At 71.9% G+C, this 113,622-nt stretch carries 104 protein-coding genes, 4 pseudogenes and 2 riboswitches (1 of these 110 only partly in view); of the genes and pseudogenes, 53 read left to right on the top strand and 55 right to left on the bottom strand.

The window, feature by feature from the left end; all coding sequences use genetic code 11:
• From ACGFH9_RS17725 to ACGFH9_RS17710, 4 genes are all read left to right on the top strand, one after another.
• Positions 1–1,014 carry the 3' portion of an ArnT family glycosyltransferase gene (locus ACGFH9_RS17725; RefSeq protein ID WP_393220207.1) on the top strand. 630 nt of this gene lie to the left of the window's left edge, so the window shows 1,014 of its 1,644 coding nt (coding positions 631–1,644); its start codon lies beyond the left edge, outside the window; it ends in the stop codon at positions 1,012–1,014.
• A gap of 52 nt (positions 1,015–1,066) precedes the next feature.
• Entirely contained in the window at positions 1,067–1,864 is a 798-nt protein-coding gene (gene yaaA / locus ACGFH9_RS17720; RefSeq protein ID WP_393220205.1) for a peroxide stress protein YaaA, read from the top strand.
• A gap of 107 nt (positions 1,865–1,971) precedes the next feature.
• On the top strand, positions 1,972–2,664 hold the full coding sequence (locus ACGFH9_RS17715) for a hypothetical protein (protein ID WP_393220204.1): 693 nt from the start codon (positions 1,972–1,974) through the stop codon (positions 2,662–2,664).
• 72 nt (positions 2,665–2,736) lie between these two features.
• Positions 2,737–3,699, top strand: a complete 963-nt coding sequence (locus tag ACGFH9_RS17710; RefSeq protein WP_393220200.1) for a TAXI family TRAP transporter solute-binding subunit — start codon at positions 2,737–2,739, stop codon at positions 3,697–3,699.
• Between the two features lie 42 nt (positions 3,700–3,741).
• Here ACGFH9_RS17710 and ACGFH9_RS17705 read toward each other — a convergent pair whose 3' ends face one another.
• The 3 genes from ACGFH9_RS17705 to ACGFH9_RS17695 form a co-directional block, all read right to left on the bottom strand.
• Entirely contained in the window at positions 3,742–5,184 is a 1,443-nt protein-coding gene (locus tag ACGFH9_RS17705) for a sensor histidine kinase (RefSeq protein ID WP_393220197.1), read from the bottom strand.
• A gap of 9 nt (positions 5,185–5,193) precedes the next feature.
• The gene (locus tag ACGFH9_RS17700; RefSeq protein ID WP_355238042.1) at positions 5,194–5,850 is read right to left on the bottom strand and encodes a response regulator transcription factor; all 657 of its coding nucleotides are present in this window, start codon (positions 5,848–5,850) and stop codon (positions 5,194–5,196) included.
• A gap of 71 nt (positions 5,851–5,921) precedes the next feature.
• On the bottom strand, positions 5,922–6,233 hold the full coding sequence (locus ACGFH9_RS17695; RefSeq protein WP_355618622.1) for a hypothetical protein: 312 nt from the start codon (positions 6,231–6,233) through the stop codon (positions 5,922–5,924).
• Positions 6,234–6,329: 96 nt separating this feature from the next.
• On the opposite strand from ACGFH9_RS17695, the gene ACGFH9_RS17690 reads away from it, so the two are divergent.
• A complete protein-coding gene (locus tag ACGFH9_RS17690) occupies positions 6,330–6,668 on the top strand; it encodes a DUF952 domain-containing protein (RefSeq protein WP_393220195.1) in 339 nt (112 codons plus the stop codon).
• A 75-nt stretch (positions 6,669–6,743) separates the two neighbouring features.
• Here ACGFH9_RS17690 and ACGFH9_RS17685 read toward each other — a convergent pair whose 3' ends face one another.
• The 3 genes from ACGFH9_RS17685 to ACGFH9_RS17675 form a co-directional block, all read right to left on the bottom strand.
• A complete protein-coding gene (locus ACGFH9_RS17685; protein ID WP_393220193.1) occupies positions 6,744–8,501 on the bottom strand; it encodes a CDP-glycerol glycerophosphotransferase family protein in 1,758 nt (585 codons plus the stop codon).
• A 265-nt stretch (positions 8,502–8,766) separates the two neighbouring features.
• Positions 8,767–10,884 (bottom strand): DUF6077 domain-containing protein, encoded by a 2,118-nt coding sequence (locus tag ACGFH9_RS17680; RefSeq protein ID WP_393220190.1) that lies wholly within the window; start codon positions 10,882–10,884, stop codon positions 8,767–8,769.
• A 134-nt stretch (positions 10,885–11,018) separates the two neighbouring features.
• Positions 11,019–11,618, bottom strand: a complete 600-nt coding sequence (locus ACGFH9_RS17675) for a TetR/AcrR family transcriptional regulator (RefSeq protein ID WP_393220230.1) — start codon at positions 11,616–11,618, stop codon at positions 11,019–11,021.
• 217 nt (positions 11,619–11,835) lie between these two features.
• Here ACGFH9_RS17675 and ACGFH9_RS17670 point away from each other — a divergent pair, with 217 nt between their 5' ends.
• From ACGFH9_RS17670 to ACGFH9_RS17655, 4 genes are all read left to right on the top strand, one after another.
• Positions 11,836–12,729: an ABC transporter permease gene (locus ACGFH9_RS17670; protein ID WP_393220187.1), complete on the top strand. Its 894-nt coding sequence runs from the start codon at positions 11,836–11,838 to the stop codon at positions 12,727–12,729.
• Entirely contained in the window at positions 12,722–13,543 is an 822-nt protein-coding gene (locus tag ACGFH9_RS17665; RefSeq protein WP_355238060.1) for an ABC transporter ATP-binding protein, read from the top strand. Before ACGFH9_RS17670 ends, ACGFH9_RS17665 begins: the two co-directional genes overlap by 8 nt.
• A 145-nt stretch (positions 13,544–13,688) precedes the next feature.
• Entirely contained in the window at positions 13,689–15,197 is a 1,509-nt protein-coding gene (locus ACGFH9_RS17660; RefSeq protein ID WP_393220184.1) for a D-ribitol-5-phosphate cytidylyltransferase, read from the top strand.
• A gap of 42 nt (positions 15,198–15,239) precedes the next feature.
• Entirely contained in the window at positions 15,240–16,916 is a 1,677-nt protein-coding gene (locus tag ACGFH9_RS17655) for a CDP-glycerol glycerophosphotransferase family protein (RefSeq protein WP_393220181.1), read from the top strand.
• Here the strand turns inward: ACGFH9_RS17655 and ACGFH9_RS17650 are convergent.
• From ACGFH9_RS17650 to ACGFH9_RS17630, 5 genes are all read right to left on the bottom strand, one after another.
• Positions 16,913–17,659, bottom strand: a complete 747-nt coding sequence (locus tag ACGFH9_RS17650) for an alpha/beta fold hydrolase (protein WP_393220178.1) — start codon at positions 17,657–17,659, stop codon at positions 16,913–16,915. The genes ACGFH9_RS17655 and ACGFH9_RS17650 overlap by 4 nt on opposite strands.
• Positions 17,660–17,795: 136 nt before the next feature.
• Positions 17,796–18,620 (bottom strand): C39 family peptidase, encoded by an 825-nt coding sequence (locus ACGFH9_RS17645; RefSeq protein WP_393220175.1) that lies wholly within the window; start codon positions 18,618–18,620, stop codon positions 17,796–17,798.
• A 245-nt stretch (positions 18,621–18,865) separates the two neighbouring features.
• A riboswitch (cyclic di-AMP (ydaO/yuaA leader) is annotated at positions 18,866–19,006 on the bottom strand.
• A 284-nt stretch (positions 19,007–19,290) separates the two neighbouring features.
• A complete protein-coding gene (locus ACGFH9_RS17640) occupies positions 19,291–20,061 on the bottom strand; it encodes a hypothetical protein (protein WP_393220173.1) in 771 nt (256 codons plus the stop codon).
• Positions 20,062–20,273: 212 nt separating this feature from the next.
• Positions 20,274–20,762, bottom strand: coding sequence for a hypothetical protein (locus ACGFH9_RS17635; RefSeq protein ID WP_393220171.1), 489 nt, complete (start codon positions 20,760–20,762; stop codon positions 20,274–20,276).
• Between the two features lie 186 nt (positions 20,763–20,948).
• Positions 20,949–22,148: an acyltransferase family protein gene (locus ACGFH9_RS17630; protein ID WP_393220168.1), complete on the bottom strand. Its 1,200-nt coding sequence runs from the start codon at positions 22,146–22,148 to the stop codon at positions 20,949–20,951.
• Positions 22,149–22,395: 247 nt separating this feature from the next.
• On the opposite strand from ACGFH9_RS17630, the gene ACGFH9_RS17625 reads away from it, so the two are divergent.
• Together ACGFH9_RS17625 and pseI are read left to right on the top strand one after the other, a co-directional pair.
• Positions 22,396–23,559, top strand: a complete 1,164-nt coding sequence (locus ACGFH9_RS17625) for a glycosyltransferase family 2 protein (RefSeq protein ID WP_393220164.1) — start codon at positions 22,396–22,398, stop codon at positions 23,557–23,559.
• A gap of 118 nt (positions 23,560–23,677) precedes the next feature.
• Positions 23,678–24,730 (top strand): pseudaminic acid synthase, encoded by a 1,053-nt coding sequence (gene pseI / locus ACGFH9_RS17620; RefSeq protein WP_393220161.1) that lies wholly within the window; start codon positions 23,678–23,680, stop codon positions 24,728–24,730.
• A 20-nt stretch (positions 24,731–24,750) separates the two neighbouring features.
• On the opposite strand, the gene ACGFH9_RS17615 is transcribed toward pseI, so the two are convergent.
• From ACGFH9_RS17615 to ACGFH9_RS17600, 4 genes are read right to left on the bottom strand one after another with little or no spacing between them, the layout of a single operon-like run.
• Positions 24,751–25,263 carry a hypothetical protein gene (locus ACGFH9_RS17615; protein WP_393220159.1) on the bottom strand — a complete coding sequence of 171 codons (513 nt, stop codon included), beginning with the start codon at positions 25,261–25,263 and terminating at the stop codon, positions 24,751–24,753.
• The gene (locus ACGFH9_RS17610) at positions 25,247–26,002 is read right to left on the bottom strand and encodes an SDR family NAD(P)-dependent oxidoreductase (RefSeq protein WP_393220156.1); all 756 of its coding nucleotides are present in this window, start codon (positions 26,000–26,002) and stop codon (positions 25,247–25,249) included. The genes ACGFH9_RS17615 and ACGFH9_RS17610 overlap by 17 nt, the downstream gene beginning before the upstream one ends.
• Positions 25,995–27,311: an AMP-binding protein gene (locus ACGFH9_RS17605; RefSeq protein WP_393220153.1), complete on the bottom strand. Its 1,317-nt coding sequence runs from the start codon at positions 27,309–27,311 to the stop codon at positions 25,995–25,997. The genes ACGFH9_RS17610 and ACGFH9_RS17605 overlap by 8 nt, the downstream gene beginning before the upstream one ends.
• The gene (locus tag ACGFH9_RS17600; RefSeq protein ID WP_393220151.1) at positions 27,308–27,562 is read right to left on the bottom strand and encodes a phosphopantetheine-binding protein; all 255 of its coding nucleotides are present in this window, start codon (positions 27,560–27,562) and stop codon (positions 27,308–27,310) included. The genes ACGFH9_RS17605 and ACGFH9_RS17600 overlap by 4 nt, the downstream gene beginning before the upstream one ends.
• A 99-nt stretch (positions 27,563–27,661) precedes the next feature.
• Between ACGFH9_RS17600 and ACGFH9_RS17595 the strand changes: the two genes are divergently transcribed.
• Entirely contained in the window at positions 27,662–28,171 is a 510-nt protein-coding gene (locus tag ACGFH9_RS17595) for a GNAT family N-acetyltransferase (RefSeq protein WP_393220148.1), read from the top strand.
• 108 nt (positions 28,172–28,279) lie between these two features.
• Here the strand turns inward: ACGFH9_RS17595 and ACGFH9_RS17590 are convergent, their stop codons facing one another.
• Positions 28,280–30,013 carry a hypothetical protein gene (locus ACGFH9_RS17590; protein WP_393220146.1) on the bottom strand — a complete coding sequence of 578 codons (1,734 nt, stop codon included), beginning with the start codon at positions 30,011–30,013 and terminating at the stop codon, positions 28,280–28,282.
• A gap of 356 nt (positions 30,014–30,369) precedes the next feature.
• On the opposite strand from ACGFH9_RS17590, the gene pseB reads away from it, so the two are divergent.
• From pseB to ACGFH9_RS17555, 7 genes are all read left to right on the top strand, one after another.
• The gene (gene pseB, locus ACGFH9_RS17585; protein ID WP_393220144.1) at positions 30,370–31,353 is read left to right on the top strand and encodes a UDP-N-acetylglucosamine 4,6-dehydratase (inverting); all 984 of its coding nucleotides are present in this window, start codon (positions 30,370–30,372) and stop codon (positions 31,351–31,353) included.
• Complete coding sequence (locus ACGFH9_RS17580; protein WP_393220141.1) at positions 31,350–32,507, top strand: DegT/DnrJ/EryC1/StrS family aminotransferase; 1,158 nt, start codon at positions 31,350–31,352, stop codon at positions 32,505–32,507. The genes pseB and ACGFH9_RS17580 overlap by 4 nt, the downstream gene beginning before the upstream one ends.
• 10 nt (positions 32,508–32,517) lie before the next feature.
• Positions 32,518–33,369: a hypothetical protein gene (locus ACGFH9_RS17575; RefSeq protein ID WP_393220139.1), complete on the top strand. Its 852-nt coding sequence runs from the start codon at positions 32,518–32,520 to the stop codon at positions 33,367–33,369.
• Positions 33,359–35,200: a class I SAM-dependent methyltransferase gene (locus ACGFH9_RS17570; protein ID WP_393220228.1), complete on the top strand. Its 1,842-nt coding sequence runs from the start codon at positions 33,359–33,361 to the stop codon at positions 35,198–35,200. Before ACGFH9_RS17575 ends, ACGFH9_RS17570 begins: the two co-directional genes overlap by 11 nt.
• A 65-nt stretch (positions 35,201–35,265) precedes the next feature.
• Positions 35,266–35,988 carry a cytidylyltransferase domain-containing protein gene (locus ACGFH9_RS17565; RefSeq protein ID WP_393220225.1) on the top strand — a complete coding sequence of 241 codons (723 nt, stop codon included), beginning with the start codon at positions 35,266–35,268 and terminating at the stop codon, positions 35,986–35,988.
• A 113-nt stretch (positions 35,989–36,101) separates the two neighbouring features.
• The gene (locus ACGFH9_RS17560; RefSeq protein WP_393220136.1) at positions 36,102–37,034 is read left to right on the top strand and encodes a spore coat protein; all 933 of its coding nucleotides are present in this window, start codon (positions 36,102–36,104) and stop codon (positions 37,032–37,034) included.
• A gap of 164 nt (positions 37,035–37,198) precedes the next feature.
• Positions 37,199–37,831, top strand: coding sequence for an alpha-ketoglutarate-dependent dioxygenase AlkB (locus ACGFH9_RS17555; protein WP_393220134.1), 633 nt, complete (start codon positions 37,199–37,201; stop codon positions 37,829–37,831).
• 201 nt (positions 37,832–38,032) lie between these two features.
• Here ACGFH9_RS17555 and ACGFH9_RS17550 read toward each other — a convergent pair whose 3' ends face one another.
• From ACGFH9_RS17550 to ACGFH9_RS17530, 5 genes and pseudogenes are all read right to left on the bottom strand, one after another.
• Positions 38,033–40,732: a DNA topoisomerase (ATP-hydrolyzing) gene (locus ACGFH9_RS17550; RefSeq protein WP_393220223.1), complete on the bottom strand. Its 2,700-nt coding sequence runs from the start codon at positions 40,730–40,732 to the stop codon at positions 38,033–38,035.
• 30 nt (positions 40,733–40,762) lie between these two features.
• Positions 40,763–41,395, bottom strand: a pseudogene (locus ACGFH9_RS17545) (LAGLIDADG family homing endonuclease); the annotation flags it as partial.
• Positions 41,396–41,566: 171 nt separating this feature from the next.
• Positions 41,567–41,821, bottom strand: a pseudogene (locus ACGFH9_RS17540) (DNA gyrase subunit A); the annotation flags it as partial.
• A 32-nt stretch (positions 41,822–41,853) separates the two neighbouring features.
• Positions 41,854–43,911: a type IIA DNA topoisomerase subunit B gene (locus ACGFH9_RS17535; RefSeq protein WP_393220131.1), complete on the bottom strand. Its 2,058-nt coding sequence runs from the start codon at positions 43,909–43,911 to the stop codon at positions 41,854–41,856.
• A gap of 215 nt (positions 43,912–44,126) precedes the next feature.
• Entirely contained in the window at positions 44,127–46,208 is a 2,082-nt protein-coding gene (locus ACGFH9_RS17530; RefSeq protein ID WP_393220128.1) for a hypothetical protein, read from the bottom strand.
• 265 nt (positions 46,209–46,473) lie between these two features.
• Between ACGFH9_RS17530 and ACGFH9_RS17525 the strand changes: the two genes are divergently transcribed.
• Together ACGFH9_RS17525 and ACGFH9_RS17520 are read left to right on the top strand one after the other, a co-directional pair.
• The gene (locus tag ACGFH9_RS17525) at positions 46,474–47,172 is read left to right on the top strand and encodes a hypothetical protein (protein WP_393220126.1); all 699 of its coding nucleotides are present in this window, start codon (positions 46,474–46,476) and stop codon (positions 47,170–47,172) included.
• A 213-nt stretch (positions 47,173–47,385) separates the two neighbouring features.
• Positions 47,386–48,642: a hypothetical protein gene (locus ACGFH9_RS17520; protein WP_393220123.1), complete on the top strand. Its 1,257-nt coding sequence runs from the start codon at positions 47,386–47,388 to the stop codon at positions 48,640–48,642.
• 53 nt (positions 48,643–48,695) lie between these two features.
• Here ACGFH9_RS17520 and ACGFH9_RS17515 read toward each other — a convergent pair whose 3' ends face one another.
• Positions 48,696–48,866, bottom strand: coding sequence for a hypothetical protein (locus ACGFH9_RS17515; RefSeq protein ID WP_393220120.1), 171 nt, complete (start codon positions 48,864–48,866; stop codon positions 48,696–48,698).
• Between the two features lie 196 nt (positions 48,867–49,062).
• Here ACGFH9_RS17515 and ACGFH9_RS17510 point away from each other — a divergent pair, with 196 nt between their 5' ends.
• Together ACGFH9_RS17510 and ACGFH9_RS17505 are read left to right on the top strand one after the other, a co-directional pair.
• A complete protein-coding gene (locus ACGFH9_RS17510; protein WP_393220118.1) occupies positions 49,063–49,689 on the top strand; it encodes a hypothetical protein in 627 nt (208 codons plus the stop codon).
• A gap of 203 nt (positions 49,690–49,892) precedes the next feature.
• The gene (locus tag ACGFH9_RS17505) at positions 49,893–50,258 is read left to right on the top strand and encodes a hypothetical protein (protein WP_393220115.1); all 366 of its coding nucleotides are present in this window, start codon (positions 49,893–49,895) and stop codon (positions 50,256–50,258) included.
• Positions 50,259–50,303: 45 nt separating this feature from the next.
• On the opposite strand, the gene ACGFH9_RS17500 is transcribed toward ACGFH9_RS17505, so the two are convergent.
• Entirely contained in the window at positions 50,304–51,251 is a 948-nt protein-coding gene (locus ACGFH9_RS17500; protein WP_393220113.1) for a DUF72 domain-containing protein, read from the bottom strand.
• A 132-nt stretch (positions 51,252–51,383) separates the two neighbouring features.
• Here ACGFH9_RS17500 and ACGFH9_RS17495 point away from each other — a divergent pair, with 132 nt between their 5' ends.
• Positions 51,384–51,887: a DinB family protein gene (locus ACGFH9_RS17495; RefSeq protein WP_393220110.1), complete on the top strand. Its 504-nt coding sequence runs from the start codon at positions 51,384–51,386 to the stop codon at positions 51,885–51,887.
• A gap of 103 nt (positions 51,888–51,990) precedes the next feature.
• Entirely contained in the window at positions 51,991–52,287 is a 297-nt protein-coding gene (locus ACGFH9_RS17490) for a hypothetical protein (protein WP_393220108.1), read from the top strand.
• On the opposite strand, the gene ACGFH9_RS17485 is transcribed toward ACGFH9_RS17490, so the two are convergent.
• The 3 genes from ACGFH9_RS17485 to ACGFH9_RS17475 form a co-directional block, all read right to left on the bottom strand.
• Positions 52,256–54,328: a glycogen debranching N-terminal domain-containing protein gene (locus ACGFH9_RS17485; protein WP_393220105.1), complete on the bottom strand. Its 2,073-nt coding sequence runs from the start codon at positions 54,326–54,328 to the stop codon at positions 52,256–52,258. The genes ACGFH9_RS17490 and ACGFH9_RS17485 overlap by 32 nt on opposite strands.
• The gene (locus ACGFH9_RS17480) at positions 54,325–54,750 is read right to left on the bottom strand and encodes an SCP2 sterol-binding domain-containing protein (protein WP_393220103.1); all 426 of its coding nucleotides are present in this window, start codon (positions 54,748–54,750) and stop codon (positions 54,325–54,327) included. The genes ACGFH9_RS17485 and ACGFH9_RS17480 overlap by 4 nt, the downstream gene beginning before the upstream one ends.
• A 183-nt stretch (positions 54,751–54,933) precedes the next feature.
• Positions 54,934–55,443: a DinB family protein gene (locus ACGFH9_RS17475; RefSeq protein WP_393220100.1), complete on the bottom strand. Its 510-nt coding sequence runs from the start codon at positions 55,441–55,443 to the stop codon at positions 54,934–54,936.
• 78 nt (positions 55,444–55,521) lie between these two features.
• Between ACGFH9_RS17475 and ACGFH9_RS17470 the strand changes: the two genes are divergently transcribed.
• A complete protein-coding gene (locus ACGFH9_RS17470; RefSeq protein WP_355238165.1) occupies positions 55,522–56,037 on the top strand; it encodes a 2'-5' RNA ligase family protein in 516 nt (171 codons plus the stop codon).
• 8 nt (positions 56,038–56,045) lie between these two features.
• On the opposite strand, the gene ACGFH9_RS17465 is transcribed toward ACGFH9_RS17470, so the two are convergent.
• Positions 56,046–57,284 (bottom strand): MFS transporter, encoded by a 1,239-nt coding sequence (locus ACGFH9_RS17465; RefSeq protein ID WP_393220098.1) that lies wholly within the window; start codon positions 57,282–57,284, stop codon positions 56,046–56,048.
• 227 nt (positions 57,285–57,511) lie between these two features.
• Here ACGFH9_RS17465 and ACGFH9_RS17460 point away from each other — a divergent pair, with 227 nt between their 5' ends.
• A complete protein-coding gene (locus ACGFH9_RS17460; protein WP_355238168.1) occupies positions 57,512–57,697 on the top strand; it encodes a hypothetical protein in 186 nt (61 codons plus the stop codon).
• Between the two features lie 25 nt (positions 57,698–57,722).
• Here the strand turns inward: ACGFH9_RS17460 and corA are convergent, their stop codons facing one another.
• Complete coding sequence (gene corA, locus ACGFH9_RS17455; protein ID WP_393220095.1) at positions 57,723–58,853, bottom strand: magnesium/cobalt transporter CorA; 1,131 nt, start codon at positions 58,851–58,853, stop codon at positions 57,723–57,725.
• A 173-nt stretch (positions 58,854–59,026) separates the two neighbouring features.
• Here corA and ACGFH9_RS17450 point away from each other — a divergent pair, with 173 nt between their 5' ends.
• The 4 genes from ACGFH9_RS17450 (at position 59,027) to ACGFH9_RS17435 (ending at position 63,990) form a co-directional block, all read left to right on the top strand.
• Positions 59,027–61,000, top strand: coding sequence for an amino acid transporter (locus ACGFH9_RS17450; RefSeq protein ID WP_393220220.1), 1,974 nt, complete (start codon positions 59,027–59,029; stop codon positions 60,998–61,000).
• Positions 61,001–61,086: 86 nt separating this feature from the next.
• A riboswitch (SAM riboswitch) is annotated at positions 61,087–61,198 on the top strand.
• 393 nt (positions 61,199–61,591) lie between these two features.
• Positions 61,592–62,422 (top strand): ABC transporter substrate-binding protein, encoded by an 831-nt coding sequence (locus tag ACGFH9_RS17445; protein WP_393220092.1) that lies wholly within the window; start codon positions 61,592–61,594, stop codon positions 62,420–62,422.
• Between the two features lie 45 nt (positions 62,423–62,467).
• Positions 62,468–63,247 carry an amino acid ABC transporter permease gene (locus ACGFH9_RS17440; protein ID WP_355238177.1) on the top strand — a complete coding sequence of 260 codons (780 nt, stop codon included), beginning with the start codon at positions 62,468–62,470 and terminating at the stop codon, positions 63,245–63,247.
• Positions 63,244–63,990 (top strand): amino acid ABC transporter ATP-binding protein, encoded by a 747-nt coding sequence (locus tag ACGFH9_RS17435; protein ID WP_393220089.1) that lies wholly within the window; start codon positions 63,244–63,246, stop codon positions 63,988–63,990. Before ACGFH9_RS17440 ends, ACGFH9_RS17435 begins: the two co-directional genes overlap by 4 nt.
• A gap of 27 nt (positions 63,991–64,017) precedes the next feature.
• Here the strand turns inward: ACGFH9_RS17435 and ACGFH9_RS17430 are convergent, their stop codons facing one another.
• The 5 genes from ACGFH9_RS17430 to ACGFH9_RS17410 form a co-directional block, all read right to left on the bottom strand.
• Positions 64,018–65,316 carry a hypothetical protein gene (locus ACGFH9_RS17430; protein ID WP_393220085.1) on the bottom strand — a complete coding sequence of 433 codons (1,299 nt, stop codon included), beginning with the start codon at positions 65,314–65,316 and terminating at the stop codon, positions 64,018–64,020.
• 136 nt (positions 65,317–65,452) lie between these two features.
• Positions 65,453–67,027, bottom strand: a complete 1,575-nt coding sequence (locus ACGFH9_RS17425) for a Na+/H+ antiporter (protein ID WP_393220083.1) — start codon at positions 67,025–67,027, stop codon at positions 65,453–65,455.
• Between the two features lie 147 nt (positions 67,028–67,174).
• Complete coding sequence (locus tag ACGFH9_RS17420) at positions 67,175–67,720, bottom strand: winged helix-turn-helix domain-containing protein (RefSeq protein ID WP_393220080.1); 546 nt, start codon at positions 67,718–67,720, stop codon at positions 67,175–67,177.
• Between the two features lie 81 nt (positions 67,721–67,801).
• Complete coding sequence (locus ACGFH9_RS17415) at positions 67,802–68,482, bottom strand: CHAP domain-containing protein (protein WP_355238192.1); 681 nt, start codon at positions 68,480–68,482, stop codon at positions 67,802–67,804.
• A gap of 115 nt (positions 68,483–68,597) precedes the next feature.
• On the bottom strand, positions 68,598–71,372 hold the full coding sequence (locus ACGFH9_RS17410) for a tetratricopeptide repeat protein (protein ID WP_393220078.1): 2,775 nt from the start codon (positions 71,370–71,372) through the stop codon (positions 68,598–68,600).
• Positions 71,373–71,627: 255 nt separating this feature from the next.
• Here ACGFH9_RS17410 and ACGFH9_RS17405 point away from each other — a divergent pair, with 255 nt between their 5' ends.
• The 3 genes from ACGFH9_RS17405 to ACGFH9_RS17395 all read left to right on the top strand — a co-directional run bounded on the left by ACGFH9_RS17405 (position 71,628) and on the right by ACGFH9_RS17395 (position 73,645).
• Positions 71,628–72,173, top strand: coding sequence for an alpha/beta fold hydrolase (locus ACGFH9_RS17405; RefSeq protein WP_393220076.1), 546 nt, complete (start codon positions 71,628–71,630; stop codon positions 72,171–72,173).
• Positions 72,174–72,803: 630 nt separating this feature from the next.
• A complete protein-coding gene (locus ACGFH9_RS17400) occupies positions 72,804–73,253 on the top strand; it encodes a hypothetical protein (protein ID WP_393220074.1) in 450 nt (149 codons plus the stop codon).
• Positions 73,250–73,645, top strand: coding sequence for a hypothetical protein (locus tag ACGFH9_RS17395; protein ID WP_393220072.1), 396 nt, complete (start codon positions 73,250–73,252; stop codon positions 73,643–73,645). Before ACGFH9_RS17400 ends, ACGFH9_RS17395 begins: the two co-directional genes overlap by 4 nt.
• Before the next feature lie 13 nt (positions 73,646–73,658).
• On the opposite strand, the gene ACGFH9_RS17390 is transcribed toward ACGFH9_RS17395, so the two are convergent.
• Positions 73,659–74,171, bottom strand: coding sequence for a hypothetical protein (locus ACGFH9_RS17390; protein ID WP_393220069.1), 513 nt, complete (start codon positions 74,169–74,171; stop codon positions 73,659–73,661).
• 137 nt (positions 74,172–74,308) lie between these two features.
• Here ACGFH9_RS17390 and ACGFH9_RS17385 point away from each other — a divergent pair.
• A pseudogene (locus tag ACGFH9_RS17385) lies at positions 74,309–74,548 on the top strand (helix-turn-helix domain-containing protein); the annotation flags it as partial.
• 49 nt (positions 74,549–74,597) lie between these two features.
• Here ACGFH9_RS17385 and ACGFH9_RS17380 read toward each other — a convergent pair.
• The 5 genes and pseudogenes from ACGFH9_RS17380 to ACGFH9_RS17360 all read right to left on the bottom strand — a co-directional run bounded on the left by ACGFH9_RS17380 (position 74,598) and on the right by ACGFH9_RS17360 (position 78,173).
• Positions 74,598–75,365 (bottom strand): TetR/AcrR family transcriptional regulator, encoded by a 768-nt coding sequence (locus tag ACGFH9_RS17380; RefSeq protein ID WP_393220067.1) that lies wholly within the window; start codon positions 75,363–75,365, stop codon positions 74,598–74,600.
• Between the two features lie 12 nt (positions 75,366–75,377).
• Positions 75,378–75,533: a hypothetical protein gene (locus tag ACGFH9_RS17375; protein ID WP_393220235.1), complete on the bottom strand. Its 156-nt coding sequence runs from the start codon at positions 75,531–75,533 to the stop codon at positions 75,378–75,380.
• 74 nt (positions 75,534–75,607) lie between these two features.
• Positions 75,608–75,667, bottom strand: a pseudogene (locus tag ACGFH9_RS17370) (cyclase); the annotation flags it as partial.
• A gap of 182 nt (positions 75,668–75,849) precedes the next feature.
• Positions 75,850–77,484, bottom strand: coding sequence for an MFS transporter (locus ACGFH9_RS17365; RefSeq protein WP_393220064.1), 1,635 nt, complete (start codon positions 77,482–77,484; stop codon positions 75,850–75,852).
• Entirely contained in the window at positions 77,478–78,173 is a 696-nt protein-coding gene (locus ACGFH9_RS17360; RefSeq protein WP_393220062.1) for an SDR family NAD(P)-dependent oxidoreductase, read from the bottom strand. The genes ACGFH9_RS17365 and ACGFH9_RS17360 overlap by 7 nt, the downstream gene beginning before the upstream one ends.
• 144 nt (positions 78,174–78,317) lie before the next feature.
• On the opposite strand from ACGFH9_RS17360, the gene ACGFH9_RS17355 reads away from it, so the two are divergent.
• The 3 genes from ACGFH9_RS17355 (at position 78,318) to ACGFH9_RS17345 (ending at position 81,423) form a co-directional block, all read left to right on the top strand.
• Complete coding sequence (locus ACGFH9_RS17355; protein ID WP_393220059.1) at positions 78,318–79,607, top strand: histidine kinase; 1,290 nt, start codon at positions 78,318–78,320, stop codon at positions 79,605–79,607.
• On the top strand, positions 79,595–80,260 hold the full coding sequence (locus tag ACGFH9_RS17350) for a response regulator (RefSeq protein ID WP_393220057.1): 666 nt from the start codon (positions 79,595–79,597) through the stop codon (positions 80,258–80,260). The genes ACGFH9_RS17355 and ACGFH9_RS17350 overlap by 13 nt, the downstream gene beginning before the upstream one ends.
• A 101-nt stretch (positions 80,261–80,361) precedes the next feature.
• Complete coding sequence (locus tag ACGFH9_RS17345; RefSeq protein ID WP_393220056.1) at positions 80,362–81,423, top strand: Gfo/Idh/MocA family oxidoreductase; 1,062 nt, start codon at positions 80,362–80,364, stop codon at positions 81,421–81,423.
• A 3-nt stretch (positions 81,424–81,426) separates the two neighbouring features.
• Here ACGFH9_RS17345 and ACGFH9_RS17340 read toward each other — a convergent pair whose 3' ends face one another.
• The 6 genes from ACGFH9_RS17340 to ACGFH9_RS17315 form a co-directional block, all read right to left on the bottom strand.
• Positions 81,427–81,669 (bottom strand): hypothetical protein, encoded by a 243-nt coding sequence (locus tag ACGFH9_RS17340; protein WP_393220053.1) that lies wholly within the window; start codon positions 81,667–81,669, stop codon positions 81,427–81,429.
• 186 nt (positions 81,670–81,855) lie between these two features.
• The gene (locus ACGFH9_RS17335) at positions 81,856–82,086 is read right to left on the bottom strand and encodes a winged helix-turn-helix domain-containing protein (RefSeq protein ID WP_393220051.1); all 231 of its coding nucleotides are present in this window, start codon (positions 82,084–82,086) and stop codon (positions 81,856–81,858) included.
• 514 nt (positions 82,087–82,600) lie between these two features.
• Positions 82,601–82,822: a hypothetical protein gene (locus ACGFH9_RS17330; protein ID WP_355050387.1), complete on the bottom strand. Its 222-nt coding sequence runs from the start codon at positions 82,820–82,822 to the stop codon at positions 82,601–82,603.
• 158 nt (positions 82,823–82,980) lie between these two features.
• Complete coding sequence (locus ACGFH9_RS17325) at positions 82,981–84,540, bottom strand: hypothetical protein (RefSeq protein WP_393220048.1); 1,560 nt, start codon at positions 84,538–84,540, stop codon at positions 82,981–82,983.
• A gap of 119 nt (positions 84,541–84,659) precedes the next feature.
• Complete coding sequence (locus ACGFH9_RS17320; RefSeq protein ID WP_393220045.1) at positions 84,660–86,564, bottom strand: AAA family ATPase; 1,905 nt, start codon at positions 86,562–86,564, stop codon at positions 84,660–84,662.
• An 86-nt stretch (positions 86,565–86,650) separates the two neighbouring features.
• The gene (locus tag ACGFH9_RS17315; protein WP_393220043.1) at positions 86,651–87,742 is read right to left on the bottom strand and encodes an NYN domain-containing protein; all 1,092 of its coding nucleotides are present in this window, start codon (positions 87,740–87,742) and stop codon (positions 86,651–86,653) included.
• 224 nt (positions 87,743–87,966) lie between these two features.
• On the opposite strand from ACGFH9_RS17315, the gene ACGFH9_RS17310 reads away from it, so the two are divergent.
• A complete protein-coding gene (locus tag ACGFH9_RS17310; protein ID WP_393220040.1) occupies positions 87,967–90,006 on the top strand; it encodes a glycosyl hydrolase family 28-related protein in 2,040 nt (679 codons plus the stop codon).
• A 41-nt stretch (positions 90,007–90,047) separates the two neighbouring features.
• On the opposite strand, the gene ACGFH9_RS17305 is transcribed toward ACGFH9_RS17310, so the two are convergent.
• The 4 genes from ACGFH9_RS17305 to ACGFH9_RS17290 are packed head-to-tail and all read right to left on the bottom strand — an operon-like array spanning position 90,048 to position 93,990.
• Positions 90,048–90,623, bottom strand: coding sequence for a hypothetical protein (locus tag ACGFH9_RS17305; RefSeq protein ID WP_393220038.1), 576 nt, complete (start codon positions 90,621–90,623; stop codon positions 90,048–90,050).
• 14 nt (positions 90,624–90,637) lie between these two features.
• A complete protein-coding gene (locus ACGFH9_RS17300) occupies positions 90,638–91,729 on the bottom strand; it encodes a cellulose binding domain-containing protein (protein WP_393220035.1) in 1,092 nt (363 codons plus the stop codon).
• 48 nt (positions 91,730–91,777) lie between these two features.
• Positions 91,778–92,827 carry an NAD(P)H-dependent flavin oxidoreductase gene (locus ACGFH9_RS17295; protein WP_393220032.1) on the bottom strand — a complete coding sequence of 350 codons (1,050 nt, stop codon included), beginning with the start codon at positions 92,825–92,827 and terminating at the stop codon, positions 91,778–91,780.
• A 47-nt stretch (positions 92,828–92,874) separates the two neighbouring features.
• Positions 92,875–93,990 carry a hypothetical protein gene (locus tag ACGFH9_RS17290; protein WP_393220030.1) on the bottom strand — a complete coding sequence of 372 codons (1,116 nt, stop codon included), beginning with the start codon at positions 93,988–93,990 and terminating at the stop codon, positions 92,875–92,877.
• A gap of 281 nt (positions 93,991–94,271) precedes the next feature.
• Between ACGFH9_RS17290 and ACGFH9_RS17285 the strand changes: the two genes are divergently transcribed.
• The 6 genes from ACGFH9_RS17285 (at position 94,272) to ACGFH9_RS17260 (ending at position 101,853) form a co-directional block, all read left to right on the top strand.
• Positions 94,272–94,739, top strand: a complete 468-nt coding sequence (locus tag ACGFH9_RS17285; RefSeq protein WP_393220218.1) for a hypothetical protein — start codon at positions 94,272–94,274, stop codon at positions 94,737–94,739.
• Positions 94,739–96,130 carry a hypothetical protein gene (locus ACGFH9_RS17280; protein ID WP_393220027.1) on the top strand — a complete coding sequence of 464 codons (1,392 nt, stop codon included), beginning with the start codon at positions 94,739–94,741 and terminating at the stop codon, positions 96,128–96,130. The genes ACGFH9_RS17285 and ACGFH9_RS17280 overlap by 1 nt, the downstream gene beginning before the upstream one ends.
• Positions 96,127–97,569: a VWA domain-containing protein gene (locus ACGFH9_RS17275; RefSeq protein WP_393220025.1), complete on the top strand. Its 1,443-nt coding sequence runs from the start codon at positions 96,127–96,129 to the stop codon at positions 97,567–97,569. Before ACGFH9_RS17280 ends, ACGFH9_RS17275 begins: the two co-directional genes overlap by 4 nt.
• A gap of 14 nt (positions 97,570–97,583) precedes the next feature.
• A complete protein-coding gene (locus ACGFH9_RS17270) occupies positions 97,584–98,696 on the top strand; it encodes an AAA family ATPase (protein WP_355624672.1) in 1,113 nt (370 codons plus the stop codon).
• Positions 98,693–101,515 carry a DUF5682 family protein gene (locus ACGFH9_RS17265; protein WP_393220022.1) on the top strand — a complete coding sequence of 941 codons (2,823 nt, stop codon included), beginning with the start codon at positions 98,693–98,695 and terminating at the stop codon, positions 101,513–101,515. The genes ACGFH9_RS17270 and ACGFH9_RS17265 overlap by 4 nt, the downstream gene beginning before the upstream one ends.
• 65 nt (positions 101,516–101,580) lie before the next feature.
• Complete coding sequence (locus ACGFH9_RS17260; RefSeq protein ID WP_393220020.1) at positions 101,581–101,853, top strand: hypothetical protein; 273 nt, start codon at positions 101,581–101,583, stop codon at positions 101,851–101,853.
• Positions 101,854–101,885: 32 nt separating this feature from the next.
• Here the strand turns inward: ACGFH9_RS17260 and ACGFH9_RS17255 are convergent, their stop codons facing one another.
• Entirely contained in the window at positions 101,886–102,254 is a 369-nt protein-coding gene (locus ACGFH9_RS17255; RefSeq protein WP_393220017.1) for a flavin reductase, read from the bottom strand.
• 426 nt (positions 102,255–102,680) lie between these two features.
• Here ACGFH9_RS17255 and ACGFH9_RS17250 point away from each other — a divergent pair, with 426 nt between their 5' ends.
• The 7 genes from ACGFH9_RS17250 (at position 102,681) to ACGFH9_RS17220 (ending at position 106,366) form a co-directional block, all read left to right on the top strand.
• Positions 102,681–102,890 carry a helix-turn-helix transcriptional regulator gene (locus ACGFH9_RS17250; RefSeq protein ID WP_393220014.1) on the top strand — a complete coding sequence of 70 codons (210 nt, stop codon included), beginning with the start codon at positions 102,681–102,683 and terminating at the stop codon, positions 102,888–102,890.
• Between the two features lie 205 nt (positions 102,891–103,095).
• Complete coding sequence (locus ACGFH9_RS17245; RefSeq protein ID WP_393220012.1) at positions 103,096–103,329, top strand: hypothetical protein; 234 nt, start codon at positions 103,096–103,098, stop codon at positions 103,327–103,329.
• 5 nt (positions 103,330–103,334) lie between these two features.
• Positions 103,335–103,472 (top strand): hypothetical protein, encoded by a 138-nt coding sequence (locus ACGFH9_RS17240; RefSeq protein ID WP_393220010.1) that lies wholly within the window; start codon positions 103,335–103,337, stop codon positions 103,470–103,472.
• A gap of 196 nt (positions 103,473–103,668) precedes the next feature.
• Positions 103,669–104,076 carry a GntR family transcriptional regulator gene (locus ACGFH9_RS17235; protein ID WP_393220007.1) on the top strand — a complete coding sequence of 136 codons (408 nt, stop codon included), beginning with the start codon at positions 103,669–103,671 and terminating at the stop codon, positions 104,074–104,076.
• 20 nt (positions 104,077–104,096) lie between these two features.
• Positions 104,097–104,984, top strand: coding sequence for an ABC transporter ATP-binding protein (locus tag ACGFH9_RS17230; RefSeq protein ID WP_393220004.1), 888 nt, complete (start codon positions 104,097–104,099; stop codon positions 104,982–104,984).
• Positions 104,981–105,961 (top strand): ABC transporter permease, encoded by a 981-nt coding sequence (locus ACGFH9_RS17225; RefSeq protein ID WP_393220001.1) that lies wholly within the window; start codon positions 104,981–104,983, stop codon positions 105,959–105,961. Before ACGFH9_RS17230 ends, ACGFH9_RS17225 begins: the two co-directional genes overlap by 4 nt.
• Positions 105,962–106,027: 66 nt before the next feature.
• On the top strand, positions 106,028–106,366 hold the full coding sequence (locus tag ACGFH9_RS17220) for a hypothetical protein (RefSeq protein WP_355247683.1): 339 nt from the start codon (positions 106,028–106,030) through the stop codon (positions 106,364–106,366).
• Here the strand turns inward: ACGFH9_RS17220 and ACGFH9_RS17215 are convergent.
• From ACGFH9_RS17215 to ACGFH9_RS17195, 5 genes are all read right to left on the bottom strand, one after another.
• Positions 106,363–107,625 carry an ROK family protein gene (locus ACGFH9_RS17215; protein WP_393219998.1) on the bottom strand — a complete coding sequence of 421 codons (1,263 nt, stop codon included), beginning with the start codon at positions 107,623–107,625 and terminating at the stop codon, positions 106,363–106,365. The genes ACGFH9_RS17220 and ACGFH9_RS17215 overlap by 4 nt on opposite strands.
• 112 nt (positions 107,626–107,737) lie before the next feature.
• Positions 107,738–108,844, bottom strand: coding sequence for a substrate-binding domain-containing protein (locus ACGFH9_RS17210; protein ID WP_393219995.1), 1,107 nt, complete (start codon positions 108,842–108,844; stop codon positions 107,738–107,740).
• Positions 108,845–108,895: 51 nt separating this feature from the next.
• Positions 108,896–110,194, bottom strand: a complete 1,299-nt coding sequence (mmsB, locus tag ACGFH9_RS17205; RefSeq protein WP_393219994.1) for a multiple monosaccharide ABC transporter permease — start codon at positions 110,192–110,194, stop codon at positions 108,896–108,898.
• A complete protein-coding gene (gene mmsA / locus ACGFH9_RS17200) occupies positions 110,191–111,738 on the bottom strand; it encodes a multiple monosaccharide ABC transporter ATP-binding protein (protein ID WP_393219991.1) in 1,548 nt (515 codons plus the stop codon). The genes mmsB and mmsA overlap by 4 nt, the downstream gene beginning before the upstream one ends.
• Positions 111,739–112,272: 534 nt before the next feature.
• On the bottom strand, positions 112,273–112,782 hold the full coding sequence (locus tag ACGFH9_RS17195) for a hypothetical protein (protein WP_393219988.1): 510 nt from the start codon (positions 112,780–112,782) through the stop codon (positions 112,273–112,275).
• 195 nt (positions 112,783–112,977) lie between these two features.
• Here ACGFH9_RS17195 and ACGFH9_RS17190 point away from each other — a divergent pair, with 195 nt between their 5' ends.
• Positions 112,978–113,490 carry an RICIN domain-containing protein gene (locus ACGFH9_RS17190; protein ID WP_393219986.1) on the top strand — a complete coding sequence of 171 codons (513 nt, stop codon included), beginning with the start codon at positions 112,978–112,980 and terminating at the stop codon, positions 113,488–113,490.
• Positions 113,491–113,622: the final 132 nt, after the last annotated feature.

The following is a 113,622-nucleotide window of genomic DNA, read 5'->3' as shown; positions in this document are numbered from 1 at the left end:
GCGGTGCGGCGGGAGCTGTTCGGCTGGGCCGGGCTGCTGCTGGTGGCGGGTTTCGTGGTCGGGGTCGCGCCGATGATCATCGACAACCTGCGCGCCGGCCCGGGTGAGGACTCGCTGACGGTGTTCCGGGAGGTCAGCACCAAGGCCGGCCCGCTGCCGCCGTGGTCCGACCGGATTCGGGGCGGCCTGCTGGACGGGGTGCCGCTGGCGCACGGGCTCTGCCCGGTCGACGGCTGCGGCCGGGGGCAGCAGTGGTTCGGACTGCTCTACCCGGCGCTGCTGGTGGCCGCCGCGGCGCTGGCGCTCGTCGCGTACCGTCGGGCCGCCGGCACGCCACCCGCCGAGAGCACGCCACGGGCCGCGCGGGTCGGGCCGGTCGTGCAGCTCGCGCTCGTCGTCGGCGCGGCGTTGACCCTCCTGTCGTACGTGCGCAGCCCGCTCGCCGCGACCAGCCCACTGGACAACGCCCGGTACCTGTCGGTGCTGCAACTGTCGCTGCCGGCGGTGCTCTGGCCGCTCTGGGCGGTGGCCGTGGCCTGCTGGCGGGGCACGGTGGGCGCCCTCGGCCGGCTGACCGGCGCGCTGGCCACCGCCGTGCTGGCGGCGCTGGCCACGACGACGCTGGTGGTCACCGTGCTCTTCGCGACCAGCGGCACGGCCGCGTCGCGGACCGAGGAGCGCCAGGCCCGGGAACTGGCCTCCGCGCTGCGCGCCGACGGACCCCACGAGGTGTACGGGGACTACTGGACCTGCAACCGGCTCATCTTCAACACGGACGAGACGGTGGTCTGCGGAGTGCTCGACGGCAATCTGTCCCCCGGGCAGAACCGCTACCGGCCGTACTGGCGGCAGGTCGGGCGGGCCGCGCGGCCGGGTTACGTGGTGGAGATCGACTCGCCGATGGACCGGCGGCTGCGCCGGCTGCTCGCCGACCGGCCCGACGCCGCCCCGGTACGTGAAGTGGGCGGCTATCGCGTGTACCACCCCGACACCCCGGTGCGGCCGTGGCGCTGACGACGGGCCGTACGCTGGCCAGGCCGCCTCCGTACCCGTTCGAGGAGACCCGATGCTCATCCTGCTGCCGCCCTCGGAGGGCAAGGCCGACGCCGGCACCGGGCGGCGATGGACGCCGGACAAGCTTTCGCTGCCGGAGCTGAACCCGGCCCGCGAGCGGGTTCTCGACGCGCTCGTGGCGCTCAGCGCGGGGCCCGACGAGGAGGCCGCGCTGACCGCGCTCGGGCTCAGCGACGGTCAGCGCGGCGAGTTGCGGCGCAACGCCCGGCTGCGGGAGGCGGCCACCGCGCCGGCCGAGCGGCTCTACACGGGCGTGGTCTACGAGGCGCTGGAGCTGGCCACGCTCCCGTCGACGGCGCTGCGGGCGGCCCGCCGGTCGATCCTCATCAGTTCCGGGCTGTGGGGCGCGGTACGTCTCGCCGACCGGATTCCGCCCTACCGCTGCCCGATCGGGGCCCGCCTACCGGGCGTCGGGGCGCTGTCGACGTACTGGCGTCGGGAGCTGCCGTCGGTCCTCGCCGGCGCGGCCGGTCGGGGCCCGGTGCTGGACCTGCGCTCCGGCGCGTACGCCGCCACCTGGACTCCGCGCGGTGAGCTGGCCGAGCGGACGGTCACCGTGCGGGTGCTGCACGAGCGGGAGGTCGACGGTGTGCCCGTCCGCTCGGTCGTGAGCCACTTCAACAAGGCGACCAAGGGGCGTCTGGTGCGTGACCTGCTCCTGGCCGGCGTCAAGCCGCGTACCGCCCGGGAGCTGATCGGCACCCTGCGCGAGCTGAAGCACACCGTGGTGGAGGAACCGGCCGCCGCCGGCCGGGTACGGCAGGTGGATCTCGTGGTCACCGACCTGTAGCGGCGCGCAAGCCGCAAGATTTGCTCAAGGCTGGGCGGGACACGTTCCGTAACGGCTGCGCAGGGGCCACGGTAGGGGAACCCAGACTCCGGCAAAGGAGCCTTAAGTTGGCCCGAGATCCCGCCCTGCTCGACAGGCCCCGCCCACCGGCGACGCCCCCTCCGCTGGACTGGCTGACCCTGGGCGACGCGTTCGAGGCGGCCTGCCTGCTGCGTTGCACAGCGCCTCCGGCGGGCGCCCGACCGATCGCCGCGCTGCCGTCACACGCGCCGGGGGTCGAGTTCAACCGGGAGGACGCCGCGCAGCGGATGCGACAGCTGCTCGCGCGCCTCGACATCCCGGTCACCCAGGAGGTCACGGTCGGCGGGCTGCGCCGCCGATACGAGGTGCACCGGCTCTGGGTGCCGCCGGAGCACCGGGGCGCGTACGCCCGGCTGGTGGACGCGGGCTGGTGGCAGGGGCGTCGGGAGCTGCTGGGCGGTCCGGTGCCGGGCGCGTCGCCGGCCCGCCGCCGGTGGACGTCCCGCCTCGCGGCGGCGGCGTGGCGGTCGGCGCTGCTGGCCGGCGGACGACACGTGCGGCGGCACATCCTCGGCGTCCGGCTCACCGACCGGGAGTTGGCCGCCGTGCTGATCCGCGGCGCGGCAGTGCTCGACGTGCCGGCCGTACTCCGCCCGGGCACCGGCTGTTTCCTGGTCAGCGTCGCCGACGGGCCGGACCGTGAGCGCATCCTGCGCAGCGCGTCGACGGAGCCGGCGCGCGGCGCGGTATCGGAGCCGGGCCGCCGACCGGCCTGCTGAGCGACGCTCGGCCCCACCTGCCCCGAGGTACTGACGGGTACGGGCTTGCGCCCGCCCGCCGGAGCGCGCACAGTGCAGCGCGTGAGTCGTACCTCGTCGGATCGGGCCGGTCGGCGCCGCGCGGGGGCGGCGGCGCTGGCGCTGGTCGTGGCTCTGACCACCGCTGGCTGCCGTGACGACCCGGGCGAGCCGGTGGAGGTCCGGATCGCCACCGGCAGCCCCACCGCCGTCTACTACGCGTTCGGACAGTCCCTCGCGACCATCCTCAACCGCGAACTGCCCGGGGTACGGGCCAGCGTGGTGATCACCGCGGCCTCGGCCGAGAACGTCCGCCTGGTCGGCTCGGGGGCGGCCGAGCTGGGTTTCACCCAGGCCGACGTGCTGCCCACCAGCCCGACGCAGAGCCTGCCGGTGGACGCAGTGGCCCGGGTGTACGACGACCAACTGCATCTGGTCACGACCGACGGCGGCCCGGTCCGTACGGTCGGCGACCTGCGCGGCCGACGGGTGTCGGTGGGGGCGGCCGGCTCCGGCACGGAGATCACCGCCACCCGACTGCTGGAGGTGGCCCGGCTCGGCGGTGACGCGGTACGCCGGGAACGCCTCAACCTGGACGACTCGGTGGCCGCCCTGCGCTCGGGACGCATCGACGCGTTCTTCTTCTCCGGCGGTCTGCCGGTACGCGGCATCGAGGAGCTGGCCGGACGCAGCGCCACCCGGATCGTCGACCTCGGCGAGTGGACGGAACCGCTGCGCGCCCGCTACGGGCAGGTCTACGTCTCCCGGGACATCCCCCGCTCGGTGTACGGCATGAACCCGGTCACGACGGTCGCCGACCCGAACTACCTGATCGTGCGCGCCGACCTGCCGGAGCCGCTGGTCCGGGATGTGACCCGGCTGTTGATGGAACGTCGGGCGGAGCTGGGCGCGGCGCATCCGGCGGCGGGACGGATGAGTCCCCGCTCGGCGATCGCCACCGCACCGCTGCCGCTGCACCCGGGGGCCGCCGCCTGGTACCGCGCCGCCAAGCCCTGAGCCGCCGGATGACGACCGCCGCGGCCCGCTCCGCCGGGGCCGTCAACGCGCCGGGGCGGGCCGCCGTTCCGTGCTTGGCTCCTCGTCGGCCGACTCCACGTCGGCCGACTCCGTGGCCGGTTCCGGCGCGGGGAACCACAGGCCGGCGACCAGCCCACGCGGTGTGCCCGCACGCATCGTGAGCCGGCCGTCGGAGGCGTCCACCAGCACGGCGGCGATGGTCAGGCCGAGCCCGGCGCCGTCGACGTTCTGCGCGTCCGGGGCCCGCCAGAACCGCTCGGTGGCCTGGCCGAGCTGACTCTCGGTCATGCCCGGGCCGGTGTCGCGTACCTCCAGCACCACCCCGTCGTCGCGCCGGGCCACGGTCACCGTCACCGCGCCGCCGGCCCCGCTGAACTTCACCGCGTTGTCGATCAGGGCGTCCAGCGCCTGGTCGACGGCTGTCGGTACGGTCCACGCGTACGCCGGGGCGTCACTCGTGGCGAGGCGCAGCGCGACCGACCGGTGCCGGGCCAGCGGCGCCCACGCCGCCACCCGGGAGGCCGCCACGGCGGCGGCGTCCACGGTGACCCGCTCGTTCTCCTCACGCTCGGCGCGGGCCAGGGTGAGCAGCGCGTCGAGCACCAGCGCCAGCCGGTCGGTCTCCTCCAACGCCAACCGGTGCTCGGAGCGCCCGTCCGCGTCGGTCAGGCTGGGACCCAGTTCCTCGACCCGCAGCCGCAACGCCGTGAGCGGATTGCGCAGCTGGTGGCTGGCGTGCGCGACGAACGCGCGCTGCCGGTCCATCACGTCGGAGACCACGTCGGCCATGTGGTTGAAGCTGGCTGCGAGACGGCGCAGCTCCGGCGGCCCGAGTCGGTGCTGCACTCGGGCGCTCCGGTCGCCCTCGGCGATCTCGTGGGTGACCGCGTCCAGCTCGGTGACCGGCCGCAGCACCCAGCCGGCCAGTCCGAACGCGGTGAGCACACAAGCCAGCACGACGAGCAGGCCGGCCAGGGTGAGCAGCAGCCACCAGGTGGTCACGGCCCGGCGTATCTCGTCGGCCGGCGTCACGATCACCACCGCGCCGAGGACCTCACCGCCGTCGTTGATGGGCACCGCCACCACCACCGGGCCGGCGGACCACGGCCAGATCGATTCCGGCGCGCTGCTCTGCTGACCGGACAGCGCGACGTCCAGCACCGTGGCGGTCCCCGAGGACTGCCAGCTCGCCGAGTCCACGACGATGCCCCGGTCCCGGTCGACGACCGCCGCGCCGATCCCGTACAGCTCGTCGTAGCTGCGCAGCTCCGCCCCGATCGGCCCGGGTTCGCCGCCGCGCAGCGCCGGCCCGGCCAGCGAGGCGAACCGGGTGGCGTCCGCGAGCCGGTCGGCGCGTACGCGCTCGGTCTCCCAGCTGGCCAGGGTGACGGCGAGAGGGCTCTCCAACGCGACGAGGACGAGCACCATCAGCAGCAGGTAACTGATCACCAGTCGGCGGCGCACGGCGACCCCTCACGCATCGCGCAGCCGGTAGCCGACACCACGGACGGTCTCCACCAGGCGCGCGTCACCCAGCTTGCCGCGCAACGACCCGACGTGCACCTCGACCGTGTGCGGGTCGGCCCAGGTGGTGCCCCAGGCGTCGAGCAGGATGCGGTCGCGGGGCACCGCCACTCCCGGCTGGCGGGCCAGCGACAGCAGGACGTCGAACTCCTTGCGGGTCAGCGTCACCGCGCGCCCCGCCACCGTCACCGTGCGGGCGGGCACGTCGATGCGCACCGTCCCCGCCTCGATCAGGTGCCGCTCGGGGGCGGCGTTCGCGGCGCGCCGCAGCACCGCCTCGATCCGGGCCTGCAACTCCACCATCGAGAACGGTTTGACCACGTAGTCGTCCGCGCCCAGGCGCAGCCCGAGCACCCGGTCGCGCTCCTCACCCCGCGCGGTCACCGCGATGATGCCGAGCTGGCTGCTGCGTCGGCGCAGTTCCCGACACACCTCGGTGCCGTCGCCGTCGGGCAGGGTCAGGTCGAGCAGCACCAGGTCGCAGGGGGCGGCGGAGAGCGCGGCGGCGACGGTGGCCGCGTGCTCGACCTGGTAGCCGCGGCGGGTCAGGGCGGAGGAGAGCGCAGCGGCCACCCGGCGGTCGTCCTCCACCAGCAGGATCCGCACCGTGCCCCCATCCGTCGCAGCCGTCCTGCGAATGGTGGCAGAAGGGTGCCGCGAGCGGGAGGGCCGGTCTGCTACAGACCAAAGACGTCGTCGGCGACCGCGTCGCGGACGCCGTCGGTGAAGCCCCGGAAACCGGGGTCGTCGTGCCGGGCGGGCACGCTCGTGACGTTGACACCGCTGGCCTGCGTGACGGCGTCGACCAGCGGCGGGAAGTCGATCTCAGCGTCGTCGAAGGCGTCGTCGTCCGCCTCGGCCAGGTTGATCACGTGCTGCACGTCGTCGGACGGGGTGTCCGGGTCCTCGGCCCACTCGCCGCCGGCCCGGTAACACTCGTCGTACAGCCCGCGCTGGGTGTCGGTCCAGTCGTCGTCGTAGCTCGCCATCGTCCATCCCCTCCCGGCCGCTCCACCTGAGCATGCCGGGCGGTGGCCGGCGTCGGCGGCGGTACGGCCGAAACGCAGGCGACGTAGTCTGCGAAGGTGATCTACAAGCTGTTGCCGACCGTCGAGTGGGACGACGCCCGGGCCGCCGGAGTCGTCGCCGGCTCGGCCGTGGACCGCCAGGACGGTTTCATCCACCTGTCCGCCGTCGACCAGGTGGTGGAGACGGCCCGCCGGCACTTCTCCGGCGCCACCGGCCTGACCCTGCTCGGGGTGGACGAGGAGCGGCTGGCCGACGCCCTGCGCTGGGAACCCTCACGCGGGGGGCAGCTCTTTCCACACCTGTACGGGCCACTGCCGCTGAGCGCCGTGGTGACCGCACGGGCGTTGCCGGCGGACACTCCGGTCGCCGACGCGGTCGCCGCCCTGCTCGACTGAGCCGCACCGACGGCCCCGACACGACCGCGCCCGGTCCGACGGGTGTCGGGCCGGGCGCGGGACGTGGTGCGCGGGTCAGCGGCAGAGCCGGGTGATCTCCTCGGCGAACCGGTCCATCGGGTTGGTCTCCGCCGGCCCCAGCAGGTACGTCTTCAGGTCGCGGCGCGCCTCGATCATCGGGTCGTCGCCGACCCGGGTCACCGCCACGATCTTCTCCAGCTCACCGCAGTCGGCCGAGAGCAGGTACGCGGCCCGCGCGGTCGGGTACTCCCGGCGGAACTCGTCCTCCGGCAGGCCGGACGGGTTCGCCACCACGTACGGCCGCTGGCTCTGCACGAAGTCCGAGACCACACTGGACACGTCGCTGATCAGCAGGTCGGTCTGGTTGAAGCAGTCGAACAGCGCGGGCGTGCGGCCGGTCACCACCAGGTGGTCCGTACCGTCCAGGGACGCCGCGTTGGGGTCGCCGCCGGCGGCCCGGATCGCCTCGACGATGCGCTCGTGCACGGCCCGGGCGGCCTTCGACCGTGAGCCGGTGAGCGGGTGCGGCTTGTAGACCAGACGCACCCGGGGACTGGTGGCCAGCAGACCCTTGACGATCCGCTCACCCATCAGCACCAGCGAGGTGTGGTACGGGTCGTCGTCGAGCCAGCCCTCCCAGGTGGGCGCGTAGAGCACGGTGAACGGACGGTCCACCGACTCGGCTCCGAAGGTGTGCACGCCGGCCAACTGCGGCCGGCCGATCTCCACAATGTCCTGGTCGAGCACACCCACCGCGGCGCGGGCGTACCGCTCCCGCCCGGCCAGGCCGGCGACCCAGACCTCGTCGTACACCTTGCTGTAGGGGTTGACGCTTGCCTGCTTGTCGCTGTCGCCGTGCCCCACGAAGACGTGCTTCATGCCGGGCTCGCGCAGCATGTGGATGTTCGCGCCGACGTTCGCGGCGTAGAGGGCCGCGCGGACGCTGCCGAGTTCGAGGTTCATGAAGTCCACCCCGGCCGGTACGCAGATCACCGGCAGACGGGTGTCGGCCAGCTCGGCGAACGCCTCCCGGCTGCGCATCAGCACCACCGCACGCTGGTTCAGCGCCTCGGTCGGAGCGAGCCACATGTTGGCCTGGTAGACGTCCTTGGCCGGGCCGGCGAAGTAGAGCGCCACCTCGGGCCGGTACGTGTCGAGCCAGCGCTGCACGGCCGGCATCAGCGGACCCTGGCCGGAGCCACGACCACGCAGCCAGGTCACGGCGATGATCGCGCCCACCACCGCCGTCGCCGCCACCGTCACCGCGGCGGCGACGAAGTACGGCGTCGGCTCGTGCCGCACCGCGGCGACCATCGCGGCCGGGACCAGCAAAAGGTTGAGCAGCGGCATCCGCTCACCCGCGACCGCCGCCGCCCAGGCCGGCGGGCGGGGGGCCGAGCGCAGGGGGCCCAGCTCGATGTTGCGCACCAGGGCGGACTGCGGGTTACGACGGTCGATCATGGTGGAGAGCGCGCCGGCGAAGACGGAGACGACCCACACCGCCGCCGGCAGGATCAGCAGCAGGCTCAGCTCGGTGCCGTCGAGGGCGACCTCCGCGGCGACCAGCAGCACGGCCGCCAGGTCCCGGGTCAACTGCCGGTACGCCCAGTGCAGACCGACCTTTTCCAGCAGCACCTGCGACGGCGGGGACCAGCGGGCCACGGTGAACTCGCCCACCACCGCCGCCAGCCCGGCAACGGCGAACAACGCGACCCAGCCGAAGGCGCCTGCGACGAGCATGACCAGGTAGGCCAGCACCAGCAGCGCGCTGCGGGCGGCCACTCCGATGCGTCCTGTCAACGTGCCGAACAACGAGTTCGCTCCCTACGATTTGCGTGTTGGACGCATGCCCGCGGTGCGTCGATGACACTCCCCGTCGCGCATGACCTACCGCGCGCCCGGAGCGGCAGGTCACGACTGTGGTGATCCAGACCCCGTGCGGCGGGCGGTAGTGGTGACTGCGACCTTAACGCGAAGGCGCCCAGCGGTGTCGCTCGGGTATCGGGCGTACATTTCGGTCACCGTGCGGTCCGGCCGGGCACCCCAGGGTTGGGGAACCCGGCCGATCCAGGGGCGCTCAGCCGACCCGCCGGAAACAGGTCATCGCTCCGGGCGCGCGGCGCTTGGCGAACTCCTGGTAGCCGAGCTGCGGTGCCAGGTCACGGGCGTACTGGTTCCCGTTGTAGACACAGATCGTGCCCACGTCCAGCCGGTCGAGCGCCGGTGCCAACTCGGCCGGCGTCGCGGTGGTGGCGCCGTCCGCGAAGCCGGCGAGCAGCAGCCGGTCCTTGGCGAACTGGGAGTTGAGGTCGTACTCGACGAGGTAGAAGTCGCGCGGTAGGACGACCCGGACCTGGCTGGTGACGACCAGGGAGGTACGCATGATGGTCTTCGGCGCGAGCAGCAGACCCGAGGGCCGGTCCAATCCCTTGATCCAGAAGGCGATCGACTGGCGTTGCTGCGGCAGCTTCCAGGTGGGCCGCTCGTGCACGTCGACCCAGCTCTTGCCGGACCACATCGGCGTGGCGAAGAGGGCGAAGGAGGCCACCAGCAGCACCGCGATCCCGCCAGACGCGGCGCGACGCAGCACCGGCGTGGGCGCCGGCACGCGAACCGTGCAGAGCAGCCCGATAAGCGTCGGCAGGGCGAGCAGCCACGGCACCCGCCACAGCACCACCGAGATTCCACTGAGCGCGCTCAACGTCTCCAGCACACCGGGGACGAACAGAACGCTCAGCGCCAGGGTCGCACCGGCGGTGAGCAGCGCGGGCGTACGCCGGCGGGCCAGCAACGGGCCGCACCAGAGCGCCAGCCCGGAGATCACGCCGACCACGCCGAACAGCAGGGTCCGCTTGTAGGTGTACGCCGCGTCGAAGAAGGCGTCGTCCGCGCCGTCGGCGGCCAGCGCGCCGAGCAGGAGGCGGGACACCACCAGGGAGCCGATCGGGTACGTGAGGGCCGCCACCGCCGCCACCAGGGCGGGCTTCCAGCGCCCGACCAGCACCATGGCGAAGCCGGCGGCGCCGACCAGCATCGGCAGGATGATCGCGGCGGTGGTGGTGAGGCCGATGGCGGTGATCGAGAGCGCCACGATGAGCAGCAGGCTGCGCCGGGTACGCCTGTCGAACCACTCGGTCAGGTAGAGCCACATCAGCGGGATGACAGCCGAGACGAACATGCCCTTGCCCTCGTAGAGCCGGGGCAGGTGGAACGTGCCGAGCGCGGCGTCCCCGCCGGCGACCAGGTACAGGTAGGCGACGGCGACCGTGAAGGCGAGCATCGGCCGTCGCGGGGCCCAACGGTGGGTCAGTCGCCAGAGGGCGAGCACCGCCACCACAGCCATGATCGGCAGCATCACGTACCAGGTTGCCGAGGCGCCGTGGATCCCGAGCACGTTGGCGAGCGCGCCGTCGAACACCTCGATCGAGGGGATCGGGGGTTGCGAACCCATCGCCGGCAGGACGTTCTCGGAGAACAGGAAGTCGTTGAGCGGGATGAGATCCCGCTCGGCGATCCACACCGACTTGCCGACGTAGTAGACGTCGTCCGGGGTGTTGCGGGCGAGGAAGAACGAGGAGATTCCGACCAGTACCGAGATGACCAGCGCGTACGCCGACTGCGGCGCCGTGGGCATGGGCGCCATCGACGTGGGCGTGGGGCCGTTCAGCCAGACGCGACGCAGCAGCAGGATCCCGCCGGTCGCCGCGAGAAGGCCCGCCACCGCCGGAATCCACCACGAGAGAGCGGCGCCGGTGCCGACCACTCCGGCGCTGACCGCAGCCACCGCGGCGGCGACCAGCACGCCGATCAGCAGCCGACGGTCCAGGGCCGGCGGCTTGTGGGTCGCCTCGGTCGGCTCGGAACGCGCACCCTCGTCCGGGGCACTGTCGTCGGAGCGCCGACGGACACGCCTCACCACGGCCAGGGCGGCGAGCAGCACGCAGGCGACCAGCCAGATCCGGAAGGTCACCGACGGACGCAGATCCGCCAGGAAGGCCGCGTGGTAGAGGACGGTGAAGAGCGCGAACGCGACCACGGCGCCGTCGGTGAGCAACGCCGGGGCGGCGGCCACCAGCGCGCGTACCCGGGCGGTGGGGCTACGGTCGGGGCCCTGGCCCGACCGGGACACCGGCGTGGGGCGCGGTGTCGGGTCCGGGTCGGTGGGCGCGACGGCGATGCTGTCGACGTTGGCCACGGGCGTCCTTCTCGTCAGGCGGATGGGAGGGCGAAAGACGGATGTCGGCTCGGTGACGGCCGCATGTCAAGGGGGCAGCCTAGCGGAGGCGAGCGGCCCGCCAGGTCCCCGCTGCGGGTGGTGTCGCGGGCCGGTCAGCCGGAGACCGGGGTCGCCCGTGGCAGCGGTACGACGCCGGTCGCGCCGAGTCCGGCGGCCACCGATTCGACCAGGTTGTCCAGGTAGTTGTCGGTGAACGGCAACCGGGCGATGGCGAGTCGCCAGTAGAGCGGCCCGACGATGAGGTCGACAGCGGCGTCCGGGTCCGTGTCGGCGGGTAGCTCACCGCGCTGCACGGCACGGGTGACCAGGCGACCGCCGATCTCCTGCTGGCGGGAGTGCAGCACCTGCCGCAGGGTCGCGTCGATGGCCGGGTTGCGGGCGGCCTCGGCCAGCAGGTCCGGGATGATCTGCGACGCCAGGGGGTGGCGCAGCGCGTGCGTCACGGCCTGGAACAGCAGCGCCAGATCGCCGCGCAGGCTGCCGGTGTCCAGCACCGGCAGCTTGCCGTGGGCCGCCGCGGCGACGATCTCCACCACCAGGTCGAGCTTCGAACTCCACCGTCGGTAGACCGCCGTCTTGCTGACGCCGGCCCGACGGGCCACCGCCTCGATGGAAAGCCGGCCGTAGCCGACCGCGGCGAGCTCCTGCATGAGCGCGCGCCGGATGGCCGAGGTGATCTCGTCGCGCAGCACCGCCGCGCCGGCCGGTACGCGCCTCTTCTCGGTCGTCACCGAGGACTCTTCTCGCAGGTCACGCCCGCTAGAGTAGCGCAACGACGGTACGGTTGCGTCCCGACGTGTTTCGGACTACTGTCCACGCAGCGACGAGGCGACGTCCCGCGCACGCTTCCCACTAGGATTCCATCGTCGCGAGCAACCCGTCTGCACGAAAGATCGGAGCGCCATTTCCATGGCCACCACCGCGCTGGTCGACCCCGACACGGGCCTGACCCAGGCGCAGCTGGCCGCTCGGCACGGTCTACGGGTCGCTGGTGAGCGACCCACCCTCGCCGAGTACAGCCGCCGACTCTGGGCCTACCGGCACTTCATCGCCGCGTACGCCAACGCCAAGCTTGTCGCCTCGTACAGCAACGCCAAGCTGGGCCAGCTCTGGCAGGTGCTCACCCCACTGACCAACGCCGCGGTCTACTACCTGATCTTCGGGGTGGTGCTGGCACAGAACAGCATCCCGAACTTCATCGCGTACCTGACGACGGGGTTGTTCATCTTCAACTTCACCCAGAGCGCGGTCCTGGCCGGCACCCAGTCGATCAGCAGCAACCTCGGGCTGATCCGGGCGCTGCACTTCCCCCGGGCCAGCCTGCCGCTGTCCACCACCATGACCCAGTTCCAGCAGCTGCTGGCCTCGATGGTCGTGCTGGTCGGCATCGTGCTGGTCACCGGTGAGCCGATCACCTGGGACTGGCTGCTGCTGGTGCCGGCCCTGCTGCTGCAGGCGGTCTTCAACGCCGGCGTGGTGCTGCTGGTCGCCCGACTGGGTTCCAAGGCCAGCGACCTCAAGCAGGTCATGCCGTTCGTCATGCGCACCTGGATGTACGGCTCCGGCGTCCTCTACAGCGTCAGCCTCTTCGAGCGGCTGCCCGGCTGGGCGACGACGGTGGTCCAGTTCAACCCGCTGCTGGTCTACATCGAGCTGGCCCGGTACGCGCTGCTCGATCGGGCGCCACTGCTCAACGAGTCGCTGACCCAGCTCTGGCTGGTCGCCGCCGGTTGGGCGCTGGTGGCCGGCATCGGCGGCTACATCTACTTCTGGCGCGGCGAACAGGAGTACGGCCGTGGTTGATTCCCTGCCGGCCGCCGACGAGGCGACCGTCTCCCTGCCCGTGCTGACGTCGGAGCGGATCCCCACCGTGGTGGTGGACGACGCGCACATCATCTACCGGGTCCACCAGGGCGCGACAGGTGGCACCACCCCGGTCGCCGCGCTGCGGCGGCTGGTCAAGCGCACCAACGCGCCGAACGTGCGGGAGGTGCACGCGGTCAAGGGCGTGTCGTTCACCGCGTACCGGGGCGAGGCGATCGGGCTGATCGGCAGCAACGGCTCCGGCAAGTCCACGATCCTGCGGGCCATCGCCGGCCTGCTGCCGGTCAACCGGGGCGCGATCCACACCCAGGGGCAGCCGTCGCTGCTCGGCGTGAACGCGGCGCTACTCAACGACCTCTCCGGTGAGCGCAACGTCGTCCTGGGGTGTCTGGCGATGGGCATGCACCCCGACGAGGTCGCCAAGCAGGCCGCGGGGATCATCGACTTCTCCGGCATCAACGAGCGGGGTGACTTCGCCAGCCTGCCGATGCGCACGTACTCGTCGGGCATGGCGGCTCGCCTGCGGTTCTCCATCGCCGCCGCGAAGAGGCACGACGTGCTGCTCATCGACGAGGCGCTCGCCACCGGCGACAAGGGTTTCCGCAAGCGCAGTGAGCAGCGCGTACGTGAGCTGCGCGAGGGCGCCGGCACGGTGTTCCTGGTCAGCCACCAGCTCTCCTCCGTGCGCGACACCTGCGAACGGACGATCTGGCTGGAATCGGGCCTCATCCGGATGGACGGCCCCACCGACGAGGTCATCCGCGCATACGAGGCGTACGCGAACAGCAAGTAGAGTGCCGGCCAACTCCGGCATCGACACGGCTACCAGGACCGCGTCGCCCGCGTTGGGGCGGCGCGGTCCGCGCGTTAAGGTTCATTCCGTCGCCGCTCGGGCGGAACCTTCCGTTAACGCAATCCATGAGAGTGAGGATCCGGCAATGACGCAGGACCAGACCACTGGCCCGGACGCCGCAACGGAGACCCCCGCACCGTGGCGGCCCTCGCGGACAGTGGCCGTGGTGCTGGCCGGCGGCACCGGAACCCGGCTGGGTCTCGGCATCCCCAAGCAGCTACTGAAGATCGCCGGTAAGCCGATCATCGAGCACACGCTGGCGGTCTTCGAGGCCGCTCCGGAGATCGACGAGATCATCGTGCTGATGGCGAGCGGTCACCTCGAGGATGCCCAGCGGATCGTCGAGAAGGCCGGCCTACGCAAGGTCACCAAGGTGATCGAGGGCGGCGACACCCGCAACGCGACCACCCGGATCGCGCTCGACGCCGTCGGTCCGGCCGACTGCAACATCCTCTTCCACGACGCCGTCCGCCCACTGCTCAGCGGCCGGATCGTCCGCGAGTGCGTGAACGCGCTGTGGACCTACTCCGCCGTCGACGTCGCCATCCCCTCCGCCGACACGATCGTCCAGGTGGACGAGAACGACTGCATCACCGACATCCCGGTGCGCTCCCGGCTGCGTCGGGGCCAGACCCCGCAGGCGTTCCGCTCCCCCACGATCCGCGAGGCGTACCGGCTCGCCGAGGACGACCCCGACTTCGCCGCCACCGACGACTGTGGCGTGGTGCTGCGGTACCTGCCGGGTACCCCCATCAAGGTGATCGACGGCTCGGACGAGAACATCAAGGTCACCCACCCGGTCGACGTCCACCTGGCGGACAAGCTCTTCCAGCTCGCGGCGGCGCAGGCGCCCCGGCTCACCGACCACCGCAGCTACACCGAGGAGCTGACCGGCCGGACGATCGTGGTGTTCGGCGGCAGCTACGGGATCGGCCACGAGCTGACCGAACTGGCGCGGCGCTACGGCGCGCAGGTCTTCCCGTTCAGCCGGTCCACCACCGGCACGCACGTCGAGCGCGCCGAGGACGTCGAGGCCGCGCTGACGACCGCCTTCGAGGCGACCGGCCGCATCGACCACGTGGTGGTCACCGCCGGAATCCTGGAGAAGGGCGCCCTCGCCGAGATGGACGAGGAGACGATGGACCGGGTGTTGCAGGTCAACTTCGTCGGTCCGGTGACCATCGCCCGGCAGGCCCTTCCGTACCTGCAGCAGACCAAGGGTCAGCTGCTGCTCTACACCTCCAGCTCGTACACCCGGGGTCGGGCCCGCTACGCCCTCTACTCGTCCACCAAGGCCGCCCTGGTCAACCTGACGCAGGCGCTCGCCGACGAGTGGGCCGACGTCGGCGTACGGGTCAACTGCATCAACCCGGAGCGCACCGCCACCCCGATGCGCACGCGGGCGTTCGGCGAGGAGCCGGAGCACACCCTGCTGGCCGCGGAGGCCGTCGCCCAGTCCTCGCTTGACGTGTTGATCTCCGACCTGACCGGTCAGGTCATCGACGTACGCCGGGCACCCGGTGACGGGCCGTCCGTGCCGGCGCAGTCCGGCCCGGACCGGTCCGAGACGCCGGCCGCGGCGTCCGCGAACTGACGCCGACGGCACCGCGACACCGACGGCGGCGAACGGAGCAACATGCGTGGTGACCTGGTCCGCAAGCTGGCCGCCCGGTGCCTCAGCACCGGGCTCGCGGTGCTGGCATTCGTCGTGCTGGCCCTCACCGGCGTCACCGGATGGGGGCTCGCGCTGGCCGTCGCCGCGCTGGCGGCGGCGGCCGTCGAGCAGCGGGTCCGGCCCGGCGCGGACCTGGTCGCCGAGACCGCGCTGATCGCCGCGGCGGTCCTCGTCGGCTACGCCCGTCGGCTCGACGACGGGTTCGATCCGGCGCTGGCCGCCACGGCCCTGGTCCTGCTGGGGCTGGTGCTGCTGGTGGGGCCGCTGCGCACCGCGGGCAACCTGGAGATCCGGGCGGCGAACCTGCCGGTACGCGCCTGGACTCCCCTGATCGCCGACCGGCTCGGCGTCGCCCTGCTGGGGCTGCTGGCGGCGGTGGCGGTCGCCGCCGCGCTGGCCCTGCCGGCCGCCGTGGCGCTCGCCGCGAGCCTGCTGGTGGCCGCCGGCGCCGGGGCCGTCGCGCTGGACCTGGCCCGACGACGCTTCCGGCCGACCGCCGGCGGTGGGCAGGTGGCCCGCGCGCTGCGTCGGCACGAGCCGGAGTTCCTGCTCTACTTCTCCGCGCCACCCGGTTCGGAATACCAGGTCACCATGTGGCTGCCGTACCTCGAACGGATCGACCGGCCCTTTTTGGTGTTGGTCCGCGAGCCGGAGTTCCTCGCGCCGCTCGCTGCGGCCACCGACGCGCCGGTGGTCTACTGCCCCACCCTGCGGGCGATGGACGAGGCGCTGGTGCCGAGCCTGCGGGTGGCCTTCTACGTCAACCACGGGGCGAAGAACAGCCACTGCATCCGGTTCACCCAGCTCACCCACGTGCAACTGCACCACGGCGACAGCGACAAGGCGCCCAGCGCCAACCCGGTGTCGGGGATCTTCGACCGGATCTTCGTGGCCGGTCCGGCGGCGATCGACAGGTACGCCCGGGCCGGGGTGCAGATCCCGGCGGAGAAGTTCGTGGTGGTGGGCCGTCCCCAGGTGGAGTCGATCGAGGTACGTCAGGAGCCGACACGAGGGCTCGCCCACCCGACGGTGCTCTACACCCCGACCTGGACCGGGCACCACGCCGACGCCGACTACTGCTCGCTGCCGGTGGCCGAGGCGCTGCTGCGGAGGCTGGTGGAGCGCGGCGCGACGGTGATCCTGCGGGCGCACCCGTACACCGCGCAGAACCCGACGTCGGCCCGGCACCTGAGCCGGCTCACCGAGCTGCTGGCCGCCGACCGGGCGCGCAGCGGGCGGCAGCACGTCACCGGGGCGGCCGCCCGGGAGCTCAGCCTGACCGAGTGCGTCAACCGCTCGGACGCGCTGATCTCCGACGTCTCCGGGGTGATCTCGGACTACCTCTACTCCGGCAAGCCGTACGCGGTCACCGACATGGGCGACGAGGGTGACCGGTTCACCGAGCGCTTTCCACTGGCCGGGTCGGGCTACGTGCTGCGGCGCGACATGTCCAACGTGGACGCCGTACTCACGGCCCTGCTGGACACCGACCCGCTGGCCGACGCACGCTGGGTCACCCGCCGCCGCTACCTGGGCGACTTCCCGGCCGAGTCGTACGCCGAGGGTTTCCTGACCGCGGCTCGCCGGGAGCTGACGTCGGCGCGGGAACTGCCCGCGCCCGCACCCGCACCCGCCTAGCGGTACGGCTCCAGCAGCTCCAGCACCGCCGCCGGGTCCTCCAGATGGGCGTTGTGCCCGAGGCCGGGCAGCGTGACGACCGGCACCGCGTACTCCTTGAGCTGCGCGTCGGTGACCATCGGGTCGTGCTCCCCGCGCGCCAGCACCACCGGCACGTCGGTGGCGGCCAACAGCGCGGCCAGGTCGGGCTCGCCGACGGCGAACGCGCTCGTGTCCATCGCGAGCCGCCAGCGGCCGTCGACCTGACGCAGGCCGGCGTCCACCATCGGGTGGTCCGGTGCGACGAGACCGGCGAGGCCGGCGACCCGCAGGTAGCGGCGGGCGGCCTCGGTGCGGGTCGCGTACCAGCCCACCGGACGGGCCGCCAGCTCCGCCGCACGGGTCAGCTCCGTGGGTGACCAGACCGCCTTGATACCCAGCCCCACCACCGCGTCCACCGGCAGTCCGGCGGCGCGGGCCGCCAGCGCCACGCCGACCACACCACCGAGCGAGTGCCCGAGGACGACGATGCGGTCGTCGGGGGTCAGGCCCTGCGCGACCCGCTGGGCGAAACCCTCGAAGGAGTACGACGGCAGTGGCGCCGACCAGCCGTGGCCGGCGAGGTCGGGTGCCGACCATCGCCCGGGCCAGTGCTGTTCCAGAAGTGGTGCCCAGGGCAGCCACACGTCACCTGTCGCCCCCATGCCGTGCAGCAGCAACAGGATCGGCTCACGGCCGGCTTGACCACCCGGTTCTTCCGCCACGGCCGCAGTCTCCCACGGTTCGCCGCCCGGTACGAGAGCCGTTCAGCGGCGGTCGCCGCCCGGCAACGCAGACGCCGCGGGCGCCGGCCCCTCGTGGGGACGCGGCGCCCGCGGCGTCGTGGGGTGTCCGCCTGGATCAGGCGGAGTAGCCCCGGCTGGTGATCCAGTTGGCCAGGTCGATCGTGGTGACCCAGTACGCCGGGTCGGCCGGGTTCGCCGAGTCGGCGATCCGCACGGTCCGGCCGTTGTCCTTGTAGCCCACGACGGCGATGTAGTGCCCGCCGCCGTAGGAGTGCCAACCGCCGTCGGTGTCGGTGGCGTCGCCGACGACGTTGGCCACCACGCCCCGGCCGTCGGTGATGGCCCTGACGACGTCGGCCGCAAGGCGATCGATCTGTGCCGGGCTGGGCGCGCTCTCGAACATGCGGGTGCGGTACGGGGAGCCCTTCACCTCGGCGTTGAGCACCCGGGTGGTGTCCTCAGCCGAGTTGGTGCCCATCTCGGTGGTGCCCAGTTCGGCACCCAACTCCTCCTGCGTACGGTCGATGCCGCTGGAGCTCAGGGCGTTGCGGGTGGCCGCCGGGCCGCAGTTGTAGTACGTGTTCTGCGCCTCGTAGTCGTAGTCGAGCACCTTGGTCGCGGGCGGCTTCGGCGGCGTCGGCTTACGGGTGAGGTCCGGGTTGCTCGTGGCCTTCGCGGCGGGCGACGCGGCACTGGTGGCCGGGGCGGCGGTGCTCGGCGACGGGGCCACGGACCGAACCTCGCCACGGGAGGCGACGGTGTCATTGCGCATCTCGGCGACCGTGGTCGGCGTGTGCCGGCCGGCCGGGGCGTCGGCGGCACCGGCGACCAGGGCGCCGGTGGTGGTGGCGAGCGCGAGGGCCGCGGCGGAGGCGGCGACGATCTGGTACGGGCGCTCGGTCGCGAGACGACGGAGCTGGCGCTTCAGGGTGTGCTTCACGAGGTCCTCCACGGTTCGGGGGGTGAGCGGCACACCGGGGCTCGGCCGGTATCCGGGCAGGCGCCAGCGCGCGGGCCGTGGCCCGCGGATGGTGGACCGCTCAGGGGAGCGCCCGGCACGGCCGGGCGGGAAAGGCGGTGACCCGGGGGGTCAGCTCACCGTCACGAGGCGGATGAGCGGGGACACCGCGACGCCGTGGAGGCGGGGGAACAACTGTGGGGTCGAGGGGTGCTGCACGAGGATGGAACTCCTTCCGTCACCGCCTACCGGGTTAGCTGACGGATTCGGGCGGGAAGATCGCCCTACCGCGGGCCGTGGCTCGCGGATTCACCCCGGACTTACTGTGGGTCCCCGGTTCGTTGATCACGATTGAGCGGGTCGGCGCGGCGTCGCCTCCTGCGATCGGTTACCGCACCGGACGCGACGACAGTACTGGCCAGTTGACACTCCGCCAAGCCGCGCCCACCTGCGTAAACATCGATTATCCCCGCAATTTCTGCGCGTTTTGCCGCTGACGTGACTCGATGGGACAACCGGTTCCGCCGGGACCTGTGGGCGACAACCGGACAGGCCGCCGACAACGCCGCCGTTATGCCCGGAACAATGGCCCCCGATGATGCCGGTCGCCCGATTCCGCCGCCGGTGGCGCGCCTCACATAACGGATCGGGCTCAACCCGCCCGAGCCGGACGCCAGCGCGCCACGACTGCCGTACGGGACGCCCGCGCCGCCGTGCGCCGTGAGCGCGCCGGGCCCGGCCGCGACCGCACCGCCGCCGCGTACGCCTCCTCGGCGAGGATGCGCGCCGACTCTGCGGCCACCTCCGCGTCCCGCCAGGCTGACCGCTCCCGCTCCACGGCCCCCCGGTGCTCCGCCAGCCTCGCGTCACGGATCGCCCGGACGAGCAGCACCTCCTGCTCCACCGGGTGTCGGCGGGGATCCCAGCCACGCCGGTGCCCGAACACGTCACCGAGTTGCGCCATGGTCAGCTCCCCGCGCCAGTACGCCGCCATCGCGGCTCGGTGCAGATAGCGCTCCCGGGCCGCGTACTCGCCGGGGGTGTGCGGGGTCCGGGGAGTCGGCAACGCCCCTGCGGTGGCCACCCGGCGGGCCGCGGTGTCCGCCTCGTCGTACGCCGTCCACGCCTGCTGCGCCTCGTCCTGAGCGACCAGCCAGTCTGCGCGACGGCGTCGGGCGGTCCGCGCCGCTCGGGCGGCGGCAACGGCCACCTCCTCGGCGTACCGGCGCAGGTCGGCGATCTCCGCGGCGGCCAGCTCGCGGGCGGTGGGTGTCGGTGGCGTCGGGTCGGCCGCCGGCGACTCCCGTTCCGGGCGGGCCACCAGTACGGCGAGGACCGTCAGCGCCAGCAGGAACAGGGCCGACCAGATGGCGGCGGCCTGTGGCACCTCGGTCAGGAACTGGTAGAAGACGACGGTTTCCATGGTCGGCTCCTCGGCATGCGCACGTCAGCGATGGGATGCCGCACGGCGAGGGTGCGGGCGGTGTGTCGTCAGGTGCGGTGGTGGGGCGCTCACGTCGTCGGCAGGCCTGTGGGCCCAATGGTCGGCGTGGGGGTCCGGTGGCCGGTTAGGGACCGGCGTCTGGCATACGACTCGGCGCTCGCCGGACGGGGTGACGCCCCGCCTGTGACCCGCTAGGCCGGCGGCGCTCGGGAGGCTCGGCTGGCCGGGCCGGCGGCTCGGAGCGAGGGCTCAGCGTCCGTGCGGGCCTGGTTGCCGGCCACCGGTGGGCCTGGCAGGACGGCCAAGGCATCCTTCAGCGCAGGCTGCGGGTCGACGGACCGCGCCGGCCCGGCGTCGGCCGGTGCCCCAGCGACCGGGTCCCCGCCGGCGTGCTGGGCAGCGGCCCGGCCGGAGAGAGCCGGGCGGGCGGCCCAGCCGGCGACGGCACGGTCGGCGACGGCACGGTCGGTGAGGATCGTGGAGAGGGCCGCGGTCGACGGTCCGAGCGGCTCCGCGAGGGCGAGCGACCAGAGGGTGGGCGGCGGGGCCGCTGCGGTCGATGCCGGTAGCAGCGCCGGGGCCGCACCCAGGGCGAGCGACAGCACGGCAAGGCTGGTCAGCACCCGCGCCGTCCAGCACGCCACCCACCACAGGGGACAGGTGAGCGCGACCGGGAGCACGTCCTCACGCTACCGTCGGGGACCGCCCGGGCGCATCGGCGACGGGCGTGTCGGCCCGCGCCGCGCCGACCCCTCCGACCAGCGTGGACATGGTGGCGAGAGAGCAGGCTCTGGTGGGTGCCACCGCGCCCGGACAAGATCGTGCTCGATCGTTGATGTAGTGGCCTCAGTCGGCTGACGAGCCCACTACGACCGGGATCGAAGGCGATCTTGCGCGGGCGCGCGGGCGGATTCGCCGGGGACGTCGGGGTCGACGCCTCCGGTCTCCGGGGCGCGCTGGTGGGGGACGATCGGCGCTCGACGAGTACGACGCGGCGCGAGCCGGCGCATCATCGGCGTCTCGACGTAGCGGTGCAACAACCCGGCGAGCACCAGGTTCACGAGCAGGAACCCGAGCACCACCGCGGGCCCCTGCCAGCCCCGGAAGCCGGTTCCCCAGTCGCCGCTGAGCCGGAGCACGCTGGTCATCACCAGCACGTGCACCAGATAGAACGCGAAGGAGACCTCGCCGAGCCAGACCAGCGGACGCGAGCGCCACGGCGAGCGCCGGTTCCGCACGTCGGCGTCGGCGGCGGCGGTGATCACCAGCAGGTACGCGACGGCGAGCAGGGTCGTCCACAACTCGGCGCGGATCCACTGCCCGGCGGCCACCCAGGTGCCCACGAAGATCGCGGTGGCGGTCGTCAGGCCGGGTCCGCGCCACAGACCCCGGAGCATCAGCTCGGCCGCCACCGCGCCCAGCCAGAACTCCAGGGACCGCACCGGCGGGAAGATCTGGGTGAACCACCAGCGGCTCGCCTCGGGCACCAGGTGCTGCGCCGGCCAGAGCGCGAGGATCAGCAGGGGCAGCGCGACGACGAGCGTCCAGAGCACCGCGGGTCGCGCCCGGCGCAGCAGGGGCAGTGCCAGCGGCAGGCAGAGGTAGAAGAAGAACTCACAGGACAGCGACCAGCTCACCGTGTTGACGCTGTAGAACCAGCCCAGCCTGGGGTCCCAGGCCTGCAACAGCAGCAAGTTCTCCACGGCGACGGCCGGCAGGACGGGATCGGCGAACCACCAGGCGACAAGCAGCGCGGCGGCCCACAGCACCAGGTGGTTCGGGTAGATCTTCGCGACCCGGCGACGCCAGAAGGTCAGCCGCGAGCCGCCCGGGCGGGCCGACCAGACCAGCACGAAGCCGCTGAGGATGAAGAAGAACTGCACCCCGGACAGGCCGAGGGTGAAGAGGGCGTCGACGACGGCCTTGTAGTCCGGCTCGGCGATGATCCGCATCGTCCCGGCGTGGAACCCGAAGACCAGCAGAGCGGCGATCCACCGCAGCCCGGTCAGTGAGGGCAACCGGGCGGGGGCGGGCGGCGCGGCCGGCGCGCCGGCGGTGCTCGTCATGCCGGGGTCCCGACGCTCCGCAGGGTCACCAGCACGTACGTCTCCTCCTGGGCCCGCAGCGTCGGACGACGCGACGGCGACGCCCGCGACGGCCCGGCAGGACCGCACCGAGGCACCCTACCGGGTCACTCCCGGGTGAACCGGGCGGCCGTTGTTAACCTTCCGCTTCGCGGGTGTTCAGGGACTCCACCATCGTCGGCCACGTGTGGTTCCGGGGCCGGCCACCCACGTCGTCAAAGGTGGCGAGGTGGTCAATGAGCCGACGCACGCGCCGCTGCTGAGCATCGTCGTGCCTGTCTACGGCGTCGAGGCGTACCTGTACCAGTGCCTCGAGTCGATTCGGGCGGACATCCCGGCGGGCGAGTCGGAGGCGGTCGAGCTGATCGCCGTGGACGACGCCTCCCCGGACGGCTGCGGCGCGATGCTGCGGTCCTACGCCGTCGGGCGCGACACCGTCCGCGTCGTACACCTGGAAGAGAACGTCGGTCTGGGGTTGGCCCGCAACGCGGGCCTCGACGTGGCCACCGGCGAGTACGTCTGGTTCGTCGACAGCGACGACTGGTTGCCACCGGGCACGATCGCGGCGGTGCTGGACCGGCTGCGCGAACACCAGCCCGACGTGCTGATGCTGGACCACCTGCGGGTGCACGAGGACGGCCGGCGGGAGGTCGACGCGAGCAGCCACCTGCTGCGCGGGGTGCCGGGCGTAGCCCGGCTGGCCGACCAGCCGCACCTGCTGCGGGTGCAGCACACGGCGTGGAACAAGGTGGTACGCCGGGCCTTCCTCGACGAGTTGGAGCTGCGCTTCTTCCCCGGCTGGTACGAGGACATCCCCTTCAGCCACCCCCTGCTGATCGGCGCGGAGAAGATCTCGGTGCTGGACCGGGTCTGCTACCTGTACCGGCAGGGCCGCCAGGGCGCGATCACCTCCACCCGCAGCAGCCGGCACTTCGACGCGTTCGGCCAGTACGAGCGGCTGATGGAGTGGGTCGCCCGCCGGCACCCGGACGAGGGCCTGCGAGCCGAGCTGTTCCAATTGATGATCAGCCACTACCTGGTGGTGGTCGGCAACGACGACCGGCTGCACCCGCACCTGCGGCGCGCCTTCTTCCACCGGGTGGCCGAGCACTACCGCCGATACCTGCCCACGAGGGGCTATCCGATGCCGTCGGGCGTCACCGGGCTGAAGCACCGCCTGGTCGGGCGCGGTAACTGGCTGGCGTACTCGGCGCTGCGGCAGGTGCACCGGGTCACCGGCCGGTGGCGACGGCCCAGCCCGGCCGGTGGCGCCGACTCGTCGACGGCCGACGAACCCTCCCGAGCGGCGACGCCGGTGAGCAGGTCGAACGCCGGGCACACCGGCGGCACGGCGGACCGGTCGGACGCGCTGGCCGGCGGCCGCCTGCCGTGACCGGCCACGCACGGCACGCCGGCAGGGCCGAACCCGAGTTTTTCAGGTCGTCCGCCCGTCGGGGGACGACGACAGCACCACCGCACGTCGGTGCGGGCGTAGGGGAACAGAGGTCGGAATGACGTCGACAATCAAGATCGGACCGCACGTGGTCGGTGCCGGTGAGCGACCGTTCGTGGTCGCCGAGATGTCCGGTAACCACAACGGTGACCTGGACCGGGCGCTGTCCATCGTGGACGCGGTCGCCGAGAGCGGCGCGCAGGCGCTCAAGCTGCAGACGTACCGGCCGGACACGATCACGATCGACGTCGACACCCCGACCTTTCGCATCTCCGGTGGGCACGAGCTGTGGGGTGGGGAGAACCTGTACCGCCTCTACGAGCGGGCGCACACCCCGTACGAGTGGCACGCCCCGATCTTCGCGCGGGCCCGCGAGCGCGGGCTGACGGTCTTCTCGTCACCGTTCGACGCGACCGCCGTGGAGCTGCTGGAGTCGCTGGACGCTCCGGCCTACAAGATCGCGTCGTCGGAGCTGGTGGACCTGCCGCTGATCCGGCTGGTGGCCAGCACCGGCAAGCCGATGGTGATCTCGACCGGGATGGCGACGATGGCCGAGATCGACGCCGCCGTACGGACCGCCCGCGACGGCGGCGCGGCGGGCATCGTCCTTTTGGCCTGCACCGCGTCCTATCCAGCGCCGCCCGCCGACAGCAACCTACGTCGACTGCCGGTGCTCGCCGGGGCGTTCGACGTGCCGGTCGGACTGTCCGACCACACGCCCGGCATAGGCGTGGCGGTCGCCTCGGTGGCGCTGGGCGCCTGCTTCATCGAGAAGCACGTGACCCTCGACCGGGCCGACGGCGGCGTGGACTCGGACTTCTCGCTGAACCCGGCGGAGTTGACCGCACTGGTCGACGAGTCGGGCCGGGCGTACGCGGCGCTGGGCGGCACCGCCGTCGGCCCGACGCCGGCCGAGCGGGAAGGGCTGCGGTTCCGTCGTTCGCTGTTCGTGGTCGAGGACGTCCGGGCCGGCGAGACGGTGACGGCGCAGAACGTCCGATCGATCCGGCCGGCCGGTGGACTGGCTCCGGTCGAGATCGACAAGGTGCTGGGTCGCACCTTCACCACCGACGTTCCGCGCGGCACCCCGCTGAGCTGGGACGTGATCTGACCGACGCAGCCCAGCCCGGGTCAGCTCACCCTCGTGGCGGGGCTGGGCCGGGCTGATGCCGGTGAGCTGCCGGGCGCGAGGCCGATGGTGACCACCAGGTCGGCGACGCGCAGGGTGCGCCAGAGGATGGTGCCGTCCACCGGAGTGCCCAGTCCGTGCCGGCGCCACCAGGTCGCGATCGGCACGTCGGCCAACTTGCAGCAGCACTCGGCCCGGGTCCACCGGGCCCAGAAGTCACCCGCGCCGAACCGCCGGGCAAGCGCCGGGGGTACCGGGGCATCGGCGCGCTCCGCGTCGACGGCCACTCGCCAGCCCGGCACCGGCGGGCCGTACCAGCCGACGCAGCGTCCGTCGTCGAGATGACTGCGGGTCGACGCGTCGGCCAGCTCGGCGGGCGTACCGATTCGTAGATGCCGTTCGGCGCTGGCGAGCAGTCCCGGCACCGGGCGTGCCGACGGCGGCGCGGCCGAGCCGGCGTCGACCAGGCGGTGCGCGGCCGGCAGCATCGGCCGCAGGTCAGATGGAGGCGGCACCGTCCACCACGATGACCTGGCCGTTGATGTTGGTGTGTTCGCGCAGCAGCATCCGTACCACGGGTACGACCTCCTCAGGCTCGGTCAGGTGGCCGGTCGGGGTGCGGCGCACGATCTGGTCGAGCTGGGTCGGGCCGAGAACGGCGGACATCTCCGAGGCGAAGAAGCCGGGTGCGACCGCGTTGACGAGCATCCGACCGCCGAGCTCCCGGGCGAGCGAGCGGGTGGCGGCGTCCATGCCTCCCTTGGTGGCCGAGTACGCGACCAGGCCCGGGAAACCGCGCTGCGCGCAGATCGAGGTGACGTTGACGATCCGGCCCCGCAGCCCCTTGCCGAGCATCCGACGGATGACCAGCCGGGTCAGTTGCAGCGGCGCGGTCAGGTTGGTCTCGATGATCCGGGCGATGTCGTCGGTGGCGGTGTGCACGTGCAGGGAGTCCTGCCCGATTGCGGCGTTGTTGACGAGGCCGTCGATCGGGCCGAGACGTTGCTCCACCTCGCGGACGAAGCTCTGCGCGGCGCGCAGGTCGGTGACGTCGACCGAACCGACGTGCACCCGGTCGGGGTGCTCGGCGGCGAGCTTCTCCAACTCGGGGGTGACGGTACGGGCGAACGCGGCCACCCGTACGCCCGCGTCGAGCAGGTCGGTGACGATGGCCAGGCCGAGCCCCCGGGAACCGCCGGAGACGAGGACCACGGAGCTGGGTGGGACGAGCTGGGTGTCGGCGGGGTCAGACATCGCTCTTCAGGGTCTCCTTGACGGGAATCTCGGTCAGCACGCGGATCCGGCGGGGCACGGCGTGCTCGGGCAGCCGATCGGCACACCAGCGGACCAGCGCGGCCTCGTCGGGCAGCGGAGCGTCGGTGTGTTCGGCGGAACCGCCACCCCGGGCCGGGGCCGCGTCGGCAGAGTCTCCGGTGGGCGCGAGGACCACGTCGGCGACGACCATCCGGCCGAGCACCGGCGCGCGGCGGCCGGTGACCCGGGCCCAGGCCACGCCGGGGTGTCGGGTCAGCACGCCACGGACCACACCGGCGGAGACCTTGCTCCCACCGACGTTGATCTCGTCGGAGTCCAGCCGGCCGGTGATCAGCACCCGCCCGTCGACCACCTGCACCCGGTCACCGGTGCGGACCGGACCGGACATCCCGACCCCGTGGTACGGGGAGGTGACGACCAACTCGTCGTCGTGTACGGAGAGGGTGGGGCGACCCGGGGTTTCCCGGTCCAGCCACTCGACGGGGAACCCGGCGAGCCCGTCGTGCACCACGATGGACGCGCCCACCTCGGAGGACGCGTAGATCCAGGAGATCCGCGCGGCGGGCAAGACCTCGCGCAGCTGGTCGAGGATCGCCTGGTCCACCGGCTCGCCACCGAGGGTGATCTGACGCAACGGCACCCGCGCGAGCGCAGCGGCGTCCCGGTAGAGGGTGCGCCGCCAGAAGGTGGGCGTGCCGGACGCGGCGTCGACCCCGTGCGCGGCGGCGACCACGGGCCAGTCGTCCAGCTCGTCCGGGTCGACCACCACCAGGTGCTGACCGGGTTGGGTCAGCGAGAGGGTCACGACCTGCCACCAGGCGTACGTGCCGGGGGCGTAGGGGCACAGCCAGGTCCGGTCGGGCTGGTCGGCCCGCACGGTGGTCAACGTGTCGAGGGTGTGCCCGACCCGCTTGGGACGGCCCGTCGAGCCGGACGTCAGCAGCCACAGCCGGCCGGGTTCGGCGGCGCGTGGTCGGGCGGGCGCGCTGGGGTGCGCGCCGTCGTCGTCGAGAACCGTCACGGTGAACCCGGCGTCGTGCAGCTCCGCGCGCATTGTCGCGTCCACCCGGCTCGCGCTGCTGAGCAGCAGCTCGGTGCCGTGCACGGCGTGCTGCCGCGCGGCGGCGAGCGCGTGCCGGGCCGAGCGCGCCAGCACCGCGGCGGGATCGGGCAGCTCCGCCGCCGGCAGCGTCCGCCAGGTCAGCGGGGCGCCGCCCACGACGAGCCGGTTGTCGACGCCGGCCGGTTCCACGCCTGCGCCGGCCGGGCGGGGTGTCGCGACGGTCACTGCTGCTGCGCAAGCTCGACGAGGAAGTCGAGGACGTCGCCGACGGTGGCGATGCGACGCAGGCCGGGAGCGTCGAAGTTGAGCTCCTCCCCCGTCTCGTCCTCCACCCGCAGGGCGAGCTCGGAGAAGTCCAGCGAGCGGAAGCCGATGTCCCGCAGCTGCGCCGCGTCGTCGGCGGGCAGTTCCTTGTCCTGGTTCTTGAGCACCTGCGCCATGAGGTCGCGGATCTGCGCGCGACTCAATTCGTTCATGCGCCGGAGTCTACAACCCAACGAATGGATAACTGCTTTTCCGGTAGGCCCGGGTAAGGTGCCCGGACCGGATGTGAACAGACAGGAAAGCGGGAGCACGTGCTACGCGAAGCGACGGCGGACGACGTTCATCTGATGTTGTCCTGGCGTAATCAGGAAACCAACCGTCAGGTCAGCAAGACCAGCCACGAAATCACCGCCGAGGAGCACGCCCGGTGGTGGTCGGCGGTGCGCGCCGACCCGACGCGACGGGTCCTGGTGTACGTCCACGACGACGCGCCCTGTGGCGTCGTCACCTTCTTCGACCTGCGGCTGGACGGTCCACGTACGGGCGCGTGGGGCTTCTACCTGGACGCGGACGGGCTGGCCGAGCGGGGCGCGACGCTGCCAGCCTGGCTGGGGATCATGCGGGAGGCCGTGGAGTACGCGTTCGACGGACTGCACCTCGCGCGGCTCGACGGGGAGGTGCTGGCGCACAACACCGTCGTACGACAGATGAACCGGCGTTTCCGATTCGTCGAGGGCACACCGCGACAGGAAGTTTCCGACGGTCGTGAAATCACCGTCATCCCGATTTCACTGGCGCGCGACGATCGTCGCCAGCGCTGATTGGCGCACAATTTCCGCGATGGCGGAAAGAGGTTAACCGCCGGTGCGCCCGGTGGACATCCGCCGTTCATCGAAACGCGGATGCCACCGGGCGGAACGGGCGTCGGATCAGGCGCGCCGCCAGGCCGCCCAGTGCTGCTGCTCGTTGCCGCCGAGCCGGACGAAGCCGTACGTCGCGCCGTCCCAGTCGTCCGGCTGGCCGGGGGCCCAGCGGGCGAACACCACCTGCGCGGCGGCGGGTGGCTGCTCGCGGAACCACCGCACGTCGGCCCAGGTCACCTGGTGGCTCAGGTTGAACCGCAGGATGTAGTGCACGCCCGTGGAGGCCCAGACGCGCTCGCCGGGGCGTACGCCGACGTCGGCGACCCGGGGAGTCGGCGCGGTGTTGGCCGCCATCGGTCGCACCAGCCGCTGGTCGATCACCTGCATGGTGAGGAGGTTGACCACGACCAGGACACCGAGCAGCGGCAGCCGCAGCCGGGGCACGCGGACGGCGGCCACCAGCAGGACGCACGCGCCGATGCCCAGCAGTGACCCGAGCACCGGACGCATCTCCCGCCAGCCGTTGGTCAACGCCATCAGGTCCGGCGCGCCGAAGCCGCCGTAGCGCAGCGAGTGCCCTCGGCTGGCCACGTACGCGAGCCGGACGGCGACCAGCGCGCCACCGGCGACCAACAGGCCCACCGCGACCGCCGCCCGGCGCAGCACCACCCGACGCTCCTCGGTGAGCAGCACCCCGAGCCCGACCAGCAGCCAGAACGGGGCCAGCATCTGCACGTAGCGGCCGTAGATCGCGTCCAGCGGCTTGCCGGTGATGCCGGCCAGGATCACCGACGCTCCGCTGGCCACCCCGACGCTCACGACCAGAGCGACACCCATCGTCCAACGGGTGGCGTCACCGTGACGCGGACGCCACAGCTCCTTGACGGCGGCGGCCCAGGCGACGCCGGCCAGTCCGAACGTGATCACCACGAGGTACCAGAGCTGGGTGGTGACGGCCGCCGCGACGCGTACCACTCCCTGCCCGGAGGCGACCGCGGCGACGGTGCCGCCGCCGGGGGTGCTGCCCAGCAGGTAGACCTTGTCCCCGAGGAGGCGGATGCCGGCCTCGTTGACCAGCGCCAGGGCCAGCACCGGCAGCAGCGCCGCGAGCACCGCGAGAGGGGTGACCCGGCGGCGGGCGAACAGCAGCAGGACCAGGCCGGCGTGCACGGCAACGATCACCAGGCCGCGCGAGTGCAGCAGGTGGAACGCCCCCACCAGCAGGCCGACGGTGGCCGCCGCGAGCGGCCCGGGGCGCTCGATCCAGCGGTGTACGGCGAGCAGCCACGCGACGACGAGCGGCGCCATCACCGTGTCGATCATCGCCACCCCGGCGTAGAAGGCGGTGGCCGGCAGGGTGGCCGCCACGGCCGCCGCGAGCAGCGCCGACGCGCGGGGCAGTCGGAGCACCCGCCGGCCGAGGAGGTACGCCAGCGGCAGCAGCGCCGAGTTGACCATCGCGTTGATGAGCTGGACCAGCCGGTAGCTGTCGGCGAAGTCGTGGTGGCCGAGGAACGCGGGCGAGATCAGCATGGGGTAGCCGACGCGACGCAGCAGGTCGTTCTCGCTGCTGAACCCGCCCGGACCGCCGGCGAGGGCGCGGGCGGTGTTCAGATAGCTGTCCTCGTCGGTGTGGGCGATGGGCAGCGCGATGTGCCGCGACAGCCACATGCGCCAGGCGACACTCAGCACCCAACCGACGAACAGCAGCAGCGGCACCAGCCACCGGTGTGCGGGTGTCTCGGTCGACGTCTCGGCCGGTACCGCCGGCCGTGCCATCACGTCGCTGCCGGTTGCCATCAACGCCTCCTGAACTGCCGGCCGGCCGGCCGGCCGCTGGGCACGCCGGCGCGGCCGGTGACGCTCGGGGATGACCCGCTCGCACCGAGGCGGTGCGGATGTCGGGTGAACACGGCACCGCCGACGCGCAAGGGCTGCCGGGTCGCTCGCGCGGCCACTGTAGCGGCCGAATCTCCCCTGGTCAGTCCGCTTCCCGGACGGTCGGAAGTGTTCGCCTGCACGGTGCCCGCCATTCACGACCCCTGGGGAAGTGGTTAACCCGCGAGCGCCGGTGCGTTAACCCGCCGCGGTTAGCGTCTCACCCCGGTCGGCCGGCCGAGGGCCGCCGGTTCATCCACGATCACGGGAGCACCAAATTGAGTGAGTTGAATGGATCGTCCATTCTGATCACCGGGGGAACGGGTTCCTTCGGCAGGACCTTCCTCCGGCACATCCTCACCGAGGCCGACCCCGCCCGGGTGGTGGTCTTCTCCCGCGACGAACTCAAGCAGTACGAGCTGCGCCAGCAGCTCGGTGACGATCCGCGCCTGCGCTGGTTCATCGGCGACATCCGGGACCGGCACCGCCTCACCCGCGCGATGCACGGCGTGGACCACGTCGTGCACGCCGCAGCCCTCAAGCAGGTGGACACCGCGGAGTACAACCCGTCGGAGTTCATCGCCACCAACATCACCGGCTCGCAGCACGTCGTCGACGCCGCGATCGAGGCGGGCGTCAAGAAGGTCATCGCGCTCTCCACCGACAAGGCGTCCAGCCCGATCAACCTGTACGGCGCCACCAAGCTGGTCGGCGACAAGCTGTTCGTCTCGGCCAACCACTACGCCGCGCACCACCCGACCCGGTTCTCCGTGGTGCGCTACGGCAACGTGGTCGGCAGCCGTGGTTCGGTCGTCCCGCTGTTCCACCGGCTGGCCGCCGAGGGCAAGAGCCTGCCGATCACCGACAAGCGGATGACCCGCTTCTGGATCACCCTCGAGCAGGCCGTGCAGTTCGTCATGGACTCGTTCGACCAGATGCAGGGCGGCGAGCTGTTCGTGCCGCGCATTCCCAGCATGCGCATCCTCGACCTGGTCGAGGCCGTCGCCCCGGACGCCACCACCCACGAGATCGGCATCCGGCCCGGCGAGAAGCTGCACGAGGAGATGATCGCCCCGGACGACAGCCGGCGGACGCTGCGCGCCAAGGACCGCTACATCGTCCAGCCGACCATCGCCGGTTGGGGCTACCAGCCGCCGGTCGACTGCGAGCCCGTGCCGGACGGCTTCGCCTACCAGTCGGACACCAACGACGAGTGGCTCAGCGTCGAGCAGTTGCGCGAGATGCTCGGCCTGACCGCATGACGGGGATGCTCCCGTACGGCCGGCAGTCGATCTCCGAGGACGACGTCGCAGCAGTCGCCGACGTGCTGCGCGGCGACTGGCTCACCACCGGACCACAGGTCGACGCGTTCGAGGCCGACCTCGCCCGCTGGACCGGTGGGGTGGGCGTCGCAGCGGTCTCCAACGGCACGGCGGCGCTGCACGTCGCGTACGCGGCTGCCGGGGTGGGACCGGGCGACGAGGTGGTGGTGCCACCGATGACGTTCGTGGCGACCGCCAGCAGCGCCGTCGCGCTCGGCGCGAAGATCGTGTTCGCCGACGTCGAGGACGAGACGTTCTGCCTCGACCCGGCTGCCGCAGCGGCGGCGGTCAGCTCACGTACCAAGGTGGTTTCCGCTGTCGACTACGCCGGCCACCCGGCCGACTACGACGCGCTGCGCGCGTCCTTGGCGGGCAGCGACGCGCTGCTGCTCGCCGACGCGGCGCACTCGATCGGCGGGACGTACCGTGGCCGACCGGTGGGCTCGCTCGCCGACCTGACCACGTTCTCGTTCTTCCCCACGAAGAACCTGACGACCGCCGAGGGGGGCGCGGTCGCCGCGCTCGACCCGGAGGTCCTGAAGCGGGCCCGCCGATTCCGTGGCGTCGGCGTGGTCCGCGAGCGCGCCGACCTGCGCCACCCGGACGAGGGCGGCTGGCACCAGGAGGTGCACGAGTTCGGGCTGAACTACCGCCTGCCGGACGTGCTCTGCGCGCTGGGCCGCAGTCAACTGCGCCGGCTCGCCGCGTTCACGGCCCGCCGGGCCGCGCTGGTCGCCCGCTACGACGAGGCACTGGCCAACCTGGACGGGGTACGCCTGCCGGTCCGCAGGTCGTGGGCCGACCCGGCCTGGCACCTCTACCCGATCCGGGTGCTCGACGGCCGTCGCCGGGAGGTGTACGACCGGATGCGCGCCGCCGGGATCGGCGTGCAGGTCAACTACATCCCCGTGCACTGGCACCCCGTCTTCGCCGACCTGGGTTACCGGCGCGGGTCGTGTCCGGTGGCCGAGTCGTTCTACGCCCAGCAGCTGTCGCTGCCGCTGTACCCGGGACTCAGCGACGCCGACCAGGACCGCGTCATCGACGCGCTGACCGCGATCCTGCGGGGCAGCGCGGTGCGTTCCGCCGCCTGATGGGAAGCTGATGCACCACGCGAACCACTTCTACGGCCACGCCCACGTGCTGGCCCGTTACGCCGGTCTCGGCGACCGGCATCCGCCACGGATCAACGGGTACGTGCAGCACGGCTGGAACATCGGCGACGGCCTCGCGCCGGGACACCCGTACGCCGACCGCACCCCGAGCCTGCTCTGGTCCGAGCAGACCCGCCGCCGGGCCTGGTCGGTGGGGCGGCGCAACGTCGTCGTGATCGGCGCCCCATTCGTCTACCTGCTGGCCATGCGGCCCGAGGACCCGCCGGAGCAGGAGCGGGCGGGCACCATCTGGTACCCGTTCCACGGCTGGGAGGGCCAGCACGTCAAGGGTGACCACCGGGAGCTGATCGCCCGCATCCGGGACACCGAGCCCGGTCCGGTCACGGTCTGCCTCTACTGGCACGAGTACGGCATGCGCCACGTCCGACGGCTCTACGAGCGCGCCGGCTTCCGGGTGATCTGCCACGGCTACCGGGGACACTGGTGGAAGGACACCGACCCGGAGTTCCTCGACAAGCAGTTAACCGAGCTGCGCCGGCACCGGCGGGTAGCATCCAACCGGCTGACCAGCGCGATCTTCTACGGCATCGCGGCCGGTTGCGAACCGGCGGTCTACGGCGACCCGATGATCCTGTCCAACGAGGACCCGACCTTCGGTGGTACCGCCCGCATCCGGCGACAGTGGCCGGAGCTGCACGGCGCGCAGGTCGACAGGCCCACCGCCGTCTCGATCGCCCGGGCGGAGCTGGGCACCGACTACCGCTGCACCCCTGCCGAGCTGCGTGAACTGCTCGGTTGGGCGAACCTTCCGGAAGAAGAAGAGGATGACAGTGACGACTGAGACGGCACCCGCCGGCCGGATCACCCTGCCCGGCGGCGAGATGCTGGCCTGGTCCGACCTGCCGACGGAGCGGTTGGCCGACGGAGGACCCCTCGCGGCACTGGCCGCCCGCGTCGTACCGCCCGGCGCGCGTGTCCTGCTGGCCGGCCCGCACGACCCGGCGCTGCTCGACCGGCTCGCCCACGCCGAGGTGACCTGCCTGCTGCGCAGCCACCCGGACGCCGTGGCGCTGGCCCAGCGCGCCGCCCGCGTGATCGTCGGCGGCCCCGCCGGCCTGGCCGACGACGAGACGTACGACGTGGTGATCGCCGCCGCCGGCCTGGACCCGATCGAGTCGGTGGAGGGCACCCGGCTGGGCTGGGACGGCGTGCTGGCCCGGCTGGTCGCGGCGGTACGCCCCGGCGGCGCTCTGCTGCTGCGCCTGGACAACCCGCTCGGGCTGCACCGCCTGGTCGCCACCACCCCCTGGTACGCCGCCCGCGACGATTCCGCCTGGGTGATCGGCGGCGTACTCGATGCGGCCCACCCCGCCAACCGGGACCAGCTCCGCCAGCGGATCACCGACAGCGGGCTCCGCCCGAGCGCCTGCTGGGCCGCGTACCCCGAGGGCGCGACCGCGACGGCCCTGCTCGACGCCGACCAGCTCGACCACGGCGCGCACCGGGGGCTGTTCGACGCGGTGCTACACGGCGCCTGCGCCGGTGCCTTCGCCCCCGCGACGGTGCTCCAGGACCCGGCCCGACTGGCGGTGGACGCCCTGCACGCCGGGCGCGCCGCCGACCTGGCACCGGCCTGGCTGATGCTGGCTTACCGGCCCGACGGGCCCACCGACACCCCAGCCGACGGGGATGATCTGCCGGTGGCGCTGGTGCAGACGGGGTCGTCCGGGCAGCCCGGGATCGGCGTGCTGGAGGTACGCGACGGCCCGTCGGGCTGGCGGTGGGGCCACGTGGTCACCGCCGACCCGACCGCGCCGGCCGCGCCGTTCGCCAGCCGCGAGGCCGCGTACCGGAACCCGGACGCGTTGACCGGGCCGGTGCCGTCCGGGCGACTGCTGCACACCCTGCTGCTCGATGCCGCGCTGCGCCGCGACCTGGCGACGGTGCGCACGCTGTTGCACGGGTACGCGGGCTGGCTCGCCGACCAGGCCGACGCAGACGGACGCCTCGCCGGCGCCGCAGCGCTGGCCAGCGCCGACAACATCGTGGTCGACGGGGAGCGCTTCGCGGTGCTCGACCCGAGCTGGCGGGCCACCGACCGACTCCCCGGCGACGTGGTGCTGGCCCGCGGGCTGTGGCGCTTCGCGGCGGCCCTGCTCACCGGCGGGTACGCCCACCCGTGGTCGTCCACCCTCGACGTCGCCGGCCTCACCGTCGTCCTCGGCGGGCTCGCCGGCCACGACCTGGATCGAGCGACCGTGGCCGAGGCGGTACAGGCCGAGGCGGCGATCACGGCCAGCCTGCACGGCCTCGACGCCGAGCACCGGACAGCTCTCGCGACCGAACTCCAGGCGGTCGAACCGACCGATCCGCCGCTCGGCGCGCACAGCTACCAGCAGCTACGTGAGGCGTGGCTGCGTCAACGCGAGGAGATCAGTCGGCTCGCGGCCCTGACCCGGTGGACCGACGAGCTGCTCACGTCCCGGGAGCGGGCGCTGCGCCGGGCGGAGGCGAAGATCGGACTGCTCAGCGGGTCCATCAGCTACCGCGTCGGCCGGCTCGCCATCACTCCGGCCCGGCTGGCCAAGCGGGGTGCTCGTGCCGCGAAGCGACGAGCACGGGCGGCGCTCGCCCCGAAGCAACTCGTCACGGAGCAGGAGGAGCAGCAGTGAGCGGCGACGGCGACGCTACCGCGACGGCGGGCCCACCTGACCCGGGCCAGACCCCGGCGCCACGGATCGTCGGCATCGTGCAGGCCCGGATGGGCTCGTCGCGGCTGCCCGGCAAGGTGCTGCGCCCGCTCGCCGGGCGGTCCGTGCTCGGCCGTGTCGTCCGCGCCGCCCTCGACAGCGGCGTCCTCGCCGACCTGGTGGTCGCGACGAGCACCGACGCGGTCGACGACGCGGTGGTCGACGAGTGCCGGCGACTCGGCGTGCCGTGCCATCGCGGACCCGTCGACGACGTGCTGGGCCGCTTCGTGGGCGCGCTCGCCGCGCACCCGGGCGACGCGGTGATGCGGTTCACCGCCGACTGCCCGCTGCTCGACCCGGAGATCATCACGCTTGTCGCCTCGGTGTACCGGGCCGTGCCCGGCCTGGACTACGCAAGCACGTCGATCGCCCGCACCCTGCCCCGCGGGCTGGACGTGGAGATCATCCGCGCGGAGACCCTGCGTACCCTGGACCGGCTCGCCACCGGCCACCACCGCGTGCACGTCACCTCGTACGCGTACACCCATCCGGAGCTGTTCCGGGTGCTCGGGGTGACCCTCACCCCGGACCGCTCGGCGCTGCGGCTCACCCTCGACACCGAGCAGGACTGGGCGCTGGTGAGCGCCGTCGCCGACCACTTCGGCGACGTGAGTGTGCCGCTCGCCAAGCTCGCCGACTGGCTCGACGGGCAACCCCGGCTGCGCGCGCTCAACGCCGACGTACGCCAGAAGCGGCTGGAGGAGTCCTGAGCGCGCTACGGGTCGGACTCCGCTGCGACGCCGGGCCGCAGCGCGGCGTCGGGCATCTCGTCCGCTGCCTCGCCCTCGCCGAGGAGTTCCTCGCCCGGGGCGCCCACGTCGCGGTGTTCGGCACTGTCGAGCGGGTCGGCTGGGCCAGCGCCGAACTGGCCGCGCGCGGCATCGAGCTGCACCCCGGCCCGGAGTCACCGAGCGAGCTGGTCGAGACGGCCCGACGACACGACCTCGACGTGGTGGTCCTCGACTCGTACGAACTGGACCCGGCCGGCGCTGGCGCCCTGCGCGCGGCGGGTGTCGTCACCCTCGCCGTCATCGACGGGGACAGCCGGGGCCAGGACGCCGACCTCTACCTCGACCAGAACTTCGGGGCACAGCTTCCGGCGTTGCCCGGGCGGCTGCTCGCCGGCAGCGGGTACGCCCTGCTGCGCGACTCGGTCGTGACCGCCCGCCCGGCGACGCCCCGGCCCGCCACGGCGGTCGGCAGGCCCCGGGTGCTGGCGTTCTTCGGCGGCACCGACGCGGTCGGCACGGCCCCGGTGCTGACCCGGGTACTGCTGGCCACCGGCCACCCGATGGACCTCACGGTCGTCGTCGGACGACCCGAGATCGAGGCCGAACTGGAGACGATCACCCCCGGGCGGGGACAGATCGTGCGTCCCGTCCCGCCCACCGGCGCGCTGCCCGCACTGATCACCGAGGCGGACCTGGTCGTCAGCGCCGCCGGCACCTCCACCTGGGAACTGTGCTGCCTCGGCGCGCCCGCGGCACTGGTCTGCGTGGTCGACAACCAACGCGAGTCGTACACCCGGGTGGTGCGGCACGGCCTGGCCGCCGGCCTCGGCGAACTGCCGGACCTGACCGCCACCGGGATGGCCGGGCGGACCGCCCGGGCTACGGCGGCGCGAACGCTCAACGGGCTCCTCAGCTCACCGCAACGCCGCGCGGCGCTGGCCGCCCGAGCCTGGGCCGCCGTGGACGGCCGGGGCCGCTCCCGCGTCGTGGACGCGGTGCTCCAAACCGCCCCCACCCCAACCTGACCCCACCCCCACCTCCGCGATCTTGCACTTTCTGTTGCGACACAAGGGGCAAATCGCCTCATGCCGTCGACCGAAAGTGCGAGATCGACGCGGTCGGGGGTCGGGGCTTCCCGCTCGGGTCCGGCACTCGCACGGGTGTACTAACGTGCTGCTAGGGTGGCTTCATGGAGGCCGCCTACCAGCCGTCGATGCTCGACGCGACCGACGCGGAGCCGACTTTGGGGCCGCTGGGCGGTCAGATCCGGCGGCACCAGTTGAGCCGGGGCGCCTGGGTCGACCACCTTCCGGGTTGGGTGCAGGGTTCCGACGCAGTCCTGGACACCCTGCTCGCCGAGGTGCCCTGGCGTGCGGAGCGCCGCACCATGTACGACAGCGAGGTCGACGTGCCCCGCCTGCTCTGCTGGTACGACGGTGAGCGGCAACTGCCGCACCCGGTGCTCACCTCGGCGCGGGCGGCACTGACCCGGCACTACGCACCCGAGCTGGGCGAACCGTTCGTCACCGCCGGCATGTGCCTCTACCGCTCCGGCCGCGACAGCGTCGCGTGGCACGGTGACACGATCGGCCGCTCGGCCCACAACGACACGATCGTCGCGATCGTCTCCTTCGGGTCTCCCCGGCCTCTGCTGCTGCGCCCTCGCGGCGGTGGCGACAGCCTGCGCTTCCCGGTGGGGCACGGCGACCTGATCGTCATGGGCGGCTCCTGCCAGCGCACCTGGGAACACGCCATCCCCAAGACCACCCGCCCGGTAAGCCCAAGGGTAAGCGTCCAGTTCCGCCCCTTCAACGTCGCCTAACCCACCCCACCCCACCCCCACCCCCTCCCCCCTCCCCCCACCCCCACCCCCCCAGCCGGGTGATCATGAAGTTATTGCCAGGACACGCCGAAGACGGCGGCAATAACTTCATGATCGACGGGGGCCAGTGGGGCCGGAGGGGCCGTGGGGTGGGTGGGGTGGGTGGGTGGGTGGGGTGGGTGGGTGGGTGGGTGGGGGCGGTTAGTCGCGTTCGATGAGGTGGCCTACCACCGTTGGGCCGAGCATCACCGCGAAGCCGCTGCCGTCGCGGCGCGGGTCGGCTGCCGGCAGCTCCACCGGGTCGCCGGTGACTGTCGCGCCGACCGGGCGCGGCCCCACCCAGGCCACGGCGACGTCCGTCTCACCCTTGAGGAACCGGTGGGCACGCACGCCGGCGGTCGCCCGGCCCTTCGCCGGGTACGCCTGGAACGGCGTGACCTTGACCGTCGCCCCGGTGGAGGTGACCACCATCGGCTCGCCGTGACCCGGGTCGTCGGTGCGTACCGCGCCGAAGAAGACCACCCGCGCGCCGGCCGGCAGGTTGATGCCGGCCATGCCGCCGCCCTTGAGGCCCTGCGGGCGGACCAGCCCGGCAGCGAAGCGCAGCAACGACGCCTCCGAGGTGACGAAGGTCAACGTCTCGGTGCCGTCGGTCAACCAGGTCGCCCCGACCACCTCGTCACCGTCCCGCAGGCCGATCACCTCGAACTCGTCGGAGCGCACCGGCCACTCCGGCGCGCACACCTTCACGACGCCGTGCCGGGTGCCCAGCGCCAGACCGGGTGAGGTGTCGGCAGCGCCGCTGAGCGGGACCAGACCGACAACGGTCTCCCCCGCCTCCAGCGGCGCCAGCTCCGCGGCGGACATGCCGCCGCGCAGCGACACCGTGCCGGCCTGCTCGGGGAGCACCGGCAGCGGCAGTACGTCGACCTTGAAGGCGCGACCCGCGCTCGTGATCAGCAGCACCCGGCCACGGGCGGTGGAGTGCACGATGGCGCGTACCGTGTCGTGCTTGACCCGACCGTTGCGTCGGCGCCCCTCGGCGCTCTCCTCCGACTCGGCCGCGGTCCGGGCGACCAGCCCGGTCGCCGAGAGGATCACCTGGCACGGGTCGTCGGCGACCTCCAGCGGGCCGGCCGGCGCGGACGCCGCCAGCACCTCCTTCAGGTCACCGTCGACGAGGGTCGTCCGACGTTCGGTGCCGAACTGCTTGACCACGGCCGCCAACTCGTCGGAGACCAGCTTCTTGAGCACCCGCTCGTCGTCGAGGATCGTGGACAGCTCGGCGATCTCGGCACGCAGCCGCTCCTGCTCGGCCTCCAGCTCGATCCGGTCGAATTTCGTGAGCCGGCGCAGCGGCGTGTCCAGGATGTACGTGGCCTGGATCTCGGAGAGGCCGAACTGGCTCATCAGCCCGTCCTTGGCCGCCTGCGCGTCGTCGCTGCCACGGATCAGACGGACCACCCGGTCGATGTCGAGCAGCGCGATCAGCAGACCGTCGACCAGGTGCAGCCGCTCCTCGCGCTTGCGCCGACGGTAGGAGCTGCGCCGGGTGACCACCTCGTACCGGTGGGCCAGGAAGACCTCCAGCAGGGCCTTCAACCCGAGGGTACGGGGCTGACCGTCGACCAGCACGAGGTTGTTGACGCCGAAGGACTGCTCCAACGGGGTCAACCGGTACAGGTCGGCGAGCAGGGCCTGCGGGTTGACCCCGACCTTGCACTCGACCACGAGGCGGGTGCCGCTCTCCCGGTCGGTCAGGTCCTTGACGTCCGCGATGCCGGTCAGCCGCTTGGTCTTGGTGACCTCGTTGGTGATCGCCGCGATGACCTTCTCCGCGCCGACGCCGTAGGGCAGCTCGACCACGGTGATCGCCTGGCGACCCCGACTGCCCTCGATGGGACCGATCTCCACCTTGCCGCGCATCCGCACCACGCCGCGCCCGGTCTCGTACGCCCGGCGCACCTCGTCGAGGCCGAGCAGCACCCCGCCGGTGGGCAGGTCGGGGCCGGGGACGAACTCCATGAGCCGGTCCAGGGTGGCGTCCGGGTGGTTGATCAGCCAACGGGCCGCGGAGACCACCTCGGCGAGGTTGTGCGGGATCATGTTGGTGGCCATGCCGACCGCGATCCCGGACGCGCCGTTGACCAGCAGGTTGGGGAAGGCCGCCGGCAGTACGGTCGGCTGCGTCAACGAACCGTCGTAGTTGGGCTCGACGTCGACCGTGTCTTCGCCCAGCTCACCGACGAGCAGCATCGCCTCACGGGACATCCGGGCCTCGGTGTACCGCGAGGCGGCCGGGCCGTCGTCGGGAGATCCGAAGTTGCCGTGCCCGTCGATCAGCGGCACGTTGAGCGAGAAGTCCTGCGCGAGGCGGACCATCGCGTCGTAGATCGCCGTGTCGCCGTGCGGATGGTATTTACCCATGCAGTTGTGCACCACGTAGCCCTCGGCGATAAAGGCGTGGTCATCACTGCCCACCTGGATGTCGTACGTGACGTCGGACGACACCGCCTCGACCGAGGTGACCCGCAGGAACGCGCTACCGATCAGCGCCTCCAACCTAGCGGCGAGCGGCGACCCAATCCGGCGGAGTTTGTGGATCCAGCCGTCCCGTACTGCTCGCTCCAACTGGAACGACCGGTCTGTCAGCGAGACGCGATTGCGGTCCTTGCCGTACCGCACCTTCGGTCCACCGCTGGCCGAGAGCGAAGCACGGAACGCCTGCCCGTCCTGGCCCCGGAACCACCCGCCGCCCTGATGCGCTGCGGTGAACTCTGCGATGACCGGACCGTACGGCAGCCGGTCGTTGCCCTGCTTGCCGCTGTACTGGTAGTCGATGTCGATGACCCGCTGCAAGCCGTCCTGCTTGTAGCCGATTCGGACCCATGGCAGCAGCATTCGAGCGAGGACGGCGGCGTCTCGCCCGCTGATCGAGAGACCGAACAGCGGGTTTCCCGTGGAGGCGCGACCGCCGCTCCAGTGGTGCCCATGCAGCCCCAGGTCGGCGAGCATGGCGTAGATCTGCCGCACCAGCAGCTCGCTCGTGCTGACGAAGACGATCTCTCTAAAGCGCTTACGGACGTAACCGTCGCCGTCGAAGAAGCCAGCGAGGAACGGCGCCCACGCCGACCGGTTCTCGACGATGTCGCGGGGTATGTACTTGTCCCGGCTGAGCGGCTCGGTCGCCTCCAGCAGCCCTTCGTGCCGGCTGAAGGTCAAGATGTGCTGGTCGCGATGGAGAGGGTTGCGCGCCTCGCGCTTACCTCGCGAGACATTCAATCCACTGGCGATGGCCCAGCCGTGAGCGACATCCAGCGGCTCGACGTCACACATGTGGATTCGGACCCGACCGTCCGCCTCGCGAGACCGATGGACAGGAAAGCCTTCGGCCACCAGCAGCCCGCGCACATAGTCATAGACGTCGCCAGCGGGAGTCGGCAGCGCGTTGCGACGACTGCCGTAGGCCAATGTCAGTCGCCCCGAGAGATCCCGAGCCTCCGCCCATTCAACCGAAAGGTCATCGGCGACCACGCGGAAGCGCTGGCCCGGCGTGACGAGCATCGTGTGCCCGTTACTCCAGGTCACGCGCACGAGTTCGGAGGTCGGATTCCGATAAACAGCAGTCACCGGCACGGAGGCTCCATCGCCGTCGAGCACGAGGTCCCCGACTTCGATCTCGTCAATGGCCCGCAGACCGACCGGCGTCGAGACGAGTGTGCCGGCGACGAAGCAGTCGCCCACGATGCGCGCGGACTTCACGTGCCCACGATCGGGGCGGTAGCCCTGCTCGTACATCGACCAGAGGATCCGTCGGTGCACGGGCTTGAGGCCGTCGCGGGCATCCGGCAGGGCGCGGGAGTGGATGACCGAGAAGGCGTACTCCAGGTAGGAGTCCGAGACCTCGGTGACCAGCGGGTTGTCGAAGACCCGTGCGCCGGCCTGGTCGAACGAGGAGAGATCGACCTTGTTGTCCTTACGGCGTGCCATGACTCAGCTCTCCACTCGAACGAGACAGGTGCTCATGCGTCGATCGCCTCGCGGTCGACCCGGTCGGCGGAGTCGATGAGCCAGTTGCGGCGCGGCTCGACCTTCTCGCCCATCAGCAGTTCGAGGATGCGCTCGGCGGCGTCCACGTCGTCGAGGGTGATCCGGCGGACGGCCCGGGTGGCCGGGTTCATCGTGGTGTCCCACAGCTCGTCGGCGTCCATCTCACCGAGGCCCTTGAAGCGCGGGATGGGCGTGACGATCTGCTTGCCGGCCTTTTCCAGCTTGCGGACCGTCGTCTCCATCTCGGCCTGGGTGTAGGTGTAGACGGTCTGCGGGTTCCGCCCCTTGGTCGTGATCTTGTGTAGGGGCGGCATCGCCGCGTAGAGACGACCGGCCTCGATCAACGGCCGCATGTAGCGGGCGAAGAGGGTGATCAGCAGCGTACGGATGTGCGCGCCGTCCACGTCGGCGTCGGCCATGATCAGCACGCGGCCGTAGCGCAGCGCGGAGAGGTCGAACGTCCGCCCCGAACCCGCCCCCAGCACCTGGACGATGGCCGCGCACTCGGCATTGTCCAGAACCTGCTGGAGGTTGGCCTTCTGCACGTTGAGGATCTTGCCCCGGATGGGCAGCAGCGCCTGGTATTCCGACGAGCGCGCCATCCGGCTCGTCCCCAGCGCGCTGTCGCCCTCCACGATGAACAGCTCACTGCGGTCGATGCCCGTCGCGCGGCAGTCGACCAGCTTCGGCGGCATGGACGCGCCCTCCAGGGCGGTCTTACGCCGGGCGGCGTCCTTCTGCTGCTTCTGGGTGAGTCGCACCCGCGCCGCGTCGACGATCTTCTGCAGGACGACGCGCGCCTCGGCCTTGGTGCGCCGGTCCTCCAGCCAGGCCTTGACGTGCGCGTCGACGAGGCTCTGCAGAACCTTGGTGATGCCGGTGGTGGACAGCTCGTCCTTGGTCTGGGAGGTGAACTGCGGCTCGGGAATCCGCACGTGCACCACGGCCGTCATGCCCTCCAGGACGTCGTCCAGGGTCGGCGGCTCCTCCTTGGCCTTGAGCAGGCCGCGGGTGTTGCGGACGGCGTCGGCGAGGGTGCGCACGAGGGCCCGTTCGAAGCCCTTGCGGTGGGTGCCACCGTGGGCGTTGCGGATCGTGTTGGTGAAGCACTCGACGGTGCGCTCGTAGCCGGTGCCCCAGCGGAACGCCACTTCCACCTCGGCGCGGCGCTGCACGTTGGACTGCATGACACCGTTGGCGTCGGCGGCGTTCTCCCGGTAGGTCCCCTCGCCGTTGACCAGCAGGATGCCGGAGACCGGCCGGTCACCGGCCGGCGCGAGGAACTCGACCATGTCGCTGAGCCCGTTGGGGTAGTGGAACCGCTCCTCGGCGGGCGCCTCGCCGGTCAGGTCACGCAGCAGGTACGTCACGCCAGGGACCAGGAACGCGGTGTTGCGAAGCTTCATCCGGACGGCGTCGACGTCGAGCGCCGCGCCGGTCTCGAAGTAGCGGGCGTCGTGCCACCAGCGGATGGACGTGCCGGTGCGCTGGCCGCGCTTCATCGCCCCGGTCACCTGGAGGCCGGGGCCGGCGGTGAAGGACGCGTCCGGCCCGTCGCCGTCGAAGATCCCCGGCACCCCGTGCCGGAACGACATCGAGTGGACCTTGCCGGCGCGGCGGACGGTGACGTCGAAACGACGGGACAGCGCGTTGACGGCGGAGGCGCCGACGCCGTGCAGACCGCCGGAGGTCTTGTAGCCGGAGCCGCCGAACTTGCCGCCCGCGTGCAGGCGGGTCAGCACCAGCTCGACGCCGGAGATGCCGGACTTGGCGTGCACGTCGGTGGGGATGCCGCGACCGTCGTCGTCGACCTGCACCGAACCGTCGGCGTGCAGGATCACCTCGACGTTGCTCGCGTGACCGGCGACACCCTCGTCGGTGGAGTTGTCGAGGATCTCGTTGACGAGGTGACCCACGCCACGGCTGTCGGTGGAACCGATGTACATGCCGGGCCGCTTGCGGACAGCGTCCAGCCCCTCAAGGTGGGTGAGGTCATCGGCCCCGTACAGGGTGTCAGGCTCTGCGGTCAACTGGTCGTACTCCCCGGTCTCGGCGGTGTGGTGCCGCGTCCGAACTGATCGGTCGGCCGGCGCGCCGCAGCGAGCCTAGCCGGCAGATGTGACACGACGACGGCACCCCGCAGTCGAGGCCCGCATCCCCGTTGCGAATGCGAGCCTCGACATCGTGTGCTGTTGTCCGGTTTCGACGCGTCAGCCGCGCCGTGACCGGTTGGTGGTCGGCCGCCCTACGGGGCCGGCACCTGGATAACAAGCGAGCTGTAGCCGACGTTCCCGACGCTGTCCACGGCGGCCACGTACAGCGTGTTCGTGCCATAGGCGGGCGTCGCCAGGGTCACCGAAACGGTCGTGCCGGTCCAGCCGAGGCTCGTGCCGGCCTCCGCTTCCTCGGTGGGAGGGTTGCTCCAGCCGTAGCGGAAACTGACCACGTCCAGGTCCGGCGAGCGCAGCTTGTAGGTGTAGAGCTGGCCGGGCGGGGCGGGACTGGTGACCGCGTCCACGCTCACCGTGGGCGGCTGGTCGTCGATCGTGAACTCGCACCACCCCGACCAGGGGCTGGCCACGTAGCCGTCGTCGCTGCGGGTCCGGAAGGCGTACGACGACTTCCCGTCGGCCGTGCCGGTCACCGCTGCCGTGGTGGAGCGGGCGCCGGCCAGGACGGTGGAGCCCGTGGGCGCGGTCATGCGCGGCGTGGCGCTGTCGTAGACGCCCGAGGCGGGAATCTCCAGCAGCTCGTACGCCGTCTGGAGGACCTGGCCGGCATCCGCGTCGGGGAAGACGGCGGAGAGCGTCGGCGCGGTGGCCAGGGTGACCCGTTCGCCCGTGACACAGGCCGCGCCACCGACCTGGAGAGCGGTGGGCTGGGTGGGCGGCGTGTCGTAGTCGACCAGCAGGCGGGCGGTGGTCGGGTCGAACTTCTTCCACCGGTTCGCCGTGCTCTCGCCGGTCCCCGACGAGTCGCTGCACGCGCAGAGACCGTAGGTGATCGTGCTCAGGTGGGCGGACGCCGCGCTGCTGAGGCCGGCGGCGACGTTGCCGGTGAACCGCACGGTCATCGGCGGCTGCGGGGAGTCGGCGCAGCCCGACCCTCCGTTGGCGTGTGAGTTCGCGGAGGCGCGGGGCGTGGTCAGCGCGGGCGCCCAGGCGGTGCGCGGGATGCTCGTGATCACGCCCGACTGGTAGAGGTAGGTCGGGGTGTCGAAGCAGGACCAGGTGTGGGTCGCCACCACCTGCACGGACGCGGACCTGATGATCTTGCCGCTGAGGTTTCCGATCGGGAACTCGAAGTAGGAGCGGTAGACGACCCCGTTGTCCGGGTTCGATCCGACCCGGGCAGCCGAGGTGTCGCTGTTGGTGGAGTTGTTGTTCGTGGCGTACGCCCAGCGGGAGGGGAGGGCTGACCAGGCCGGGTCGATGTAGACCGGGAAGGTCGCCTTCGCCGGGTCGAGCAGGCCCGCTGACGGGCGCAGCACGAGGTCGCCCGCCGCGTCGACGGCGGTCGCCACGGGGGCGGTACGCGCGGCCAGGCCAGGACCGGACGGCGAGGAGGCCGCCGCACGAGGCGCACCGGCAGGGCCGGAGGAGTCCCACATCTCGGCGGTGGCGGCGCGTGCCACCTCCGCCCCGCCGGCGAGCGCCCGCAGCGAGCCGTCGGCCTCCCGCCGGACCCGTGCGTCGCCCCCGAGGTCGAAGCGGATCTCCCGCAGCGCCGGGTTCGCCGCCGCCTGCGGGGTCTTCACCACCAGGACGTGGGTGAAGCCGGTGTGGGTGGCCGTCAGCACCAGGTCCACACCGGGCAGGACCCCGGGGTAGGTGGCGGCCTCCCCGGACACGCTCGGCGCGGGCAGCGCCCCGGGCCAGCCCAGCGTCATCGACGTGGCGCCGTTGGTCAGGGTGGCGGCGGGACCGTGCCCGCCGGCCGAGAACAGCACGGTGGCCGGGGTGACCGCCGGTCGCCAGCCGGTCGCCGCGCGGTGCAACGACAGGTCGACCTCGGACCAGGAGCCGTCGGCCTGGCGGACCCGCTGTGGAACGGCTGCGGTCTCGGCGACGAAGCCGCCGCCGGGCTTGGCGAAGACCTGGGTCAGCTCGCTACGTGCCGATTCGACCTCGACGCGCTGACCGGTACGCGTGGCCGTGGCGGTCGCCTGGGCGGCGTCCCGCGCGGTCGTACCGCTGGACGTGGTGCCGCCCGTCGACGTCGGCGCGGCCGACGCGGGTGCGGCGAGGAGGGCGACGCCGATGGACGCCGAGATTCCGGCGGCGAGCAGGCGACGGCTTGATGATTTCGGAATGTGGACAGCATGCATGGAGCGGCCAATGGCCACCGCAACCCCCGTGTATGTGAGACGGCCAGACGGGGGAACTGTAGAGACAGAGATTTAGCACTGTCCACGTCTGTCACATCCCGTGAGCACAAAGGAGACGAGGTGCCGCATACCGCTGGGCGCGGCTGCCGAGCGGCACGATCGGTGACGACCCGAGAGATGCACGGTGATCACGGGACCACGCGTCGACAGTCGTCGCCGGTACGGTTCCTGTTGCATGCACGGCGGAGGCCGGGAGGTTGCCGAGGTGGACGAGACGACAGGCGACGCCCTACGGCGCTCCCTCGGTACGCGTACCCGCCGCTGGCTGCTCGCCGGCACCCTTCTGGCGGGGCTGCTCACCGCCGTGGCGCTCGTCGCGGCGGCGGCACCCACCGACCGGACGTTCGTCGACCTGTCGGGCGCGGTCCAGAGCCTAATGTCGGTGGCGACGCCACTGTTCGGCATCCTGCTCGTACGTGATCCACGCCGGGCTCGCGCCGACGCCGCCCCGACCGTGTTCGGGGTGCTGCTGCCGACGGTCGTGATCGGCGTGGGTGGTGTGGCGATCTGCGCCGCGACACTGGCCGTGACCCCGGCTGTGGGGGTGGACGATCGGTGGCGGCATGTCGGCACGGTGGCGGTGGGCAGCGTGCTGGTGCAGATCGTCGCCGGTCTGGTGGGCACCGGACTGGGCCTGCTGCTGCGCTCGCGGGTGGTCGCGTTCCTCGCCACGATCGTCCTCCCGCTGGGCCTGTTCGGGCTGCTGGGGGCGGTGGACGCGCTGCGTCCGGCACAGCCGTGGCTCACACCGCTCGGCAGCGTCCGCAATCTGCTGTCCGGGGAGATGAGCGCGCTGCGGTGGGCGCAGTGGTTCTGCGTACTCCTGATCTGGGGTGTCGGTCTGAACGCGCTCGGCGCGGCCGTGCGCGCCCGCTCCGAGGGTGACGCCGGCGGGGGCGCGTGACGCCGGAGTCACCCTCGCGCTAGGCCGGCGCGCGCACCGGCGTTCGACGCCATCCACAGTGCCGGGTGACCCGTGCTGGGCGCACACCGTTGCGCCCGGAGCCGTCGTGTCTTTCGTCGAACGATTCTGTTACGGGCCATTGACGCCCGTTGCACAGGGGTGATCTGATCGCGCTCTCAGAGAATCTTTCATCTTTCGATGGATGGGGGCCCCATGCCCAGGTTCCGCCGTACCACGCTCGCCGCGGCACTCACGATCGTCACAGCCGCGTTGTCGACCGCCGTCGCGCTGCCCGCCCCCGCTACCGCCGCGCTGCCCACCGCCGCCGTGGCGCTCGGCGACAGCTTCATCAGCGGGGAGGGCGCTGGGGCGTACACCCCGGTGGTCGACGCCAACGGGGTCACCCAGGGATTTCCCGGCTGGACGGCCCCGAACAACAACGCCTTCTTCTGCCACCGGTCGGCGAACGCCTCGCTGAACCAGGCCAACCTGCCCGGCATCCAGAACCGGTTCAACCTGGCCTGCTCCGGCGGCCAGCCGCACGACATCGCCACCGCCTCGCAGGCGCGGCCCAAGGGACGCACGGTGGCCGCGCAGCTCGACCAGCTGCGTGCCGTCGCGCAGACCCAGGACATCGACCTGGTGCTGATCGGCCTCGGTTCCAACAACAGCTCGTTCACCTTCGGCAGCGTCGCGGAGACGTGTGCCAACCGGTTCATCGCCGACGCCTGGACCGGCTGGTGGGAGTTCTGGGCGTACCTGAACGGGCCGGTGGAGCAGAAGCCGTGCAGCGACGCGGACCTGGCCACGGCCGCGCAGCTCAGCGCCGCGACCGCGGAGACCACCGCCGCCGTACGCCAGATCCTGACCACCCTCGACCAGGTGGACGCGGACGGGCAGCACCGAATCGTGTTCCAGGACTACACCAACCCGCTGCCGCTGGACCTGAACCCGGCGTTCTACGAGGAGGACGGCCGGGACGACACCCGGGACAAGTTCCGTGACCTCGGCGCCGAGCGGTACGCGGCCGGATGCCCGATCCACCTGGCCAGCCTCGCCCCGGGACACCGCTTCTCGCAGGGTCTCGGTGGCATCGTCAAGTCCACCCGGGACACCCTGGCCGCCGAATTCCCCAACGACGACCTGGTCTACCTGAACGTGCAGCGGGCCTTCGACGGCGCGCGGCTGTGCGAGTCGACGTCCAGCCCGACCGGTGCGCTGGCCACCCCCATCCGGCTCCAGGACGGCGCGACGGGCACCTTCGTGACCAGCCTCGCCGGCAAGGACAAGATCGCCATCCAGCGGATCGCCAACACCTGCGTCAGCTACTTCCAGACCTGCCAGGAGTCGTGGCACCCGAACGCCACCGGGCACCAGGTGCTGGGCCAGTGCCTCGCCGGCGCGGCGGTCACCGCCGCCCGCGCGGTGTCGTGTGTCCGTGCCAGCAACGGGACGATCTCCGTCTCCTGATCGGTTCCGCCACCGGAGGCCCCGTCACCCGACGGGGCCTCCGTCGTGTCGGCTCAGTCCTCCTGCTCCAACGGCGACCGGTCGCCGTCGCGCTCCACCTCGATCGGCGCGTGGTCCTTGCGCGGCGCGACCTCGGCGGTGTTGCGGTGCGGATCGTTGTCCGGGTGCATGAGCACCGCGTCGGTCTTGGGGGTCTTCTCGCGGACCTCGTCCGGCTGCGACATGCCGTTCCCCTCTCCGTCAGCGTCGACGGGATCTACCCGCCGCCGCGCCGACGACTCCTCCCGGTGACGATCTGCGACCACGACGCCCGTATGTCCCTGTCGCGCCTACGCTGGCGGGGATCGACCGGCGGACGACGGGGTTAGCCGCCCGGGCGACGGGTAAGCCGCGTCGCCCGACACGGCGGAAGGGGATCACATGTCCGAACGACACACCGCACTGCGCTCCATGCACGATCTGGGTCTGGCGGCCTGGTTCGGTGGCTCCCTCATGGGTGCCTTCGGCGTCAATGGCGCAGCGGCGAAAATCAACGACTCGACCCAGCGGCTCCCGGTCGCCTCGGCCGGATGGTCGAAGTGGACGCCGGTCAACGCGGCCGCGATCGGCGCGCACCTCGCCGGAGCGGTCGGCGAACTGGTCACGGAGAGCCCACGGGTGGCGGCCCAGCGCGGGGTCGGCCGGGCCAGCGCCATCAAGACGGCCCTGACGATCGGCGCGCTCGCCGTCACCGGCTACAGCCGGTTGGTCGGCATGCGGTTGGAGAAGGCGGGCGGTCCGCCGGTGAGCGGCGCCACCGAGCCCAATCACCAGACACCGGCCAGCGTCGCCTCCTCGCAGCGACAGATGAAGCTGCTCCAGTGGGCGATCCCGGCGCTGACCGGATCGCTGGTCGTGGTCACCGCGTACATGGGTGAGCAGCAGAAGCCCGGCCAGGTGCTGCGGGGGATCCTGAGCCGCACCGGCGGGATGCGCGGCGCCCCGACGGGCCTGGCCAAGATGGGCATGGGCGTCGGCAAACGGCAGATGGCGATGGCCGGACGCTGAGCGTCGGGTCGGCCGGTGTCCCGCCGGACCGTCGACGACGGGGCACCGGCCGACCCCGCGCACCCGCGCGGCACGCCTGAGGGGCAGGGACCACGCCGGAGGATCGGCCGGCCCCGCGCCCGGCGGCATCGAGTGACAGGACCGGGTCCGGCATCCGGGCAATCCGTCCGTCGACAGCGGCGGACCAACCGAGCGAGGTGGCCATGACGGCACACGAGGGACGCGGCGGTGACCGGCTCGAACCGGAGGCGACCAACCCGTGGGGTACGGGCGACGACTTCGACGCCGACGCGCCCTGGGGTGCGGGCGACGACTCGCCGATGGACGAGGGCAGCGAGGAGACGGCGGTGCCCGAGGGGCGGCGCGGTGAACGGCGCGCGGGCGCCCCGGCCGGGCAGAGCGGTCCGGCGGGCCGGCACGGCTTCGGCTCGGTCGAGCCCACCCGCACCACGGTGGCCGGGCCGGGCGCGCCGCCGGACCCGGCGCCCAGCGGCCGGAGCTTTCCCGACGAAGCGGACGTCACCGAGCGTTCCCAGGACGCGCTACGCACCCGGGGTCGACGCTCCTGATCGCCCGCGTGCCCCGCTCGGAACGGGGTGCACGCGGGCAGCGTGTCAGCCGGTCGAGGCCGCGACGGTCTGACCGTCGGACGGCCGACGCGGCCCGACCGGTACCCGCGCGTCGGCGAGCATGGTCTCGGCGAGCAGTTGCGCCAACCGGGTCGCGTCGCGCTGGGCCTGCCCGGCACAGCAGTTGTTGAACAGCACGTGCAGGTCGTCGACGTCCGCGGCCAGCCCGGCCAGTCGTTCCGCCCAGTCGCGCAGTTCCTGCTCGGCGTACGCGTAGCGGAACTTGTCCTGCTTGTCGCCGTCGCGCCACGCGTCGCTGTGGCCGTGGAAGCGGACGATCGCCGGCTCCGCCGTCCGCGTCAGGATCGGTGGCACCGACGACGGATGCCCCTGCGGCATGTCCACGCAGACCAGTGAGAGGTCGTGCGCGCGCAGCAGGTCCAGAGTCGCGGTCGTGGCGGCGCCGTCGAACCAGGACCCGTGCCGCAGCTCCACCGCCACGCGCCACGGCTGGCACCGCTGGGCCAGCTCCACGATGCGCCGCTCGGCGGCGTCGCCGCGCGCCAGCCAGGGCGGGAACTGCAGAAGCACGGTGCCCAACTTGCCGGCGGCCGCGACCGGGGCCAGCGCCGCCCGGAAGCGGACCCACAACTCGTCGTACGTCTGCTCGGGCAGGTCACGCCGGCGGACCCGGCTGGGGCCGGCGGCCGGCCGCAGGTCGCGAGGCAGCACGGCGACCGGCGTGGGGTGCCCGGTGAAGAGGCTGAACGCCTTGACGTTGAAGGTGAAGTCGTCGGGCGTCGCCTCGACCCAGCCCTGCGTCGTCTCCGGCACCGGAACGGCGTAGTAGGACGTGTCCACCTCGACCAGCGGGAACCGGCTGGCGTAGAAGGCCAGCCGGCGCGTCGGCGTGTTGGCCGAGCGGGGATACCAGCCGGACCGCAGCAACGTCTGGTCGGCCCAGGACGACGTGCCCACCTTGATGACACCCATGTCGTTCAGTGGACAGTCCCGCACCCCGATCGGCAACCGCTGGCGGCCGGTGCCTCGTCGTGTCTCGACCTCGAAGTGTCGGTGCCCGGTCCTAGGCTGACCGCCGACGGACTCCGAGGAAAGGGCGACACCATGACCAGCACCGCGCAGCTCACCGGGGAACGAGCCGACCTGCTGCAGACGCTGCGCCGGCACCGGGGCTTCCTCCTGCAGACCGTCGACGGGCTGACCGACGAGCAGGCGGCCACCCGTAGCACCGTGAGCGAGCTCTGCCTCGGCGGGCTCGTCAAGCACGTCGCCGGCACCGAGGAGCGGTGGATGCTGTTCGCCGTGGGTGGCGCGGAGGCGATGCAGCGGTCCGAGATCGACTGGGTCGGCCAGTTCCGGATGGCACCGGGCGAGACCCTGGCCGGGCTGGTCGAGCGGTTCCGATCGGTGGCCGCCCACACCGACGAGCTGATCGCCGCCCTCGACCTGGACGCGGCCCACCCGCTGCCGCAGGCCCCGTGGTTCGAGCCGGGCGCGAGTTGGACGGTGCGTCGGGTGCTGCTGCACCTGATCGCCGAGACGTCCCAGCACGCCGGGCACGCCGACATCCTGCGGGAGGCGATCGACGGGGCGAAGATCATGGGCTGAGCCCGGTCCGGCGGTCGCCGGTCCACGTTCACCTCGTGTCCCGCTCCCCCCGACCGGGGGCGGATGTGACATCGCCCGACGGGGCGGCGCTGAGGGACACGAGATGAGCGCGGACCGGATAGACCAGGAGACCGCCGAGCGGTTGCTCGGTGGCCTCGCCGCCATGCCGTCGGCTGCCGCGTATCCGGTCGTGCTGCTGCTGACGGCGGTTCGCACCGCGGCCCGCCCCGGGGAGCTGGCCGGTCTGGGTCACGCCGTGCAGGGCTTCCGCCGCGCCCAGGCGCAACACCGTCGCCCTCCCCCGGCCCGGCGGCCCGGGCGCTCCCCCGTCGTCGAGAGGAGCACGGGCGGCACGACGGCCGCCGACCTCAGGACCGGGGAAGGGACGTCGGAGGTCTGACCGGCTGGGTGGAGCGCTCGCCGGCGTACGCGTCGGTGTGGCCCCAGCGTCCGGGCACGCCGAGCAGGTCGACGCGGCCGAAACCCGCGGGCAGGGCGGGCCTGACCAGCAGGTCCTCGCCGGTGGGCCGCAGACCCAGCAGGGTGCCCAGCAACATCAGCAGGGCTCCCGACGACCACGACTTCGGGCGTCCGGCCGAGGGCAACTGGACCGGATACTTCGTCAGGCTCCGCTCGTAGCCGGCGATCTGCTCCGGCACCGCCCCGCCGAGCGTCTGCGCCATGTCGAAGATGCCGGCCGCGATCCGGGCCGCGTGCGCGTCGAAGCGGTAGTGCCGCAGCCCGGCGGCGATCAGGGCGTTGTCCGACGGCCACACCGCCCCCAGGTGGGACCCCACCGGGTTGTACGGGCGCTGGCCGGCGGCGAAGGTCCGTACGCCCCAGCCGTTGAACAGCCGGGGCCCGACCAGGTGCTCGGCGACCGCCTCGGCCCGATCGTCCGAGACGATCCCGCTCCACAGCAGCTGCCCGATGTTGGACGACAGGGCGTCGACCGGCTCGCCGTACGGGTCGAGCGCCAGGGCGTAGTACTCCCGGTGCGGCAGCCAGAAGTCCCTGTTGAACCGCTCCTTGAGCGCGGTCGCCTCCGCGTCGAGGCGGTCGGCGTACGCCGGGTCGCCCCAGAACTCGCGGGCCAGCCGGGCGCCGCGCCTCTTCGCGTCGTACGCGTAGCCCTGCAACTCGCAGGTGGCGAGGGGGAGCTCGGGCGTCCGGCCGTGCGCGTCGACTATCGCGTCCGGGGAGTCCTTCCAGGACTGGTTGACCGTGCCGACGCGCTCGTTGCGGCGTTGGTAGCGCACGTAACCGTCGCCGGTCATGTCGCCGTACTCGTCGATCCAGTCCAGCGCCATCCGGGCCGGTTGACGCAGCTCGCGGACCAGTTGGGCGTCACCGGACCAGCGCTCGTACTCGTCGAGCAGCACGACGAACAGCGGGGTCATGTCGGCGCCGGCGTAGTACACCGCGCCCGGTCGCACGCCGAAGACGCTCGACTCGCCGTAGCGGAGCTCAGAAATGATCTTGCCGGGCTCCTCCTCGCGTTCGTCGTCGAGGTGCCCGCCCTGCACCAGGGCCAGCATCCGCAGCGTGGCGGGCGTCAACTCCGGGGTGAACGCCAGCGTCTCCAGGCAGGTGATGATGCTGTCCCGACCCAGGAAGGCCATCGCCCACGGCAGGCCGGCGACCGGCACGCGCTCGGCGGTCGACAGTGGCCGGTAGCGCAGCGCGGCCAGGTCGGCGAGGCTCCCCCGATACATCATCTCCAGGCCGTCGCGCTCGGCCACCAGCTGCGGCGCCCGGTCGAGCCAGTCCTGGAGATCCTCCCGCATCCCGGTGCGGACCGACCGCTGGTGCGCCTGCAGGCTGGCCCGCATGTCCTGACCGCCCTCCCCGACGACGGCCAGGACGACGTGCAGGTCGGTCTCCCACCGCCCGTGCGGGGAGACGCGGAGGCGGAACGTCATCCCGCCTTCGTCGACATCGACAGCGGCGGTGCTGCTGATCGTCGTCTCGCGGACGAAGCGCTGCCGCTCGTAGCGCAGGGTGAGCCGCTGGCGCGCCGAGTCGACGTCGACCCGTACGTTCCGCCGCCGCACGTCCCCGATCTCGTTGATGTCGGCGAAGTCGCTGCCCATCTCCATGCGTACGGTCAGCTCGGCGGGCTGCGGCGAATGGTTGAGCACAATGATCTTCTCGTGGAAGCACTCGTGGATCGAGCGGTGCCGGATGATCGACACGTCCGCGTCGACGTAGTGGCTCTCCGCGCCGGGCACCAGGAAGAACCGGGTCTCGAAGTACGTCATGTCGTCGCGGGAGAGAGCGTTGATCGGCTCCCCGTCGATCGTGAGCACCCAGTGCGAGAGGAAGCGCGTGTCGAACGCGAAGAGCCCGACGGGCTCCTGCGGATCCATCTCGATGTCACCCTGGGCATCGCTGATGGCGAACACGTTTCCGGCGAGGACGTGCACGAGTTCCTGCCTCATGGCCGGTCGTCCCGCCCGCCGGACGCCGCCCGCCCGGCGGACGCGTGTCGGCGGGCCAGCGCGGCCCGTCCCAGCTCACGTGGGTGTCGAGCACCCTTCGGCCCCGGCAGGACGCGCCGCAGCACCAGCAGCAGCCGCATGTCGCCCCGCAGGGTCAGCTCGTTGCGCAGCATGGCCGTGCCCGGGGGCAGGTCACCGTTGACCAACTCGTCGAAGACGCTACGGGCGGCGCGGACGATCAGGTCCGCGTCCTCGGCCGAGCGGGTGACCGCGAGGTGCTGGCCCGCCACGGTCAGGTACCAGTGCTCGGTGTGCCCGTCGTCGCGCAGATCCAGCCGGAGCGTCCCGGTGGTCGTCTCCGGCAGGTCGAAAGACCGGCTCGTGTCCAACTGCTCCAGGTAGCTCGACGCCGTCGTGGCCATCACATCCCCTCCCGCATCCCCGCAGGATCACCCGGAAAAGGGTGAGCGGGCCTCACCCGAACCAGGTGAGCCCCACTCCCCCGCGATCTTGCACTTTCTGTGGCGACACATCGCCCAGAAGACCCCACATCAACAACCCAAAGTGCAAGATCGCGGGGTCGGGTGGGGGCGGGGGCGGGGGGGTCAGGCTTGCTTTATGAGGCCGCGGACGTAGGCGGCCTGGCCGGCGTGTTGCGCGTCGTCGTCGGCGATGCTGACCAGCCGCACGCCGAGGGTGACCGGCGGGTCCCACGACTCGTCGACGATGCGGTCCAGGTCCGCCGGACGCAGCCCGGTGAGAAACGATCCGGTACGCGCCGAGACCGCGCCGTAGTAGTCGATCAGCGCCTGCGCGCTCTCCGGCCGTACTCCCGCGACCTGCTCGGGCGTGTGACCGTAGCCGGTGTCGTGCGGGTCGGCGATGAGCCCGAACCGGCCCGCCCAGTCGCCACTCATCCAGATCTGCTCGGCGTCGAGCAGGTCGGCGACGTGGTGGTCCTGAACGCGGGTCAGGTGCCAGACGAGCCAGCCGACCGGGTTGGCGCCCTCGGCTGGCGCCCAGCGCAACTGCTCGGGCGTGAGGCCGTCGACCGCCGCGCGGACGAGGTCGGGCAGCCGGTCGTACGTCTCGGTCAGCAGGTCACTCACGTCCACGGGTACGCCTCCTGGTCGGTATTGGATCACCGTACCGCCGGGCACCGACGACCCGATCCTGCCCGCTACGGTGATCACGTGGTCGCGGCGCTGGAGTTGTATCTGGACCCGGACGCCACCCGGCGCATCCGGGTGCTGTGGGACGCCCTGGAGGCCGAGGGTGTGCAGAGCATGCGCTCGCTGTTGGAGCAGCGGCACCGCCCGCACGTGTCGCTCGCGGTGGCGCCCCGCTTCGACCCCGACCAGGTCGCCGAGGCGCTGCGCGGCACGGTCGTGGCAGCCCCGCTGCGACTCGACTTCCAGCACGCCGGGCAGTTCGTCGGGCGGGTGCTGTGGCTCGGCCCGACGCCGACGGCGGAGCTGCTGGCACATCACCGGCTGGTGCACGGCCGACTCGCCGCCGCCGGTGTCGGGCTGGTCGAGCACTACCAGCCGGGGCGCTGGGTGCCGCACTGCACACTGTCGATGCGCGTACCGAACACGCTGATGGCCGCCGCGATCCGCCGCTGCCTGGAGGTGCTGCCGGTGGCGGCGACAGTGGTCGGCGCGGCGCTCACGGACCACGCCCGCGGCATCGCCCACCCGCTGCCCTAGGGCCTGTTTCACAAGGACGGTCGAGCCGAGGTGGAGTCCGGGCGGCGATCCGGCAAAGCGCGCGCGGAGGCCGTCGCCGCCACCGCTGACGCCCCGGCGACGAGCAGCAGCCGCGGTCCCAGTGGGACGAGCGCCCCGGCCAGCCCGGTGCCCAGCGAGCCGGCGGCGCCCCGCAGGGCCGCCGTCGAGACGAACACCTGCGCCCGTACGGCGTCCGGCGCGTACGTCGAGCGGGCGGCCAGGGTGGCGGCGAAGAGTGGCGCGGTCGCCGCTCCGGCGAGGGCGAACGCGACGACGGCGACACCGAAGGTGGGCTCGGCGGCGCAGAGGGCGATTCCCACCGCGGCGAGCGCGACCCACCGGACGGTGAGTCGTTCCGGCTCGCCGGTCAGCGGAAACGCGGTGACCAGGAGCGCGGCGGCAAGGTTTCCGCCACCGTAGGCGGCGGCCAGCAGCGCGCCGGAGACCGCCGGCCGGTCGAGATCCGTCGCCAGCGCGATGGCGAGTCCCGACAGCGTCCCGCCGGTTAGCGCGGAGAGGGTGGTGACGGCGGTGACCCGCCGCAGCGGGCCCGGCCCGAGCAACGCCCGCAGCACACCGTGTGCGGACGTGGTCCGCGCCGGCCGGCGGCCGGTGGGCACGCGTGCCGGCAGCGTGCCCACGAGGGCGGCCGCGAGCAGGGTGGCGACGCTCAGACCGAGCACCGAATTCCGGGGTCCGACAAGCGCGGCGAGGGCCGCCACGGCCCCCGGGCCGGCGCTGCTGCCCAGGCCGTACGTCACCGCGTCCCAGCCCTGGCCCCGACGTTGCGACCGTTCGTCGGGGGCGAGCAGCCCGGCGAGCCGGCTGCTCAGTCCGCCGGTGAGCAGCGGCCCGCAGGCCCCGGCCAGGACGAGCAGCGCGGCGGGCACGCCGACCGGCGTCCGGCCGAGCAGCAGAGCGGCCGTGCGGAGCGCCGCGGCGTACGTCACGAAGCCGGCCGTCAGCGGGCCCCGCCCGTCCGGTGCCCGGTCCAACCAGCGCGCCACCAGTGGTCCGAGCAGATGTGGCGCGGTCAGGCAGGTGGCCAGCAGACCGCCGAGCAGGGCCGGTCGAGCAGCCCCGACCTCCGGCACGGTGGCCAGCAACACCACGCGCACTGTCGCGCCGGTGTCCGCGCCCCGGGCGAGCGTCGCCGCGGCCACGTAGCGGGGTAGGGCGCCACGTCCGACCGCCACCGGTGTGACCCGGTCGAGAGGTTCGCTCACCCGTGCGTCGCTACCCACTCGACCGATCACCGGAACGTCCGGGCGACTTGTCCGGTTTGGCGGGCGTGAGTCGGGAAACCGAAAACAAGGGGTGCGAACGCGGTGTGACGTGGGATGGTTCGACGTGGATGCCGTACCGGTGGCGACCCGTGAGCGGGCCGCCCGGCCGGGGGCGCGGACGCACACCGCGCCGCCCGCGACGGCTTCGACGAGGAGAGGCAGGGCCCATGCAGGCTCAGCGCAGGCCACCGCGTAACGAGCGGAGCCAGACCACGCACGACCGTACCGGCGGCGGCATGACCGGCGCGGCCACCCCGCTGACCATCTGGGCCGCCGCCGTGCTGCTCGGGCGCATCGGCGCCGGTGACGACGACGTCGAGGACGAGCGGCACATCCTGCGCGGCATCGAGTGAGCCGCCGGCGTCGCGGGAGCGTCGTTCAGAGCCAGCCGCGACGCTTGAAGACCAGGTAGAGGGTTCCGCACACCAGCACCATGAGCAGCAGCGCGAACAGGTAGCCGAAACGCCAGTTCAACTCGGGCATGTGGACGAAGTTCATGCCGTACACCGTGCCGATCAGGGTGGGGGCGAACAGGATCGCGGCCCACGAGGAGACCTTCTTCAGCTCCTCGTTCTGCGCGTAGCTGGCCGCCGTGAGGCTGCGCATCTCCTCGTTCTGCTGCTGCGAGACAAGTGTCGCGTTGACGGTGAGGATGTTCTGCAGCAGGTGCCGGAACCCGTCGACCCGCTCCACCACCTGGGTGAGGTGGTCGGTGACGTCCCGCAGGTAGCGGCGCAGTTCCTCGTCGGTGCCGTAGTCGCCGGCTCCCGCCGCCAACGCGTCGAGGATGCCGAGTAGCGGACGGGCGGCCCGCTGGAACTCGATGACCTCCCGGCTGAGACCGTAGATGCGCCGGCTCGCGTTCGGGTCACCTCCGAAGACCTGGGTCTCGATCTCGTCGATGTCGTTCTCCAACCCGGCGACCACCGGCGCGTACCCGTCGACGACCTGGTCCAGGATCGCGTACAGCACCGCCTCGGGGCCTCGGGCGAGCATCGCGGCGTCGGCTTCCATGCGGCGTCGTACCGCGGCCAGGTCGGGGGCCTCCCCGTGCCGGACCGTGACCACGAAGCCGGGGCCGATGAACAGGTGCAGCTCGGAGAACTCGACCTCTTCCCGCAGGTCGTCGTAGCGGGCGGCGCGCAGCACCACGAAGAGGGTGTGTCCGTACCGTTCCAGCTTGGGCCGCTGGTGGGCGTTGATCGCGTCCTCGACCGCCAGGTCGTGCAGGCGGAACTCGCGCGCCAGTGACGAGATCTGGTCGATGTCGGGCCGGTACAACCCGATCCAGGCCATCGCGTCGTCCTGCGCCTGGAGGCACGAGTACGTCTCGGCGAGGCCGGCCGGCGAGGCGTACCGGTGTCCCCGGATGTAGACGGCGCTGTCGACCAGACCTCCGGCGGACGAGCTCTCCGGTTGCGGCGGCGGGACGGCCCCGGACCGGGTCTCGTGCTCGTCGAGCTGGCGGCCGAAGCCGTCGCCTCGGCGGAAGCGGCGGCCACCAAGCACGAGCCCGCTCCCTTCCCGGCGCTGCCCGGCCCGGGGTTGGGGACGGGGGCGCTGCTTCCCCCGTGCTCCCAGCCCGAAACCCTCGGCGCGCCGCCGGGACCGGTACTCGCGGCGGGCAGGTTCCGCGCACCACCGGACGGACGTCGACCGGACGGCGGATACTCGCGGTGACCATGGGCGGGACGGGGGTGACGCCGGTGGAGGTGGACAGGCGTGCCGGCCGGCGGACCGACCGGGTACGGCGCTGGCTGCTCGCCGACGAGTCGCAGCAGCCCGTGCCGCAGGGCCTGCACGTGCGACCACGGGAGGAGCGGCACCACCCGTGGTGGAAGGTGATGTGCCTGACCGGCGTCGACTACTTCTCGACGCTGGGCTACCAGCCGGGCATCGCGGCGTTGGCTGCCGGGGCGCTCTCACCGGTGTCGACCCTGGTGCTGGTGCTGGTCACGCTGCTGGGCGCGCTGCCGGTCTACCGGCGGGTGGCGGTGGAGAGCCCGCACGGTGAGGGCTCGATCGCGATGCTCGTACGCCTGCTCAGCTACTGGCCGGGCAAGCTGTTTGTGCTGGTGCTGCTGGGCTTCGCGGCCACCGACTTCATCATCACCATCACCCTGTCCGCGGCCGACGCGACCGCCCACATCGACGAGAACCCGTTCCTGCCCGGCGGGCTCAAGGGTCACGAGGTGGTGCTCACGCTGCTGCTCGTGGCCCTGCTCGGCGCGGTGTTCCTCAAGGGGTTCGGCGAGGCCATCGGGATCGCCGTCGTCCTCGTCGCGGTCTACCTGTCGCTGAACGCGGTGGTGATCGCCGACGCGCTGTGGCGGGTGGTGAACCACCCCAGCGCGGTCGGGGACTGGAGCACCGCGCTGCGCACCGGGCACGGCGACCCGCTGATGGTCGTCGCGCTGTCCCTGCTGGTGTTCCCGAAGCTGGCGCTGGGGCTGTCCGGCTTCGAGACCGGGGTGGCGGTGATGCCGCACATCCGGGGGGACCGCCAGGACTCGGAGGATCGGCCGCTGGGCCGCATCCGGGGCTCGCGGCGGCTGCTCACCACCGCCGCCGCGACGATGAGCGTCTTCCTGATCACCAGCAGCGTCACCACCACCGTGCTGATCCCGCCCGAGGCGTTCCAGCCGGGCGGGGCCGCCAACGGCCGGGCGCTGGCCTACCTGGCCCACCAGCATCTCGGAGGGGTGTTCGGCACGGTCTACGACCTCTCCACCATCGGAATCCTCTGGTTCGCGGGGGCGTCCGCGATGGCCGGGCTGCTCAACCTCGTACCCCGGTATCTGCCCCGCTACGGCATGGCACCGACGTGGGCCCGCGCGGTCCGGCCGCTGGTGCTGGTGTTCACCGGGGTGGCGTTCCTGATCACGGTCGTCTTCTCCGCGAGCGTCGACGCGCAGGGCGGCGCGTACGCCACCGGGGTTCTGGTGTTGATCACCTCGGCGGCGACGGCCGTGACCCTCGCGGCGCGGCGGCGGCGTCAGCGCGGTCGCGCGGTCGCGTTCGGGGTCATCGCGGTGGTGTTCGTCTACACCACCGTGGCGAACGTCGTGGAGCGTCCCGACGGTGTGAAGATCGCCGCCTGTTTCATCGGCGCGATGATCCTGGTGTCGGCGCTGTCGCGGGTGTTGCGGGCGTTCGAGCTGCGGGTCGACCACGTCGAGCTCGACGAGGTGGCGACCGGGATGATCGACGAGCGCGCCGACCGTCGCATCCGCCTGATCGCGCACGAGCCGGAGCGCCGCGACCTGACGGAGTACCGCGACAAGCTGGCCCAGGCCATGGCGGACAACGACTTCCCCGACGACAGTGACGTGATCTTCGTCGAGGTCCGGATCACCGATCCGTCGGACTTCGAGACCGGGTTGCTGGTGCGCGGCAGCGTGGCGCACGACCACTTCCCGGTGCTCAGCCTGGCCAGTTCCTCGGTGCCCAACGCACTGGCCGCGCTGCTGCTGGAGATCCGCGACCGCAGCGCGCGACGCCCGCACATCTACTTCGAGTGGACCGAGGGCGGTCCGGCCCGCAACGTGCTGCGCTACCTGGCGTTCGGGCAGGGCGAGATCGCCTCGGTCACCCGGGAGATCCTGCGCCGTCAGGAGCCGGACCAGACGCGCCGGCCGCACGTGCACGCCGGTTGACCTGCTCGTCGGGCACGGGCCAGGGCTGGTGAGCGTGGTCATATCGGCTGGACGACCGACCAGTGGCTGCTGCTAACCTCGACGCAGGTCATGAGCGCCAGCGACAAGCCCCGGCTCGCTGGCCGGCAACCCTCCTCCGCGGTGGGGTGCCCCGGGTGAAGACCAGGCACCGGCAGGACGTCGGTGCAAGCGTGGCCTGGCACCCAGGTCAGCACCAAGACCCGGGAGACCGCATGTACATCCTCAGCCTCACGCCACCGGCCGTCCGGCGCATGCCGGCCCTGACCCGGCGTCGGCACGTGGACCTGATGCGAATGCGCAGCGCGGCGTGTACCGCCGCCTGAAGCGCTAACCCCTCCCCTCCCCGCCCTCCCCTCCCCTCTCCACCCTCCCCTCTCCACCCCGCCCACACCTCCCGGGCACCCACCCATCCGCGCGACCCCTCGCGTCGATCATGAAGTTGTTGCCCGTCCGACCGGCGTGTCGAGGCAACAACTTCATGATCGACGGGGTCGACCCTGTCTTTTGGAGATAACTGTGCGATTTCTTGGTCGATTTGTTGTTGTTGGGGCGGTTCTTGTTGCTGGTGGGTTGAGTGGCTGCGGGGGCGGGGGTGGGGATGGTGGCTCGGCGGCGGGTAGTGGCAGCAACCCGTACGGTCTGGCGCAGCCGGGTGTGCTGCGGGCCGGCACGCTGACCGACGCGCCGCCCAACGTGTACCTCAAGGACGGTAAGTTCACCGGCTTCGACAACGACCTGCTGACCGCCGTGGCCGGCGAGCTCGGCCTGCGGGTCGAGTTCGTCGGTACCGACTTCTCCGCGCTGCTGTCCCAGGTCAACAACCACAAGTTCGACGTCGGCAGCTCCTCGATCACCATCACCGAGGCGCGCAAGAAGACAGTCGACTTCGGCAACGGGTACGACTTCGGCTACTTCGGCCTGGACGTCCCGGCCGGTTCACCGATCAGCGGGTTCGACCAGCTCGCCGGCAAGCGGGTCGTGGTGGTGCAGGGCACCGTCCAGGACGACTACGCCACCGGCAAGCAGCTCGACCCGGTGCGTGTACCGGACTACAACGGCGCGATCAACCAGCTCAAGGCGGGCACCGCCGACGCCTGGATCGCACCGGCCGAGATCGGCGAGAAGTCGGCCGCCGACAGCAACGGCAAGATCACCGTGGCGGCCAAGCAGCTCAGCCCCGCCCCGACCGCGTACGCCGTCGCCAAGGATGGCGACAAGCTGCGCGAGGCGCTGAACAAGGGCCTCGACGAGGTGATCGCCGACGGCACGTGGAGCCGGTTGCAGGCCCAGTACTACCCGGGGCGGCCCATCCCGGCCGACTTCAAGCCGGGTAGCGGCACGGCGGCGGCCCCGGCCACGCCGTCCGGGTCGGCGCAGCCGTCCGCCTCGACGGCGTCCTGAGCGACAAGCGGTGACGAGCGAGCGGGACGGTAGGAGAGGCGAACGATGGATCCGTTGAGCACCCTGTGGGAGACGTTCTTCGACGCCGACGCGATGCGCGAGGCGCTGCCCGAGATGCTGACCGTCGGGCTGCCCAACACCCTGATCCTGGCCGTCTCCGCCGCCTTGCTCGGCACGGTGCTGGGTCTGCTGCTGGCCGTGGCCGGCATCTCCCGTAGTCGGTGGCTGCGCTGGCCCGCACGGGTCTACACCGACGTGTTCCGGGGGCTGCCAGCCGCGGCGACGATCCTGCTGATCGGCGTCGGGCTGGCCCCGCTGGGCATGCAGGTCTGGGGACCGGAACCGTACCCGCTGGGCATCCTCGCGCTGTCACTGATCGCCGCCGCGTACATCGGGGAGATCTTCCGCTCCGGCATCCAGTCGGTGGAGGCAGCGCAGTTGGAGGGCGCGCGGGCGCTCGGCTTCTCCTGGGCCGACGCGATGCGGCTGGTGATCATCCCGCAGGGCATCCGGCGGGTGCTGCCCGCCTGGGTCAACCAGCTCATCGCGCTGATCAAGGATTCCAGCCTGGTGTACTTCCTCGGTCTGGTGGCCAGCCAGCGGGAGTTGTTCCGCATCGGGCAGGACTACGCGGCGACCACCGGCAACGAGTCCGCGCTGCTGCTGGCGGGTCTGTTCTACCTGGCGTTGACCGTCCCGCTGACGCACGTCGTCAACGCGATCGACCGGCGGTTGCGCCACGGCCGGCCCACCACCGCACCCGCGGACGACGAGGACGAGGACGACCCAGCGCTGACTGGCATCCAGGAAGGAGACCGGCGATGACCACCACCGCGACCACCACCTCGGTCAGCGTCGACGCGCGTGACGTCCACCTGGCCTTCGGGTCGAACCGCGTGCTGCGCGGCGTCGACCTCAGCGTGCCGCGCGGCGCGACGGCCTGCGTGATCGGCCCGTCCGGTTCGGGCAAGTCCACTCTGCTGCGTACGCTCAACCGACTCATCGAGCCGGACCGGGGCGACGTCCTGCTGGACGGGCGCAGCGTGCTGCGCGACGACCCGGACGCGCTGCGCCAGCGGGTGGGCATGGTGTTCCAGCAGTTCAACCTCTTCCCGCACATGAGCGTGCTGCGCAACGTCACGTTGGCGCTGCGTCGGCTCCGCAAACTCGGCGAGGACGAGGCCGTCCAGGTCGCCCGCGCGCAGTTGGAGCTGGTGGGGCTCGCCGGTAAGGCCGACGCCCGGCCCGCGCAGCTCTCCGGTGGTCAGCAGCAGCGGGTGGCGATCGCCCGGGCGTTGGCGCTGCGACCCGAGGTGATGCTCTTCGACGAGGCCACCTCGGCACTCGACCCGGAGCTGGTCAAGGGGGTCCTCGGGGTGATGGCCGACCTGTCCGCCGCCGGGATGACCATGGTGGTGGTCACCCACGAGATGGGCTTCGCCCGGCAGGTCGCCGACACCGTCGCCTTCATGGACCGGGGCGTCGTGCTGGAGGCCGGCCCGCCGGAGCAGATCTTCGAGGGGGCCGAGCACCCCCGGCTGCGTCGCTTCCTCGCCCAGGTGCTCTGAGCCCGTCGCGCAGGTGGCCGGCGGCGCTCAGTCGGCCTGGTGGCGCAGGTGCGCGGCGAACGCCTTCAAATCACCGAGCAGCTCCAGGATGGCGTTGCGGTAGGCGACCGACGCCCAGAGGTGCAGCTCCTCGTCGTCCAGTCCGCCGAACGCGAGCGACAGCGCCTTGCGTCGACGCCGGTCGAGCACCTTGTGCGGGCGGGCCAGGAGGTCGCCCTCGCGCCGCAACGCCTGGAGGTAGGCGGCCACCGCCTCCTGATAGTGCCGCCCGGCGACCCTCTCCAGCAGGGTGAACTCGAAGACGTTCAACGCCGCCTCGGAATCCCAGTAGGCGCTGTCGCGCACCGGCGCGCTCGCCACGTGCCGGCCCATGGCGTGGCGGGCCTCGTAGAGCAGCAGCACGCCCCGGCCGGTGGTGCTCAGCGGTCGGCGGGGCGCCGGCAGCCGCAGCGTCCGCACCGGCGCGGCCGCGGTCAGGTCCACCGCGCCGGCGTACGTCGGCATGCGCTGCGTCGCCGACGCCGGCTCGGGCAGCAGGCAGGCCCGCTCCTGGTAGGGCACCGGACCCCGGCCGGGAGGCAGGGCGCGCACCGTCGCGTCGTGCAGCTCGCTGAGCGGCCGGTCGTCCGGGGCGCGGCCCGGTGGCAGCGTGAGCACGAGACCGTTGGCGCCGGGCACCGGCACGCCCAACACGCAGGAGTTGCGCAGGAACGCCCAGGTCGCCGCCGCCTCGCGAATGCCGCTCGCCACGGCCTGCGCGTCGGCGCGCCAGTCCTGGGCGATCCGTAGCCGTTGCGCCAGGTCGGCGGTCGCAGCGCCGTCGTGCGGATACAGCTCCCGAACGGCCCGGGGCAGCGACCCGGGGCGCAGCGCCAGCGGGTCGCCGGTGGGCGGGGGCGCGGCGTGCCTGGGGCAGTCGGCGTCGGAGTGCGGGTCACCGTCGACCGCGTGGCAGTCGCCCAACCAGCTCGCGCCGGGAGGACCGGCCGGACGGGCGAACGCCAGGTGGGGCAACCGGCCGGTACGCAGGACCGTCTCGTACTGCGGTCGGGCTCGGCCGGCCCGCAGCACGTCCAGCGGCAGCACGGGTGCCAGCGTCACCACGGCGGTGAGGACGACGCAGTGCGGGCAGGCGTCGCGTACCCGGTAGCGACGGAGGTGGTCCAGACCGGGCTGCTCCCACTGGACACCGATGACCGCGTCGTCCTGCGCCATCAGGTAGAGGAACTCGGTGGCGACACGCTCACGGGTGACCGAGGCCAGTTCGTCGAGGAACTGCCGTTCGGTGACCATCCTCGGGTCGGCCGCGCTCGCACCGGTGGCCATGGGCACCCCCTTCACCGACCGAGCAGATCGACGAACGCCGAAATGAGCTCTACCGTACCCGTCGACGACCTGGCCGAGCGCCCCGTTCCCGCGTGCGGCGGTGTCACGAATGCGTCAGGCCGCGAGCTGCCGCCGCTCAGTCGTTGGGTCCGCGCCCCAGCAGCCGGATCTCCTCGTTGTCCAGCGCCGACTGAAGCTCCTGGAGTACCAGGTCGTCGATCTCCCGGTTGTCGCGCAGCCGGGTCAGCTCCTGTCGCTTGTGGGCGAGGACGGCGAGACGCAGCCGACGTTCCAGCCGACGTTCCTCGGCGGTTCGGCCGCCGGTCTCGTTGAGGTCCTCCAGGTGCCGCTGGTACTCGGCCCGCAGACGGTGGACGGACTCCCCCTCGGCGCCGACCTCGGCGGCGACCTGGGGCAGGGCGTCCAGGCCGGCCTGGGTCGCGCGCCGGCGGGCGTGTCGGGCCTCGTCGACGCGCTCGGGGTCGCCGGACAGCCCCGCCCAGCGCACCACCAGCGGCAGCGTGGTGCCCTGCACCAGCATGATCAGGACGATCACCAGCGCGGTGACGAAGATGATCAGGTCTCGCTCGACCACCGGCCGCCCGGCGACCGTCATCGTCGGGACGGCCAGCGCGGCGGCGAGTGAGACGGCGCCCCGGAATCCGGACCAGCCCGCGACCGTGCCGACCCGCCAACTCGACGTGCCGTCCTCCTGCTCGGTCATCCGACGACGTCGTAGCCTCGCCGACTGCGCCGTGAGGTAGACGAAGCCGAGCCGGGTGACCACCACGGCGAGCGTGACCGCGAGCACGATCAGCACGGCCCGCGGCGGCGAGGTGCTGACGATGCCGCGCACCGCCCGGGGGATCTGCGTGCCGAGCAGCACGAACAGCCCACCGTTGATCAGGAAGGTGGACAGGTCCCAGAACGCGTACGCCAGTACCCGCGACCGGGCGCGGATCACCCGTGGACCGGCGTACGCGAGGACCAGGCCGGCGACCACGACCGCCAGCACACCACTGGCATGCACCGCGCTGGCGAGCAGGAAGGCACCGAACGGGGTCAGGACGCTCAACGCGCCCTCGCGCAGTGGGTCGTCGAGCCGCTTGCGGATCAACACCACGATGATGCCCACCAGCAGACCGGCGACCAGGCCGCCCAGGCTCGCCCCGACGAACTCCTCGCCGATGCCCAGCGCCCCCGGCTCCGCGCTCTGGGTGAGCAGGCCCACGGTCACCGCGAAGACCACCAGGGCGGTTCCGTCGTTGATCAGGCTCTCGGCGTGCAGGGTGGTGAGGAGCTTGCGGGGCAGCCGCTTGGCCAGGCCGGTGACCGCCGCGGCGTCGGTCGGCGCGAGGACCGCGCCGAGCACCCAGGCGGCGGCGGGGTTCACGCCGAACGCCTGGGCGGTCAGGGAGACGGTGATCATGGTGAGGACCACGAGCACCACGGCGAGCAGCCCGATCACCGGCAGGTTCGCCCGGATCTCCCGCAGGCTGATGGTGAGGCTCTCCCGGTAGAGGATCGCCGGCAGGAAGATCAGCAGCACCAGGTCCGGTTCCAGGACCACGTCCGACAGCGGCGGCGCCAGCCCGAGCAGCACCCCGAATGCGATGAGCAGCACCGGCGGCGCGACCCGGTAGCGGCCGCCGAGGGTGGTGCCGATCAGGACGGTGACGCCCAGCACCACGATCAGCACGAGCCCCTGCACGGCGTACCCCCTCGATCCCGGCCGACGACGGAGGCCGGTGGTTCCATCTGACCGCACACCGGGGGCCGCTTCCACAGGAACGGACAAGTCCCCTGCCGGCCGAGAGCGGTAGCGCTCAGGTCGCGTCGGCGGCGCGGACGCGCGCGGTCAGCAGGCGGGCGGCCCGGCGGTGCCGGGCGGCCTCCTCGTCGTCGCCCAGCGCGGCAGCGAGGTCGGCAAGGTGCCCGGCGACCGGGCCGGCGGTGAGCACCCACGCCAGAGCCCGAGCGCCGCATCCAACGCCGCGAGGGCCGGCGCGGGCAGGTCCGCCGCGAGGTGCCGCCCGGCCGCACCGACCGCCGCCTCGAAACGGTCGGCATCCACCGCGTCGGGAGTGGCCCGCAGCGCGTACCCCGATGGTTCGGTGACCAGGAGGCGGGATGGCTGCCGGGACGGCCGGTCGGGCTCCAACGCCCGGCGCAGGTCGCCGACGAACGTGCGGATCGCGCCCAGCGCCCGCTCCGGTGGGACCTCCCACAGGTCGTCGACGAGGCGTTCCACCGGCACCACCCGGCCCCGGGCGATCAACAACCGGGCCAGCACGAGTCGCTGCCGGTGCCCCCGCAGTGGGACCGGAACCGTCCCGGCGGTGGCGGTCACCGGTCCGAGCACGCCGAACGTCACCGCCACCGGTGGGCTCGGCTGCCTGGTCATGGCACCAATCTACGGACGGCGAACGGGCGACGACGCCGGCCCCGAGCCGCGGGGCCCGGAGCCGGCGTCGTCCGCGTCGGCCTACTTCGCCGCGGGTGAGGCGTACCCGACGACGGACGATTCCCAGTTGTTGTGCTGCGGGTGGGTCACGCCGTCCGACTGGTTGCCGCCGACCACGTAGTGGTTGCCGTCCGTGCTGGTGTCGACGTACGACGTGACGATGGCGACGTGGTCGTAGGTGCCGTTGCCGTCCCAGTCGTAGACCGCCGCGTCGCCCTTGCGCGGGACGTAGCCGCTGCCGCGCCCGTGCCAGGTGCCGTTGTTGATGCCGTACGTGCGGAAGCTGCCCGCCGCCGCGGTGAGGCCGGTGTACTTCGCGCCGCCCCAGTAGAAGGCGAACTTCGCGAAGTCGGCGCACCAGGGCCGCTTGCGCCACGCCACCGGTCCCCAGGCCTTGGTGCCGTCGCGGTACATGTAGCCGTCGGTGGTCTTGCCGCACTTCGCGTACGTGGAGGCGGTGCCGTCGTAGCGGTCGTTCGCCGGGTCGGCCCAGAAGCCGCTGTAGAAGTTGCAGTCCTCGGTCGACGTTTCGGACAGCCGTGCCTGGACGTCGGTGTTGGTGGAGGTGTACTGCTCCCAGGCGATGTTGCCGACGTCGATGCCGAGCTGCGTGTCGCCCGCGGCGTACGCGGGGCTGGCCACGCCGAGCGCCGACGCCGCGAGCGCTACCGCCGCGACCAGCGCCATCCGGATCAGTTTCATCGGTTCTCCCACTTTCTGACTGACGGGTGTGGACGTCAGAAAGCGTCGGCGCACGGGCTTGGGCGCATCTTGAACGAGTCTTGACACCGACGCTCGACGACCCGTGGGGAGACGGTCAGGCTTCGAGGTCGCGCAACGTGCCGGCCACCGTATCGGCGTTCGGATGGTCGAGTTCGCGAAGGATGGTCACCGCCTGCCGCAGGAAGTCCCGCGCCAGGTCCGTCTCGCCGGCGGCGGAGTGGCTCGCACCCAGATGGGTGAGGATCTCCGCCTCGTTGTACCGGTCCCGGAAGTTGCGGACCAGCTTGAGAGCCCGCTGATAGCAGGCGTTGGCCTCCGCGTACCGGCCAAGGTGGTGGTACACGTAGCCCAGGCTGTCCCAGGAGCCCGCCTCCGCGTGCTGGTCGCCGACCTCCTGGTCGAGTTCGACCGCCCGCTCGCAGTACGTCAGTGCCGCCCGATGGTCACCGAGCTGTGTGTGCAGCCAACCGACGTTGTTGACGGCCAGCGCCTCCCCGGCCCGGTGTCCGGCGTCGCGGTAGAGCTGCAGGGCCAGTTCGTTGTGCCGGAGCGCGTCGGACCACCGGTCCTGCTGGTTGTGTGCCCAGCCGAGACCACGGTGGGTGTGCGCCTGGCTGACCGGATCGCCCAGCTCCTCGAACAGCGCGAGAGCCGCCTGGTAGTGCCGATGTGCCTCGTCGAGCTCCCCGAGCTGTGTGTGGGCCACCCCGAGACTGCGGTGGGAGCACGCCTGCCAGCGCCGCTCGCCCAGCCGGCGGGCGGCACGCAACGCCGTGAGCTGTGTCGTCGTCCAGTCGCGCCAGTGCCCCTGCTCGTCGAGGTGACTCTCCAAGGTCCAGGCCAACTGCCAGGTGTACGCGTCGAGCCCGTCCCGCGCCGCCCGGTTCAGGACGCCGAGCAGCACCGCGTGCTCGGTCTGGAACCAGGCCAGCGCCTGCGCCTGGTCCGCTACCGGGTCGAGGATGAGCTCGGACGCCGCCGGCGGGAGCGTGATCGGCTCGCGTGCCGGGTCGAGCAGACACGCTGCCGCGTGCGCGGTGTGCAGGTAGTGGTCGAACATGCGACGCAGGGCGGCCTGCCGGGTGTCCGGGAGGTCGCTCTCGATCTGCTCGGCCGCGTACAGGCGTACCAGGTCGTGCAGGCGGTAGCGGGTCGACGACTGCTGGTGGACCAGGTGCGCCTCGTACAGTTCGTGCAGCAACGGCCGGGTCTGCTGCGGGGGCAGGCCGTTGAGGCTCGCCGCGGCTCCCAGGCTGACCTCGGTGCTGGGGGCGAGACCGAGCAGCCGGAACATCCGGGCCGCCCGGGGTTGCAGCGCGCGGGTGGAGGCGGCGAAGACCGCGCGCAGATCGGCGGTCAGGTCGCCGGTGGTGAGGGCGTCCAGGCGCGTCGCCTCCTCGGACAGCTCGTCGACGAGCGCCCGGAGCGGGAGGTCAGGGTGCATGGCCGCGCGCGCCGCGACGATGCTGAGGGCCAGGGGCAGGCCGTGGCACCGGGCCAGCAGCGCGGAGACGCTGTCGGGTTCGTGCGCGAGGAGTCGCGGCCCGAACCGGCGGGACAGCAGGTGGTACGCCTCGTCGTCGGTCAGCACGTTCAGGGTGAGCCCCTGCGCGCCCTGTGCCACGAGTCCGCCGAGACGACGACGGCTGGTCACCAGGACGGTACAGGTGGAGCTGCCGGGCAGCAGCGACGCGACCTGCTCGGTGTCGTGGGCGTTGTCCAGCAAGATCAGCATCCGCCGGCCCGCGATCAGGGTGCGGTACAGGGCCGCCTGCGCGTCCAGGCCGGTCGGGATCGCCTTGGGCGGCACGGCGAGGGCGTCGAGGAATCCGCGCACCGCCACCGGCGGTGGTACCGGCTCGGCGGTGGGGTCGAAGCCCCGGAGGTTGACGTACAACTGGCCGTCGGGGAAGCGGTCCAGATTGTCGTACGCCCAGCGCAGGGCCAACCAGGTCTTGCCGACGCCGCCGGTCCCACCGATCACCGCGACGGCGACGGCCTCGGCGTCCTCGGCCTGACCCAGGACGAGGTCGGACAGTGTGGCCCGTTCGCGGACCCGGCCGGTGAACAGCGGAGGTGGGGCCGGCAGTTGCCGGGGCGTCGGAGGGGGCGCGACCGTTGCGGTCGTCGGCGCGGCCAGCGCGGGGTCGCCGTTGAGGATGCCCAGGTGCAGTGCTTGCAGGTCGGGGCCGGGGTCGACGCCCGTCTCCTCCGCCAGGACCCGCCGCAGCCGGTCGTAGTGCTCCAGCGCCTCGGCCTGCCGGCCACAGCGGTAGAGGGCGCGCATGAGCTGCCCGGCGAGGCGCTCGTCCAGCGGGTGGGCCGGCGCCTCCCGCAGCAGATCCGGCAGCAGGGCCGCGTGCAGGCCGAGGCGCAGCGCGGCGTCCGTGCGGTCCCGCTCGGCGGCCAGCCTCTCCTGCGTGAGAGCCTCCCGCGTCTCGTTGAGCCATGGAGTGTCCAGCCGGGGAAACGGCTCGCCACGCCACAGGCCGAGGGCCTCGTCGAAGCGGCGCAGTGCCTCCTCGTCGTCGTCCACGGCACCCGCCCCGGTGACCAGCTCGCGGAACCGGTGCAGATCCACCGCGGCCGGGTCCACGGTGAGCAGGTAGCCACCCGAACGGCGGGAGATGGTCACGCCGTCCGCGTCGGCGAGGCAGGACCGCAGCCGGGACAGGTAGCTGTACAGCGAGTTCACGGCGCGCCGTTGGCGATGGTCGGCCCAGACGCGGTCGAGGAGTTGGTCGACGTGCACGACGCGGTTCGCGTCGAGGAGCAGGACCGCCAGGACGCTGCGCTGCCGGGCGTGGCCCAGGTCCACCCACTCGCCGTCGATCTCCGCCTCGACCTCGCCGAGCAGCCTGAACTCCACCGACACCGTCCCCCGCTGTCGCACATATCCGCCCTGACCAGGCGATTCAAGATTTGTTCAAGAAACTGCTTCAGCCTACCCGGCGACATTCGCGGACCCGAATGGCGAAGGTCGCCGGTCTAAGTGCTGGGACGGCTGAGGCGGCAGGCACTGATCCGACGCTGACCGTCCGCTGATCACCGCCGGGCAGGCTCGACGACGTACGACGGCGACGGGCATCTCCCGCGCCGACCCGCTCACCAGGAAGGCCGACCCGTGCAGCCGAGGATCAACGGATTCGACTACCAGCGCGTCACCGTCGCCGACGGCGTGACGCTCGCCGCCGCCGTCGGCGGCTCCGGGCCACCGATCGTGCTGTTGCACGGTTTCCCGCAGACCCACCTCATGTGGCGGCACGTCGCCGCCGACCTCGCCGCCGACCACACCGTCATCTGCCCCGACCTGCGCGGTTACGGCGAGAGCGACAAGCCGGTGGACAGCGACGGCACCGTGTACGCCAAGCGGACCATGGCGGCCGACATCGTGGCGCTGGCGGGGGCGCTCGGCCATGACCGCTTCGCCCTGGCCGGGCACGACCGGGGCGCCCTGGTGGCGTTCCGCGCCGGCCTCGACCACCCGGCGGCGATCAGCCGACTGACCCTGCTCGACGTGCTACCCACCCTGGACATGTGGGACGTGCCGCACGGTGTCAGCGCCTCTGTCGCCTTCCATCTGCACCTGATGGCACAGCCGCCCGGCCTGCCCGAGAAGCTGATCGCCGGGAGCGCGGACGCGTTCTTCGGCCACTTCCTCGACGTCTGAACCCGCGACCCGGAGGCGCTGCCCGCCGACGTGCGCGCCGCGTACCTGCGTGCCTCCCGCGACGCGGTGCCCTCCAGCGTCGCCGACTACCGGGCGTCCGCGGGGATCGACGTGGCGCACGATGAGGCCGACCGGGCGGCCGGCAACCAGCTACGGATGCCGGTGACCGTGCTGCAGCAGGACTGGTGTGCCGCGCTCGGCTACGACGCGGCGGCGGTGTGGCGTGCCTGGGCCCGGACCTGGAGCACCGGACGGTCACCTGCGGACACTTCATGGCGGAGGAGGCGCCAGCCATGGTGGTCGGGGCGCTGCGCGGCCACGGGGAGTTGGATATCCGACACTGAGAGTAACGAGCGCCCAAGGCGCGGCCGGGCTACCGCAGGCAGCCCGGCCACGCCCCCCTCGAAGGGCCCTGACCTGCGGAAATGCGACGTTACACCAGGTGGACGCCAACCGGTCAGCGGTGATACACAGGCAGATATCGGCGACCAACGACGGCACGTCGGTCCCCCTCTCGACCATCGACCGTTCCCCACCGCCCCGGCTACGGACTGACGCGCACGTGGCTCTCCACCGGGCACCGACCACGGCCGCTGGCGGACACGGGGGTCTACGACCAGAGGAGTCGCCGTGAGGTATCTGCGTATCCGGTCCCGCCACCAGCCGTACGAGGTCGCTGTCCTGACCACGGCACCCGTCTGCGGCATCCTGATGATGGTTCTCGACGTCCGGCCGACCTCCGTGCAGACGTCCATGCCGGCGCCGGTCCAGGTCGCCTGGGAGATCGGTCTGATCACGGTGGGCGCGTTCGGGCTGCTGGGCATCCTGTGGCCCGGGCGGCTCTCCACCGGGCTCGGCATGGAACTCGCGTCGCTCCTGGTGCTCGGCACGATCACCGGCATGTACGCGGTGGCCCTGGTCGCCCTGTGGAGCCAGCAGACCCTGGTCGCCGCGTCGTTCGTCGTGGCGGTGACGATCGGGTCGCTCTGGCGGGCCGCGCAGCTCGCCGTCGACCTTCGCCGCATGGTCCGTGCTTGTGAATGTGCAAGCCACGAAGAGCTACAGGGAAGTGTCCCGTGAACAACTCCCCCGCACCGGCGGCACCGCACTGGGTGCAGGTGACGCTCAGTGTGTTCGGAATCCTCGGCGGTTCGACAGGTCTGGCCGCCATCGCCACCGTGCTGGTGCAGCGAGGCAAGTTCAAGGCCGACGCCGCCGACACCCTCACCGAGGCCGCCCTCACCCTGGTACAACCGCTGCAGACCAGGATCACCGAGTTGGAGGGTGAGGCGTTGCACTCCCGCTCCGAGCTGGGGACGCTGCGCGAGCAGGTCAACCAGTTGCAGTTCGTCGTCCGGGTGCTGACCCGCACGCTGGACCGGTGGCGGGCCGCCATCCGCGCGCCGGACGCCACCCTGCGCAAGGTACGGACGGTGGTCGCGGAGTCCGACCGGCTCCACGAGGACCGCTGAACGGGGATCCGGTTCACTGTGGTTCCACCGCACCGGCGCCACCGAGTCGGCCAACGAGTTCCCGTACGGCCGCCCGGAACTCGGGATCGGACTCGCCCGGGTGGTGTCCGCGCAGCGGTGGTGCCCGGCGTTCACCCGGTGCCGGCAGCAGATGCTCCGGGTCCCGCAGCCGTCGGTCCACACGACCGGCGGGGTCGGTGGCCTCCGGCGCGGGATCTCCGGGCCGGTGCGCGGCGAAGACCCAGCCGCCGACCGGGTCGGTGTCCCGCCACAGGTTGATCCACCGCCATCCGACGCGCTCCCCCACCTGGCGCAGCACCGTCGAGTCGAGGTGCGCGGGGAAGAGCCGGGCGTAGAGGCGGTCCAGCGGAGAGCCATAGGTGAGCAGCGCGACCCGACGACGCGTGTGCGGTGGCAACCGCAGCACCGCGAGGGCCAGCAACGCCGAGCCGTGGCTGTGCCCGCACAGCAGCACACCGGCATGCCGTTCGGTCAGGTGGCCGATCCGGTCGGCCAACTCCGGCACCGCCCGGTCGGCGTAGCTGGCGGGCGCCGCTTACCCGACCCACCGTCACCCGGCCGGTCGGCGATATCCGGGTTACCGGTTCTCCTGGTAGTGGCAGGACCAGGCTGGGCTGCGGCGGACCCTCCTACGATGGGCTGGTGAGCACGGCCGGCCCGCTGGGCGAGTACCTGCGTGCCCGGCGCGAGCTGGTCGGGCCGGGTGACGTCGGTCTGCCGGCGCACGGCCGCCGACGGGTGCCCGGTCTGCGACGCGAGGAGCTGGCCCTGCTCGCCGGCATCAGCGCCGACTACTACCTGCGGTTGGAGCAGGGCCGGGACCGCAATCCGTCGGCCCAGGTGCTCGAGACGCTGGCGCGGGCGCTGCTCCTGGACGCGGAGGCCACCGGTGGGCGCGGCGGAGGCGGACGGGTAACACCCGACGTCGGGGTTACCGGTCGGCCGCCCGCTCGGCGACCACCACCGAGATGCCGTCGAGGACGCGTTGCAGGCCGAACTCGAAGGCGTACTCCGGGCCGTAGGCGGCACCGTGCTGCTGGCCGGCAGCCGTGCCGACCCGGGACGCGGTCGGGTAGCTGTCGGGGTTCAGGAACGTCTCCAACCAGGGCGCCTGCGACTGCCACCACTGGCCGTCGGTCATGCCGGTCTCCCGTTCCAGGTCGACCACCTCGGACGCGGCACGCGCGGAACTCTTCACGTGCCCGAGCACGAGGGTGAGGACCGCGTCCATCTCGACGTCGGTGAGCCCGATGTCGGCGACCGCGCCGAGTTCGTGGTCGTACTTGGCCATCAGGTTCGGGCCGAGCACCGGGCGGGTCGTCTCGGCCCGCACCATCCACCGGTGTCGCTGGTATAGCGCCAGGTTGTCGCGGGCGATCCGCTCCAGACGGGCCCGCCAGTCGCCCTCGACGGCGGCGCGCGGCATCTCGCCGTACGCGGTGTCGATCATGACGTCGACGAGTTCGGCCTTGCCCGGCACGTAGGTGTAGACCGACATCGTGCCCACACCCAGCGCCTCGCCGACCCGACGCATGGTCAACGCGTCGAGACCCTCGGCGTCGGCGATGTCGATCGCGGCCCGGACGATCCGGTCGACGCTGAGCCCCTGCCCTGCGCTGCGGCTGGTCGGTTCCCGGGTGCGCCAGAGGATGGCCAGGCTGCGGGCTGGGTCCGCGGTCGGCTTACGCTCGGTCGCCATGGTGCGGCCATCCTAACAACGCGGGCGTACGCGGTACGCCAGCCGACCGGTGCCGGCGGGGCCCTCCTCACCGAAGTACCGGGCCACGGCCTGGCCGAGCTTGCCGCCGGGGATGTCGTACACCAGCAGCACGTGCACCTCCGTGCTGACGCCGTCGGGGGCGGGCACGAACCGCCGATGCGCTCGCCGGGCACCTCGTCGGTGATCTCGGCGTCCCACTCGACGCTGCGGTCGAACGGCGCGCTCGCCGTCCAGTGACTCGTCTTCTCCCCGGTGACCCGCACCTCCTCCAGGTGAGCCATGAAAGTCGGCAGGTGCTCCAGGCGACGCCAGAAGGCGTACACGTCGCCAGCCGGTTGACGAATGGTCGTCGTGGCCAGCAGATCCATGATTCCCTCCCCTCTCTTCAGGCCTCACCTACCCCGAGAGTGACAACCTGCACATACGACGGACAGAATTCGCCCACAAGTTGGGCGTACCCAGGTCAGAGCCCTTCGCGGACGTCGGACAACCGCGGCCCGGCGGCGGCCGGCACGAGATGACGTGCCTGCGGGACGCCGTCGGTCAGCTCCCGGGCCCGCTCCTCGGCCTCGCGGTCCTCGCCGGTCAACCGGCCCCCGTGCTGGCGCAGGTGCTCGTCCCACGACGGCACCAGGTACACCTCGACGAACCGGTCCGTCGTCTCGGCCGGCCGGAACAGCCCCCAGCGCATCGCGCCGGTCCGCTGCCGGGCGCCGCGCACGACGTCCATGGCCGCGAGGAACGGCTCTGTGCGCTCCGGCCGGACGGTGTACTCGACAGTCACCAGCACCGGTCCCACGCCCGGGTCCGGCTCGTGCGCCAGGTGCAGTTGCGGCCAGTAGGCCGCCGGTTCACGGTTCACCGACCGCAGGTCCGGCAGCGGCCAGATCCGGCTCGTCACGGTCCCGACGAACATCAACGCCGCCGCCGCGAGGTAGGCGAGGACCAGCCCGCCCATGTCGGCCACCAGACCCCACGCCAGGGCGCCGACGGCCTGCCCGCCGGCGAAACACACCTGGTAGACCGCCAACCCCCGGGCCCGTACCCAGCTCGGCAGGAAGAGCTGCATCTCGGCGTTGACGTTGGCCAGCACCGTCACCCAGGCCATCCCGGCCGGCAGCAGGGCGAGCAGCACCAGCGGTACCACCCGCACGGTGCCGAGGACCGCCAGCGCGACGGTGAACAGCGCGCCGGCGATCAGCAGGAGCTGGTTCGCCGACAGGCGGGTACGGATCACGGCCAGAAGCACACCGCCCGCGATGGCACCCACCCCGAGGGCGGCCAGCAGCAGCCCGTACCCGCCGGAGCCCAGCCCGAGCCGCCGGGCCGCCACCAGCGGCAGCAGCGCCCACAGCGCGCTGGCCGGGATCACGAAGACCAACGCGCGGCGCAGCAGCCGGCGCACGATCGGCGAGTGACGTACGTAGCGGCTGCCGGCCCGCAGCGCGGCGGCGAACCGCTCGGGCACCTCGACGGCACGGGCGGTGCCCGGACGCCAGCGCCACAGCGCGACCGCGAAGATGGCGAACGCCACCGCGTTGATCCCGAAGACCGGGGCGACGCCGGTCCGGGCGATCAGGACACCCGCCACCGCCGGTCCCACCGCCCGCGCCACGTTCACGCTTATCGAACCGAGCGCGGACGCCGACCGCAGCTGCTCCTGGGGCACCAGCTCCGGAATCACCGCCGACCAGGCCGGCAGGGTGAGCGCCTGCCCGACCCCGAACGCGAAGGTGAGGGTGAGCAGCAGGGCCGGCGGCATCCGGTCGGTCAGGGTGAGCAGGGTCAACGCCACCGCCACCGCCACCAGGAACAGCTGCACGGCGATCAACAGGTGTCGGCGGTCGAAGCTGTCGGCCAGCACCCCGGCGGGCAGCGCCAGCAGCAGGATCGGCAACAGGCTGGCGGTCTGCACCAGCGCGACGAGCGTGGAGGCGTTGGGGTGGTGGATCAGCAGCCACTGCGCGCCGACGGTCTGCATCCAGGTGCCGATGTTGGCGGCGAGCAGGGCCAGCCAGAGGTTGCGGTAGACGGCCCCGCGCAGGGGCGCCCACGCGGAGGCCGGACGGTCCCCCGCACCGGTCCGCGCCGTTACCACCGCCCGTCCGCGCGCAGCACGCGCTCGCCGGAGACGTAGAGGTCGTCGGGTTGCAGCAGCAGCAGCCGGACGACCTCGGTGGCGACCTGCTCGGGCAGGGCGTACACCTCGTCGAGGAACTCCGCGCCGACGCGTTCCTGCAGGCGGGTCGGCATCGGCCCCGGGTGCAACTGCATCACCTTGACCCGGTTGCTGTGCTGGGCCTCGGCGAGTGACTCGACGAGGCTGCTGCCGTAGCTCTTGGTCGCCCGGTAGACCGGGATGCCGGGACGGGGAGCCGCGAGAGCCAGCGCGCCGATGTACACCACGTTCCCGTAGCCCTGCCGCCGCAGATGCTCCAGCGCCTCCCGCAGCAGGTACGTCGTCCCCAGGACGTTGATCTCGACGGCCCGCCGGATGTGCTCCACGGTCAGGTCGCCGAGGTCACCGCCCGCCCACATCGACGCGCAGGCCGCGACCCCGTCGACGGTGCCGTAGCGCCCCACCACCTCGGCGAACGCGTCCCGGACCTGCTCGTAGGAGGAGACGTCGCAGACCGCTCCGTCGCAGCCCAGCTCGTCGGTCGTCGCCGCGACCTCGGCCGGCACGTTGCCGAACACCACGACGCGGTGCTCGTCGAGCAGCAGCCGGGCCACCGCGAGGCCCAGCCCGCTGGTACCGCCGACCACCACGAAGGTTCTGGCACCCATGTCACTCCAGCCGCCGCAGGTCACGCCCCGCGCGTCCTTCCCGTTTCCGGGCTCAGCACACCCCCGCCGGTAGTGCTGGACATACCCGGAAGAGGGGATCTGGACGGCTGGGACGGCCGGTGGCCGCCGATTAGCGTCTGCGGCATGACCTCGGAACACCCCCGCCACCTGGCCGCGACACTGCGCCGCCGCGACTGGCTGACCTCCGCCTGGCCCTGGCGCACGCTGGCCTACCTGGTCACCACCGTGCCGATCGCCGGCGTGCTCACCGTCGGGCTGCTCGTCATCGGCGCGCCCCTGCTGGCTGCGGCCGACGCCCTGCGACAGCACGGTCGGCCGCCGGAGATACCGCTGATGCTGTTCCTGGCGGTCGGCAGCCTCACGATGGTGGCCGTCGCGCCGCTCGCGAGCGTCCCGGTCGCCGCCGTCGAACGGTGGCGACTCGGCCTCGTGGACGGTCGTCCACTGCCCGCGTCGCGGTGGCCGGGACTGGTGGCCCGCTACCGCAGCGCGGCCGCCTGGCGGGAGGTGGCGTACCTGTTCTGGCTGGGCGGTGTCGTGCCGGTCGCGTACTGGCTGCTCCTGGTGCTGGTGCTGCTCGACGTCGGGATGGTCACCAGCCCCTGGGTGGTCGGCGAGGCCGATCCGGTGGTGATCTGGCGCCCGATCGAGAGCACCGGCGAAGCCGTCCCGTACGCGATCGTGGGTGTGCTGCTCCTCCCGGTGCTCGTCTACCTGGCGGGGCTGCTCGCCGCCGTCCAGGCGGCCGTGGCCCGGTGGGCGCTGGCCAGTCCGGTCGACGCGGCCGCACTCCGCGAGGTCGCCCGCTCCCGGACCCGGCTGGTCGGCGCGTACGAGGCGGAACGGCGTCGCATCGAACGGGACCTGCACGACGGCGCGCAGCCCCGGCTGACCAGCCTCACCCTCCAACTGGGCCTGGCCCGGCTGGACGTACCCGAGGACTCCCCCGCCGCCCGGCCCCTCGCCGTGGCGCACGACCAGGCGCGCGGGCTCATGGTGATGTTGCGGCAGTTGGTGCACGGCATCCGGCCGCAGAGCCTCACCGACCTCGGTCTCGCCGACGCCGTACGCGAGGTGGCCGACGCGTCCCCCGTCGCGGTCACGGTGCACGCCGACCTCGACGGTGACCTGCCGGAGATCGTGGAGATCACCGCGTACTTCGTGGTGTCCGAGGCCTTGGGCAACGTGGCCCGGCACGCCGGTGCGACCCACGCCGAGGTACGCCTCATGCGGGCCGGCGGTGACCTCGTCGTCGAGGTGTCCGACGACGGGCGCGGCGGCGCCGACCCCGCCCGGGGAACCGGCCTGACCGGCCTCGCCGACCGGGTCGCCGCCGCCGACGGCCGGTTGCTGCTGGCCAGCCCTCCCGGCGGGCCTACCCTGGTCCGGGTGGAGCTGCCATGTCGCCGGTGACCCGGGTGGTGCTCGCCGAGGACGAGGTGCTGCTGCGCGAGGGGCTGGTCGCGCTGCTGACCCGCTTCGACTTCACGGTGTGCGCGGCCGTCGGGTCGGCGCCCGAGCTGCTGGAGGCGGCTCGCGCGCACCGGCCCGATCTGGTGCTGACCGACATCCGGATGCCACCCGGTGGACGGAACGACGGGCTGCGCGCCGCCGTCGCGCTGCGCGCCGAGCGGCCCGACCTGCCCGTGGTGGTCCTGAGCCAGTTCGTGCAGACCGGGTACGCGGCGGCGCTGCTGGACAGTGGCGACGGCCAGCGGGTCGGCTACCTGCTCAAGGACCGGGTGGCCGAGGTGGCCGAGTTCGTCGACACGCTACGCCGGGTCACCGACGGCGGCACGGCCATCGACCCGGACGTGGTGCGGCAACTGCTGCACCGACCCCGCGACCCGCTCGCCGCGCTCTCCGCCCGGGAACGGGAGGTGCTGGCGTTGCTGGCCGAGGGCCGCTCCAACGCGTCCATCGCCGCCCGGCTGCACGTCACCGAGGCCGCGGTCGGCAAGCACGTCGGCAACATCCTGCTGAAGCTCGACCTGCCGCCCAGCGACGACACCAACCGCCGGGTGCTCGCCGTGCTCACCTATCTGCGCGCCGACCCGGTGGGCTGACCAGCGCCGGGCCCGGGCCGGTCCCGGGTCGGGCCCGGCGTAGATTCGACCACCGGCACCGCCGCCGGTCCAGGGCGCGGGCCAGGAGAAAGGGGTACGGCATGGCGGAGGCGCTACGGGTCGGTCTGCTGGGATACGGGCTGGCGGGTCGGGTCTTCCACGCTCCGCTGATCGCCGCGACACCCGGGCTGCGGCTGGACGCCATCGTGACGCGCGATCCGCAGCGGCGCGAGCAGGCCCGCCAGCACTTCCCGGACGCCCGCCTGGTCGACGACGCCAACGAGCTGTGGCGTACACCCGACGCTCTGGACCTGGTCGTGGTCGCGACGCCGAACCGGCAGCACGTGCCGATGGCGCGGGCGGCGCTCGCCGCCGGCCTGCCGGTCGTCGTCGACAAGCCCCTGGCACCCACGGCCGCCGACTCCCGGGCGCTCATCGAGGAGGCCGAGCGGCGGGGTGTGCCGCTGACCGTGTTCCAGAACCGCCGTTGGGACGGCGACTTCCTGACCGTCCGCGGGCTCGTGGAGCGGGGCGAGCTGGGACAGGTGCTGCGCTTCGAGTCCCGGTTCGAGCGGTTCCGTCCCGCGATCAAGCCGGGCTGGCGGGAACTCGCCGGGACCGAGGAGGCCGGCGGCGCCCTGTTCGACCTGGGCGCACACCTCGTCGACCAGGCCGTGCAGCTCTTCGGCGCCGTCGAGCGGGTCTACGCCGAGGTCGACCGCCGCCGCGCGGGCGCCCAGGTCGACGACGACGCGTTCGTGGCGTTGACCCACGCCAACGGGGTGCGCTCGCACCTGTGGATGGGAGCGATCACCGCTCAACTCGGCCCGCGACTGCGGGTGCTGGGCGACCGGGCCGGCTACACGAGCTACGGGCTGGACGTGCAGGAGGCCGCGCTGCACGACGGCGGCCGACCGGACCAGCCCGGCTGGGGCGAGGTCCCGCCGGAGCGGTACGGCCTGCTCGGCGTCGACGGCGACCTGCACCCGACGCCGACGGTGCCCGGGGCGTACCAGAGCTTCTACGCCCAGGTGGCCGCCGCGCTGCGCGACGGCACGCCGATGCCGGTGGACCCGCGCGACTCGGCCGCCACGGTCGAGCTGATCGAGTTGGCGCACCGCTCGGCGGTCGAGGGCGTGGTGCTGCCGGTCCCGACCGCCTGAGCCTTACTCCGTCTCCTGCTCGGACGAGGCCTCCTCCTGCTCGGAGGAGGCCTCGTCCTGCTCGGAGAGGGCAACCTTCTGCTCTGAGAGAGCTTCGTCCTGCTCGGAGAGGGCATCGTCCGGCACGCGGGCGTCGTCGTCGGTCAGCGCGTCGTCCGACGGGGCGACGAGGTCGGCGAGCCGGCGTTCGGCCTCCCGGACCTCCTCGTCGAGCCGAGGGTTGTCCTCGTCGGGACCCTGCGACATGGGCGACCTCCATCGCGCGCGGACCGCCCCTGACTACCCGGCCTGCCGCAGGGAATGCGCCCACCGGACCTGGCCGCTGGGCTTGATCGCGCGCCTCTGGCTTGATCAATTGATGCTCAGCAGTTCCAGGAAGCCTCACCGAACTGGTGAGCATCAATTGATCAAGAACTACAACGGAGGCGCGGATCAGGTGGGCAGATCTTCGGCGACCCAGAGGCCACGACCCTGGAGGCCCACCACCAGACCACGCGTCTGCAGGACGATGACCGCCCTCTGGACCGTGGTCACGCTGACGTCGTAGAGGGCGGAGAGCTCGTTGTACGTGGGCAGCCGCTCACCCGGCGCGTACTCCCCACTCGCGATGCGTGCGGCGAGGTCCTCGGCCACCTCGCGGTATCCGCTGGTTGGTATGGGCATGTGAAGGTTCCTTCGTTCGGCACCATCCATCGGATCACGCCGATCACACCCCTTCAAGACCAACATTGCCTTAGGTACTAAAGGTCCCTAAGCTCAAACGAAGGTGGTCGGTTCCTTCGTTCGGCAAGCGGTGGAGCCTGGCCCCGACACCCCGGCCAGGGGATCGGCGATCCGGTCGCCGCCCTCTGGGCGGGGCCCATCGTGACATCGCGAAAGGTGCCGATCATGCCGATCGACGAACCCGTGTCCAGGGCCACCGAACTGTTCACCGCCAAACGCGTACTCGACGCCCATTGGACGGATGCGCTCGACTCACCATGGCGATCTGGTGGGTGCTTGGAGTGCAAAGGCCGGGACGACTGTCCTCAGCTTGACTGGGCGTCGGCGCTCGCGGCAGAGGTCGCCTCGGTCATGTTTCGGAAGCGGTGACCCGAGAGGACGGGTGAAGGGGTGGGGTCGAGCACCGGGTGGGCCGGGGAGCGCGGGGGGCGTGCCGGCCCGACCCGGTGCCGGATCAGCGCTGCTTCAGCTCGCGCCAGGATGGGTGCGTACCGCGCCAGGCGTCGGCGAGGATGGTCGCCGAGGCCCGGCTGGGGCACTGCTGCACCCGCTCACGGCCCGACGCCCCACCGATCTGGGCGCGGACCTCCCAACCTTGCCCGTCAGTACGGATGTACACGTCCCTGCGCCCGCGCGGGGTCGTGTCACCGTTCCACCAGTGTTCCTCCACCTTCATTCGCCGACCGTATAGCAATTTTCGCGCCGGGGGTACGGCGCAGGTGAGCATATAACGGGCTGTTAGCCACAATGCGGGCGCACTTCCACCTGTGCGGGCGACGGGGAGGAACCGCATCGGCGATTCCTCCCCGTCCTGAGCGATGGATCAGCCCCCCGTCACATACCGCTGAGTACGCCAGCCAGGGTGCTCGCCAACTTGTCCTGCCCAGAGGGGCTGGGATTCGGCGATCCACCCTCTGCGGTGATCTGAATGTCACTCGGAGTGATCGGCGGCGGGAACGCCACCCGCACGGCCGGGTCGAACGGGACACCCATCTGGATGGCCCAGTTGAGGTCGCTGATCACGGTTCGCACGCTTCCCACCCAGAGTGGGTCGATCAGCGGTTGCAGGGTCGACACCGGAGCCGAGGGCAGGTACGAGTGCAGCCCGGTGGGCAGCAGCGACTTGAGCTTGGCCCAGCCGTACTGGCCGATGTCGATGTTCGCCGGGGTGATGTCGTAGTACAGCATCCACACCACCTTGTCCGCACCGGCGCCCAGCAGGGCGTTGACGATCGTGGTCGCGTCGGCGGTGATGCCGGCGTACTGCGCGGGGCCGTTGTAACGCGGCACTCCGATGTTGATGTAGTAGTCCTCACCGACGGGCAGGTCGAGCCAGAAGTTGCACCCGCCGCCGTTGGTGACGATGCCCTGTTTGCCGCCGACGGCCGCCCACTCGAACCGGAAGACGCCGTACGGGTTGAGCGTCTCGGCCGAGAACTCGAGCGCGCGACACATGGCGAGCCGGGTCAGGACTGTGGTCCAGTTGGTGTTGTTCACCCCGCCGGTGGTGAGGTGGTACGCGTTGTGTTCGTCCGCCTTGGCCTTGGCGATGCGCGCGGTGGCGAGGCCGAGCGGGCTGGCGACGCGGCCCCAGCCGTTGCCGCAGGCGTCCGGACCGGCGCGACCGGCGATGATGTCACCGGTGCCGTACCCGGTGCGCGCGTAGTTGTCGTAGTCGACGATGCTGCCGTCCATGTCGAAGTAGCGCCGGCCGTAGCTGTAGACGCCGTTGTTGCCGGGAATGCCCCGATCGTCGAACGAGGTCATCGGGCAGCCGGGCCCCACGCCGAAGCCGAACTGGTGGTGCGACGAGCTGATCGAGTCCCCGGTGAGGGTCAGGACCGTGTCGTCCTCGACGGTCTGCACCTCGCGGCAGCGGATGCGGTCCTTGTTGGCGTCCACGAGGGTGGACGGAGAGGAGCTGCCCGACGGCGACATGCTCCCCGAGGGCGACGCGCTGCCCGAGGGGCAGGGCGAGTCGCTGGGCGACGAGGTGGGTGAACCGCTGGGCGAGGCAGTCGTGGTGGGTGCGGTCGCGGTCGTGCCGGGGGCGCGCTGCGCGACCGGCTCAGCCGTCACCGGCGACTGGGTCTGCCGGGTCGGCGACGCCGACGTCGAGGCCGAGGTCGAGGCCGAGGCCGAATCGGTCGGGGTCGGGCAGTCGTCGGCTGCCGCCCGATTCTGGGTACGGATCTGCGCGAGCCGCGCCTCGACCTCGGCCGGCAGCTTCCCGCCCGGCTTGACGCACGGGTCGAGCAGCCAGGTCGTACCCTCCAACTCGCGGGTGCAGGGCGGCGCGTCGTACGACACCGCTGCCGGGGCGGCGCTCGCCGGGGTGGGCGAGGCGCCCCCGGCGGTCGGGGCGACGACCGCGGTGAGGGTGGCCACCGCCATCGCCATCCCGGGGCGAAGAGAACATTGTGGAACGACCTGGTGGGTCGCGGTCCTGGTGGTCCGCTTGCGTCCAGTTGGCTCATGCCGTCCTCCAGGGACTGAGTGCACCGGTAGGTGTGTTACCGCACGGTAGGGAGGCACGCGGTAATCCGGCTGGACAGGGCGACCGCAAGCAGCGCGACGTCCCGCTCGCGGCGGGTCAGCGTCGCCTGCTCGACGCCCGGAGCGGTCGCCGCGAGTAGGGGCGTCCGCACGCCCCGGCAGGCTTCGGCCAGCGTCGCGGCCCGCTGCGCCACCGCCAGGCGAGGTCGACCCCGGCGGGCGTACGCCCGTGCGGCCACGCCGACCGCCTCGGCGGCGAGCAGAGTGTGCCCGCGGGCGACGAGGTCGTCCGCCGCCGCCTCCAGGGCCGGCCCGTCGTCGTGCAGCAGACCGTCGGCCGCGCCCGCGAGGGCGGCGGAGCCGGCGGGAGCATGTCGAACGCCTCCTGGCTGCGCGCCTGGTACTGCAACACCCGGGCCAGCGACCACTGCGCCTCCCCAACCCTGCCCAGCGTCGTACGCCGTGCGGGCCAGACGCTCGGCCAGGTCGATGTCGAACCGGTCGATCGCCTGCCGGGCGGCGGCCAGCGCGATGCCGGGATGCCGGGATGCCGGGATGCCGGGATGCCGGGATGCCGCGATGCCGGGATGCCGCGATGCCGGGATGCCGCGATGCCGGGATGCCGCGATGCCGGGATGCCGGACGCTGCCGGAGCGCAGTTGCCACATCCCGGCGACCAGCGCGTCGTCACGTCGACGCAGGGGCATGCGCGCCAGCACGTCGGCTAGGCCGTGTGTCAAAGCCCCTGGCCGGCCTGCGGAGGCCGAGAGGACCGGCCTTTCGGCCGCTGGTGAACCGTCGCTCGCGGGCCCGTGGTCCGGCCGGATCGGAGCCGCCCGCTCCATTGAGGGTGATGCCTGTGGGTCATCAAGATGACTCACAGGCATCACCCTCATCGTGGTGTCCGCCGTCCGCCCCTCTGCTCGACCGAGGACCTTGACACACGGCCTAGCTGCCCGAACACGGTCCGGGACCGGCTGGCGGGCATGCTGGCGCGCAACGCCTCGCCGTAGAGCGGGTGGGCCATACGCAGGGCGGTACGGGTGCCGGAGCGCTCCGCGACCACCATGCCGCTGCGCTCGGCGGCCTCGATGGCGGCGGGGTCGACGAATCGTTCGAGCAGCGCCAGGGCGAGAGGTTCGCCGCAGGCGACCACCTCCAACACCTGACGGGCGGCCGGTTTCGAGGGCGCGCAGCCGGGCGCTGACCAGCTCGGCCAGCCGTGGGCTGCCGGAGTCGGTGCCGCGCCAGCGCCAGACGCCCCGTGACTCCTGCAATCCGCCGGTCTCCATCGCGTCGGCAAGCAGTTCCCGCAGCAGCAGGGGGTTGCCGTCGGCGAGTTGCCGCAGCCGGCGGCGGCTGAGCGCATCCAGCGGACCCGGCGCGGCCTCGTCGAGCAGGTGGTCCACGGCGGTTGCGGGCAGCGGACGCACCTCCAGCCGGCCGTCACCCGTCCACAGTGAGGTGAGGGCGTCGGACAGCGGTTCGCCCGCGCGGACCGTCGCCACCGCCACCGCCAGACCGTGCACGGCGAGCTGGTGCAGCAGCCCGGCGGACGGTTCGTCGAGCAGGTGCGCGTCGTCGATGCCGATCATGACCGTGCGGCCCGCGCTGCGCCGTGCGAAGTCGCGCTCCACGGTGACGACCAACCCCATCGGGTCGGCGTACGGTCGACTCGGCGCGGGGATGAGGTGGGAGACCGCGCCGAACGGGATCGAGCGGGCCGCGCCGGTGGCCGAGACCCAGTGACACTCCACGCCGCTCTCGCCGGCCCGCGCCAGCGCCTCGCGCAGCAACCGCGTCTTGCCCACCCCGGCGTCGCCCACCAGCACCAGGCCGGGCACCCGCGCCGCCACGACATCCTCGATGGTCTTCAGCTCGACGTCGCGGCCGTCGAGTGTCCATTCCCCATGTCCCGGCATGACGACCCTCACCTCGCCCTCGGGGCAGCCCTGCCGTCCACCCTATGGGCAGTCCCGACACTTCCGCTCGACAGCGGTCGATGCGCTCAGGCCGGAGTGGTGAGCAGGTAGTCGTCCGCCTCCGGGCTCCACCGCAGGTCCACCGCGCCGCTCGTGGCGGCGGCCTTGCAGAACTGCAGGAAGCTGCGGTAGCCGAGCTTCTTCTCGCTGAAGTCGGGCCGGACCCGGCGCAGCTGGTTCTTCAGGCCGGAGAGCGCCACCGGGTTGCCGGCGCTGCCGAGGTCACCGACCACTCCCCGGAGCAGGCCGAAGGCCACCTCCCGGTCGCCGTGCTCGGGCAGCGACACCTCGGGGTCGCCCTTGGCGGGCCCCTCGGCCAGGTCGACCACGTTGTGCTCGGCGAGGTGGCGCAGCAGTTCGCCGAAGGTACGGAAGCCGTAGTCGGACTCGCTGAAGGTCGGGTCCTTGCGCAGCAGGGTGCGCTTGAGCCGGGAGGCGGTCACCTCGCCGCTCGCGTTGCCCTGCAACCCGGCAACCGTCTGGGCGACCTGTACGGCGAGCGCGTCGACGTCCCGGCCGGGCTCCTCGCCCACCGGTCGGTTCTCCACCTCCGGCTCGAACTGTTGCTCCGGCTCGGGCGGTCGCTGGTCGGGGCCGGGTTGTCGGGTCGGGCGAGCCTGTCGGGCACGCACGGGCGGGATGTCCACGCCCTCCAGCCGGTCGTAGTACAGGAACTCGTCGCACGCCGGCGGCAGCAGCGCGGACGTGGACCCCTCCACCCCGACACCGATGACCCGCTTGTTGAGCTCGCGGAGTTTGTGCACGAGCGGAGTGAAGTCACTGTCGCCGCTGCAGATGACGAAGGTGGAGATGTAGTCGCGCTCGAAGGCCAACTCGATCGCGTCGACGGCCATCTTGATGTCGGCGGCGTTCTTACGGGACGCGCCCATCCGCTGCGGGATCTCGATGAGTTCCACGTGGGACCGGGTGAGCATCCGGCGGTCCTCGTCGAAGTACGACCAGTCGGCGTACGCCCGGCGCACCACGACCCGCCCGCGCTCGGCCAGCGCGTCGGCGATCGGCCGAAAGTCGAAGGCCCCGCCGCCACGGTGGTCGCGGGCCCCCAACGCCAGGTTCTCGTAGTCGAGGAAGAGGGCGATTCGGTCTTCGTGCTCCACGCGGCTCACCCTACGCCGGTCGTACGGGGTCGGGACGCACGCGACGCGCCGCACCTCAACTCATCAATCGTCCAATTCTTGCGGGTTATCGGTCGCCTCTTTTCATTCTTCGATTGTTGTCTTGCAGTGCGATGTTCGGTGCTGCATTATGCAGATCAATGTCGGGCGTCCAGGGGAAACGCCGGGCGGACCTCCACCACCACCCCCACCCAGGAGGGTCACCGATGTCTCGCAGCATCCTGCCGGCGCGCGGACGCCCGGGCCGCCGCCCGGTCGCCGCCACCGTCGCGCTCGCGACCGGCCTCGCCGTGCTGGTCGCCGGACCCGCAGTGGCCGCCGCCGGCCCGGCCGCCGCACCCGGCACGCAGCCGGTCGTCACCCGTGCGGCGCTCGATCCGGCGCTGGTCGCCGGGCGTGGCGCCGACGTCGACTTCCTCGAACAGGAGGCCGAGAACGCCCGAACCAACGGCGAGGTCATCGGCCCGGACCGGTCCGCCTACACGCTGCCCGCCGAGGCGTCCGGCCGCCGGGCCGTCCGCCTGACCCCCGGCGAGTACGTCGAGTTCGTCCTGCCCAGCGCCGCGAACGGGATCACGGTGCGGTACAGCATCCCGGACGCCCCCGCCGGCGACGGGATCACCGCGCCGCTGGGTGTCGCCGTCAACGGCAGGCACGTGCGCACCATGACGCTCACGTCGCAGTACTCGTGGCTCTACAACCAGTACCCGTTCACCAACGACCCGCAGGCCGGCCTGCTGCACCCGGACTGGTGGATCACCGAGTGCCAGTGCGTGCCGGCGGCCACCACCCCGTACCCGAGCATCACCAAGCCCTTCCGGCCCACCCACTTCTACGACGAGCAGCGGCTGCTGCTCGGGCGTACCTACCGGGCCGGCGACAAGGTCAGGCTCACCGCGCCGGCCGGCAGCGCCGCCGCGTGGACGGTCATCGACCTGCTCGACTCCGAACTGGTCGCACCGCCGCGCGTACGGCTTCTCGCGGCGAACGTGCTGGCGTTCGGCGCCGACCCGACCGGCCGGCGGGATTCCGCCGACGCCCTGGACAAGGCGATCGCCTTCGCCCGGCGGGCGCACCTGAAGGTCTACGTTCCGCCGGGCACGTACCAGGTAGACCGGCACATCATCGTCGACGACGTGACCATCGAGGGCGCCGGCAACTGGTACACGACCTTCAAGGGGCGCGAGGTCGCCCTGTCGACCCCCGCGCCGGACGGCTCGGTGCACACCGGCGTCGGGTTCTACGGTCGCGACGCCGCCGACGGTGGCAGCCGCAACGTGCACCTGTCCGGCTTCGGCATCGAGGGCGACGTGCGCGAACGCATCGACACCGACCAGGTCAACGCGATCGGTGGTGCGATGAGCGACTCCACGATCGACGGACTGCACCTGCGGCACACGAAGGCGGGCCTGTGGTTCGACGGCCCGATGCGCAACGTCCGGGTCACCAACACGATCGTCGTCGACCAGATCGCCGACGCGCTCAACTTCCACACCGGGGTGACCGACTCGGTGGTCGCGCACACCTTCGTCCGCAACACCGGCGACGACGGCCTCGCGATGTGGGCCGAGAAGACCGCCAACGCCCGCAACACGTTCGACCACAACACCGTGCAGTCGCCGACGCTCGCCAACGGAATCGCCATCTACGGCGGCACCGACACGACCGTCTCGCACAACCTCGTCGCCGACCCCGTCCGGGAGGGCAGCGGTCTGCACGCCGGCGCCCGCTTCGGCGCGGAGCCGTTCGCCGGGTACCTGCGGTTCACCGGTAACACCACGGCCCGCGCCGGTACGTACGACCTGAACTGGAACATCGGGCTCGGCGCGATCTGGTTGTTCGCGCTGGACCGCAGCATCGACGCGGCCGTCGAGGTGACCGGCGACGCCTACCTGGACAGCACCTACAACGCGATCATGCTGGTCAGCGACTGGCCGGTGAAGGACCTCTACTCGATCCCCGACGTGCGCTTCCGCGACGTCCGGGTCGACGGCACGGGCACCTCGGTGGTCAGCGCCCGCACGGCCGGCTCGGCCTCGTTCGCCAACGTGGACGCCCGCAACGTGGGCGCGGTCGGCGTCAACAACTGCGGATCGTTCCACTTCACCCCGGCCGGCTCGGAGTTCACCCTCACCGACCTCGGTGGCAACGACGGCGGCTGGCTCGCGCCGTGGCTCCTGCCCAACACGATCACCTGCGACGACCGACCGCCGGTGTCACCGCCGCCGCCTCCTTCGCAGTGGTGAACGCGGTGGGCGGCCCGGTCGACCGGGCCGCCCACCGTCGTCTAGCGCGTGCGGACGTACGCCAGCGGCACGGCGGTCGACTGGCCATCCCAGGTGCCGCTCAGGGTGGCCCCCCGGGCACCGACCGCCCCGGCGACCGGCCGGCGGACGACGACCAGCTCCACCGCGTCGGTGACGATCACCGTGTCGTCCTCGTCGACGACCCGCCGGACGACGCCGACCTCGGGGACGTCCCCGCCGCCGTCGACGTCGATCGTCATCGTCGGCGGTCGCACCTCACGCCGGCCGTCGACCTCGAAGTACTGCTCGGCCTGACCGGCGCCGCTCAGGACGGCGTGGGTCAGCGCCGAGTGCTCCATCGTCCCGACCAGCCACTCGTCGGCGTCCTGGAGCGGCGCGGCGCGGTAGGTGAGCGGCACCTGGTGGACCGGCCCGTCTCCGGCGGCGACCAGGATCGTCTCGATGCCGACCTCGCCGGCCGGGTCGTCGAAGCGGTACGCCCCCCGACTCACCATCTCGACGCCGGTCGGCCCCTGGTACCAGGGTCGGCCGGGCAGCCAGGTCGTCAGCAGGTCGAGCTTGGTGGGGTGCAGCGTCGCCCGGTGCAGCAGTGCCATGCTCAGGAGCCTAGTCAGAACCCCGCGCAGGGGTTGCCACCCACCGTGCAGCTCTCGGGCTCCCGGGCCTTCGGTCGGCTGTCGCGGACGTCGAAACGGATCACCAGCGACCCGCCGGCCGGCAGGGCCGCGCCGGTGAAGGTGACCGCCTGCCCGTCCCTGGACCAGTCCGCCCCGTCGACGTCGCCGACGCTGCTGCCCTCGGCGAGGGTCACGACCACGACCCACTGCTCGACGGGCGCGGGCCCCGGGTTGTCCACCACCACCTCACCGGTGTAGCCGAACAGCCGGCTGGAGGAGGTGTCGTAGCGCGCGGCCAGCGGCGGTGGCGGCGGCAGCCCGGTCGGCGTGGCCGAGGGAGTGGGCTTCGCCGACGGGGTACGCGTCGGACGGGCGCTCGTCGGGGCGACGGTGCGCGACGGAGGGCGCGCCGAGGGCGTGACCTTGGGTTGCGCGGTCGTCGCCGCCGCCTCCACGACGCTCGGCAGCGGCGTCGGTGTCGCCGACGGGCTCGGCGCGGCCACGTGGTCGGGCTCACCGGGCAGCGTCAGCCACGCCACCGTCCCCGCCGCCAGCACGACTCCGACGAGCCCGACGACGACCGCACGCCGACGACGCCGAGCCGGGCCGGGCGTGCTGATCACCGGCAGTTCGGTGGTCATGCCGGCCTCGCCCCGTCGCAGGTCGACCTGCTGGAACGCGAGCCAGTCCAGAATGGCCGGTAGGCGTACGGTCAGCGCCTGCCGCAGCTGCTGCTCGCGGGCGTCGTGCTGCTCGTCCGACCAGGTCCCGTGCGTCGGCACCTCCCGCACGACCAGCCGACTGCCCTGCTTGCTGGAGGTGACGGCGCAGGTCAGCTCGGTGAGCCGACCGGCTTCGTCGCAACGCAGAGCCAGCAGCTCCGGCACCCGCCGCTCGGTCACCTCGACCTCGACGTCGGCGTCGAAGCCGGGCAGATCGGCCGTGTGCAGCAGCAGCCGGTCCGGTACTCCCTCCACCATGTCCGCCTCGGCGAACCAGCGGCCGAGCAACTCCCGATCCGTCAGTGCGAGCCAGACCCGGTCGGACGGGTGGGACAGGTCGACGTGCGCGCCGATCTCGATCACGGCGAGACTCTAACGGGTGGCCAGGAGGCTTGCGGGCCGGCGGTCCGCTCAGCCCCAGCGGGTCGCCCGCTCGACGGCCGCCGCCAGTGCCTCCCGGGCAGCGCTGCTGAGTTCGGCGACCAACTCGGCCGCCGGCACGTCCCGGGCGAGTGGGTGCGCCTGCCCGGCCCACAGATTGGCCACCGAGGCATCGCCGTCGCGTCGGGCGGCGGCGAGCAGCGGACGGGTCAGGTGCAGCACCTGCGGGTAGCCGACCGGCGCCTGCGCGTCGTGCGTCCGCAGGAACTCGTTGACCACGCCACGGGCCCGCTTGCCGGTGTACGCCCGGGTCAGCCCGGTCGGCTCGGCGCTGGCCACCGCCGAGCGGTGCAGCGGCGACGTGCCCGCCTCCGGGCAGCGCAGGAACGCCGTACCGAGCTGCGCCGCCACCGCCCCGGCGGTTAACGCCGCCGCCAGAGCGGGACCGTCGGCGATCCCACCGGCGGCCACCAACGGCCGGTCGCAGCCGGCGGCAGCCAGCCGGAGCAGCGGCAGCAGCGCGTAGTCGTCGTCGTCCGGCACGCCACCGCGGTGCCCGCCGGCCTCGGTGCCCTGCACGATCACGGCGTCGACGCCCAGTTCGGCGGCGGCGGTGGCCGCGCCCGGGCGGGTGACGGTGGCCCACACCTCGGTGCCCCGCTCCCGCAGCGCCGCCACGGCGGCGCGGTCCGGCAGTCCGAACGCGAAGGACACCACCGGGACCGGGCCCGCGAGAAGCGCGGCCATCTTCTCCGGGTACGCGTCGTCGCCGCCCACCGGCTCGCCGAGTGTCACACCGGCCTGGTCGGCCTGCGGGGCGAGCCGTCGCGCGTACGCCGAGATGGCGGCCTCGTCGACCCGGCCGTCGCCGGGAAGGAAGACGTTGACCCCGAACGGCCGGTCGGTTCGGGTGCGCACCTCGGCGATGTCGACGACCAGCCGGCCGGCGTCGATCATGCCGGCGGCCAGGAAGCCGAGTCCGCCGGCGGTGGAGACGGCCGAGACGAGAGCCGGCGTGGACGGACCACCTGCCATCGGTGCGACGACGATCGGGTGGCGCAGCGCGGACAGCACGGACATCCACCCATCCTGCCGTACCGCGTCGGTCCGCCTGGCGTCGTCGTGGGTCAGCGTCGGTCGGTGTGCCGCCGCCAGAGCAGTCCGGCCACGGCGACGAGCGCCAGCAGCGTCCCCGCACCGGCCGCCAGGGACACCATCCGCCCGCCACCGATGCCGGCCGCCTGCGCCGCCGGGCGGGCTGCGGCGGGGGACGTCGGGGCAGCCGTGGTGGACTCCGCGGGATGAGCGGCGGGGGCCACCGTCGCGGGATACCGCAGGATCGTCGGCCGGGTGCCGGCCGGTTGGTCGGCGGCCTCGGAGACGGTGAGCAGCGAGCGGCCGTCGCGGCTGTAGGTGATCGACTCGCCCTGCGGCTCGTCCGGCAGCGGCGTGATCCGTGGGGTACCGCCGGTCAGCGCGCCGACGATGTCGTCGCCGGCCACGTCGTACTCGAACGCGTCGGCGTAGCTGCGCAGCACCACCCGGTGGCCGTCCGGGGCGTTCGCCGCGCCGGTCACGACGCCCCGCCCGAGGAACGAGAACGGGTTGCTGGTGGTGGTGGAGGGCAGGACGACCTTGCCCACGGAGGCCAGCGGTGTGGTGGCCCCGGACTTCAGAGCGGTGGTCGGCGCGTACAGGACGACGGTGGCGCTGCCGCCCTTGGTGATGATCAGCGGCCGCCCGGTCGCGTCCACGAGCAACGCCTCGGCGTCGTGCGGATTGTCCGGGTACGTCATCCGGTGCAACACCGGCCGGTCCGCGCCCGGCGCGAGCCGCCACAGCGCGATCGTCTCGCGGTTGCGGTCGTTGTCACCGATGTCGGCCACCCAGATGGTGCCGTCCCGGCCGACGGCCAGGTCCTCCGTGTCGCGGGGCCGGGTGGGGTAGCTGACGGTCCGCGCCACCGCACAGCGCTCGTCGAGGAAGAAGATCCGCCGCCGGGACGCGTCGTCGGCGCCGTCGTTGACCACGACGTACCCGTCGTCGGTGGCGACCATCCCGGAGATCTCGTTGAGCCGGTCGTCGCGGATCTCGCACACCGCCGCACCCGCCCTGGCCGCCGACGCACCGGCCACCCCTGGCACGGACGCCACGGCCAACGGCGCCGCCCCGACCAGGAGAGCCCCCAGTGTCGCTGCCGCGCGGACGCGCCGCCCCCGGGTCACCCAGCCGCGTACCCGCATCGTCCGCCTCCTCGTCGCGGCCCGTGGCCCGGCCGTCCCGCCCATCCTGGCCGATCGGGGCCGGCGGCGGCGACCAACCGCGCGGACCCGACGACATCCACGCTCCGGGCCGCGCGATCGCCGCATCCGCCGTCGCGACCGGATCTGTCGTACCCGTGGTCCATGATCGTGTCGTCGCAGCGCCGCCGACGCCGGCCGCGCGCGCACCACCCTGGATTCTTCTCGATGTGGGAGGCCGTGACGTGACGAACGCCGACGAAGCCGACTGGCGGCGGCGCAGCGTGGTGGCGGTGCTGCCGCCGGCCCGCCCCCGCAAGCTGGCGAAGGTGCCCTTCGTCGAGCTGGCCGACGGACGCCTGCAGGGCGTCGTCTCCAGCGGGTCGGACGTCGAGCGGGTCTACGTCTCCTCGATGACGGCCGACACGCACGCCTACCAGTGCAGCACCAACAACAACCGACCGTGCGGTGGCTTGCGCGCCACCGCGTGCAAGCATCTGCACGCCCTCGCGGACGAGGCGCTTGTCCAGTACGGGGCCGACCGGGTCGCACGCTACCTGCGGGTCGACCTCGGCGACGGGGTGGCCAGCGGCGCGGAGCTGCTGGCCCGGCTGGACGGTCAGCCCGAGCCGGCGTCGGCGGCGGTGGTGTTCAGCCGCTTCCTGCGGCACCTCGCCTACCTGGAGGTTCCCGTCAGCACGGCCCCGCAGCCGGAGCTGCACTGGTTCCCGGCGACCCGGGTCGGCCGCTGATGCGCGGCGCCCAGGTCGCGCCCCTGCGTGCGGCCCCGGCCGGGTTGACCGACGCGCTCGACGTGGTGGCCGGCTTCGACGACGCCCTCGTCGACGGCTTCGGCCGGGTCGGCGAGCGGGGCGCCTCCGCCCTGACCGCGTTCGCCGACGCGTTCACCGGCACGCCACTGGGCGGCCCGGTGGCCGTCGCGGTCGACGCGGTCATCGCCGGGTCGGTCGCCCCGCAGCACCTCGCCGCGCTCGCCGGAGCGCGCTCGGCGCTGCTCGGCGCGGCACACGATGCCCTGCTCGGTCAGCTCGACGAGACACTCGGCCGCACGCGGTCGCCGTGGACGACACCGACCAGCGTGCCTGCCGAGGCGCCGGCGGCGCTCGCCGGCGCGCGGGCGTGGTGGCACGAGGTGGCGCTCACCGGCTGGCGGGGCGTCGACCACGAGCTGCTCTCCGTCGCCGCCGGGGTGGTCGAGACCAGCCTCCTCGTGCCGGAGCTACGACGCCTCGCGGTGCTGCTCGACGGGCTCGCCGCCGAGCTGCGGGCCTGCGTCCCGGTCGCCACCATGGCGCAGGTGCCGGCACGTCGGTGGGCCGATCTCTGGGCTCGCGGCGTCCTGCTCGCCGAGGGCACGCCACCGCCCGATGCGACGCCCTCGGTCTCCGGGCGACTGTTGCCGCTCGGTGTGGACGTGCACAGTCACGACACCGCGGTGCAGGTCCAACTGCACGCCATCCTGGAGCCGGCGGACGGCGGCCCGGCGCGGCTGGTCCGCACAGCGGTCACCGCGGCGAAGGTCGACACCATCGTCGGTCCGGCGATCTGGCGGCTGCTGTCGCACCATCCGGCGCTGCTCACCGCGCTGGCCGACAAGCGGGCGTTGACCGTGACCGACCTGCCGCTGCGCGGCGGCGACCTGGGCTGGGTCGACGACCGGGTCCGGCTCGACGAGCCCGCCGACCCGTTCGCCACCGCCCGGGTCCTGTTGCCCGCCGCGACCACGGCCGCGACCGACCCTCTGGACCGGCACCCGGCGGGCATCGCCGAGCCCGTCCTCGTGGAGGGACCCGTGATCCGGGGCGAGGCCGGCGCCCTCGCCGTCGAGGTGGACGGCGAACGGATACCGCTGGCCGTCGACAGGTTGCCGGCCTCCGGTCCGCTGACCGTCGACCTGGTCGCCACCGCGTCCGCCTGCCTGGGGCTCCTGCGCTGGGACGACGGCCGGTGGCAGCTCCAGCCGTTGGCCGTGCTGGGCACGGTGAAGCGGCGGACGGTGCAGGCGCACAACGGCGACTGGGCGTGCGGCGTCACCGATCCGAAGATCGCCAAGGAGGAGGCGCGGGCGGGCGACGCCGTGGCCGTGCTGCGCGAACGCGCGGGACGGTTGCTGCGCCGATGACCACGCCGATCCCCACCGGCGGGTTCGCCGACGCCAACCGCCGTCAGGTCCTCTACTGGCGGCTGTTGTCCCGCCTCTTCGACCACGACGAGCAGCCCAGCCTGGAGTCGGCGAGCGTGGCCGTGGTCGACGACCTCGGGCTGCCCGCCGCGCTGCTGGACCCGGCCGTCTCGGTGGACACCATCGTGCAGCGCTTCCCGACCCTCGCGGCCGAGCTGCGCGGCCTGCTCACCCCCACCGACGCCGAGCCACGAGACGACGGGCCGCGCGAAGACGGGCCGGACGGCGCTGAACAGAGGGGTTCCGGGCCTCGCGACGCCGAATCCGACGACGCCACTCCGGCCGATGACCCGCCGGGCGAGGCTCCGGACTATCGGCCCGGCCTGGCCGAGGTACGCCGCGCCGCGCTGGTGTCGAAGGTGCTGCTGAACGTGTTCGCCACCGGCTCCGGCCCGGTCAGCGCCAACCAGCTGGCCCGGTGGCAGTCCGACGCCGGCTGGTTCGAGCAGGCACTCGGCTGCGAGCCCGGCGAGCTGCGCCGCCAGAGCGGCGGGCTGGGCGGCACCCTCGCTGGACTGGAGGGTGACCTGGTCCGGCGGATGCACCTGCGGGAGGTGCTTGCCGACCCCGCGCTGGCCAGCCAGCTGACGCCGAGCATGTCGCTGATCGAGCAGTTGCTACGGGACAAGGCCAACCTGTCCGGGCTGGCGCTGGCCAACGCCAAGGCGTTGATCCGGCGCTTCGTCGACGAGGTCGCCGAGGTGCTCCGGACGCAGGTGCAACAGACGAGTGTCGGCGCGCTCGACAGGTCGGTGCCGCCCAAGCGGGTGTTCCGCAACCTGGATCTCGACCGGACCATCTGGCAGAACCTGACCAACTGGAGTCCGGACGACGAGCGGCTCTACGTCGACCGGCTCTACTACCGGCACACCGCACGGCGCACCACACCGTCCCGGCTCATCGTCGTGGTCGACCAGTCCGGCTCGATGGTCGACGCGATGGTCAACTGCACGATCCTCGCCTCGATCTTCGCCGGCCTGCCGAAGGTGGACGTGCACCTGATCGCGTACGACACCCGGGCACTGGACCTCACCCCGTGGGTGCACGACCCGTTCGAGGTGTTGCTGCGTACCCAGCTCGGTGGCGGCACCGACGGCACGGCGGCGCTGACGCTGGCCCGGCCGAAGATCGCCGAGCCGAAGAACACGGTGCTGGTGTGGATCTCCGACTTCTACGAGGTCAACCACCACGCGGTCTTCGACGGCCTGCAGGCCGTCCACCGCTCCGGCGCCAAGGTTATTCCGGTGGGCTCGGTCAGCAGCTCGGGCCAGCAGAGCGTCAACCCCTGGTTCCGGCAACGCTTGAAGGACCAGGGCACCCCGGTCGTCTCCGGCCACATCCGCAAGCTCGTCGTCGAGCTGAAGAACTTCCTCACCTAGGAGAGCAGTCCCTCATGTCCGAGATGTTGCGCGCCCCCGCCGAGGTCACGTACGCCGACGAGCTGGATTTCCTCGAGTCGGTCGACACCGGTCCGAAGCCGTTCTCGTGGCGCCTGAGCCCGCGCATGGTCCGGCTGTTCGTCCTCGGGTCGGAGCGGGCCGACGGCCTGTCGCGGGAGATCCCGCAGAAGTGGTTCGGCGACCGCAGTTTCGTCGAACGCGCCATCGTGACCCTCGCCTCGGACCGGGGCCTGCTGCTGATCGGTGACCCCGGCACCGGCAAGAGCTGGCTGGCCGAGCTGCTGGCCGCGGCCATCTGCCGCAACTCGACCCTGGTCGTACAGGGCACCGCCGGCACGACGGAGGACCACATCAAGTACTCGTGGAACGTGTCCATGGTGATCGCCAAGGGCCAGTCCCGGGAGTCGATGATCCCGTCGCCGATCATGACGGCGATGGAGCGTGGCGTGGTCGGTCGCTTCGAGGAGTTGACCCGCTCGACCAGCGACGTGCAGGACGCGCTGATCTCGATCCTGTCCGAGAAGTACGTCGCCATCCCCGAGCTGGACCAGGACAACATCGTCTTCGCCCAACCCGGTTTCTCGATCATCGCTACCGCGAACAGCCGTGACCGGGGCGTCAACGACCTCTCCTCGGCGCTCAAGCGGCGGTTCAACTTCGTCCGGATTCCGGTGGTGACCAACAAACGCAGCGAGGCCGAGATCGTGCGGTTCCGCACCGAGGAGTTGCTGCGCCGGCACCGCATCGAGCTGGACGTGCCGCCCACCCTGCTGGACATCCTGTTGCAGAGCTTCGCCGACCTGCGCGCCGGTGCTGCGGCGGCCACGAGCGACGAGGAGAAGCTGGAGTCGGCGCTGTCGACCGCCGAGCAGATCGGCGTGCTGGAGGACGCGATCCTGCACAGCCAGTTCTTCGGCGACCGTACGCTGCGCGCGGCGACGCTCGCCGGGTCGCTGGTCGGGTCGCTGGCCCGCCGCAGCCCGGAAGACCTGGCAATCCTCAACAAGTACCTGCACGGCGTCGTGGAGCCACGGGCCCGCAAGGACGACGACGGCTGGGCGGGCTTCCTGGACGGCGGTCGTCAGGCGATCGCGTCCCTCTCGTGACCGCATCGACAGTCGCCGGCACGTTCGGCGCGCTCCGCGAGCAGCTCACCGATGCGGCGACCGCGTTCGCGGGCTCCCCCGACGCGCTCGGCGCGATCCTCGCCGGCATGGTCGACGATGTCGACCGGGCGCTCGGCGAGCGGCTGGAGATCTTCCCGGTCTGCCACCACTCGCCGGCCTCCGCGCTGGCCATGGTGCGCCGGCTGCGCGCCAAACAGCCCCGGGTGATCTACCTGGAGCTGTGCGAGGATCTCCAGCCGCTGCTCGGCGAGCTGCGCAACTGCCGCCTGCCGGTGGCGGTGCAGGCGTTCGCGTCGGAGCTGTCCGGCTTCCCGGCCGACTGGGGGCCGCTCAGCGTCGTCGCACCGATCACCGAGGCGTCGGCGGAATACCAGGCCATCGCGTACGCGCTGGAGACCCCGGGCGTCGAGCTGGTGCTGGTGGACCGCTCCACCGACCACGTCTTCCAGTGGTCGCCGCGCGACCAGCCGACCGGCGCGAGCGGCGCGGTCGGGGAGGAGTCCGGACTGCACGGCGACGCGGTCGGGGTGGAGATCGGCGACCTGCGACCCCGGTTCACGGAGCTGGAGGCGTACCTGCTGCACCACGGCAAGGTGCGGCACTGGTCGGAATGGTGGGACCAGTACGTGGAACGTCCGCTGGCCGACGCCGACCACGACACGTACCGGCAGGTGATGGTGCTGATCGGCAGCCTGTTCCGGCGGCTGCGCCCGGCCGACGCGGATCGGCTCGATCGCGACGAGGACCGCGAGCGGTACATGTGGACGCGGATGCGTCAGCACCTGGCCACCTCCGGCGTCGATCCGGCTGACTGCCTCTACGTCTGCGGCGCGTTCCACGCCGCCAGCCGGGTCGAGCAGTTCGGGCTGGGCTCCATCGCGGACGACTTCGAGATCACCCCGCGCACCGACACCCGCTGGCGGTACGGGCTGATCCCGTCCAGCCACTCGGCGATCGAGGCACAGTTCGGGCTGGCGTCCGGCTCGGTGTCGATCGCCTCGGCGACCTGGGCCAAGGAGGTACGCCGCCACGGGCTGTCGCCGTACCAGCTCGGCGGCCAACGCACCTCGACCGTCCGGGGGCGGCGCGGCCGGGCCACGACGGTCCCCTCCCCCGCCGGGCCGGTCGATGACCGACTCACCGGCTTCCTCGCCGCGCCACCGCGCCTGGACGGCCTGGACGAGGCGGAGTTGCGCGGTTGGTGTGTCGACATCGTCCGGTTGGCCCGCCGCAACGGATACCTGGCGAGCACCGCCGACGCGATCGCGGTCTTCGAGACGTCGGTCCTGCTGGCCGGTCTGCGCAACCGGGCCCGGCCCACCCCGTACGACTTCGCCGACGCCGCGGTCACCTGCATCGAGAAGGACGTGGTGCCCGGCCGGCGGGACGTCCGGCGGCTCTGCGAGATCCTGTTGGGCGGCGACCGGATCGGTCAGGTCGGCTACGACGCTCTGCCGCCGCTGGCCCGCGACGTGTTCGATCGGCTGGAACCGCTCGGCCTGGCCCTGGAGAAGCGATCCGTCCAGCGGGCGCTGCTGGACCTGAACGCCGAGCCGGCGTTGGCCCGCTGCTCGGACCTGCTGTGGATCCTGCGTCATCTGCTGCCACCGGCCGCGGTCCGCCCGATCATGGGTGAGCGGCGGCTCGGCAAGCGCTCGGTCCAGGAGAGCTGGGACCTGGCGCTCGGTCACCATCAGCGGGCGTTGATCGAGCTGGGCTACGAGGGTGTGACCGTCGAGCAGGTCCTGGAGCAACGACTGCGCCGGGCGGTGCGTGGCCCTGACGCCACCGCCGCCGGTGCCCTGGCCGCGGTCGAGGACGCGATCCGGCTGCTCGACAGCCCGCGCCTGGTCGACGAGCTGGGGGCGCGGGCGGTGGATCTGCTCGCCACCGCGCGCACCGTCGACGACGCTCCCGACGTGTTGCGCCGCATCCGACGGTTGCTGGCGCATCACCGGGCCACCGCGCCGACCCTGCCGGCCTGGTGCGAGGCGTTCGTGACGACCGGGTACGCGCACTACTGCACCCTGCTGCCCACCGCGATCACCAGCGACGAGACCAACGTGCGGCAGGTCGGCGCGATGCTCGGCTTCCTGTTCTCCATGGAGGGTCTGGCGCTGTCGTTGGGCTGCGACCGATCGCAGCTGGAACTGGCGGTCGCGCAGTCGCACCCGAGGGCGCCGGCGAAGGTCGCCCTGCTCTGGGCGGGCCGACACCAGCTCGGCCTGCTGCCGGTGGCCGATCTGCGGGCCCGGTGTGCCGAGCTGCTGGCCAACCCGCTGGTGGTGCCGGCCTTCCCGCAGTATCTGGCCGGATTCGTGCACGCGCTGGAACCGGTGCCGGGTCTCGCGCCGTTCGTCGTCGAGACGATCTCCACGGCCTTCGCCCGACTGCCCGATCCGGTGCTGCTGCCCTGGTTGCCGACCTTGATCACGACACTGCGGGAGCAGGGCCCGGAGCTGGTTCCGCTCCTGATCCGTGAGGCTGGACGCACCTTCCCGGAGGCGCTGCCGGAGCTGGATTCCTGGGTGCCGCCGTGGGTGGCTTCCCCGCCTTCCGGGCGGGCGGACGCGCGGGCGAGCGACGAGCGCGCCGCCGCCGCGCCACGGCGGCGGGTCGGCGTCCTCCTCGCCGCGCATCCCGAGGTGGTCGACGCGATCTCCGGTCTGCTCGGGTACGACGGTGGGTGGCTGCCGGTCGACGATGCTCCCGCCGAGCACTGCGGGGTGGCCGGGCTGCTGGCGAGGCATCCCGAGACGGTCGAGGCCGTCGCCGCGCGGGTGGTGCGCCAGGCGTGAGTGCGACGGCGGCGGGTAGGCAGCGGCCCGGCGTCATGTCGACTTCCGCCGGGTAGGAGGCTTCGATGAGCACATACCGGGACGAACAGGGCTATCAGTTCCCTCCTCCGGAGGCCGACGCCGCCGAGCAGCGGCAGGACGCGTTCGACGTGGGACCGCCGGACCGGGCCTCCGGCGACGTGGACCCGGAGGCGTCCGAGGCCGACCTGGCCGAGCAGGGCGCGCTGCCGGACGGCGCTCTGGAGGAGGTGACGTCGCTGCCGGCCGACGCCAACCCGGCGGACGCCCTCGAACAGCGTCAGGAGATCCCCGCCCGGGACGAGGGCCGCCGTACCTGAGCGCGCCTGCCGGATACGGCGGCGCCCCCGCCCTACCGGCGGGTGGCCCGTCGCTCAGAACCAGTGGAGGTGACTGTTGTCGGCGGTGCCTGTCGAACTGCCCCACAGGTGGGGCGGCACAGCACACGACCGGAGTCGCGGAGTCGGCGGGCGGCCAAGGCCTGCTTGACCCAGCCCAAGAACCGGCCGTAGTGCTCCACCGGGTCGGGTGCGGTCCAGTACAGGTCGGTCAGGTCCCGGCTCGCCTCAGTCAGACAGTCGGCCATGTCCACCCCGAGCAGCTTCGGCTCGTCCGAGTAGTCGGCCACCAGTTCGACTTTCGCCTGCTCGCACGGCCAGGGGCGCACGCAGGACGCGCAGAACCAGAACGGCCGGACCGGGGCGTGCCGTTGGCCGCTCACTGCTGAACCCCCAGGTAGCGGACCGGCGACGATCGGCCAGGCCAGCGCAGGGACGACGACTGGCTGTGAATGATCGAGTTGACGGTTCCGAAGATGACGCCAGGTGCTCGTTGGACCCGCTCGAGGTCTTCGGTTATTCGCGCGGTGGCGGCCAGCCGGCCCCGGGCGTCGAACAGCTCTCGCCGAGCATCCAGGAGTGACGCCTCAAGCTGGCTCACCCACTCGCGTAGCCGCTCTACCTCTTGTTCCTGTTCCACTCCAGCCTCCGGGGGTGTTTCGGGCAGGGCACCCGTCGCCGCCGGGCTCCGCCTTGCGCGGGACGGGCGTAACCAGATCCCATCCCGGACGCTACCCCCCTGTCAACCCTGGCGCGCCTATCTGAGCGCATTCATGTTGACCCGTCACGGCCGGTCTACCTTCGTTCGCATGGCAGATGGACCGGGCGAACTCGTCGCGGCGGGCGAGGTCCTGGCGATGCTCGGGGTGGGCCGCTCACGGTTCCGCCAGATTCAGCAGTCGCCACACTTCCCGGCTCCCTACGCCCGGCTGTCGGTCGGTGCGATCTGGCTCAAGGCTGATGTAGAGAAGTACATCGCCGAACACCGACGCCCCCGCCCGGTGGACGAGGACGAGTAGCCCCACGAGCAACGCCTCCGGGTCGCCCCTGGGGTGCCGAGACCCGGGCTCCCGGAGCCTCGCCGAGGGAGAAAGCCCGGAGGAGTGCCGGGTTTTTCTGGCGTTCGGTCCCCAAGAACGAGCGGCTTCGCTGATCCGCCCCTGCCCGCGATCGACGCTGTTCGGGTGGGACCGACCAGGGTCCGTCCTGCCGATCGTGTCACGCATGATCGTTGACGATGTGCTGGTGGCGCGTTGTGGTGAGTTGACCGATGAAGCGTGGGCGGTGATCGCGCCGTGCGACGTCATAGGTGGCCACCGCAAGATCCTGCCACGCCCCGTGGCTGATGCGGGATCCACAAGGGATCACTGTGTCTACACGGAGGTGCACCCCTCGATGGGCAACAACGTCGCCACCCCGTACTGCTGTTGGTCGTCGCCGTACTGGCGGCGAGCCTGATCGGCATGGCAGTGGGTTGGATCAACTGGGCGACCAAGCAGAGCACAGGCGAGGCCATCGTCGCCTCAGGCGCCGCGTTCGGTGGCGCGCTGGCCGTGGTGATCCTCTCGTACAACTTCGTCATGCGGCGCGACGAGTGGTAGCGGCGTCGCCGTCGTCGCCCTGAGTTCGTTGGTGACCATCGAGCACCTCCCCTCGGGTACGGATCGCGTGCCTGCTCCCTTTCCGGAGGGCTGGCCCACGGGTGCCACGGTCGCCTCGCGCTTGACAGCCGCCCTCGGTCCAACCAAGCTGTCTATTAGTCCTACTGTCGTAGGACAAAAGGAAGGATCATCGCGAGTGATCGAGTTCGTGCTGGACAGCCGGTCGAAGGTGAACACCTACATGCAGCTCGTGCAGCAGGTGAAGCAGGCGCTGCGGGTCGGTCTGCTCGCACCCGGCGATCAGCTACCGAAGGTTCGGGACGTCGCCCAGTCACTGGCGATCAACCCGAACACGGTGCTGAAGGCGTACCGGGAGTTGGAGATTGAGGGTCTGGTCGGCGGCCGACCCGGGGTGGGCACGTTCGTGCAGCGCACCCTGGCCGGCGCGTCCCTGCCCAACCAGGCCGAGCTGCGCGACGACCTCGTGGCGTGGTTGCAGCGGGCGCGGGCCGCCGGCCTCACGGCCGAGGACGTCGTCGCCCTGGTCGAGACCACGCTGCGCGCCACCCTCACCGACGACGCCCCAGAAAAGGAACCCGCGTGAGCGGTACGAGAGGACAGAGGATGGAGATGGTCTTGGAGGCCGACCGGCTGGGCAAGCGGTACGGCGGAACGTGGGCGCTACGGGACTGCTCGCTGCACCTGCCGGCCGGCCGGATCGCCGCGCTGGTCGGGCCCAACGGCGCGGGCAAGAGCACGTTGCTGCACCTGGCCGTCGGGCTGCTCAAGCCCGACGAGGGCGCGGTGCGGGTGTTCGACAGGTCGCCGTACGGCGACACGGACGGGCTGGCCGACATCGGGTTCGTCGCCCAGGACACCCCGCTGTACCGGGACTTCACCGCTGCCGAGCTGGTCGTCGCTGGCGGCAAGCTGAACCGGCGATGGGACGCGGCGCTGGCCCGGACCCGGTTGGCGCAGCTCGGGATACCACCCGACAAGCCGGTCGGCAAACTCTCCGGCGGGCAACGGGCCCAGGTGGCACTCGCTCTCGCACTGGCCAAACAACCCCGGCTGCTGCTCGACGAGCCGGTGGCCAGCCTCGATCCGCTGGCCCGTCGGGAGTTCCTCCAGTCGCTGATGGGCAGCGTGGCGGACTCCGGAACCACCGTTCTGCTCTCCTCGCACCTGCTGGCCGACCTGGAGCGCGTCTGCGACTACCTGATCGTGCTCAACGCCGCCCAGGTGCAGCTCACCGGCTCGGTCGACGACCTGGTCGCCGGGCACCGGCAGCTCGTCGGCCCGCGGCACGACGGCGGTCCGATCGGGGGCGTCGCGCACGTGGTCCGGGCGAGCCACACCGACCGGCAGTCCACGCTGCTGGTACGCACCGACGGTCCCGTCACCGACCCCGCCTGGACGGTGCGCGAGGTCAGCCTGGAGGACGTCGTCCTGGCCTACCTCGCCGACGGCGTCGCGCAGACCAGTCACAGCGAGTGGGGGGTGGCGGCATGATCTGGCTGACCTGGCGGCAACACCGCAAGCTGGCGTTCTACACCCTGCTGGGATTCCTGGTGCTCGCCGCGGTGCTGGTGCCGATCGGCCTGTCGATGCGGCACACCTTCGCCGACCTCGGACTCGCGGAGTGTCTACGCCCGTCCACCCTCAGCGAGACTGCCGCACAGACCTGTGAGGTGGGCCTGCGCCGCTTCAGCGACCGGTACGACAGTTTGAACCTGGTGGCGGTGCTGCTGATCACCCTGCCGGTGCTGGTCGGCCTGTTCTGGGGCGCACCGCTGGTGGCGCGCGAGGTGGAGCAGGGCACGCACCGGTTCGTCTGGACCCAGGGCGTCGGCCGCACCCGCTGGGCGCTGGTGAAGTTCGGGCTGGTCGGGGGCGCCGTCGTGCTCCTCGCGGTCGGCTACGGACTGGGCATGTCGTGGTGGGTCGAACCCCTCACCAAGGCAGCGCACGAGGGTCGACTCGGCGTGATCGTCTTCGACCTGCAGGGCATCGTGCCGATCGGGTACACCCTGTTCGCCGTGGCGCTCGGCATCTTCGCCGGCACCGTCTTCAAGCGGATGCTGCCCGCCATGGGCATCACCCTGGCCGGGTACATCGGCGTACGGGCGGCGGTGGAGATCCTGGCCCGACCGCACTACCAGCCCGCCCGCACCCAGACCTTCCCGATCGAGGGGGGCGGGATTCCGGAAGGCGACCGGGGCAACTGGGTTCTCGCCGTGGGAATCCGCGACGCCGACGGGACGATGGTCGCGGAGAACACCCGCATCCAGTGCCCGCCGGGCGGCAAGGGCCCGGACGGTCGAGCCTGCGGCGCCGACCTGGGTCTCGGGCCGGGCGCGTACAACTGGGAGATGTACCAGCCGGCGGACCGCTTCTGGCTGTTCCAGAGCATCGAGACGGGCATCTTCGTGGCCCTCGCCGTACTCCTGCTCTACCTCGCCGTGCGTCGGGTACGCCGGATCGCGTAGACGGGTGGGTGATCGCCGACGACGCCAGCCTCGGCCGGGAGCGCCGACTCGACTAGCGTCGTCGGCATGACGATCTCGTTGGACGGTCGGCGATTCGCCGCCGTGGCGGATGTGGTGGCCGGCGAGGTCGGCACCGAGACGGTCTTCGCGTACCGGGAGCGGGCCGGTGAGATCTGGGCCGAGTACGCCGGCGGGTCGATCCGGCGCGGCTACCTCGTCGGCACCCGTGCGGGCGACCGGTTGGACTTCCGCTACGTCCAGCTCAACGCCGAGGGGCAGACGTCCACCGGCCGTTGCGCGACTGAGGTGCGGGTACTCACGGACGGTCGCCTGGAGCTGCACGAGTCCTGGGTGTGGGAGTCCCGGACGGGCAACGGCACCAGCGTGGTGCGGGAGATTCCCTAGACCGACTCGGCGGGATTCGACGGACCGGCGACGCCCACGTTGAGCGGGTCGGCCAGCAGCTTGTCGAAGGCCAACTCGGCCGCCCCGATCAGGACGGCGTCACGGCCGAGCGCCGCCGCGCGCAGCCGCAGGTGTTCGCGGGAGGCCGGCAGCGGCATGGCGTCCAGCCTCCGCCGCACGGTGTCCGCGCCGGCGATGTAGATGTCGCGCAGCGAGCCACCGAACACCACGGCGTCGGGGTTGACCACGTTGACCAGGTTGGCGACACCGAAGCCGAGCCAGTCGGCGACCTGCTCGACGGCGGCGAGGGCGGTCGGGTCGCCGTCCGCCGCCGCGCGCAGGACGTCGGCGACGGCCGCGCGGTCGTCGGGATCACGGCCGGCGTGCCGCAGCAGCGCGGCCTCGGAGATCTCGGTCTCCCAGCAGCCGCGGGAACCGCATCCGCAGGGCAGTCCGTTCGGGTTGACCACCATGTGACCGACCTTGCCGCTGTGGCCTCGGTGACCGATCATCAGGCGGCCACCGACCACGATGCCGGCGCTGATGCCCAGGTCACCGTGCAGGTAGATGAGGTCGTCGATGCCGGGCGCCACGCCCCGGATGTGCTCGGCCAGGCCCGCGATGTCGGCCAGGTCCCCGGCCACGAAGCCGGGGCAGGCGGTGAGCTCGGCCTCGAGTGCCGCGCTGAGGCCCTCTTCGACGCCGACAATCCGCAGTCCGCCGTCGGCGTCCCGGGTGGTGTCGGTGACGGCGACCGCTCCCCCGACCAGCAGCGCGCCGGCGGCCGTGGTGCGCTCCATCCCGCGGACGAGGTCGGCCAGCGGACGGACGGCGTCGACGGCCGACATGCCGCCCGGACGGGGAACTTCCCGCAGGTCGAGGATGCGACCGCCGAGGCCGATGCGCGCCGCCCGCAGCCGGTCCGCGTCGATGCTGAGCGCGTGCGCGTAGACCCGGTCGGAACGGGGGCTGACCACGAGGGAGGGACGGCCCGCGCGGCGACTCGTGGTCGGTGCCTCCTCGGTGACGAGACCGCTGGCGGTCAGGTCGGCGGCGAGGGCGCCGATGGTGCTGCGGTTGAGGCCGAGGCGGCTGGTCAGCTCGGCCCGCGACGTCGGCCCGTGCAGGTGCACGTACCGCAGCACGGCGCCGAGGTTCTGCCGCCGGATCTCCTCCTGGCTCGCACCGGGGATCGGAGGCAGTGGGGTGTCGAGGTTGCGGCCGGCGCCGGCTGGCCTGGACCGCACCGGTGTTGCCACGGTCAGACCTCCTTCTTCGAGCGGTGCCGGGTGGACGACGAGGCACGGACGACGATGGGTCCCGGAAGAGGAGACCCGGGACCCATCGGCGGTGCTGCCTACCGTGCGGTGACTACTTGGTGAGCGGCGCGAGCTTCGGGTCGTTCGCGTACGCCTCGGCCGCGTTCGCCTTGGTGACGGCGACCGGCGGGAGCAGGAACGTGTCCACGACCTTGCTGCCGTTGTTGTAGGACTTGGTGTCGTTCACCTGCGGGGCGTTGCCGGCCTGGAGAGCCTTGACCATGTTGATGGTCTCCTTCACCAGGTTGCGGGTGTCCTTGTTGATCGTCATGTACTGCTCGCCCTTGACGATCGACTTGACCGACTCGACCTCGGAGTCCTGGCCGGTGACGATCGGGGTCAGCTTGCCAGCACCCTTGACCGAGGTCAGGATGGCGCGGGCCAGGGTGTCGTTCGGGGAGAGGACGCCGTCCAGCTCCTTGCTGCCGTAGGTCGAGGTCAGCAGCTGGTCCATGCGGGCCTGCGCACCCTCGGCCTTCCAGCCCTGGATGGCGGTCTGCTTGACGTCCTTCTGACCCGAGGCGACGACGACGTTGCCCTTGTCGATCTCCGGCTTGAGCACGCTCATCGCGCCGTCGAAGAAGACAGCGGCGTTGTTGTCGTCCGGCGAGCCGGAGAACAGCTCGATGTTGTACGGGCCGTTCGGCTTCTTGGCCTTCATGCCGTCCAGCAGGGCCTGGCCCTGGAGCTGGCCGACCTTGAAGTTGTCGAACGCGACGTAGTAGTCGAGGTCTGCCGTGTTCTTGATCAGGCGGTCGTACGCGATGACCTTGGCACCGGCGGCGTGAGCGGCCGTGACCTGGGTCGCCAGCTGCGCGGCGTCGGTCGCGCCGATGACGATGACCTTGGCGCCCTTGGTGGTCATGGCGGTGATCTGGGCCTGCTGGTCGGCAACCGTGGTCGACGCGCCGGCGTACTGCACGTCAGCCTGGAAACCGGCCTCCTTGAGACCGTTGGTGAACAGGTCACCGGCGAGGACCCAGTTCTCCGAGGTCTTGGCCGGCAGGGCCACACCGATCAGCGAGTTCGCCGCGAAGCCCTTGGCGTCGCCGCCCTTGGAGCCCGAGTCGTCGCCGTCACGGCCGGAGCCGCAGCCGGCCAGGGCCAGCATGGCGGCGGCGCTGATGGCCACCACCGACGTGCCGAAGAATTTACGCATGGTGAGGACTTGCCTTTCTGGATGTGAGACGGGTGGAGAGGTTGGTGGCCGTCAGCCGGACACCGCTGCCTTGGCGGGCTCGCGCTCCGCGTCCGGCGGTGAGGCGGGTGGGGTGGAGTCCTCGCGGCGGAACGGCCGCATCAGGCTTCCGATGATGGAGAAGCGCCCTTGGCTCTTGTTGTAGACGTCGATCGCGACGGCCAGCAGCAGGACCAGGCCCTTGATGATCTGGACCTTGTCGGTGCCCACGCCCTCGAGCTGGAGGCCGTTGTTGAGCACGGCCATGACCAGACCACCGACGATCGAGCCGCTGATGGTGCCGATGCCGCCGGCGACGGCCGCGCCACCGATGAAGACCGCGGCGATGGCGTCCAGCTCCCAGCCGTTGCCGTCCTGCGGGCCGGAGGCCTGCGAACGGGCCACGAAGATCATGCCGGCCAGCGCGGCCAGGACGGACATGTTCATCATGACGAGGAAGTTGACCCGCTTGAGCTTCACGCCGGACAGCTCGGCCGCCCGGGAGTTGCCGCCCACCGCGTAGATGTGCCGGCCACCGGCCGTGTTGCGGGTGTAGAAGGAGTACGCGATGACCAGCGCCACCAGGATGATGCCCGAGATCGGGAAGCTGGTGCCGACGCGACCGCTGGCGAAGCGCAGCGCCGCGAAGGCGATCACACCGACCATGACGGCCATCCGCAGGATCGAGATCCACAGGGGCGCCGGGTCGGCGTCCATGGCTCGGCGGGTCTTGCGGGCCTGCAGCTCGCGCCACACGACCGCCAGCGCGGCGGCCAGACCGAGGAGCAGCGTCGCGTTGTTGTAGCCGGTGTCCGGGCCGAACTCGGGCAGGAAGCCGGAGCCGATCTCCCGGAAGCCCTCCGGCACCGGGATGCTCTGCGCGTTGCCGATGAACTGGTTGCCGCCGCGGAAGAGCAGCATGCCGGCCAGGGTGACGATGAACGCCGGCACCCCGATGTAGGCGACCCAGAAGCCCTGCCAGGCGCCGATCACCGCGCCGATGGCGAGGCCGAACACGATGGCAGCGGGCCAGGGCAGATTCCACTCGGTCATCGACTTGGCGACCAGGATGCCGGTGAACGCCGCTACCGAGCCGACCGAGAGGTCGATGTGCCCGGCGACGATCACCATGAGCATGCCGATGGCCAGGATCAGGATGTACGAGTTCTGCTGGAACAGCGCGATCAGGTTGTCCGACCGCAGCGTCAGCCCATCAGTCCAGATCTGGAAGATCAGGACGATCGCCACCAGGGTGAAGATCATCCCAAACTGGCGGGCGTTGGAGGTCGTGCCTCCAAACAGGTTCTTCTGAAGGTCCTTGATACGGCTCATCGGGTGGCCAACTTCTTCGTCGAGGTCATCTGCTTCATGAGGGTCTCCGGGTCCGCGTCCGCCCGAGCGATCTCGCCCGTGATGGCGCCTTCGAACACGGTGTAGATGCGGTCGCAGAGCCCGATCAGCTCAGGCAGCTCCGAGGAGATGACGACAACGCCCTTCCCCTGGTCGGCGAGCCGCTGGATGATGCCGTAGATCTCGTACTTTGCGCCCACGTCGATGCCACGGGTCGGCTCGTCGAGGATCAGCAGGTCCGGGTCGCTGAACATCCACTTGGCCAGGACGACCTTCTGCTGGTTGCCGCCGGAGAGCTTGGAGACTCCCTCGTCGACCGTCGGGGCCTTGGTCCGCAACTCCTTGCGGTAGGCCTCGGCCGCCTGGTACTCCTCGACCTCGTCCAGCACGCCGTGGTGCGAGATCTTGGACAGCTTGGCGGCCACCGTCGACGTCTTGATGTCGTCGAGCAGGTTGAGGCCGAGCGCCTTGCGGTCCTCGCTGACGTACGCGAGCCCGTGGTCGATGGCGTCCGCCACCGACTTCAGGACGATCTCCTTGCCGTCCTTGATGATCGTTCCCGACTCGTACACCCCGTAGGAGCGGCCGAAGACGCTCATCGCGAGCTCCGTGCGGCCCGCGCCCATGAGACCGGCGAAGCCGACGATCTCGCCGCGGCGCACCACGAAGTTCTCGTTCTTGCAGACCTGCCGGTCGGCGGAGATCGGGTGGCGCACGTTCCAGTTGCGGACCTCGAAGAAGACCTCACCGATCTTCGGGGTGTGGTCCGGGAACCGGCTGCTCAGCTCGCGGCCGACCATGCCCCGCACGATCCGGTCCTCGTCGACCCCGTCCGCCTTGACGTCGAGGGTCTCCACGGTCCGGCCGTCGCGCAGGATCGTGATCTGGTCGGCGATCGCCTCGATCTCGTTCAGCTTGTGCGAGATGATGATCGAGGTGACGCCGCGGGACCGGAACCCACGCAGCAGGTCGAGCAGGTGGCGCGAGTCGGCCTCGTTGAGAGCCGCGGTGGGCTCGTCGAGGATGAGCAGCTTCACGTCCTTGGCGAACGCCTTGGCGATCTCCACGAGCTGCTGCTTGCCGACACCGATGTCCTTGATCAGGGTGTCCGGGTCCTCTTCCAGACCGACCCGGGCCATCAGGTCGAGCGCCATCCGGTTCGCGGCCTTCCAGTCGATCGCACCCCGCTTGCGCGGTTCGTTACCGAGGAAGATGTTCTCGGTGATCGACATCCCTGGAATGAGCGCGAGCTCCTGGTGGATGATCACGATTCCGGCGTTCTCGCTGGCCCGGATGTCGGAGAACTTGCTCTCCGACCCCTGGTAAACGATCTTGCCGGTGTAGGTGCCGTGCGGGTAGACCCCGCTGAGCACCTTCATCAGCGTGGACTTGCCAGCACCGTTCTCACCGCAGATGGCATGGATCTCGCCGGCGCGAACCACGAGGTTGACGTCGGAGAGGGCCTTGACTCCGGGAAACTCCTTGGTGATGGAACGCATCTCAAGGAGGGTCGGCACGTCGCTCATCGCTCGTACCACCTCGCCAACGTCATCGGTTGCCTCCGGAAGGTTGAACCTTCACTTGGTTTGTTGTTGACGGCATCGTATTGCGGCCGAAGGGCCATCCGCAAGGCGAGCGGCTGTTGAAAAGGTAACAATACGGCAATATAGATGTAGCACAGTGTTCGCCTGCCACAGCGCCCTCCCGGAGCCCTCGGATCAGCCGCGACACCTGCGCCTACCTGCAACAACACGCCGATCGACCCCGGCCGTTACCCACAGCTTTCCCACCAGGCAAGACGCGCTCAGGACACGTCATCGGGTGGCGCAGCGCACACTCCGCGCCATTCAACGATCTTGATCGGGCGTCGGCCCACCACCGTACGCCAGGTGCCACCACGGCCCTCAGGCGGCTGGTGTGACCCACGCCTCTCTCGGCGCGACGCATCGACGGTTGCCACCTTGAGACGACGGCACCCGACGGCAGGTGAACGCCCTAGCGTCCGTTAAGCGCGGTTCGTCACGGCCGACCGCCACTCGCAGATCGGGACCGACGACCCGTCAACGTGGGTGCAGCACCGCCTTGATCACGCCGTGCTCCCGCCGGTCGAAGCTCCAATGGAGCGCGGCGGCGTCGGCGAGGGTGCCGTGGTGGGTGACGATCATGCTGGGGCGGGCTCGGCCCGCGACGACCAGATCCCGCAGCAGCACCGTGTAGCGGCGGTCATGGGTGCGACCGAACCGGACCGCGACCCCCTTGCTGAACAGCGCACCCCACGGCGCGACCAGGTTCTCGCGGCCGTCCGCGCCGGGGCCGGGGTGCGGGTTCCGGTCCGGGTAGACGCCCGCGACGGCGATCGCGCCAGCGGCGTCGACCAGCCGGGACGCATCCGAGATGACCTGGCTCGGAGACTCCCGGTCGGGGTGCTCCCGGCCGCGGGCCTGGAACCCGACCGCGTCGATGACCTTGTCGACCCCGCCCGGCTTCTCCTCACCCAGCGGAAGCCCGGTCCGGGCCCGGTCGGCGCGGATCTGCTCGACCGGGTCGCCTCGGCGGAAGTCGATCGGCACCGCGCCGATCTCGCCGGCCTTGTCGAGTCGGGCGTCGACCCCGTCGCCAGGCCCTGGTCGGGCGGGCGCATCTGCGCGTGATGATCATTCGGAGGTCGCGCAGCTAACATCGATCAAGCTAAGATCGACACCCACTGTAGATCAAGTCGATCCTTACCAGGGGGAACCTGCGTGCCAAACCGATTCTTCACTGCCATGGTCAGCTTCGTGGTGCTCATGGCGACAGTGCTGTTCGTTCAATCACCCGCGAAGGCCGGCACGCTGTACGGGCCGTATCAAGTCCTCGCTCAAGGTGCGTCGTCAGTCGACGGCCCGTTCAGGTGCATGAACGTTCCCAACGGAACGCTCAACCCCGTCACGTTGATCATCTATACCTGCCACAACCCAGCAAGGTCGAACGATCAGTTCTGGGCCGAGGACCTGGGTGGCGGCGACTGGGAGATCTGGAACGTGGGCAACGGCATGTGCCTCACAGTCTTGAACGCTCTGGAGACGGACAACGCCCCCGTCATCCAGCATGCCTGCACCGGGGAGCCGAACGAGGTATGGCACCTGACGGCGAACTACACGATTGTCAACAAGAAGAGCAAGAAGTGCCTGACCGTCAAGAACGAAGACTCGGCCCCGGGTACGGAGCTTCTGCAGTTCCGGTGCAATGGCAAGCTGAACCAGGAATGGAGCTGGGCCACGCAGTGGGGTGATCGGTGACCCCACCAACGGCATCTGACGGGCTCGACGGCACCACCTAGTACTGCTACGGAGGTTCGTTACTTTTGGCGGCTTCGAGTCGTTTGCGGTAGTGGCTGGCTTTCGCTTGGGCTTGCCGGTGACGGCGCCAGT

This window comes from Micromonospora sp. NPDC049102, assembly GCF_043197485.1.
Lineage (GTDB): Bacteria > Actinomycetota > Actinomycetes > Mycobacteriales > Micromonosporaceae > Micromonospora.
The sequence above is the reverse complement of the archived record's forward strand: the minus strand, read 5'-3'. Positions and strand labels throughout refer to the sequence as shown.

Bases quoted from the DNA above. Each gene is read 5' to 3' on its own strand.
- yaaA (WP_393220205.1), top strand. From the start codon at position 1,067: ATGCTCATCCTGCTGCCGCCCTCGGAGGGCAAGGCCGACGCCGGCACC.
- ACGFH9_RS17695 (WP_355618622.1), bottom strand. From the start codon at position 6,233: ATGGCGAGCTACGACGACGACTGGACCGACACCCAGCGCGGGCTGTAC.
- ACGFH9_RS17670 (WP_393220187.1), top strand. From the start codon at position 11,836: ATGGCCACCACCGCGCTGGTCGACCCCGACACGGGCCTGACCCAGGCG.
- ACGFH9_RS17660 (WP_393220184.1), top strand. From the start codon at position 13,689: ATGACGCAGGACCAGACCACTGGCCCGGACGCCGCAACGGAGACCCCC.
- ACGFH9_RS17655 (WP_393220181.1), top strand. From the start codon at position 15,240: ATGCGTGGTGACCTGGTCCGCAAGCTGGCCGCCCGGTGCCTCAGCACC.
- ACGFH9_RS17640 (WP_393220173.1), bottom strand. From the start codon at position 20,061: ATGGAAACCGTCGTCTTCTACCAGTTCCTGACCGAGGTGCCACAGGCC.
- ACGFH9_RS17630 (WP_393220168.1), bottom strand. From the start codon at position 22,148: ATGACGAGCACCGCCGGCGCGCCGGCCGCGCCGCCCGCCCCCGCCCGG.
- pseI (WP_393220161.1), top strand. From the start codon at position 23,678: ATGACGTCGACAATCAAGATCGGACCGCACGTGGTCGGTGCCGGTGAG.
- ACGFH9_RS17610 (WP_393220156.1), bottom strand. From the start codon at position 26,002: ATGTCTGACCCCGCCGACACCCAGCTCGTCCCACCCAGCTCCGTGGTC.
- ACGFH9_RS17600 (WP_393220151.1), bottom strand. From the start codon at position 27,562: ATGAACGAATTGAGTCGCGCGCAGATCCGCGACCTCATGGCGCAGGTG.
- ACGFH9_RS17590 (WP_393220146.1), bottom strand. From the start codon at position 30,013: ATGGCAACCGGCAGCGACGTGATGGCACGGCCGGCGGTACCGGCCGAG.
- ACGFH9_RS17580 (WP_393220141.1), top strand. From the start codon at position 31,350: ATGACGGGGATGCTCCCGTACGGCCGGCAGTCGATCTCCGAGGACGAC.
- ACGFH9_RS17575 (WP_393220139.1), top strand. From the start codon at position 32,518: ATGCACCACGCGAACCACTTCTACGGCCACGCCCACGTGCTGGCCCGT.
- ACGFH9_RS17555 (WP_393220134.1), top strand. From the start codon at position 37,199: ATGGAGGCCGCCTACCAGCCGTCGATGCTCGACGCGACCGACGCGGAG.
- ACGFH9_RS17550 (WP_393220223.1), bottom strand. From the start codon at position 40,732: ATGCTGCTGCCATGGGTCCGAATCGGCTACAAGCAGGACGGCTTGCAG.
- ACGFH9_RS17530 (WP_393220128.1), bottom strand. From the start codon at position 46,208: ATGCATGCTGTCCACATTCCGAAATCATCAAGCCGTCGCCTGCTCGCC.
- ACGFH9_RS17520 (WP_393220123.1), top strand. From the start codon at position 47,386: ATGCCCAGGTTCCGCCGTACCACGCTCGCCGCGGCACTCACGATCGTC.
- ACGFH9_RS17515 (WP_393220120.1), bottom strand. From the start codon at position 48,866: ATGTCGCAGCCGGACGAGGTCCGCGAGAAGACCCCCAAGACCGACGCG.
- ACGFH9_RS17510 (WP_393220118.1), top strand. From the start codon at position 49,063: ATGTCCGAACGACACACCGCACTGCGCTCCATGCACGATCTGGGTCTG.
- ACGFH9_RS17505 (WP_393220115.1), top strand. From the start codon at position 49,893: ATGACGGCACACGAGGGACGCGGCGGTGACCGGCTCGAACCGGAGGCG.
- ACGFH9_RS17500 (WP_393220113.1), bottom strand. From the start codon at position 51,251: ATGGGTGTCATCAAGGTGGGCACGTCGTCCTGGGCCGACCAGACGTTG.
- ACGFH9_RS17495 (WP_393220110.1), top strand. From the start codon at position 51,384: ATGACCAGCACCGCGCAGCTCACCGGGGAACGAGCCGACCTGCTGCAG.
- ACGFH9_RS17490 (WP_393220108.1), top strand. From the start codon at position 51,991: ATGAGCGCGGACCGGATAGACCAGGAGACCGCCGAGCGGTTGCTCGGT.
- ACGFH9_RS17485 (WP_393220105.1), bottom strand. From the start codon at position 54,328: ATGAGGCAGGAACTCGTGCACGTCCTCGCCGGAAACGTGTTCGCCATC.
- ACGFH9_RS17480 (WP_393220103.1), bottom strand. From the start codon at position 54,750: ATGGCCACGACGGCGTCGAGCTACCTGGAGCAGTTGGACACGAGCCGG.
- ACGFH9_RS17460 (WP_355238168.1), top strand. From the start codon at position 57,512: ATGCAGGCTCAGCGCAGGCCACCGCGTAACGAGCGGAGCCAGACCACG.
- ACGFH9_RS17450 (WP_393220220.1), top strand. From the start codon at position 59,027: ATGGGCGGGACGGGGGTGACGCCGGTGGAGGTGGACAGGCGTGCCGGC.
- ACGFH9_RS17440 (WP_355238177.1), top strand. From the start codon at position 62,468: ATGGATCCGTTGAGCACCCTGTGGGAGACGTTCTTCGACGCCGACGCG.
- ACGFH9_RS17435 (WP_393220089.1), top strand. From the start codon at position 63,244: ATGACCACCACCGCGACCACCACCTCGGTCAGCGTCGACGCGCGTGAC.
- ACGFH9_RS17430 (WP_393220085.1), bottom strand. From the start codon at position 65,316: ATGGCCACCGGTGCGAGCGCGGCCGACCCGAGGATGGTCACCGAACGG.
- ACGFH9_RS17420 (WP_393220080.1), bottom strand. From the start codon at position 67,720: ATGACCAGGCAGCCGAGCCCACCGGTGGCGGTGACGTTCGGCGTGCTC.
- ACGFH9_RS17415 (WP_355238192.1), bottom strand. From the start codon at position 68,482: ATGAAACTGATCCGGATGGCGCTGGTCGCGGCGGTAGCGCTCGCGGCG.
- ACGFH9_RS17380 (WP_393220067.1), bottom strand. From the start codon at position 75,365: ATGGCGACCGAGCGTAAGCCGACCGCGGACCCAGCCCGCAGCCTGGCC.
- ACGFH9_RS17360 (WP_393220062.1), bottom strand. From the start codon at position 78,173: ATGGGTGCCAGAACCTTCGTGGTGGTCGGCGGTACCAGCGGGCTGGGC.
- ACGFH9_RS17355 (WP_393220059.1), top strand. From the start codon at position 78,318: ATGACCTCGGAACACCCCCGCCACCTGGCCGCGACACTGCGCCGCCGC.
- ACGFH9_RS17350 (WP_393220057.1), top strand. From the start codon at position 79,595: ATGTCGCCGGTGACCCGGGTGGTGCTCGCCGAGGACGAGGTGCTGCTG.
- ACGFH9_RS17345 (WP_393220056.1), top strand. From the start codon at position 80,362: ATGGCGGAGGCGCTACGGGTCGGTCTGCTGGGATACGGGCTGGCGGGT.
- ACGFH9_RS17340 (WP_393220053.1), bottom strand. From the start codon at position 81,669: ATGTCGCAGGGTCCCGACGAGGACAACCCTCGGCTCGACGAGGAGGTC.
- ACGFH9_RS17335 (WP_393220051.1), bottom strand. From the start codon at position 82,086: ATGCCCATACCAACCAGCGGATACCGCGAGGTGGCCGAGGACCTCGCC.
- ACGFH9_RS17330 (WP_355050387.1), bottom strand. From the start codon at position 82,822: ATGAAGGTGGAGGAACACTGGTGGAACGGTGACACGACCCCGCGCGGG.
- ACGFH9_RS17325 (WP_393220048.1), bottom strand. From the start codon at position 84,540: ATGGCGGTGGCCACCCTCACCGCGGTCGTCGCCCCGACCGCCGGGGGC.
- ACGFH9_RS17320 (WP_393220045.1), bottom strand. From the start codon at position 86,564: ATGCCGGGACATGGGGAATGGACACTCGACGGCCGCGACGTCGAGCTG.
- ACGFH9_RS17310 (WP_393220040.1), top strand. From the start codon at position 87,967: ATGTCTCGCAGCATCCTGCCGGCGCGCGGACGCCCGGGCCGCCGCCCG.
- ACGFH9_RS17305 (WP_393220038.1), bottom strand. From the start codon at position 90,623: ATGGCACTGCTGCACCGGGCGACGCTGCACCCCACCAAGCTCGACCTG.
- ACGFH9_RS17295 (WP_393220032.1), bottom strand. From the start codon at position 92,827: ATGTCCGTGCTGTCCGCGCTGCGCCACCCGATCGTCGTCGCACCGATG.
- ACGFH9_RS17290 (WP_393220030.1), bottom strand. From the start codon at position 93,990: ATGCGGGTACGCGGCTGGGTGACCCGGGGGCGGCGCGTCCGCGCGGCA.
- ACGFH9_RS17280 (WP_393220027.1), top strand. From the start codon at position 94,739: ATGCGCGGCGCCCAGGTCGCGCCCCTGCGTGCGGCCCCGGCCGGGTTG.
- ACGFH9_RS17275 (WP_393220025.1), top strand. From the start codon at position 96,127: ATGACCACGCCGATCCCCACCGGCGGGTTCGCCGACGCCAACCGCCGT.
- ACGFH9_RS17270 (WP_355624672.1), top strand. From the start codon at position 97,584: ATGTCCGAGATGTTGCGCGCCCCCGCCGAGGTCACGTACGCCGACGAG.
- ACGFH9_RS17260 (WP_393220020.1), top strand. From the start codon at position 101,581: ATGAGCACATACCGGGACGAACAGGGCTATCAGTTCCCTCCTCCGGAG.
- ACGFH9_RS17250 (WP_393220014.1), top strand. From the start codon at position 102,681: ATGGCAGATGGACCGGGCGAACTCGTCGCGGCGGGCGAGGTCCTGGCG.
- ACGFH9_RS17245 (WP_393220012.1), top strand. From the start codon at position 103,096: ATGATCGTTGACGATGTGCTGGTGGCGCGTTGTGGTGAGTTGACCGAT.
- ACGFH9_RS17240 (WP_393220010.1), top strand. From the start codon at position 103,335: ATGGCAGTGGGTTGGATCAACTGGGCGACCAAGCAGAGCACAGGCGAG.
- ACGFH9_RS17230 (WP_393220004.1), top strand. From the start codon at position 104,097: ATGGAGATGGTCTTGGAGGCCGACCGGCTGGGCAAGCGGTACGGCGGA.
- ACGFH9_RS17225 (WP_393220001.1), top strand. From the start codon at position 104,981: ATGATCTGGCTGACCTGGCGGCAACACCGCAAGCTGGCGTTCTACACC.
- ACGFH9_RS17220 (WP_355247683.1), top strand. From the start codon at position 106,028: ATGACGATCTCGTTGGACGGTCGGCGATTCGCCGCCGTGGCGGATGTG.
- ACGFH9_RS17210 (WP_393219995.1), bottom strand. From the start codon at position 108,844: ATGCGTAAATTCTTCGGCACGTCGGTGGTGGCCATCAGCGCCGCCGCC.
- mmsB (WP_393219994.1), bottom strand. From the start codon at position 110,194: ATGAGCCGTATCAAGGACCTTCAGAAGAACCTGTTTGGAGGCACGACC.
- mmsA (WP_393219991.1), bottom strand. From the start codon at position 111,738: ATGAGCGACGTGCCGACCCTCCTTGAGATGCGTTCCATCACCAAGGAG.
- ACGFH9_RS17190 (WP_393219986.1), top strand. From the start codon at position 112,978: ATGGTCAGCTTCGTGGTGCTCATGGCGACAGTGCTGTTCGTTCAATCA.